Annotated in this window: 78 protein-coding genes and 1 pseudogene; 34 read left to right on the top strand and 45 right to left on the bottom strand. The window is 61.5% G+C overall.

Annotated elements, in window-relative coordinates; all coding sequences use genetic code 11:
• Positions 1-154: 154 nt before the first annotated feature.
• From RTX98_RS02355 to RTX98_RS02345, 3 genes are all read right to left on the bottom strand, one after another.
• A complete protein-coding gene (locus tag RTX98_RS02355) occupies positions 155-1,480 on the bottom strand; it encodes an MFS transporter (protein ID WP_312794301.1) in 1,326 nt (441 codons plus the stop codon).
• A 196-nt stretch (positions 1,481-1,676) separates the two neighbouring features.
• On the bottom strand, positions 1,677-2,564 hold the full coding sequence (locus tag RTX98_RS02350; RefSeq protein ID WP_312794300.1) for an MBL fold metallo-hydrolase: 888 nt from the start codon (positions 2,562-2,564) through the stop codon (positions 1,677-1,679).
• Positions 2,561-4,078, bottom strand: a complete 1,518-nt coding sequence (locus tag RTX98_RS02345) for an aminotransferase class V-fold PLP-dependent enzyme (RefSeq protein ID WP_312794299.1) — start codon at positions 4,076-4,078, stop codon at positions 2,561-2,563. Before RTX98_RS02345 ends, RTX98_RS02350 begins: the two co-directional genes overlap by 4 nt.
• 111 nt (positions 4,079-4,189) lie before the next feature.
• Between RTX98_RS02345 and RTX98_RS02340 the strand changes: the two genes are divergently transcribed.
• Together RTX98_RS02340 and RTX98_RS02335 are read left to right on the top strand one after the other, a co-directional pair.
• On the top strand, positions 4,190-4,651 hold the full coding sequence (locus tag RTX98_RS02340; RefSeq protein ID WP_312794298.1) for an Lrp/AsnC family transcriptional regulator: 462 nt from the start codon (positions 4,190-4,192) through the stop codon (positions 4,649-4,651).
• Between the two features lie 143 nt (positions 4,652-4,794).
• A complete protein-coding gene (locus RTX98_RS02335) occupies positions 4,795-5,691 on the top strand; it encodes an AraC family transcriptional regulator (protein WP_312794296.1) in 897 nt (298 codons plus the stop codon).
• Between the two features lie 46 nt (positions 5,692-5,737).
• Here RTX98_RS02335 and RTX98_RS02330 read toward each other — a convergent pair whose 3' ends face one another.
• Positions 5,738-7,888 carry a TonB-dependent siderophore receptor gene (locus RTX98_RS02330; RefSeq protein ID WP_312794294.1) on the bottom strand — a complete coding sequence of 717 codons (2,151 nt, stop codon included), beginning with the start codon at positions 7,886-7,888 and terminating at the stop codon, positions 5,738-5,740.
• A gap of 317 nt (positions 7,889-8,205) precedes the next feature.
• Here RTX98_RS02330 and RTX98_RS02325 point away from each other — a divergent pair, with 317 nt between their 5' ends.
• From RTX98_RS02325 to RTX98_RS02265, 13 genes are all read left to right on the top strand, one after another.
• A complete protein-coding gene (locus RTX98_RS02325; protein WP_416223050.1) occupies positions 8,206-9,195 on the top strand; it encodes an iron-siderophore ABC transporter substrate-binding protein in 990 nt (329 codons plus the stop codon).
• Positions 9,192-10,262, top strand: a complete 1,071-nt coding sequence (locus RTX98_RS02320) for an iron ABC transporter permease (protein WP_312794291.1) — start codon at positions 9,192-9,194, stop codon at positions 10,260-10,262. Before RTX98_RS02325 ends, RTX98_RS02320 begins: the two co-directional genes overlap by 4 nt.
• On the top strand, positions 10,259-11,299 hold the full coding sequence (locus tag RTX98_RS02315) for an iron ABC transporter permease (protein WP_312794289.1): 1,041 nt from the start codon (positions 10,259-10,261) through the stop codon (positions 11,297-11,299). Before RTX98_RS02320 ends, RTX98_RS02315 begins: the two co-directional genes overlap by 4 nt.
• Positions 11,296-12,108, top strand: coding sequence for an ABC transporter ATP-binding protein (locus tag RTX98_RS02310; RefSeq protein ID WP_312794287.1), 813 nt, complete (start codon positions 11,296-11,298; stop codon positions 12,106-12,108). The genes RTX98_RS02315 and RTX98_RS02310 overlap by 4 nt, the downstream gene beginning before the upstream one ends.
• Positions 12,109-12,211: 103 nt before the next feature.
• Complete coding sequence (locus RTX98_RS02305; RefSeq protein WP_312794309.1) at positions 12,212-13,273, top strand: DUF2218 domain-containing protein; 1,062 nt, start codon at positions 12,212-12,214, stop codon at positions 13,271-13,273.
• Positions 13,274-13,413: 140 nt separating this feature from the next.
• Positions 13,414-14,232 (top strand): transporter substrate-binding domain-containing protein, encoded by an 819-nt coding sequence (locus RTX98_RS02300; RefSeq protein WP_312794285.1) that lies wholly within the window; start codon positions 13,414-13,416, stop codon positions 14,230-14,232.
• A gap of 54 nt (positions 14,233-14,286) precedes the next feature.
• Positions 14,287-14,934, top strand: a complete 648-nt coding sequence (locus RTX98_RS02295) for an amino acid ABC transporter permease (RefSeq protein ID WP_312794284.1) — start codon at positions 14,287-14,289, stop codon at positions 14,932-14,934.
• Positions 14,934-15,596 carry an amino acid ABC transporter permease gene (locus RTX98_RS02290; RefSeq protein WP_312794283.1) on the top strand — a complete coding sequence of 221 codons (663 nt, stop codon included), beginning with the start codon at positions 14,934-14,936 and terminating at the stop codon, positions 15,594-15,596. The genes RTX98_RS02295 and RTX98_RS02290 overlap by 1 nt, the downstream gene beginning before the upstream one ends.
• A 1-nt stretch (position 15,597) precedes the next feature.
• A complete protein-coding gene (locus RTX98_RS02285; protein ID WP_312794282.1) occupies positions 15,598-16,374 on the top strand; it encodes an amino acid ABC transporter ATP-binding protein in 777 nt (258 codons plus the stop codon).
• 154 nt (positions 16,375-16,528) lie between these two features.
• Positions 16,529-17,902 (top strand): DUF2142 domain-containing protein, encoded by a 1,374-nt coding sequence (locus RTX98_RS02280; RefSeq protein ID WP_312794280.1) that lies wholly within the window; start codon positions 16,529-16,531, stop codon positions 17,900-17,902.
• A complete protein-coding gene (locus RTX98_RS02275) occupies positions 17,903-18,592 on the top strand; it encodes a glycosyltransferase family 2 protein (protein WP_312794278.1) in 690 nt (229 codons plus the stop codon).
• The gene (locus RTX98_RS02270; protein WP_312794276.1) at positions 18,589-18,915 is read left to right on the top strand and encodes a DUF2304 domain-containing protein; all 327 of its coding nucleotides are present in this window, start codon (positions 18,589-18,591) and stop codon (positions 18,913-18,915) included. The genes RTX98_RS02275 and RTX98_RS02270 overlap by 4 nt, the downstream gene beginning before the upstream one ends.
• Positions 18,912-19,277 carry an EamA family transporter gene (locus RTX98_RS02265; protein ID WP_312794275.1) on the top strand — a complete coding sequence of 122 codons (366 nt, stop codon included), beginning with the start codon at positions 18,912-18,914 and terminating at the stop codon, positions 19,275-19,277. The genes RTX98_RS02270 and RTX98_RS02265 overlap by 4 nt, the downstream gene beginning before the upstream one ends.
• A 179-nt stretch (positions 19,278-19,456) precedes the next feature.
• Here the strand turns inward: RTX98_RS02265 and RTX98_RS02260 are convergent, their stop codons facing one another.
• Positions 19,457-20,572 carry a transglutaminase domain-containing protein gene (locus RTX98_RS02260; protein ID WP_312794274.1) on the bottom strand — a complete coding sequence of 372 codons (1,116 nt, stop codon included), beginning with the start codon at positions 20,570-20,572 and terminating at the stop codon, positions 19,457-19,459.
• A 159-nt stretch (positions 20,573-20,731) separates the two neighbouring features.
• On the opposite strand from RTX98_RS02260, the gene RTX98_RS02255 reads away from it, so the two are divergent.
• On the top strand, positions 20,732-21,016 hold the full coding sequence (locus RTX98_RS02255) for a hypothetical protein (protein WP_312794273.1): 285 nt from the start codon (positions 20,732-20,734) through the stop codon (positions 21,014-21,016).
• Positions 21,017-21,025: 9 nt separating this feature from the next.
• Here the strand turns inward: RTX98_RS02255 and RTX98_RS02250 are convergent, their stop codons facing one another.
• The 3 genes from RTX98_RS02250 to RTX98_RS02240 form a co-directional block, all read right to left on the bottom strand.
• Positions 21,026-21,343: a hypothetical protein gene (locus tag RTX98_RS02250; RefSeq protein ID WP_312794272.1), complete on the bottom strand. Its 318-nt coding sequence runs from the start codon at positions 21,341-21,343 to the stop codon at positions 21,026-21,028.
• Between the two features lie 62 nt (positions 21,344-21,405).
• Complete coding sequence (locus tag RTX98_RS02245) at positions 21,406-21,564, bottom strand: hypothetical protein (RefSeq protein WP_312794271.1); 159 nt, start codon at positions 21,562-21,564, stop codon at positions 21,406-21,408.
• A gap of 29 nt (positions 21,565-21,593) precedes the next feature.
• A complete protein-coding gene (locus RTX98_RS02240; RefSeq protein WP_312794270.1) occupies positions 21,594-21,770 on the bottom strand; it encodes a DUF3606 domain-containing protein in 177 nt (58 codons plus the stop codon).
• Between the two features lie 227 nt (positions 21,771-21,997).
• Between RTX98_RS02240 and RTX98_RS02235 the strand changes: the two genes are divergently transcribed.
• Entirely contained in the window at positions 21,998-22,879 is an 882-nt protein-coding gene (locus RTX98_RS02235) for a hypothetical protein (protein ID WP_312794269.1), read from the top strand.
• A 19-nt stretch (positions 22,880-22,898) separates the two neighbouring features.
• Here the strand turns inward: RTX98_RS02235 and RTX98_RS02230 are convergent, their stop codons facing one another.
• Together RTX98_RS02230 and RTX98_RS02225 are read right to left on the bottom strand one after the other, a co-directional pair.
• A complete protein-coding gene (locus tag RTX98_RS02230) occupies positions 22,899-24,128 on the bottom strand; it encodes a serine hydrolase (protein ID WP_312794268.1) in 1,230 nt (409 codons plus the stop codon).
• Positions 24,129-24,233: 105 nt separating this feature from the next.
• Positions 24,234-25,433 carry an acyl-CoA dehydrogenase gene (locus tag RTX98_RS02225; RefSeq protein WP_312794266.1) on the bottom strand — a complete coding sequence of 400 codons (1,200 nt, stop codon included), beginning with the start codon at positions 25,431-25,433 and terminating at the stop codon, positions 24,234-24,236.
• Between the two features lie 130 nt (positions 25,434-25,563).
• On the opposite strand from RTX98_RS02225, the gene RTX98_RS02220 reads away from it, so the two are divergent.
• Complete coding sequence (locus RTX98_RS02220) at positions 25,564-26,466, top strand: LysR family transcriptional regulator (RefSeq protein WP_312794264.1); 903 nt, start codon at positions 25,564-25,566, stop codon at positions 26,464-26,466.
• 10 nt (positions 26,467-26,476) lie between these two features.
• Here the strand turns inward: RTX98_RS02220 and RTX98_RS02215 are convergent, their stop codons facing one another.
• From RTX98_RS02215 to RTX98_RS02165, 11 genes are all read right to left on the bottom strand, one after another.
• On the bottom strand, positions 26,477-27,703 hold the full coding sequence (locus RTX98_RS02215) for a pyridoxal-phosphate-dependent aminotransferase family protein (RefSeq protein WP_312794263.1): 1,227 nt from the start codon (positions 27,701-27,703) through the stop codon (positions 26,477-26,479).
• Positions 27,704-27,766: 63 nt separating this feature from the next.
• Positions 27,767-28,819: an ABC transporter substrate-binding protein gene (locus RTX98_RS02210; protein ID WP_312794261.1), complete on the bottom strand. Its 1,053-nt coding sequence runs from the start codon at positions 28,817-28,819 to the stop codon at positions 27,767-27,769.
• Between the two features lie 44 nt (positions 28,820-28,863).
• Complete coding sequence (locus tag RTX98_RS02205) at positions 28,864-29,235, bottom strand: RidA family protein (protein WP_312794259.1); 372 nt, start codon at positions 29,233-29,235, stop codon at positions 28,864-28,866.
• 17 nt (positions 29,236-29,252) lie between these two features.
• Positions 29,253-30,314, bottom strand: coding sequence for an ABC transporter ATP-binding protein (locus tag RTX98_RS02200; protein ID WP_312794257.1), 1,062 nt, complete (start codon positions 30,312-30,314; stop codon positions 29,253-29,255).
• 44 nt (positions 30,315-30,358) lie between these two features.
• A complete protein-coding gene (locus RTX98_RS02195) occupies positions 30,359-31,150 on the bottom strand; it encodes an ABC transporter permease (protein WP_312794255.1) in 792 nt (263 codons plus the stop codon).
• A gap of 6 nt (positions 31,151-31,156) precedes the next feature.
• Positions 31,157-32,002 carry an ABC transporter permease gene (locus RTX98_RS02190; RefSeq protein WP_312794253.1) on the bottom strand — a complete coding sequence of 282 codons (846 nt, stop codon included), beginning with the start codon at positions 32,000-32,002 and terminating at the stop codon, positions 31,157-31,159.
• A gap of 82 nt (positions 32,003-32,084) precedes the next feature.
• A complete protein-coding gene (locus tag RTX98_RS02185) occupies positions 32,085-33,137 on the bottom strand; it encodes an ABC transporter substrate-binding protein (protein WP_312794252.1) in 1,053 nt (350 codons plus the stop codon).
• 33 nt (positions 33,138-33,170) lie between these two features.
• Positions 33,171-34,145, bottom strand: a complete 975-nt coding sequence (locus RTX98_RS02180; protein WP_312794250.1) for a dipeptidase — start codon at positions 34,143-34,145, stop codon at positions 33,171-33,173.
• Entirely contained in the window at positions 34,142-34,852 is a 711-nt protein-coding gene (locus tag RTX98_RS02175; RefSeq protein ID WP_312794248.1) for a hypothetical protein, read from the bottom strand. The genes RTX98_RS02180 and RTX98_RS02175 overlap by 4 nt, the downstream gene beginning before the upstream one ends.
• Before the next feature lie 14 nt (positions 34,853-34,866).
• A complete protein-coding gene (locus RTX98_RS02170) occupies positions 34,867-36,585 on the bottom strand; it encodes a hypothetical protein (protein ID WP_312794247.1) in 1,719 nt (572 codons plus the stop codon).
• Positions 36,582-37,286 (bottom strand): IclR family transcriptional regulator, encoded by a 705-nt coding sequence (locus RTX98_RS02165; RefSeq protein ID WP_312794308.1) that lies wholly within the window; start codon positions 37,284-37,286, stop codon positions 36,582-36,584. Before RTX98_RS02165 ends, RTX98_RS02170 begins: the two co-directional genes overlap by 4 nt.
• Positions 37,287-37,347: 61 nt before the next feature.
• On the opposite strand from RTX98_RS02165, the gene RTX98_RS02160 reads away from it, so the two are divergent.
• From RTX98_RS02160 to recQ, 5 genes are all read left to right on the top strand, one after another.
• Positions 37,348-37,524 (top strand): hypothetical protein, encoded by a 177-nt coding sequence (locus RTX98_RS02160; RefSeq protein ID WP_312794246.1) that lies wholly within the window; start codon positions 37,348-37,350, stop codon positions 37,522-37,524.
• Positions 37,525-37,600: 76 nt separating this feature from the next.
• A complete protein-coding gene (locus RTX98_RS02155) occupies positions 37,601-38,185 on the top strand; it encodes a cupin domain-containing protein (RefSeq protein WP_312794245.1) in 585 nt (194 codons plus the stop codon).
• A 78-nt stretch (positions 38,186-38,263) separates the two neighbouring features.
• On the top strand, positions 38,264-39,562 hold the full coding sequence (gene gabT, locus RTX98_RS02150; RefSeq protein WP_312794244.1) for a 4-aminobutyrate--2-oxoglutarate transaminase: 1,299 nt from the start codon (positions 38,264-38,266) through the stop codon (positions 39,560-39,562).
• Positions 39,563-39,685: 123 nt separating this feature from the next.
• On the top strand, positions 39,686-41,236 hold the full coding sequence (locus RTX98_RS02145; RefSeq protein WP_312794242.1) for an acetolactate synthase large subunit: 1,551 nt from the start codon (positions 39,686-39,688) through the stop codon (positions 41,234-41,236).
• Between the two features lie 99 nt (positions 41,237-41,335).
• Positions 41,336-43,147, top strand: coding sequence for a DNA helicase RecQ (recQ, locus tag RTX98_RS02140; protein WP_312794240.1), 1,812 nt, complete (start codon positions 41,336-41,338; stop codon positions 43,145-43,147).
• Between the two features lie 12 nt (positions 43,148-43,159).
• On the opposite strand, the gene queF is transcribed toward recQ, so the two are convergent.
• Positions 43,160-43,624 (bottom strand): preQ(1) synthase, encoded by a 465-nt coding sequence (gene queF / locus RTX98_RS02135; protein WP_312794238.1) that lies wholly within the window; start codon positions 43,622-43,624, stop codon positions 43,160-43,162.
• Between the two features lie 42 nt (positions 43,625-43,666).
• Positions 43,667-44,065, bottom strand: a complete 399-nt coding sequence (locus RTX98_RS02130; RefSeq protein ID WP_312794237.1) for a Fur family transcriptional regulator — start codon at positions 44,063-44,065, stop codon at positions 43,667-43,669.
• A 128-nt stretch (positions 44,066-44,193) separates the two neighbouring features.
• Here RTX98_RS02130 and aztA point away from each other — a divergent pair, with 128 nt between their 5' ends.
• Genes aztA through aztC form a run of 3 tightly spaced genes read left to right on the top strand, consistent with a single transcriptional unit; the run spans position 44,194 to position 46,935 of the window.
• Positions 44,194-45,012, top strand: coding sequence for a zinc ABC transporter ATP-binding protein AztA (gene aztA / locus RTX98_RS02125; RefSeq protein WP_312794236.1), 819 nt, complete (start codon positions 44,194-44,196; stop codon positions 45,010-45,012).
• Complete coding sequence (gene aztB / locus RTX98_RS02120) at positions 45,012-45,887, top strand: zinc ABC transporter permease AztB (RefSeq protein ID WP_312794307.1); 876 nt, start codon at positions 45,012-45,014, stop codon at positions 45,885-45,887. The genes aztA and aztB overlap by 1 nt, the downstream gene beginning before the upstream one ends.
• A 31-nt stretch (positions 45,888-45,918) precedes the next feature.
• Positions 45,919-46,935, top strand: a complete 1,017-nt coding sequence (gene aztC / locus RTX98_RS02115) for a zinc ABC transporter substrate-binding protein AztC (protein WP_312794235.1) — start codon at positions 45,919-45,921, stop codon at positions 46,933-46,935.
• 110 nt (positions 46,936-47,045) lie between these two features.
• Here the strand turns inward: aztC and RTX98_RS02110 are convergent, their stop codons facing one another.
• Positions 47,046-48,368, bottom strand: a complete 1,323-nt coding sequence (locus RTX98_RS02110; RefSeq protein WP_416223049.1) for a PLP-dependent aminotransferase family protein — start codon at positions 48,366-48,368, stop codon at positions 47,046-47,048.
• 173 nt (positions 48,369-48,541) lie between these two features.
• On the opposite strand from RTX98_RS02110, the gene RTX98_RS02105 reads away from it, so the two are divergent.
• Positions 48,542-49,402 carry a DMT family transporter gene (locus tag RTX98_RS02105; RefSeq protein ID WP_312794233.1) on the top strand — a complete coding sequence of 287 codons (861 nt, stop codon included), beginning with the start codon at positions 48,542-48,544 and terminating at the stop codon, positions 49,400-49,402.
• Positions 49,403-49,492: 90 nt separating this feature from the next.
• Complete coding sequence (locus RTX98_RS02100; RefSeq protein WP_312794232.1) at positions 49,493-51,118, top strand: Na+/H+ antiporter; 1,626 nt, start codon at positions 49,493-49,495, stop codon at positions 51,116-51,118.
• A 99-nt stretch (positions 51,119-51,217) separates the two neighbouring features.
• On the opposite strand, the gene RTX98_RS02095 is transcribed toward RTX98_RS02100, so the two are convergent.
• Positions 51,218-52,324 (bottom strand): cytochrome-c peroxidase, encoded by a 1,107-nt coding sequence (locus RTX98_RS02095; RefSeq protein WP_312794231.1) that lies wholly within the window; start codon positions 52,322-52,324, stop codon positions 51,218-51,220.
• A gap of 453 nt (positions 52,325-52,777) precedes the next feature.
• Between RTX98_RS02095 and RTX98_RS02090 the strand changes: the two genes are divergently transcribed.
• Positions 52,778-53,212, top strand: a complete 435-nt coding sequence (locus RTX98_RS02090) for a DUF983 domain-containing protein (protein ID WP_312794230.1) — start codon at positions 52,778-52,780, stop codon at positions 53,210-53,212.
• Positions 53,213-53,289: 77 nt separating this feature from the next.
• On the opposite strand, the gene RTX98_RS02085 is transcribed toward RTX98_RS02090, so the two are convergent.
• The 3 genes from RTX98_RS02085 to RTX98_RS02075 form a co-directional block, all read right to left on the bottom strand.
• Positions 53,290-53,661 (bottom strand): hypothetical protein, encoded by a 372-nt coding sequence (locus tag RTX98_RS02085; protein WP_312794229.1) that lies wholly within the window; start codon positions 53,659-53,661, stop codon positions 53,290-53,292.
• A 125-nt stretch (positions 53,662-53,786) separates the two neighbouring features.
• Complete coding sequence (locus RTX98_RS02080; RefSeq protein ID WP_312794228.1) at positions 53,787-55,898, bottom strand: catalase; 2,112 nt, start codon at positions 55,896-55,898, stop codon at positions 53,787-53,789.
• Positions 55,899-55,994: 96 nt separating this feature from the next.
• A complete protein-coding gene (locus RTX98_RS02075; protein WP_312794226.1) occupies positions 55,995-56,807 on the bottom strand; it encodes an MBL fold metallo-hydrolase in 813 nt (270 codons plus the stop codon).
• A 169-nt stretch (positions 56,808-56,976) separates the two neighbouring features.
• Here RTX98_RS02075 and RTX98_RS02070 point away from each other — a divergent pair, with 169 nt between their 5' ends.
• Positions 56,977-57,924 carry an NAD(P)/FAD-dependent oxidoreductase gene (locus tag RTX98_RS02070; RefSeq protein ID WP_312794225.1) on the top strand — a complete coding sequence of 316 codons (948 nt, stop codon included), beginning with the start codon at positions 56,977-56,979 and terminating at the stop codon, positions 57,922-57,924.
• 93 nt (positions 57,925-58,017) lie between these two features.
• Positions 58,018-58,509 (top strand): ferritin-like domain-containing protein, encoded by a 492-nt coding sequence (locus RTX98_RS02065; protein ID WP_312794224.1) that lies wholly within the window; start codon positions 58,018-58,020, stop codon positions 58,507-58,509.
• A gap of 49 nt (positions 58,510-58,558) precedes the next feature.
• On the opposite strand, the gene RTX98_RS02060 is transcribed toward RTX98_RS02065, so the two are convergent.
• The 13 genes and pseudogenes from RTX98_RS02060 to RTX98_RS02000 all read right to left on the bottom strand — a co-directional run bounded on the left by RTX98_RS02060 (position 58,559) and on the right by RTX98_RS02000 (position 74,308).
• Complete coding sequence (locus tag RTX98_RS02060) at positions 58,559-58,918, bottom strand: hypothetical protein (RefSeq protein ID WP_312794223.1); 360 nt, start codon at positions 58,916-58,918, stop codon at positions 58,559-58,561.
• 81 nt (positions 58,919-58,999) lie between these two features.
• Positions 59,000-59,623 carry a cysteine hydrolase gene (locus tag RTX98_RS02055; RefSeq protein WP_312794222.1) on the bottom strand — a complete coding sequence of 208 codons (624 nt, stop codon included), beginning with the start codon at positions 59,621-59,623 and terminating at the stop codon, positions 59,000-59,002.
• Positions 59,624-60,139: 516 nt separating this feature from the next.
• A complete protein-coding gene (locus tag RTX98_RS02050; RefSeq protein ID WP_312794221.1) occupies positions 60,140-60,430 on the bottom strand; it encodes a Dabb family protein in 291 nt (96 codons plus the stop codon).
• Positions 60,431-60,517: 87 nt separating this feature from the next.
• On the bottom strand, positions 60,518-62,755 hold the full coding sequence (locus RTX98_RS02045) for a glycosyltransferase family 4 protein (protein ID WP_312794220.1): 2,238 nt from the start codon (positions 62,753-62,755) through the stop codon (positions 60,518-60,520).
• Positions 62,752-65,885 (bottom strand): annotated as a pseudogene (locus RTX98_RS02040) (glycosyltransferase). The gene RTX98_RS02045 and the pseudogene RTX98_RS02040 overlap by 4 nt, the downstream one beginning before the upstream one ends.
• A gap of 80 nt (positions 65,886-65,965) precedes the next feature.
• On the bottom strand, positions 65,966-68,188 hold the full coding sequence (glf, locus tag RTX98_RS02035; RefSeq protein ID WP_312794219.1) for a UDP-galactopyranose mutase: 2,223 nt from the start codon (positions 68,186-68,188) through the stop codon (positions 65,966-65,968).
• 255 nt (positions 68,189-68,443) lie between these two features.
• Entirely contained in the window at positions 68,444-68,866 is a 423-nt protein-coding gene (locus tag RTX98_RS02030; protein WP_312794218.1) for a thioesterase family protein, read from the bottom strand.
• Positions 68,867-68,888: 22 nt separating this feature from the next.
• Positions 68,889-69,872: a branched-chain amino acid ABC transporter permease gene (locus tag RTX98_RS02025; protein WP_416223048.1), complete on the bottom strand. Its 984-nt coding sequence runs from the start codon at positions 69,870-69,872 to the stop codon at positions 68,889-68,891.
• Positions 69,872-70,759 (bottom strand): branched-chain amino acid ABC transporter permease, encoded by an 888-nt coding sequence (locus RTX98_RS02020; protein ID WP_312794217.1) that lies wholly within the window; start codon positions 70,757-70,759, stop codon positions 69,872-69,874. Before RTX98_RS02020 ends, RTX98_RS02025 begins: the two co-directional genes overlap by 1 nt.
• 68 nt (positions 70,760-70,827) lie before the next feature.
• Positions 70,828-72,024 (bottom strand): ABC transporter substrate-binding protein, encoded by a 1,197-nt coding sequence (locus RTX98_RS02015; RefSeq protein ID WP_312794216.1) that lies wholly within the window; start codon positions 72,022-72,024, stop codon positions 70,828-70,830.
• Between the two features lie 43 nt (positions 72,025-72,067).
• A complete protein-coding gene (locus RTX98_RS02010) occupies positions 72,068-72,814 on the bottom strand; it encodes an ABC transporter ATP-binding protein (protein ID WP_312794215.1) in 747 nt (248 codons plus the stop codon).
• A complete protein-coding gene (locus RTX98_RS02005; protein ID WP_312794214.1) occupies positions 72,807-73,559 on the bottom strand; it encodes an ABC transporter ATP-binding protein in 753 nt (250 codons plus the stop codon). The genes RTX98_RS02010 and RTX98_RS02005 overlap by 8 nt, the downstream gene beginning before the upstream one ends.
• A 155-nt stretch (positions 73,560-73,714) precedes the next feature.
• Positions 73,715-74,308 carry a hypothetical protein gene (locus RTX98_RS02000; protein WP_312794213.1) on the bottom strand — a complete coding sequence of 198 codons (594 nt, stop codon included), beginning with the start codon at positions 74,306-74,308 and terminating at the stop codon, positions 73,715-73,717.
• Between the two features lie 150 nt (positions 74,309-74,458).
• On the opposite strand from RTX98_RS02000, the gene RTX98_RS01995 reads away from it, so the two are divergent.
• Positions 74,459-74,656 (top strand): BrnA antitoxin family protein, encoded by a 198-nt coding sequence (locus tag RTX98_RS01995; RefSeq protein WP_312794212.1) that lies wholly within the window; start codon positions 74,459-74,461, stop codon positions 74,654-74,656.
• A gap of 7 nt (positions 74,657-74,663) precedes the next feature.
• On the opposite strand, the gene RTX98_RS01990 is transcribed toward RTX98_RS01995, so the two are convergent.
• The 4 genes from RTX98_RS01990 to modA are packed head-to-tail and all read right to left on the bottom strand — an operon-like array spanning position 74,664 to position 77,661.
• On the bottom strand, positions 74,664-75,026 hold the full coding sequence (locus RTX98_RS01990; protein ID WP_312794211.1) for a winged helix-turn-helix domain-containing protein: 363 nt from the start codon (positions 75,024-75,026) through the stop codon (positions 74,664-74,666).
• Positions 75,027-75,040: 14 nt separating this feature from the next.
• Positions 75,041-76,150: a molybdenum ABC transporter ATP-binding protein gene (modC, locus tag RTX98_RS01985; RefSeq protein ID WP_312794210.1), complete on the bottom strand. Its 1,110-nt coding sequence runs from the start codon at positions 76,148-76,150 to the stop codon at positions 75,041-75,043.
• On the bottom strand, positions 76,147-76,848 hold the full coding sequence (modB, locus tag RTX98_RS01980; protein WP_312794209.1) for a molybdate ABC transporter permease subunit: 702 nt from the start codon (positions 76,846-76,848) through the stop codon (positions 76,147-76,149). Before modB ends, modC begins: the two co-directional genes overlap by 4 nt.
• Positions 76,849-76,860: 12 nt before the next feature.
• Positions 76,861-77,661, bottom strand: a complete 801-nt coding sequence (gene modA / locus RTX98_RS01975) for a molybdate ABC transporter substrate-binding protein (RefSeq protein ID WP_312794208.1) — start codon at positions 77,659-77,661, stop codon at positions 76,861-76,863.
• 503 nt (positions 77,662-78,164) lie between these two features.
• Between modA and RTX98_RS01970 the strand changes: the two genes are divergently transcribed.
• Both RTX98_RS01970 and RTX98_RS01965 read left to right on the top strand, forming a co-directional pair.
• Positions 78,165-79,892 carry a type I secretion system permease/ATPase gene (locus tag RTX98_RS01970; RefSeq protein WP_312794206.1) on the top strand — a complete coding sequence of 576 codons (1,728 nt, stop codon included), beginning with the start codon at positions 78,165-78,167 and terminating at the stop codon, positions 79,890-79,892.
• A 20-nt stretch (positions 79,893-79,912) separates the two neighbouring features.
• A complete protein-coding gene (locus RTX98_RS01965; protein WP_312794204.1) occupies positions 79,913-81,229 on the top strand; it encodes an HlyD family type I secretion periplasmic adaptor subunit in 1,317 nt (438 codons plus the stop codon).
• Positions 81,230-81,442 lie beyond the last annotated feature (213 nt).

The raw sequence follows: 81,442 nt of genomic DNA, 5'->3' as shown, positions 1-81,442 counted from the left end.
TGGTGAAAGTATTGAACGCAGCGCCCAAAGTGGCAAGCTGTTTGTCGGTCGGCTGGGTCATACCCACTCATACCGCGCCATTGCGGGCAATAGCCAGATGGCTCCGCGCCGATGAGCCATATGCTCACCGGCACTTTTTATCGCACTCGAACGATCAGTCTTCCTTGATCGCGCTGTTCTTGGCCGTGTCGGCCATGAACACGTAAACCACCAGGGAACACGCAATCATCGCCGTGACATACCAATAGAAGCCCTGCTCCCAGCCGGAGCTCTTGAACTGCAGCGCCACATACTCCGCGGTTCCGCCGAACAGGGTGTTGGCGAGTGCATAAGGCAGCGCCACGCCGAGCGCGCGGATATGGGCAGGGAAGAGCTCCGCCTTCACCACCGCATTGATCGACGTGTAACCCGTCACGATCACGAGAGCCGCCATGGCCAGCAGACCGGCGTTGAACGGGTTTTTTTCCACTTCAAGCGCCGAGAAGATCGGATAGGTGAACAGCACGCCCGCAACGCCGAAGAAGATCATCAGCGGCTTGCGTCCGATCCGGTCCGACAATGCACCGGCCAACGGCTGGAGGCACATGAATACGAACAGCGTGATCGCGCTGATTTCGGAAGCCTGCGTCTTGCTGAAGCCCGACGTGTTGGCGAGGAACTTCTGCATGTAGATGGAATAGGCATAGAACGCCAAGGTGCCGCCGGCCGTCAGCAGCATCACCAGCATGGTTTCCTTGGGGTGCTTGGTCACCAGTTCAAGGAAGCTGGACTTCGGCGCGTTGGAAGCCTGTGCATTCTTGAAGCTGTCGGTTTCATCCAGACCGCGACGCAGCCAGAACACCACCACGGCGAGGCAGGCGCCGATAAAGAACGGAATGCGCCAGCCCCAGGCGTTCAGAGCTTCTTCGGTCATCGTATTCTGGAGCACGATCAGAACCAGCAGCGCGAGAAGCTGGCCGGAAATCAGCGTCACATAAGCGAAGGACGAGTAGAAGCCGCGCGAATTGCGGCCGGCCATTTCCGACAGATAGGTCGCGGACGCGCCATATTCGCCACCCACCGAGAGGCCCTGCATCAGGCGCGCGACCACGAGCAAGATCGGCGCTAGGATACCGATCGTCTGATAATCCGGCGTCACAGCGATGATGAGCGAACCGGCGCACATCAGCGTCACCGACAAAGCCAGACCGGCCTTGCGGCCCTTGCGATCGGAGTAGATGCCCATGATCCAGGCACCAATCGGGCGCATCAGGAAGCCGACGGCAAACACTGCAGCAGACGACAGCAACTGCGCGGTTTGATCGCCCGCCGGGAAGAAGTGCTTGGCAAAATACAGCGCGAAAGCGGCATAAACATACCAGTCGAACCATTCGACCAGATTGCCGGTCGACCCGCCGACGATCGCCTTCAAACGACTGCGACGATCAAGCCCGCTAACAGGAGCCGGTGCGACGCCTGCTGCGTCATTGCGATAAACCATTATTTCCAAATCCTTGTTCTTGGGCGACGCGCCAGTCGGCAACACCACCAGTCCGTGCCGGCCATCAAAATGCGCCTTGAAACAAAACCATGCTTGCTAAGCAGGCTCCTATTGCACAAAAGAGGGACCGTTGCTCAAGCCATTAGCTTATGGAGAGCGCATATCGGGTTCATGCCAGCCAATCCCTGGAAGCGGTTCAAGCCTTGCCCCAGGGCACATCCCCGAAGGCGCCCAGCGGTATCCTAAGGTAGCGTGAGCCGTTGGCTTCCGGTTCAGGCAGTCGCCCTGCTCTTATGTTCACCTGTAGCGCATGAAGAATGAGCTTGGGCATCGGCAAGGTCCGATCCCGTTCCTGGCGCAGCGCCACGTAGGCTTCTTGCGTCGCAGCTTTCTGCAGATGGATATTGGAGCTGCGCTGTTCGGCCACTGTGCTTTGCCAACGCGGCTCGCGCCCGTCAGGCTGATAGTCGTGGCCGGTGAACAGCCGGGTTTCATCGGGCAAGGACAGGATCGCCTGGATCGATTGCCACAAGCGCGCCGCATCGCCGCCGGGGAAATCCGAGCGCGCCGAACCGCTGTCGGGCATGAACAGCGTGTCGTGGATAAAGGCCGCATCTCCCACGACATAGGCGATCGAAGCCAGCGTATGGCCGGGCGAAAACAGCACCCGCACATCCATGTCACCGATCCGGAACTGCTCGCCGTCTTTCCACAACCGGTCCCATTGGGACCCATCCGTCGCAAGATCAGGCCAGTTGTAGATCGCCTTCCATAGCTTCTGCACTTCGGTAATCTGAGCGCCGATCGCCGTCGGCGCGCCAGTCCGGCTCTTCAGGTAGTCCGCCGCCGAAAAATGATCGGCATGCGGATGCGTGTCGAGGATCCATTCCAGCTCGAGCTTCTGTTCGCCGATGTAAGCGAGGATCGCATCCGCGCTGTCCGTGCGAACGGAGCCGGACTTCTCATCATAATCGAGCACCGGATCGATGATCGCGCAGCGCTTCGTTGCCGGGCAGGCAACCACATATTGAACCGAGCAGGTTCGCGGTTCGAAAAAGGCGCGAACATCTGGCAAAAGCATCATCTAGCGGCATTCCTGTCGGTGCGAACCTGTTCAACGAGGCTCGGGAACTTGAGTGCGGGCACGCCATCCAGGCTTGCACGGGATTTCGGTTTGAACCGGGCCGTCGCCGCATCCACTTCATATTGGCCGGCCAAGTCTTCTGCATGAAGCGCCAGCCGCGCAACCGCATCGATGATCGCATCGGCATCCGCATTGGAGTGCAGATAAGACAGGCTGAGCCTGACCCAGCCGGGTTTCTCCGTCTCGTAGCCATCCGCAAGCCGCTTGAACAGGGTGCCGGACGCGCTTTCGTCGATCTCCAACAAGCGATGCGCGTAAGACCCCGCACATGCACAACCGCCCCGCGCCTGCACGCCGAACACGTCGCTCAGCATGCGCGTGAAAAGCTGGTGATGAACGAGATCGCCGTTCCTGCCCGAAATCTGGAAGGAGAAGATAGGCAGGGCCTCGGCACCATCACGCTGTCCGAGCAAGCGAATCTCCGGAACATCCTTCCAGGCACGCAGCGCCCTGTCGCGAAGCTCCGTCTCGCGCCTCAGCAGCGCATCCTCACCAACCGCATCCTTCACAAGCAGCGTAAGGGCCGCCCGGATGTCGCCCACCACATTCGGCGTTCCGGCCTCCTCGCGCGCTTCGACGCGGCGACTATAGGTGTGCGACCATGGCGACACGAAAGACACCGTTCCGCCGCCGGGCGCGGTCGGCGTTTGGCGCTGAACCACTGTGTCGCGGATCACCATCACCCCGCTTGCGCCCGGTCCGCCCGGAAACTTGTGCGGCGAAAACACGATCGCGTCCTTGGCTGCATCCCCCTCGCCCATATCCATCGGCAGATAGGGCGCGCCGCAGGCATAATCCCAAATCGCCATCGCTCCTTGCGCCTTCAGAAGACGCGTGACGGGATCGGGATCGGTCAGAATGCCGGTGACATTGGATGCAGCCGAGAAGCTGCCGACCACGAGATCGGAGCCCGCAGCTTCCCTTAACGCCGCTTCCAGCGCAGCAAGGCAAGGTCCGCCTTCGGCCCGCTCCGGAATTTCCACCATCGTCGCCCCAGATTCGCGCCATGGGAGAATGTTGGAATGATGCTCGTAAGGGCCGATCAGCACAGTAACGCGCTCCCCGGCAAGCACACGCTCACGGATGCGCAGCAGGCCGACAATCCGGTTGATGCCACTCGTTGCACCCGAACCCGTGAAAACCACATGGCAATCCGGCCCGGCGCCGCACAGCTCGCCTATGATGCGGCGCGCATCCTCGCGCATCCGCGTCATGGTCCCACCGCAGAACGACGCTTCCGTGTGGCTGTTGGCGTAAAAGGGCAGCACTTCCGCCTGGATGAAATCCTCGACCTGCCGCAGCGCGCGGCCGGACGCGACATAATCGGCATAAAGCAGATTGCGCTCGCCGAACTGTGTCTCGAAGGCCATGCCGTCCCCGATCAGACCGGCGCGCAGTCTTGCAATGACATCGCCATTTCGAAGCGCATTTCTGAACGCGATCAGCTTGCTCATGGTGTTCTTCCCTTCTCCCCTGCTTTAATGAGGAGGAGTAGCGAAGATCCTGCGCGTTTTTCTCTCAAATTGGGCTTCTTAAGGAGCAAAAATTGTGATTTTGATCGATGAATGAAGCGTAATCTCGATCAGATAGATGCCCACATTCTGCGCGAGTTGCAGCGCGATGCGAGTCAGTCGCAGCGCGACCTCGCCGACTGCATCGGCCTTTCGCAAAACGCGACCTGGCGGCGCGTGAAGCTGTTGGAAGAACGCGGCATCATCAAAGGCCACAGCGCCCGCATCGCACGCGAGGAAGTGGGCCTCGGCCTCGTGGTCTTCGCGATGATCCGCACCCGCAATCATTCCGCCGATTGGCTGAAGCGTTTCCGCGCCCATGTCGGCGCGATCCCGGATGTCATCGACTTCTACCGCATCGGTGGCGACTACGATTATCTCCTAAAGATCGTCACGCGCGACATGAACAGCTATGATCAGGTTTACCAGCGCCTGATCGACAAGCTGGAGCTTGAAACCGTCACCTCCTACTTCGCCATGGAAGCCATCGCCGAAAACCGGCCGCTCGATATCTGACCGGCGAGACGCGCGGTCCGGTGCACTCGGCACCAGCATAACGCGTGCCTTGCCGTGCTCTAATGTCGCATGTTAGACGGGCAAGCTCGTTGATCGCGCAACAGCGCTGATCCTGGTTTGACACACCACAAAGGCTGCCGATCTTGAGCTACCGGCATTCCATGACCTGGCACACCGAAGGCATTCGGGCCGTCGCTCCCGCCAAGTGGCGGTGCCTGGACGGTATGCTCGGCGTGTTCTGGGAAGCGGAAGGACAGGCGGGCGCCAAGGGCTATTACCTGTCGCCCGATCCGCGCATCATGATCTTCTTCAACGAAGTCGGGCAGCAGATCCGCATGTCGAGCCGCGATGGCCGTTTCGGCGCGGATAGCAGGCGCATGACACGCGCGATCTATGTGCCGGCGGGCGTGCCGCTCTGGACGGAGTTCACGGCCTCCCTGCGTTTCTCCCATCTGGATCTTCATTTTCACAGGGATCGGCTGCTCAAGTTCCTCGCGCCCACGATCGGGCGCTCCGCAGCTCTGGCCGCGTCAAGCCAGCCTGTGGAGATCCAGGACGTCAAGGCGCTGGAAGCGCTCGCCGCCTTGCTTGTCGACGACTTTACGAACCCCGTCAGACATCCGATCTACGCCGAAAACCTAATCGGCAGCATCGTCGCGGGCCTTCTTCATATCCCGGGCAACAAGGCCGGCGAACAGAGTGAAGGCAGGCTGACGCAAGCGCAAATGAACAAGCTCGTCGCGCGGGTCGGAGCCTGTCACGACCAGCGCCTGAGCGTAGCCGAAATGGCGGCAACCGTCGGCCTGTCGGAAAGCTGGTTCGCGTCTGTCTTCAAGCAGACAACCGGCAAGACGCCGCTGCAATGGCAGCTTGGACGACGCGTCGAACTTGCCCAGACGCTGCTGATGGAAGGGGACCTGACACTCGCCGGCATCGCAGCGCAGCTCGGCTTCTGCGATCAGGCCCACCTGACCAAAGCCTTCCGCCAGATCGCCGGCGAAACACCCGCCGCGTGGCGTCGCACGCAGCAGGGCGCCTAATCCAAGGAGCGCTCCGCCGGCTCGAGCGCTGGCGAAGCCTCGCGCCTTACCAGGTCTTCTTCAGCGTTGCCGAGATCGAGCGGCCGGTATTGTAGAAGTCCGCGCCGAAGCCACCGTAAGCAACATGCTTCTCGTCGAAGATGTTGTTGACGTTGAGTTGCAGCGTGGTGTTCTCGACGACCTCATAGTTCAGCGCGGCATCGAAGATGACGTTGCTATCGGCCGAGCTCACATTGGCATCGGTCAGGAAGTAGGAACCGATATAGCGCGCGCCTGCGCCAACCGTCAGGTCGCCGCGCTTGCCTTCGCCCTGCAGCGTGTAGTCCAGCCACAGCGAAGCGATGTGCTCGGGAACGAGCTGCGGCCGGTTGCCTTCGTTACCGCCGGTGCCGTTCTCCGTGATCTCGGCATCGAGATAGGAGTAGGCAGCCGTCAGGGTGAAGTTCTGCGGCAGTTCCGCCTTGGCTTCCAGGTCGATACCACGCACCTCGATCTCGCCGATCGTGCTCGGCAGCAGGGTGACCGGGTTGACCACCGTGATGTCGGTCTTGCTCAGATCATAAACGGAGGCAGTGAAGAGCGCTGGGAATGCAGTCGGCTGATACTTGATGCCGACCTCATACTGCTCGCCATGCTCGACCTTCGCCGTGATGTCGCTGGCCGGAACCACCGACTCCGCATAGCTCGCATAGGTCGCGAATTCTGGCGTGAACTTGTAGGTCAGGCCGAACCGCTTGGTGAACTCGCTGAAGTCGCCGTCGGCGTCCGTCGAAAGCTCAAACGCGGTGCCCGGATAGTACGCGCCCTTGTTGTTGATATCGATCCAATCATTGCGCAGACCGACGGTGGCGATCAGCTTCTCGGAAAATTCGAGTTCCTGCTGCAGATACAGCCCGGTCGTTTCCTGCCGATTGGTCGAATAGGAGAACAACTCGGAGCGGTCTGGTCCACCGGTGAAGATCGGATTGGTGAAGTCCAGCGAGCCTGCGGGCTGGTAGGTGCCGTCGGTGTCCTCGACCTGCTTGTTATACATGATGCCGACAAGGGTTCGGCTATCCACCGAACCGAAGCTGGTTTCATACTGCAGACGGGCATCGCCGATGAACTGCCGGCTGTCCGCTTCCTCGCCAACGAAGGCGCGGTCAACCACGGTCGAACCGTCGGTCGGCGTGGCGGCGATATAAGCATAGCCGTATCCATGCTCGGCATTGCTGTAGCGCGAATTGGCCGCGAAGGTCAGGCCGTTGCCGAAATCATGGTCGAAGAACGCGCTGACCGTGTCGCGATCCGTGCGGCGATAATTGTAGCTCGGCTCGCCGAAGAAGCTGCTGCGGTCGAAATCATAGCCTTCCGGAATGCCGCCATTGCTCGGCACGCCATTGTCGTGGAGATGATCGAACACGACCGTGAAATTGGTGGCATCGTCGGGACGCCAGGTCAGCCCGCCCTGGATGAACTTGGTATCGTCGCGCGAGTAATCGTAATCGAGATCGGCATCCTTGAGCTTGCCGGTCAGGCGGTAGGACAGGGTGTCGTCGCTCGTGATGTTGTCGCCGAAGTCGAAGCCGACTTCCTTGCGCTCGAAAGAGCCACCCGTGACATAGGCCTCACCCCAACGGCCGCGCTTCGGCATCTTGGTGACATAGTTCACCGCACCGCCCGGATCGGACACACCGAAGGTCGTTGAGCTGCCGCCCTTGAGCACTTCGACGCGGTCATAGGCATAGGGTTCTTCGCGAAGGCTGCCGAACGGGCGGCCCAGCGTCAGCCCATCGCGATAGGTGTAAGCGTCGAAGCCGCGGATCTTGTAGACGTCGAAACGGTCGTCCGAACCGTAGAAGTCGGTGACGACACCTGCCGTATATTGCAGAACTTCCTCTATGGATTCCGCGTCGCGCTTGTCGATTTCCTTAGACGTGACGACCGACACGGAAGCCGGCGTGTCCAAGATTGTCGTCGGAAGCTTCCCGCCTACCGTGGTATGTTCGGCAACGATCGTGCCGTTATCGTCATCCCCGCCAACGCCGCTGCCGCCGCCACCGGACACCACGACCTGCTGCAGAACGACCGCTTCACCCGTGGTTTCCGCCTGCTGCGCGTAAGACAGGGTCGGCGCAAAGGCGATCATCGCCGTGCAGCCAAGAAGAACCGCGGCACGATGCCTGACTGGTGTGCGGTCGTTTCCGTTGGTGTTCATCGTTCGCGTTCCAGGACGTTGATGTTGCATGACTGGCAGTCGGCCGCACGTGCGAGCCGAGGGATGATGGCCAGACGCAGTTCAGAAGATCGGGGCAACCGAGATCCCCATCTCAGGCCGCCGCGAACAGTCTGGTTTAAACCCCCGTCGTTCCGCTAACTTGAGCACGTAAGTCAGGTATTGTAAATTCCTCTTGCCTTGTAGGAAACCCCGGCAACATGGCCCAACTTCCGGGTGCAGTGTTGCATCTGTGTTGACCTCCCAAGCTAAACCTGAAAGGCAAGCTCAACTTTCAGCAACGATGGGGTATTCCAATGCTGCTGCGGTTTATCCGCCTTCTTCTTCCCGCCATGTGGCTTGCCGCGATCGACCTTACCGCCGCTTCGGCGCAGGAAGCCACCTTCCCAATCACCATCAAGCATGCGCTGGGAACCACGATTATCGCCAAGAAGCCGGAGCGGGTGGCCACGGTGTCTTGGGCGAACCACGAAGTGCCGCTTGCGCTGGGCGTCGTTCCGGTCGGCATGGCCGCAGCCAATTTTGGCGACGACGATAATGATGGCCTGTTGCCCTGGGTCGCCGAAAAGCTGAAGGCGCTCGGCGCGCAAAAGCCGGTGCTGTTCGACGAAGGCGACGGCATCGATTTCGAGGCGGTTGCGGCAACGCAGCCTGACGTGATCCTCGCCTCCTACTCCGGTCTCAGCCAGGCGGACTACGACACGCTGAGCCAGATCGCACCCGTGGTCGCCTATCCGACAGCACCATGGTCCACCAGCTGGCGCGACATGATCCGCCTGAACAGCACCGCTCTCGGCATGGCTAGGCAAGGCGACGAGCTGATTGCCAAGACCGAAGCCGAGATCGCGGATGCCGTCGCCAAGCATCCCGAACTCGCAGGCAAATCGGCGATGTTCGTGACCCATCTGGATCCGACCGATCTCAGCATCGTCAATTTCTACACCACCAACGATACCCGCGTCGCCTTCTTCCAGGACTTGGGTCTCAAGTCGCCGAAGAGCGTGATCGAGGCCTCAAAGGCTGGCATTTTCGCAGGCTCCGCCAGCGCCGAACGCGTTGATTCCTTCGATGATGTCGACATCGTCGTCACCTATGGCACTCAGCAACTGGTCGAGGCGGTAACCGCCAATCCGCTTTTGTCCAAGATGCCTGCCGTCAGCCGCGGCGCGATTGTGACGCTGGGCCGCAATCCGCTGGGAACCGCCGCCAATCCGACGCCGCTATCGATTGCCTATGTCTTGAACGACTATCTGGCCCTGCTGTCCGAAGCGGCCAAGAAGGCAAAATGACAGGGCGAACTGCCAGCCAGGCGATCGATGGGAGCGTCACTCGTGCGCGCCCGGTGATACCCATCGCGCATGTCTCGACGCGCCAGCGAAGCCTTTGGCTGGTTGTTCTGCTGGCCATTCTCGCTTTGCTCGTCGCCGGATCGATCGCCATCGGCACGCGCGAAGTTCCCTGGGAAGAAATCTTGCTTGCCCTTTCCGGCCAAGTCGACAGCATCGGCCAGGCTGCCGTTTCCGTCCGTATTTCCCGCACGCTGCTCGCCGTTCTGGCCGGGGCCGCACTCGCCGTTTCCGGCACGATCATGCAGGGCGTCACGCGCAACCCCCTCGCCGATCCCGGCATTCTCGGCGTTAATATGGGCGCGTCGCTGGCCGTGGTCGTAGGCGTCGTCTGGTTCAACATCGACTCGGCGCAAGCCTTCATCTGGGTGGCGATCCTTGGTGCTGCCTGCTCGGCGATCTTCGTTTACACGATCGGCTCGCTCGGCCGTGGCGGCGCAACGCCGCTGAAGCTGGCGCTGGCCGGTGCCGCCACCTCCATTGCTTTGTCATCCCTGGTCATCGCCTTCGTGCTGGGCAGAAACGACATCGCTGGCGGTTTGCGATCCTGGCAGATCGGCGGCGTCGGCGGCGCCACCTTCGAGCGCATGGAGCATGTTCTGCCCTTCCTGGCCGTCGGCTTCGCCATCAGCTTTCTGTCCGCACGCAAGCTGAACGCGCTTGCACTCGGCGACGAGATGGCTGCCGGACTGGGCGAGCGAGTCGCATGGGCCCGCGCGGCGGCAGCCTTCGGCGCGGTTCTGTTATGCGGCGCAACCACCGCGATCTGCGGACCGATCGGCTTTGTCGGTCTGGTGGTGCCGCATCTCTGCCGGCTCCTCATCGGCATCGACCATCGCTGGCTCCTGCCTTTCTCGGCCATCACCGGAGCCTCCCTGCTGCTTCTTGCCGATATTGTCGGCCGCATCATTGCGCGCCCCAGCGAGCTGGATGTCGGCATCGTCACGGCCTTTGTCGGCGCGCCCTTCTTTATCTGGATCGTCCGACGCCAGCGGGTGCGTGATCTGTGACCGCCGCCGCTTTCCAAGTTGAAGCGATCGCATCCGGCCGCCGCAAGCGCCAGAACCGTCGCAGAGCGGTGCTGATCGCCGCCGCGCTCCTGCTCGTCGCCATGTTCGTTCTGGCCTTGATGCTCGGTCAGTCCTTCACCCGGCCCGGCACCGTGATCCGCGTGCTCCTTGGCCAGGACGTACCGGGTGCGTCCTTCACCGTGGGACAGCTTCGCTTGCCGCGCGCCGTGATGTCGATCCTCGCCGGCCTGTCTTTCGGACTAGCCGGCGCGGCGTTCCAGATCATGCTGCGCAATCCGCTCGCCAGCCCGGACATCATCGGCATCAGCGTCGGCGCCAGTGCGGCGGCCGTCTTCGCCATCGTCGTTCTGTCTCTCAGCGGCCCGATCGTATCGCTATTCGCCGTACTCTCAGGGCTGGGCGTCGCCCTTCTGATCTACGGCCTTTCTTTCCGAAACGGCGTTGCGGGAACGCGCCTCATTCTGGTCGGCATCGGCGTGTCCGCCATGCTGGAAAGCTTCATCGCCTACACCCTGTCCAAGGCACCCGCCTGGAACCTGCAGGAAGCGATGCGCTGGCTGACCGGCAGCGTCAATGGCGCGCAACTCGCCCAAGCGCTGCCTTTGCTGCTGGCCCTGCTGGTGTTCGGCGGCCTGCTGCTCAGCCGCAGCCGCGACCTCGAAGCCCTTCGCTTGGGTGACGACATGGCGGCAGCACTCGGCACCGATGTCCCCAGAACACGCGCGCTGGTGATCTTTGCCGCCGTCGGCACGATCGCGGTGGCAACCGCCGTCACCGGGCCAATCTCCTTCGTCGCCTTCCTGTCAGGCCCCATTGCCGCGCGCATGGTCGGCGCGCATGGATCGCTGTTGATCCCCGCTGCTTTGGTCGGCGCCGCCCTCGTCCTTGTTGGCGATTACGTCGGCCAGTTTCTTCTGCCCGGCCGCTATCCCGTTGGCGTCATCACCGGCGCGCTGGGAGCCCCCTACCTGATTTACCTGATCATCAGGGTCAATCGCACCGGCAAGTCTCTATGACCCAGCATACCCTCAGTATCAGCGATCTCGCCGCCGGTTATGGCGATGCCCTCGTGCTCGACGGCCTCGACCTCGACGTGCCGACCGGCAGCATCACGGCAATCGTCGGCGCCAATGCCTGCGGCAAGTCCACGCTTCTGCGCGTCATGTCCCGCCTTCTGTCACCGAGGAGCGGTCAGGTGCTGCTCGACGGCAAGTCGATCCACCGCATGCCGCCGCGCCAGCTTGCGCGCACGCTCGGCCTTTTGCCGCAATCGCCGATCGCCCCGGAAGGCATCACCGTCGCCGATCTCGTCAGTCGCGGCCGCCACCCTCACCAAGGCTTGTTGTCGCGCTGGACCCATGCCGATGACGAGGCTGTCGCATCCGCACTGGAAGCCACCAAGACCTTTGATCTCGCCGAACGCCCGGTGGACGAACTCTCCGGTGGCCAGCGCCAGCGCGTGTGGATCGCCATGGCGCTTGCCCAGCAGACCGATCTCCTGCTGCTCGACGAGCCCACGACCTTCCTCGACATCAGCCACCAGGTCGAGGTGCTGGACCTCCTCACCGACCTCAACAAGACGCGCGGCACCACGATCGTCATGGTGCTGCACGACCTCAACCTCGCCGCCCGCTACGCCGATTATCTCGTGGCGATGGCCGAAGGCCGGCTGCATGCGGCAGGCAAACCGGAAGCCATCCTGACCGAAGACACCGTCCGCACGGTGTTCGGGCTGGAAAGCCGCATCATCCTCGACCCGACGTCGGGCCGCCCGCTCATGCTGCCGATTGGTCGTCACCGAATGATGATCGACGGCAATCCTTGACCATCGACCTCAACTTAAATCATTGCTATGGACGCATCCGCGGCAACAAGCGTGGCAGCGCGCTTCCATCCCGATCCAGTGTTCATGAGGAGTACCAGTGACCATGCAAGCTGAGACCTTCAAGCTCTCCGGCACCGCGCGCCCCAAGAACGCGCTGAGCATGCTCGACGAGATCTGCGAGCACTTCGTTGAACATTCCGATGTGGAGCGCTCGGAGAACTTCGCGCGGCTGTCGAGCCCGATCGGCAACGCCGACATTGTTCTGCGCGAAGACCGGCTGTTGATCGAGCTGACCTGCCCCACCAAGGACACGCTGCATCTCACCCGCAACAGCATTGCAGAGCATCTCTTCTACTTCGCCGGCGACGATCCGCTCGAACTCACCTGGACCGATCCGGCTCCTCCAGCCGTCTTGCCGAACCTCACCGAGGTCACGGTTGTTTCAGCCGAAGACGTCACGCCGCATATGCGCCGCGTGAAGTTTCGCTGCGAGGATGTGTCCCGCTTTATCGGAGCCGGCATGCATGTGCGTATGCTGGTCCCGCCGCGCAACCGCGAGCCGGTCTGGCCCGGTTTGCGCGAGGATGGCCGTCTGGCCTATCCCACCGGCGACGACGAACTGCTGGTGCGCGTTTACACGATCCGTGCCGTGGATGCCGAGCACCGCGAACTCTGGGTCGATTTCCTCCAGCATCCGATCCCCGGCGTGGCAACGCCCGGTGCCGACTTCGCCAGGGACGCGCAGCCCGGCGACAAGGCCGCGTTTCTCGGACCCGGTGGCGGCAGTCTTCCCGTGGCCGACACCATCCTTCTGATCGGCGACGAGGCCGCTTTACCAGCCATCGCCCGCATTGCAGCCGAAGTTCCGGCCGGCACACGGATGAAGGCGATCATCGAGGTTGAGGACGCTGCGGAAGAGCAGCCCCTTCCCACCGCCGGTATCTTGGAAACACGGTGGCTTCACCGGAAGACCTATCCCACGGATGCCAGGAACGTGCTGCGAAACGCCGCCAATGAGGCGATCAAGGCAACCGATGACACCACCTTCGTTTGGGTCGCCTGCGAGAAGGAAGATGTCCGCACACTCCGCTCGCTGATGACGAAGCGGCGCCACAACAAGAAGCTGATGTACATTGCCTGGTACTGGGCTCGCGAACGGGCCTAGCGGCCCCCGCGGTCAGCCTGCCGGATTTATGATCTTTGTTTCAGGGTTGCCCACATTCTTTGCATGTTTGCCGCGCCGGGAGACTGGCGGCGCGTACGAAAATGCGGAATAGATGCAGCATTAAGAACAAGGAGACCATCATGAACCTCCCGGGAACACTCAAAGCCGCTCTGTTCGGTGCAGCACTTGCCGGCCTCGCCGGTCCGGCCCTGGCCGACCAGCTCGCCGACATCAAGGCGGCCGGCAAGATCATCACCGCCACCGACATGCATTATGCGCCCTTCGACATGCTGAACAACGGCACGTATGAAGGCATGACGAAGGACCTGTTCGACGGCGTTTCCAAGGAAATCGGCGCCGAGCCGGTTTACCAGGACATTCCGTGGACGGCCGAACTGCCGGGCCTTGAAGTCAAGAAGTTCGACATCGTCATCGCGCCCGTCACCGTCACGCCCGAGCGCCTCGAGCGTTATTCCTTCAGCCTGCCGATCGCCGACGCCACCGTTGCTTTGGTGCGGGCCGCCAGCAATACCGAGCTGAAGCAGCCGGAAGACATCAAGGGCAAGACGGTCGGCGTGCAGCAGGGCACCGCTCAGTTCCGCCAGCTCCAGGCCTTCGGCGAAAAGGTCGGCGGCGTCACCGTCAAGGAATATGGCACGACCGACGAAGCCTATGCCGATCTCGCGGCTGGCCGTCTGGACGCCGTTGCCGGTTCGATGCCGAACCTCACTTACCTTGTGAAGAACCGCGGCGAAACCTTCGCTTTGTTCGACAAGCCGACCTTCGGCCAGCCGACCTATTTTGCTTGGGTCATCCGCAAGGACGCTGACAGCGAAAGCTTCACCAAGGCCGTCAATGAAGCCCTGCTGAAGATGACCGATGATGGCCGCGTGAAAACCGTCCAGGAAAAGTGGCTCGGCACCTACACCGAACTGCCGCGCGAAGTTCCGACCAAGTAAAACCGAGCGGCCGGCGGCTTCATCTGATCCGCCGGCCCCTCGTTTGGACCATCCATGTTTTCGGTTGCAACGTTCCTGAGCAGCTTCGAACCCTTGTTCTGGGCTGCGCGCTTCACGCTGTTGATTTCCGTTCTGGGCATCGCGCTCGGGCTGGTCATCGCCGCTTTGGTATGCGCGGCCGCACTCTCACGCTTCGCTCCTTTCCGCTGGCTTGCAGCACTCTGGGTCAGTTTCCTGCGTGGCGTCCCGCTGCTCGTGCAGCTTCTGCTTTTCTATTATCTCCTGCCCGTGGTCGGCATCGACGTCCCCGCCTTGGTCGCGGCGGTTGTCACCGTCGGCATCTGCGCCAGCGCCTACATCTCCGAGATTTGGCGCGGCGCGATCATGGCCCTGCCTACCGGACAGGTCGCCGCCGCAACCGCGATCGGCATGGCCCCGCGCGATATCTGGACCCGCATTATCCTGCCGCAAGCCTTCAAGCTCTCGCTGCCGGCTCTCGTCAATGAGTTGATCCTGCTGGTGAAGGCCTCGTCGCTCGTCTCCGTCGTCGGCATCCTCGAACTCACCCGCGCCTCTCAGGCGCAGGCCGCGACAACCTTCCGCCCCCTGGAAGTCTACCTCGCCGCAGCCTGCATCTACCTCCTGATCAACCTCTTTCTTGCAGCACTTGGGCGTTATCTCGAGCACAGGATGGCCGTCTGATGGACTGGACTATCCTGCAGCAATACGGCCCGCTGCTTCTCAGCGGCTTCGGCACCACGATCCTGTGCTGGGCGCTGGGCACGGTGTTCAGCATGATGCTCGGCCTCGTGATCGCACTCGTGCAGCGCTATTGCCCCAGCCCGCTCGGTTGGGTGATCCAAGCCTATATCGAGATCATCCGTGGCACGCCCTTCCTTGTGCAGCTCTTCGTGCTGTATTACGGCGGTCCGCTAATTGGCCTGCGGCTCGATGCCCTGCCCGCCGGCCTTCTCGGCCTCACCATCTATGGCAGCCCCTATTTCGCGGAAATCTTCCGCTCGGCCTTCAATGCCGTGCCGCTCGGCCAGATCGAAGCCGCCCGCGCCATCGGCATGTCCGAGCCCTCGATCATCCGGCGCATCCTTCTGCCGCTCGGCCTGGTTTCAGCCCTGCCCGCGCTGGTGAACTTCTCGATCATCCTCACCAAGGAAACCGTGATCTTGTCGATCATCACGGTGCCGGAACTCACCTACCAGACGCAGCGCATGTCCACGGAAACCTTCCGCTACATCGAAGCCAATCTGGCGCTCGCGCTGTTCTTCTGGGCCTTGGTGGAAACCATTTCGCGCGTTGGCCGCAAGCTGGAAAAACGCGTCACACGCCATCTGATTGAAAGGACGTAAGATGCCCGGCGCATCATCCGTCGAAATCCGCAAGGTCAACAAGCATCACGGGCAATTCCACGCTCTGAAGGATGTCGACCTCTCCATTCTGCCCGGCAAGGTCACCTGTCTCATCGGCCCGTCCGGTTCCGGCAAGTCCACCCTGCTGCGCTGCATCAACTTCCTCGACGAATATGAATCCGGCGAGATCCGCATCGACGGCCAGCTGATCGGCTACCAAAGCCCCGGCGGCGCCAAAATGCCCGGCCGAACCTTGCGCGAAATCCGCCGCTCCATCGGCATGGTGTTCCAGCAGTTCAACCTGTGGCCGCATATGACCGCGCTCGGCAACGTCACCGAAGGCCTGATCCGCGTGCGCGGCCTACCCAAGGCGGAAGCCGAACGCCGCGCGAGGGAAGCGCTGGAAAAGGTCGGTCTGTCCGACAAGATGGCCAGCCATCCCTCGCGCCTGTCCGGCGGCCAGCAACAGCGTGTGGCAATCGCCCGCGCACTCGCCATGGAACCGCGCCTGATGCTGTTCGACGAGCCTACTTCGGCGCTCGACCCGGAACTCGTGGGCGAAGTCCTCAACGTCATGAAGACATTGGCGACCGAGGGCATGACCATGGTGGTCGTCACCCACGAAATGGGCTTCGCCGCCCACGTCGCCGATCAGGTGGCCTTCATGGAAAAGGGCGAACTGGTCAGCGTGGATGCACCGGACAAGATCCTGCACAACCCGCAAGATCCTCGCATCAAGGCCTTCCTGCGCACCTATCACGAGCGCAACAGCTTCTAAGCCGGTGAATGCTTCGGGTGCTGAGTAACCCTGCTCATAAGCAGAAGCAACGTGTCGCACTTCCAGTCAGATGAAGGTGTTCAGCATCTTGATCTGGGGATTGCATCCGTAAGTTCGTGCCTCTATCCCGCGAGATGGATCAGGGTAGTGCGAAATGAACAATGACAGCAGACTGAGACAGACGTTCCCAGCGATCATCTATCTGCTTGTCGCACTACCACTCGTGTTCTTTCTTTCTTGGTGGCGGCAGCCTATCGGCGTTCCCGACGAATGGGCCCATATCGCAAGAGCGGCACAACTTGCCGACGGTATCCTCTTCACGGAGGTGGCGTCGCCGGGCCTGCCCGCGCAAGGATCCATCGATCCGTCGTTCAACACCTTGGTTCAACAGATTCACGAGCAGCGCTTCGTGCCCCTGGGCCAAACGATGGACTCTTTCCGAGCAGCTACTTGGAGTACCGAAAGGGTTCTGGCGAACAACAATGCCGGCGTTTATTTCCCGGGAGCCTATCTTTTGTCGATCATCGCATTGTTGGCGGCACGACAGGCTGGTGGATCGATCGTTGCAACGCTCGAGTGGGTGAGCCTCGCAAATGGCATCGCCTGTGTGCTGATCGCTGCTGCAGCCATTCAGATAACGAGATCCGGTAAATGGGCGTTTCTTGTTGTCGCCAGTCTGCCAATGTCCCTGTTCCTTTTCGCATCCGCTTCACCGGACGGCTTTCTGATCTCGGGCGCCATGCTGATTGCAGCGATTGTTATACGGATCTGGAACGACCAGGTTTTTCAGACGTGGCAAGCTGTCTTGATGACGATCATTGCAACGATCATCGTCGCCACGAAGATCCCCTACTTTCCGGTCTTTGCCGCAGTCCTGCTTTGCTGCCTGTTTTACGGCCGGAAGGGCAACGAGTTGTCCCTAGCGGGCAGCAAGCGTCACCTTCTGCTCGCAGGCTGCATGGCCGCGCTCATCATCATCCCCGTGGCCTGGTTGATCGCCAGCAAAGCGGGTGAAATTGCAGTTGGAGGTTACAAGGCAGGCAACAGTAGTGAACAGATCGCGTTTCTGATCGACAATCCAGCCAGCATCTTCGCCATCGCTGTGACAACGATGCAGAACTTCGGCCTCATGCACGTGTATCAGATCGTCGGAAATCTAGGCTGGCTGGACGCACCCCTGCCATTCTCCTGCTATGTCTATTTGATCGCAGCACTCCTCGCAGTGTTCTTACTTGATGGCAGCCGCACAGCGTCTCCGGCCAAGCGCCTAGCACTCCTTCTTGGCGTCTTGTTATCGGTCGGCGCTATTTATCTCAGTCTCTACGCCTCCATAAACGAGGTCGGCAATCTCGACGGCATCGTAGGCGTACAAGGACGATACTTCCTGCCCCTTTTGCCGTTCCTGGCATGTTGCATGCCCGCGCTCCCTGTCCGAAATGGCTGGGGTGTTGCAACTATTGCACTATCAGCTGTCGGCGTTTCCGGCTACGCACTCGTCGCAACGATCATAACAAGATACTACATGTAGATGATAAGCGACGAAATGCAGAACTGCTGGTTCGTAATACCGGCCTTCAACGAAGGTTGCGTCATCCATGATGCCCTGGAGCCCGTACAGCATCGTGGATACCAGATCGTCGTTGTGGATGATTGCTCGTCGGACGATACACGGCATATAGCAAGTGCTGCTGGAGCCTGGGTGTGTCGCCACGCGATCAATCTGGGCCAAGGCGCTGCGCTGCAGACCGGCATCGACTTTGCACTTAATCACGGCGCCAGCGTCATCGTCACTTTCGACTCTGACGGACAGCACAGCCTTGACGATGCCGAAGCGATGATCGAAGCGCTGAAAACAGGCAGCTTTGATTACGTGTTGGGATCACGCTTCCTCGGCAAGACGGAAAACATGCCCACTTCGCGCCGCCTCTTGCTACAGGCAGCCACCCTTTACACCCGACTTCACACTGGCATGAAGCTGACCGACACGCACAATGGTCTCCGCGCGATGACGGCTCGGGGTGCAAGCGCCTTGAACCTGCAGCACAACCGAATGGCGCATGCCTCGGAGATCTTGGACAAGATCGCTGCGTCGGGTCTCCCTTGGCGAGAGCATCCCTGTACCATTACTTACACAGACTACTCACGTGCCAAGGGCCAACGGCTTTCGGGCATGTTCGACATCCTCCTCGACCTATACCTTGGACGCTTGCATAAATGATTGCACAGCTCGTTCTTCTGACCTTCATTGTGTTCCTGATTGTCTACGCGTGGACGCAGCGTGCCCGGTCGAAGCTTGTCGCTAATTCAGTTATGCTGATTTGCGTGATCGGCGCTGGATTGGTCATCTATCCGGATTCGGCAACCAACCTCGCCCAGGCCGTGGGAATCGGAAGGGGCGCTGACCTTATTACTTACCTTTTCATCGTGATCGTGATGGTTGCGATCTTCAACTTGCATCTCAGTACACGGTCGGAACAGCGGCGCCTGACGAAGCTTGTTCGTGAAATAGCACTTCTAACAGCGCAGCAGCCGAAGCCATGAGCGCAGGCCGCTTCGTTTCAATCCTTTCGATCGTTTTAGCAATGAGCATCGGGCAGCTGCTTTTCAAAGCAGCGGCGAGAAGTGCGCCCGCCACGTGGAGGCTAGACGTAGCCACACTCTGGTCGTTAGCGACCAATGGCTACCTGGTTGCTGCCCTCTTTCTCTACGCCGCGACCACGATCCTGTGGGTCTACGTTCTTAGAGAAGCGCCGCTGAGCACGTCGTATCCATTCATGGCGCTGGCGATGGTCATCGTGCCCACCGCAGGTGTGCTCTTGTTTGCAGAACCGGTCAGCCCTTCCCTTGTTTTGGGTATCGGCTTGGTTATTGCCGGCATCCTTGTTGTTGCCGCTGGGTTCTAGAAGACTTCTGCCTCACTCATCACCGAACTGTTGATGCTCCTCAAGGACGAGCATCTCACGGACTCAGATGCATCCTCATAACCGTTGCTGCCTCAAGAGGATGCCCACGAGGATGGAGTGGGCGATGGTTCCGCGCACCGCTCCCCTTAAGCCGAAACTGTCAGATCAGACCGAGCCCCTCAGGCCTCGGCTGCAGTGATCTTGTAGCTGAACGCCTTGGCATCGAGTTCATCGAAGCGGCCGCTCGTCTCGGCGAGGCCCTGCGGATACATCAGGAACGGCACGCTGGTTGCGGAGGCGGCACCCGGCAGCGCGACGTCATGCGCCATGTTGTAGGCGACCCAGTTGCCTTCCCAATTGCCGAACAGCGCTGCGTCCACCGGAGCAACCAGCGGATCTTTGGGATCGCGGATCCATTGCTCGGTTTCCTTGCGCATGACCTTCAGCACATCGGCCGGATCCATCGCCACCCAGCCATAGCCTTCCAGCCAGGCTTCGGCGCGGCAATGCTGCGCCGTCGTCACATCGGGCGAACCGGCGCCGACCTGGCTGTAGCCGAACTCGGAAGCCGCCACGCGCACGCCATAGATGTCACGCGCCGGCACACCGGAGGCGCGCGCCAAACCGACGAACAGGCCGTTGAGGTCGGCGCATTTGCCGCCCGGCTCGGCATTCGCCAACAGGGCCTTCAGATCGCCGGAACCGCAGCCGGGCGTATCCACGTTGCGAAAGCAGGACGCCACGATCCAGGTGTAGATCGCCCGCACCTTCTCGACATCGGTTGTTGCACCCGCCGTCACGCGCTTCGCGGTCTCGCCCACGATGCCGTCGAGCGGTGCCATGCTGCTGGACGCCAAAGCCTCCTTCAGCACGGCCGGATCTTCATGCACGTCGCTCTTCTTCGACCAGTCGATCGTGCGATTGCGCGTTTCCACCCGCGTCGTCACCTCGACCTTGCGGTCGGTCTGCGCGGCGTCGAATTTCGCATGGAGCATGCTGGCGCCCGTTGCCGGATCGGTCACGACTTCCGCGCTTGAAGCATTGCCGGTCCACTTCGTACCCAGCGTGCGCTGCCATGGCGTGTCGACCGAGGGGATCGGCAGCCAAACGGAGGTTGCACCGCCATCCGGCGGGGTCACGGAGGTGCTCAGATCGAAGCCGCGCCAATCGGAAGCCTGCGGGGCATAGTGGCGATGCACGGACTGCGCTGCAGCCAGAACGAGGCGTGGCATTGCAAGCATCGCGGCTGCGGCAACACCAAGCTTTAGCACCGTACGACGGGATGTCAGGGACATTATCTCTCCTCAGAGCTAGGTCGGGCAGCAAAATGCATGAAGCACCCGCGCCGCGACAGGTCATTGCGCTCTGTCTAATACGACCACACCCCCACCGCCACCCAATTTTGGCTGCCGGACCGTCACGTCAGGAGGATGCAGCTGTGGTGGGATCGGTTGATGACCCTGTGCATTGCTGAACACAACCCGAAGGAGCACATCATGGCGCTGTCCGACAAAGCCCTATCCATCCTGACTTTCGCCGCCTACCACCAGCTGTCCAGCGGCATGATCGTTCGCGATGTCGTTCTGGAAGATGATGCCGGCCACAAGGCCGAACCGGAAGGCGTGAAGGAGTTGAGCGACGCCGGCTTGCTCGAAGCCAACGGCAAGCGCGGCACGCTGACCGACGAAGGCGAGACCATGCTGGAGAAAGTCATTGCCGCAATCAAGAGCGCGGGCTGATCGGCCGATCTAGCGCGAAGAACCATCCTGCTGCGCCTGCCACGCAGTCCAGGCCTCTTCCACCCGGTTGCCCAATGTCGGGGTCAAGCCTCGCGCCTTGTAGCGTGACCGGCTGCCCCGCACCGCCGGCGCGCTGTAGTGGATATCCTGCGCCAGCTGGGTGAGATAGGACCGACCCTGCTTTTCAAACAAGCGGCGCTCGTTCTCGTCCAGCACGATCAAAAAGGGATAATCCGCCGCGCTGTGGCTGCAGAAGGCGTTCAGATAAAGAACGCCTTCTTCTTCAAGCAACAGCCAGAAATACGGCTCTTCATCCAGAACAACCATCGCCCCCCTCGATCAGGCAAACAAACAGCCCGGCTGGATTTCTCCAGGCCGGGCTTTTTGGTTTATTCCGCGTCGCTTGCAGCCGTTGCCGCATCGCCTGCGGCATCGTCCTTGGGCTTATCCCGCGCATTTGCCTTTGCGGCCAGCTTTTCAGCCTTCTTGGCGGCTTTTTGCAGCTCCCGCTGCCGCTTTTCGAAGTCGTAGTTCGGTGTCTTGGCCATACGCGCCCCTCTTTATATCGCGTTATATCTTAAGCGCCGCGCGCCGCCATATAGGTGTCGAGCTTCTTGCGCGACGGTCCGTAACGCTTGATGATCGTCTTTGCTTCGCTGATCGGCACGCCGAACTTGGCGGCAAAGGCTGCGGCCTCGTAGGTGTCCGTGCCGGCACCTTTTTGATCGGTCTTGCCTGCTGATTTGGCTGTCATTGTTGTGCCTCCTGGCATCGAGCGACTCAGATGATCTTGGTTCGGTCGAGCCTATCGGAGCTCGAACCGGTGCCGCAGTCGCCGCTTCATTCTTGTGTAGATAGGCATCATAGCATCATTTTGCAGCGCGGTGCTGAACAATCGCACAGCCGGCGAACAAGCCGTGCCGATGACGCAGCTTGGTTGAGCTGAGCCCACGACTCTCATATCTGAAGCGGATGCTGACGATGTTTCGCTCCTTCATCCAGGCGGGCTTTGAATGCGGCCGGCTCGAATGGCAGAAGAACTTCTGCCTTCTGTCGGGCTCGCGCCATCTGCCCGAACAGGACATGGCCGCCCATTACGCCATCGTCAAAGCGCACGGCATCCGCACGATCCGCGACGGCCTGCCCTGGTGGCTGCCCATTGAGCCGCGGCTGCAATGCGCGCGGGATGCCGGCCTCGAAGTCATATGGGACCTCAACCATTACTGGCGCCATCCCGATCCTGTCGGCTATGCAGAGCGCGTGGCACAGGCCGTCCGGACCGTAGTGCCTGACCAGACCTTCTGGTGCTGCTTCAACGAACTCAGCTTCCACCCCCGCATGGTGCCGGGCGAAAGCTTCGATTATGTCGTTGAGCAGTCGCGCACCATCCTGTCGATCCTCAAGGCGAGCCTGCCTGATGTCCGTCTGGTCACGGCCGAGCCTGCCCACCGTCCGCACGAGATCGGCGCCCATGCGCTGGCCGATTGCGCCGATGTCATCGGCATCAACGTCTATCCGCACGAACTCAAGCGCGACATCAGCCGCTCACTGAAAGATGTCGCGGCGCGCTATGGCAAACCGGTGATGATCGCCGAGACCGGCCTGCATCACGGCCATCATCGCCGCTGGAAAGGCATCAACGACAAGGGGCATTGGCTTGAAAACGTGCTCGACGCCGTGGCGCGCTCCAAGGTCCATGTCATGGGCGTGTGCCTGTACCCGATCGTCAACGCGCCAGCCTGGAACGCTCCGCATCGTCGCCGCTGGGATCACGGTTTGATCCGCGAGGACCTCAGCATCGATGATAGCCTTTCGCACGCTATCATGCGCGAAACAGGCGCAGACCGCTTTAAAGCAGCCTGAGCCACCCGAACCGCTTTGCTTACTGAAGCGCGTCGGCCACCGCGTCGAAGAACAGATACGGGTCGATCGGCTCCTTGTCGGTCGGCTTCGGCTGCGCGCCGAACGTCACGACCACAACATTCTTGGCGGGATTGATGTAGATGTTCTGACCCTGGATGCCGATCGCGCCATAAGCGCCGTCCTTCATGGAGCTGGGCGTCCAGCCCGTCCACCACATATAACCGTAGTCGAGCTTCTCGCCATTCTTCAGCGTGGTCGGCTGCGAAGCCTCCTTGACCCAACCGTCCGGCAGGATCGATCCACCATTGATCATGCCGTTCTCAAGGAAGAACTGGCCGAAACGAGCATAGTCGCGCAAGGTTGCGCTGATGCCGCTGCCGCCGATCTCGACGCCATCGGGCGAATCCAGCCACCAGGTCGCGTCGGATTCCATGCCGTATGGCTGCCAGATTTTTTCCGACAGATACTCAGCCAGCGGCTTCTTCACCGCACCGCGCACGATCTCCCCCAGCACCTGCGTTTCGCCTGTCGAATAGGTGTTCGACGTGCCGGGCTCGGCCGCGCGCGGCAGGCTCGCCATCAGCTTCATCGCCGATCCCGGTTCTTGGGCAATCTGCGCCTTCAACAGCGCGCGGCGGTCGGATTGAGGATCGGTATAGGTCTCGTTCCATTTGACGCCCGACGACATCATCAGCACGTCCTTCACCGTCACGCCTTCGTAGGCGCTGCCTTTCAGCGCCGGAACGTAATCCACCACCTGCGAATCGAGCCCGGAAATCAGCCCGTCCTTGATCGCGATGGCCGCGAGTGTCGAGGTGATCGACTTGGCAACCGACATCGACATCCAACGCGTTTGGTCGGTGTTGCCGCGCTGGTAGGTCTCGTAGGCGATCTTGCCGTCTTTCAGAACGAGCATCGCCGTGATGCTGTCCAGCGCCATGAAGTCGTAAAGGTCGTAAGACTTGCCTTCGACATCGAATTTGACGTTGGTCAGCTGCTTGGCGGCGCGCTCGAAGTCATTCACCTTCCCGCCGGCCTTGATCGTATGGGTCGGGAACAGGCGATCGATGTTGCGGAAGGTCGCAACCGCATCGTCCGGCAACAAGGCACCATCATAGATCTGCTCGACCGTACCGATCTTTTCGCCCGCATGCGGATTGGGCGCGGCCTGCGCGAAAGCGCCTCCCGCGCTTCCGAGCAACAAAAGACCAACCAGGAAGGGCTGAATCTTCTGGATTTTGCTGAACATGTGCATTCCCCTGCTTTTCTGGACCCATCTTGACGCCAGGCGGAACTAAGGCAAGGGCTTATCGCTCAGGCCGGACCTCAGCGATCCGGCCTGCCTATTTTATGCTCAGAAGAACGCCTGCAGCCCGGTTTGCGCCCGGCCGAGGATCAGCGCATGAACGTCATGCGTGCCCTCATAGGTGTTCACCGTTTCCAGGTTCTGCGCATGGCGCATGATGTGGTAGCCAATCTGGATACCGTTGCCGCCATGCATGTCGCGGGCCTGACGGGCGATGTCGAGCGCCTTACCGCAATTGTTGCGCTTCACGATGGAGATCATTTCCGGCGCCATTTTGTGCTCGTCCATCAAGCGGCCGACCCGCAGAGAGCCTTGTAATCCCAACGCAATTTCGGTCTGCATGTCCGCGAGCTTCTTCTGGAACAGCTGCGTTTGCGCCAGCGGCTTGTTGAACTGCTTGCGGTCGAGACCATACTGCCGCGCCCGGTGCCAGCAATCTTCCGCAGCCCCCATCGAGCCCCAGGAAATGCCGTACCGCGCCCGGTTGAGGCAGCCGAACGGACCCTTCAAACCGGAAACGTTGGGCAGCAGCGCGTCTTCGCCCACCTCCACGCCTTCCATCACGATCTCGCCGGTGATCGAAGCCCGCAACGAGAGCTTGCCCTCGATCTTCGGCGCCGAAAGCCCCTTCATGCCCTTTTCCAGCACAAAGCCGCGGATCGCGTTGTCATGCGCAGCCGACTTCGACCAAACCACGAAAACGTCGGCGATCGGCGAGTTGGAGATCCACATCTTGGAGCCGGACAGGCGATAGCCGCCGTCGATCTTCTCCGCCCGCGTCTTCATGCCGCCCGGATCGGAGCCCGCATCCGGCTCGGTCAAGCCAAAGCAGCCGATCCACTCGCCAGATGCGAGCTTCGGCAAATACTTCTTCCGCTGTTCTTCCGAACCATAAGCGTGGATCGGATACATCACGAGCGAAGACTGCACGCTCATCATCGAGCGATAACCGGAGTCAACGCGCTCGACCTCACGCGCAACCAGACCGTACGACACGTAGCCGGCGCCGACGCCACCATATTCTTCCGGGATCGTCACGCCGAGCAGCCCGGCTTCGCCCATCTCGCGGAAAATCGACGGATCCGTCGTCTCGTCGAGGTAAGCCCGCTCGATGCGCGGCGCGAGCTTATCGGCGGCAAAAGACGCCGCGGCATCGCGGATCATCCGCTCTTCTTCCGTCAGCTGATCCTCGAGAAGGAATGGGTCTGACCAGTTGAACGCGGCCGTTTTGGCTGAAGTGTTCGACATAAACTGCTCCCATCAACGCAACACCGTTCCGCTCTCACGGACGGTGCTAATCCAGATCATTCGCTAATGCTTTCCAAGGTAGGGGCAAAGCGCTATTTTTCCATGACTTCATGCATTGAATGAATGACCCATGCGCGCGCGCCGCTTTATTCCCTCCCTCAGCCAGCTCCTCGCCTTTGAAGCGGTGGTGCGCCATCAATCCGTGACAATTGCCGCCAAGGAAATGAACCTGACGCAAAGCACGGTCACGCGCCTCCTGCAAAATCTCGAAGGCCAGATCGGCCAGCCGCTGTTCGTGCGCGAACGTAAGAGGCTCGTCCCAACCGACGCAGCGAAAGCCTACTGCGCCGATATCTCGGCTGCCCTGAACATGATCCAGCGCGCCAGTATGGGGCTGATGACCAATCCCGATGGCGGCTCCCTGTCGCTCGCCGTTCTGCCGACCTTCGGCACCCGCTGGCTCGCGCCGCGCCTGGCGCCTTTTCTGCAAGCCAATCCCGGCATCACGGTCAATCTGGCAACGCGCGTACAGCGCTTCAGCTTCGACACCGAAAGCTTCGATGCCGTCATCTTCTTCGGGCAGGCCAACTGGCTGCGCGCCAACCACATGAAGCTGTTCGACGAGCATCTGACGGCCTGCGCCTCGCCCGACTTCCTGCGTCGCCATCCCATCGACACCGCAGCCCAACTGGCGAACCTGCCGCTGCTCCAGCTCGAAACACGCCCGACAGCCTGGAGCGCATGGTTCGAAGGCCAGAACGCCACCCCGCCAGCGAAATCAGGCATGCTGATGGACCAGTTCTCCATGATGATCCAAGCCGCCATCTCCGGCCTCGGCATCGCGCTTCTGCCGGACTATCTGGCCTGGGCCGAAATCGCAGAAGGCCGTCTCCTGCCCGTGCTGCGCCCAAGCGTATCAGGTGCCGGAAGCTATTGGCTGGCCTGGCCCGAAGCCAAGGATCGCTACGGCCCCCTGCGCGCCTTCCGCAATTGGATGGCGGAAACGGAAGCGCCCGAGGAGGTCACGGCCTGAATCCGTTCGCTTACCGCCGCGTCGCGTCCGCGATCACTGCCGCAGCCTGCTCGATCGCACCGCTGCCATGCGGAATGTCGAGCGCCAGCAGACCGGCCTGCATCACGGCCAGCGCACCCAGCGTCATATGCGCATTGACATAACCCATATGCGCAAGCCGCAGATGATCGTGGTAGGCGGGCTCCGTCGGCAGCGCCATGCCGAGCCCGATGCCCAGCGTCAGCCCGGCATTGTCTTCGGCCCAACGACGCAAGCGAGCAGCGCCACCATTGCCGATGCGAATGGAGGTCACCGCGTGCGACCGGGCCGCAGGATCAGTGACGTTCAACCCGATCTCGCCGCCTGCACCCCAAGCATTCACGGCGGCCCAAACCGCGCGTGCCAGCGTCTGGTGGCGAGCAACAACGGCGTCGATGCCTTCCTCGGTGAGGAGGGACAATGCTTCGCGCAAGCCGTAAAGCTGCTGCGCCGGCGCGGTGCCAGCGAAAGCCTTGTAGAATTCGGGGCTGAAACAGCGCGTCCGCCAGTTCCAGTAAGGCGTAACCAGATCGGCTTTTTCCGACACGTCCTTTGCCTTGTCCGAAAACCACACGAAGCTGAGGCCTGGCGGCATCATCAGCCCCTTCTGGCTGGCGCCGATCAGAACATCGACGCCCCATTGATCGAACCTGATCTCCTCGCAGGCAACCGAGGCAATCCCGTCCACCAGCAGCAGCGCCGGATGCCCCGCTCGGTCTATCGCAGCGCGCACGGCGGCAATGTCGTTGCGCACCGTCGTCGCCGTATCCGTATGCGTCATCAGAACGGCACGGATCGTATGCGCGGTGTCCTGTTCCAGCGCACGCCCGATCGCGTCGGGATCGATCGGCTTGCCGCACCCGAAATCGAGCGCATCGACCTCGATGCCGAGGCCGCGCAAGCTCACCGCCCAGGTCTGCCCGAAATGGCCGGTGATCGCCGACAGGGCCTTGTCGCCGCGTGAAAACACGTTGCTGCTCACGGCCTCCCACGCGCCGTGGCCATTGGCGATATACACAGCGACATGCGCCGCCGTGCTTCCTACCACAGCGCGTAGATCGCGCAAAATGCCCGGATACATCTCGTGAAGCTCGCCTTCATAGATGTTAGGCGACGGCCGGTGCATGGCGGCCAGAACACGATCCGGCACCACGGTCGGTCCGGGAATGGCGACATAAGGACGTCCGGCAGCCAGGGTCACAACAGGCACTCTCTTCATTGATTCAAAGCGGTCATGCCGCGTCCCGCAAGGCACGGCAAGACGGTCATCACGGCTGCATGGTCAGCTCAGAACCCATTCCTCGAAGCGCTCGGTCAGTTCGGCCGGATCGATCCCGAAGTTTTCCAGATCCTGCGACACGACCTGCTCGGCATAGCGGGCATTGGTCGGCATGCGCTCGGCCTGATCCGGCGGGATCAAAGCAAGCGAGGCCGGGTTGAGCGGCCCGTCCTGTTGCGCCTTGGCAAAGCCCGCCAGCGGCGCGGCGGATGTCGCGAAAGCCACGAACTTCTTGGCGTTCTCGACATTGGGCGTGTCCTTGGCGACGACCCAGTAAGCCTTGTCGAGGATCGCCTGGTTCCACGTCATGGCAACAGGACTACCGCCATCCTGCGCGTTGAAGAAACGCGTGTTCCAGATGCCGATCATGTCGACTTCGCCATCGCGCAAGAGCTGGCTCGACTGTGCGCCAGCCGTCCACCACACCACGACATGCTCCTTGATCCGGTCGAGCGACTTAAAGGCGCGCTCCACGTCGAGCGGGTAAAGGTCCTTGGGATCCACGCCATCGGCCAGAAGCGCGATGGGAATGACGCGCGCCGCATAGCGCTGCAGCGAGCGCTTGCCGGGAAAGCGCTCCACATCCCAGAAGTCGGCCCAGCTTTTCGGCTCGTCGCCGAACTTGTCCTTGCGCCAGCCCATCAGCGTCGCAAAGGCGTGCGAGCCCATGCCGTTGTTGTAAAGACCGCCGGGATAGCTCTCTTCGAGATCTTCCAGCAGCCCGTTCTGGTTGGCGCGCACGAGCTCCGCCGCACCAAGCGTGGTAACGTCGAACTCATAGGTGCCAGTGTTGACCTGCTGCGCCAGCTTGGCGAAGGACACCGGCGAAACGGTCTGGATCTTGATGCCGGTCTCAGCGGTGAACGGATCAAACAGGTTCGCCCGCGCCGCCGCCTCCCATTCGCCGCCCCAGGTGTTGATCGACAGCGCAGTCTCCTGCGCCCGGGCCACGAAGGGCGAGGCAAGAGGTGCCGCCGCGACTGCTGCGACCCCCGCCAGAAATGTTCGCCGCGTCGGGCGCAGGATCGTGCTCGTCCCGTTTATGAATTGACGCATGGCTCTCCTCCCTAAAGAAACTGCGTTTGTTGGTTTGGCGCCGGTCAGTCCGTCGCGCAGACCATGATCATTTCGACCTTAAGGTCAGGGCTGGCGAGACCGGCGCTGAAGCAGGCGCGCGCGGGTGGCGTGATGCCGCCAACCCACTCGTCCCACACCCCGTTCATTTCAGCGTAGTCGCTCATATCCGGCAGGATGATCGCCACGAACAGGAGCTTGCTCTTGACGCTGCCGATCTCGGCCAGGCGCAAATCCGCCTTGTCGAGCAACTGCCGCGTCTGTTCAGCGGTGCTGAGCGACGGGTCGTAGGGCGCTTTCGGCGTGACGGCGAAATAGCCGGTGCCGTGATGGGTCACAGCAAGGCTGGCGCGATTGCCGATGCCGAAATAAGAGATCATGTCTGTAAGCGTATTCATGGAAGCGTCGTCCGAACTCATTTGGCGATGAGGTACACTGCGTCAGGCGTCCAGCTGATGCAGCAATCCTGGTTTTCCTTGATAATGACGACATCGGCGCCGAGCACCCGCACCCGCATGGTGAGATCGCCGACCTTGCCGATCACCAGCGCGTTGTCGCCATAGTTGACGATCGTCTCGACCTTCATCTGCGCGTTGCGACGGCCCTCAATCGGATTGCGCGACAGGCGCATGTGTTCAGGACGGATCATCAGCGTCACGCCCTGCCCTTTCTTGGCTTTGTCCGTCGGCGCATATTCGACCTCGCCGAGATGCGCGGCACTGGCAGTGCGTGCAACCGCATCGGTCACGACCGCCTCGATCAGGTTGCTTTCGCCGATGAAGCCCGCGACGAAGCGCGTTTCCGGCTTGTGGTAAAGGTCGAGCGGCGCGGCCACCTGGTTGATGCGCCCGCCTTCGAACACCACGATCCGATCCGACATCGACATGGCTTCGGTCTGGTCATGCGTCACGAAGATCGTGGTAACACCGAGCGCGCGCTGGATGCGCTTGATCTCAATCTGCATCTGCTCGCGCAGATTCTTGTCGAGCGCGCCAAGCGGTTCGTCGAGCAAAAGAAGCGAAGGCTCGAAAACCAGCGCACGTGCCAGGGCGACACGCTGCTGCTGGCCGCCGGAAAGCTCCTTCGGGTAGCGGTGGCCGAAATCCCGCAGACCCACCAGCTCCAGCATTTCCTCCGCCCGTTTCAGGCCGGTGGCGCGCTTCACACTGCGCATCTGCAGCGGGAAATACACATTCTCGGCCGCCGTCTTGTGCGGAAACAGCCCGTAGTTCTGGAACACGATGCCGATATTGCGCTCATGCGGCGCCAAGCCCTGCAACGGCCGGCCATCGATCTCCACGCTGCCGGTGGTCGCCTTTTCGAAGCCGGCGATGATCATCAGCGTCGTGGTCTTCCCCGAGCCACTCGGTCCCAAGAAGGTGACGAACTCGCCTTTGGCAGCGCTTAGATTGACATCGTTCAGCGCCACGAACTGGCCGTAGCTCTTGTTGATGCCTTTGAGGTCGAGATAGCTCATGTTTCTTCCTGATCGGCCGGCCTGGGGCGGCGTCTGAATGGGGGTCAGGCGGCTTGGGCGCGTGGACGGCGGTTACGCAACGCGGCAACCACCCTCGGACCAACGAGCCCAAGCAGCACGAGAGCGAACAACAGCGTCGAGATCACCGCGATCACCGGATCGGCTTCCTGCCGGATGCTGTCGAACATCTTGCGCGGCAACGTTTCGGCGTTGCGGCCTGAAATGAAGATCGACACCACCGTTTCATCAAAGGAATGGATGAAGGCAAACAGCGCGCTGATGATCAAACCGGGACGCAAGATCGGCAGCGTCACATGGATAAAGGTCTTGGCGGGGCTCGCTCCCAAGCTCATCGCGGCGCGCTCCAGCGTCCGGTCGAACCCCTTCAAGTTGGCCGAAAGAACCAGAAAGGCGATCGGCACCGCGAGAGCTGTATGGGCCAGCACGACGCCGAGATGCGTGTGCACGATGCCCATCGCGCCGAAATAGGAGTAATAGCCGACCGCCATTACGATCGACGGCACCGCGAGCGGCATCAGCATCATGAGATCGGCGATCGAGCGGCCGCGGAACTGGTGCCGCACCAGAGCAAAGGTCGCGGGCACCACAAGCAGCATGGTCAGCACGGTTGTGGCCGTGGCGATCATGATGCTGTTCCAGGTCGGGATCAGCCAGCTGGGATCAGAGAAATAAGCCTGGTAATAGCCGAGCCCATAGCCGGGCGGCGGGAATTGCAGCGAGCGGGCCGTGGAGAACGACATCGGCACCACGATCACCAGCGGCGCGGCGATGAAGATGACGACGACAACGCCGAGCCATTTCATGAAACGTGTCATGGCAGATCACCCCCAGAGTTTGTCGAGGCCGAAGCGGCGGTGATAGATCGTGAGGATCACCATGGTGAAGACGAGCAGCACCATGGCCAGCGCCGAGCCCATGCCGAAGGCCAGGAACTCGTCGAGCTGGGTGCCGATCAAACCGGCGATCATCTGTTCGCGCGGGCTGCCAAGCAGCGCCGGCGTCACGTAGAAACCAAGGCAGATCACGAACACCAGCACGCAGCCATTGGCAATGCCCGGCGCCGTCAGCGGCAGATACACGTGTCGCAGCAGCGAACCGCCCCGCGCGCCAAGGCTCTCGGCCGATCGCACCAGCACCGGGTCGATCTTCCGCATCACCGAATAGATGTTCATGATCATGTAGGGCGCCAGGATATGCACCATCGCCAGCGTCGAGGAAAAGCGCGTGAACAGAAGCTGCGGCGGCTTGGTGATGCCGACCGCCTGGAACAGCCACACCAGCGGTCCGCTCGTGCCAAGAAGCACCATCCAGGCATAAGTCCGCACGAGAAAACTCGTCCAGAAGCTCATCGTCACCAGAAGCAGGATCAGCATGGCCGTGCGCTGGCTGCTGACCGACATCAGGTAGGCCAGCGGATACCCGGCCAGAAGGCAGCAGAGCGTCACGAAGCCTGCGGTCAGGAAGGTGTTGATGAAGACGCGCTGATACAGTCCGCCGGTCAGCGCCCGCTCGTAATTGGCGAATGTCACGCGGGGTTCGGTGAAGCTCATCACGGCCACATCGATCAGCGGCACGACGAAGAACACAACAAGAAACACGGCCAGCGGCGTCAAAAGGAGCCACGGCCACAGGTTCTTTCGTTCGGTCAGGTTGGAAAAACCGGTCATCTCTGCCGTTATCGGTTCGAGCCTTGGAATGAACCGCCGCGATTGAAGTGCGGCGGCAGTCTTGGGTGGGCCGCTCAGCGGCTCAGCTTGCGAGCCATTCTTCGAACCGCTCCGACGCTTCCGCCGGGTCACCGCCGAAATTCGCCATGTCCTGTTCGAAGGTCTGGGAATAGTTCGCCGGCGCGGTCGGCATGCGCGCCGCAGCCTCGGCTGGAATGAACTCGTTGGATGCTGGGTTCAGGGCACCGTAATCCGCCTGCATCACGAACTCCGCCAGCGGCTTTGCGCTGGTGGCGAAAGCGATGAACTTCTTCGCGTTTTCGGCATTCGGCGTGTCTTTCGCCACAACCCAATAGGCGCGGTCGATCTCGCCCTGGTTCCAGGTCATGGCGACCGGCGCGCCGGCCTTTTCCGCTTCAAAGAAGCGGGCGTGCCAGATGCCGATCAGGTCCACTTCGCCATCGCGCAGGATCTGCGTCGACTGCGCGCCGGCCGTCCACCACACGCGGACATGATCCTTGATGCGGTCGAGCGATTCAAAGGCGCGGTCGAGATCGAGCGGGTAAAGATCCTTCACTTCGACGCCATCCGCCAGAAGCGCGATCGGCAGCACACGGGCGGCATAGCGCTGAAGCGAGCGGCCGCCGGGGAAGCGCTCGACGTCCCAGAACTCGGCCCAGGTCTTCGGCCCTTCCTTGATCTTGTCGGTGCGCCACGCCATCACGGTCGCGAAGGCATGCGACGCTACACCATTCTCGAACAACCCGCCTTCATAAGGCGCTTCGAGATCTTCGATGATGCCGGCCTCGTTGGCGCGCACCAGCTCGCCGCCGCCAAGCGTGGTGATGTCGAACTCATAGGTGCCGGTATGCACCTGCTGCGCCAGCTTGGCGAAGGAGACCGGCGACAGGGTCTGGATCTTGATGCCGGTTTCAGCCGTGAACGGATCAAACAGATGCGCGCGTGCCGCCTCGTCCCAGGGCCCGCCCCATGTGTTGATGTAAAGAACATTGTCCTCGGCGCGCGCGACATAGGGCGCGGCAAGCGTGGATGCGGCCGCCAGGCCGGTGGCCTTCAGGAAAGTGCGTCGGCTCGGCGTCATCAGGGACGCCGGATCAAGCGTGAATTTCGGCACGTCCAGTTCTCCTCTTTTATTATGCTTGGCCGTTTATTTCGATGGTCGGAACGTCGCCTCGTAGAGCCGAAGCCAGTTCTTGTGGGTGATCTTGGCCACTTCCTCTTCCGAGAAGCCGACCGCGCGCAGGCCGCCGGGAATGACGTTCATGTCTTCCACGGTCTGGAACCAGTCCGGCGGCGGCGCCTTCAGCGGCTTGCCGGCGGCACTCGCCCCATATTGAACGCCGCGCGTCCAGCGGCCCTGCCGCATCCAGGCATAATCGGGTGCCGTGAAGTTGTGGCTGCGATCGGTGCCGATCGCGACGGAGTCGATGCCCGCGATATCCACGGTTCTAGCGACCATCCCGCACCAGGCTTCGATCGACTTGCAGTAGCCGTCGCCGGTGATGTTGCGGTAAGCCGCACAGCCGATCACGCCGCCGGTCTGGCCGAGAGCCTTGATGACATCATCCGACTTGTTGCGCTTGTGATCGAACAGCGAGCGCGCATTGGCATGCGTAACTGCGATCGGCTTTTCCGATGCCTCGATCGCATCCAGCGTGGTGCGGTCGCCGACATGGCTGCAATCCACGAGAATGCCGGCGCGGTTCATTTCCAGAACCACTTCCTTGCCGAAGCGCGCAAGGCCGGAATCCTCGGCCTCATAACAGGAGCCGCCGAGTTCGTTCTGGTTGTTGTAGGTGAGCTGCACGACACGCACGCCAAGTTCGGCGAACATTTCCACCAGCCGAATGCGTCCTTCAAACAGGTTTGCGTTCTGGTAGCCGAGGATCACGGCGACCTTGCCCTCCGCACCGATGCGTTCGATCTCGGCCGAGGTCGTGCCGATCTCGGCGACATCCGAATTGTCGCGCACCAGGTCGCGCCAAAGACCGAGCGCATCAAGCGATTCCAGGGCGCCTTCCCAGAAGCCGCAAGTCACCACCACGCCACCGACACCGGCACGCTGCAGCGAAAGAAAAGCCTCACGGTCGAAGTGACCGCATTGCAGACCGTCGATGATCATGGGTTCGCGCCCTTTTCTTGAGTTTGCTGCGAGGCGGGTGCAGCCAGAAACGACACATCGGTGTCGTCGTCATTGTCCTTACGGCCGGTCACGCTGCCGTCTTCGTTGACGATCATCGGCCCGGCATGGCGGCGCGACACCACCGTGTCGGCGGCCAGCGCCTTCTTGGCGTGGTGATAAACCCGCCACCAGAGATCGGCCTCGATCGGCGTGCCGTTGCACAGGAGGTCCCACAAAACCGGATCATCCTCGGCAACCCTGCCGGTCAGCGGCTGCGGCTTGGCGGTGACAACGCCGCCCTCTTCCACGGTGACGCTCAGCCCAGTGCGTCCGCCCAACGCTTCCGCAATCTTCACCTCTGCGGGTTCGACCGCATTGCGAACGGTGATCCGCGCTTCGCCATGTTTGGCTGTGAGTTCGCCGAGCAGATCGAGCAGGCTCGGCACCACGACCCAGCCATGCTGGTTGCCGGCGTCGAGCACCAGCGCCGAACCGTTCTCGGCCGTGATCGTGATTGCTTCCGGCTTCGCATCGGCCAGCAGGTCGAAGCGCTCTTCAAGGGCAGCGAAACCGCCTAAGCCGACCTTCTGCGACAGCATCACGAAATCCTGCATGGCCAGAAAGAAGCCCTTGGGCAAAGCCATCAGCGACAAGATGCGTTCGGACATGAGCCGCATTTCGCGCGGCATGATTCTGAGCGTGGTCATGGATGTGGGATCACTCATGCGAGAACCGGTTCGGGCGGATAGAACCAAGGCCCGGTATGGCCGGAGCGGATGTCCTGCGGCGTCGGAGCGCCATGGTAAAGCACACCGCGCAGGTTGCGGTTCAGGAAGTCGCGCGTCTTGTCGATGCCGTGAATGGCGACATTTAGCAGCCGCACCAGATCGATCGGCACGAAAGCGTCCGAATTGATGTTGGCATGCGGCGTGTGATAGCAGCGCCCCCGCAGGCTTTGGATGCGCGACAGGATGAACCGATGCTGCGGATGCTTCATCAAGAAGCGCGCGACGGTCAGATCCGCTTCCGACGCCTCAAGGTCGGCCGCCAGCGCCTGGATGCCGCCGCAAATATCGAGGCCGAGATCCAGCGCATCTGGCACCTCCTCGCGGGCACCGCGACGCGGCTCTTCCGCCGTTTCCGACTTGTACCAGATATAGCGATAGGCATCCGGACCGGACATGTCGGTGCGCAGCGCCCAATCATACTCCGCACGGATGGTGGCGAGCAGATCGGCCGCCGTTTCCGCCGGATGGATGTTGAACTCGTCCGGCGCATCGATTTCCAGCATCGCCGCATCCGACACATCCGGCACAAGCTCGATCAGCAGCGACAGAAAGGTCTCATGGGCTTCCCGGCTGAGCGTGGTTTCGAACTGCTGCGCTAGTGCGTCGAAGGCACGGGCTCGGCGCGTTCCATCCACCAGCCCGGTGCGCAACAGCGCTTCCAACGAGCCGGCAACCTTTTCGAGATCATCCGCGATGGTTTGACTGGAAGTGAAGGCCTCATAGACCATCTTGTCCTGTCGCCGGAACGTGATCGCGCGGCGCACGAGGCCAAGCAGCTCTTCCACGCGCGCATCGCCGGCGTCGATCTTCAGCGACCGCACCTCGGCAATGGCATTTTCGCGCGCACTTAATATCGCATCGATCAGGCGGGGATGCTTGTGCGCAAAGAAGATCAGCCCCAGCGCCGAACCGTTGCCGACGCCGAGATAACGGCGGATCGCCGGATCGAGCATCACGGCATCAGGGGACTGGAGCGCAGCCAGATGCTCCACCAGGTCGCAGGAATATTCGCGCATCAAATAGGCCGTCAGCAGCTGTGCCTGCAGCACGCCGCCGAGCGGATGGTCGCGCCCGAGCGACGGGAACGAGCGCGTCCCGAACGTCCCGTTGCCGTCCAAACCGGTGTTGCGCATGAGGTAGCAGACCTCGGATAAGGCCGAGACATCCGGCTGATGCCCTTCAGCGAGCGCCGCCAATGTCTGGTCGAATACCCGCATCGAGCGGTTCGAGCGGCACCAGATCAGCGCATTGGGCGTCGCCCGGCCGTTATAGAGCTTCGGCAGTTCGACACGCGCGGACTCGATGTCGGCTTCCGTGGCCGGGCCTTCGTTCAGCGTGCCCATCATGTCCCAGGCACGCCCAATGATGCGGCCGGTCCGAGCGGTACGGCTTGGCGGAAACGAAAAACCGATAAACGAGAACTCGCGATCCGGCGTCTTGATCGAATACACGACAGTGCCGGACGCACTGGCGTCTATATCGAAGCGCTGCACCGAAATGTCCCAGCGCTCGCGCACCATCTTGTTCATGAACGCGCGCGCCCCGCTGACACGGCTCGGCTGCAGAGCGCCCAGCGCTTTCGGCTTCATCAGCACATCGCTCGAACGCGGCGCGATTGCACCGGCGGGCAGAGAATTCTGGGTCACACTCATTTCGGTGCTTGTTTCCCCTGTTGAAGCTCAGTGATCGCTTCGGCAGCCACGCGCAGCGGCGCTTCGAAGCTGGCGAGCTCGAACCGCGTTTGCGGCATGATCAGCGACACGGTGGCGGAGCAGCGGCCGCGCAAATCGAAGATCGGCGCCGCAATCGCGATCACGCCGCTTTGCGTGTAGCCGCTGGAAACAGCGTAGCCGGTCTTACGCGTTGCCTCGAGCACCGCCTCATCTGCCAGTGGCTCGTCATTGGCGCGCAGCCGCGCCAACATGGCCTCATCCGCAAACGCCGTCAGCACGCGGCCCGAAGCCGAGCCTTCCAGGGACATGGTCGTGCCGATCTTCTGTTCGGCCCGCAGCAGGCTCTGCGACCCAACGCGCGCAACGATGCGCGGCAAACCGCCTTCAAGCACCGCCAAGGAGGCCGTTTCCCCAACCTCCTGCACCAACCTTTCCAGTACGGAGCGGGCGCGCGTGCCGAGATCGGCCTGTTCGAGGGCAGCATCGGCAATGCGGCAGGCATGCATGGACAGCCGGTAACGCATGTCGTCGTCCTGCTCGACCCAGCCCGCTTCCATCAGGGTCAGCAGCCGCTGATAGGCAGTCGGCCGCGACAGCTGCATGGCGGCGGCGATCTCGGGCAGCTTCATGCTGCGCGAACTGTTCGCCAGCACATCCAGCACGGCCATGGTCTTGAGCACGGTGCTCAAAGCCCGTACGCCGCCTTCGCTCTGTATTCTTTTAGAATATGGAGTATCCATAATGAATACGGTCTTGTTGAATGGTCCTTCTGTCAAGCGCCACCAGGGCGACAGCTGCGGCCGTGAAGCGTCCTTCCGCCCTATCTGTCTGGAAAAGCTTGAGATATTTTTTTGCGTAAAACCCGGTATGATGCAGCAGATTTGCGGTAAGACCGGTCATTATCTTAAACAAACCTGATCCGTCATACGCTGACTCGCAGCCTTGCCCAATCAGCAAACAGGCTGCCTGACGAACAAGAAAGGGGCACGCGATCTTGGATTTTCAGTTCGATATAGGCGCCCGTTTGAAGGCGATGCGCTCGGCGGCCGGCCTGTCCCAGCGCCAGTTGGCAGAACGCGCAAACGTGCCTCATGCGCAGATCTCGAATGTCGAGAAGAACAAGGTCAGCCCGTCAGTTTCTACCCTGCGCCGCATCCTTAGCGGCGTCGGCGTCAGCATGGCGGACTTCTTCGAGCCCGAGCGCGAAGTCCCGCCCGGGCCATTCTTCGAAGCGGATCAGCTGCTTGATCTGACATCGAAAATCGCCGTCAATGCGATCGGCGAAGGCAGCGGCCGCATGGCCTTTCGCCAGATCGGCGACGCCCGCAGCCACAATCTGCAGATCCTCCACGAAGTCTATGAGCCCGGCGCCGACACGGGCGAAACCCTGCTGCAGCATCCCTCTTCGGAAGGCGGCTATGTCGTGGAGGGTGAACTGGAAGTCACGGTTGATGCCGAGATCCGAGTTCTTCGCGCCGGCGAAGCCTATCTGTTCGACAGCCGCCAGCCGCACCGCTTCCGCAACCTGTCGGACAACAAAACGATCGTCATCTCCGCCTGCACCCCGCCTTATCTCTGACGGTCACAATCTTGAACAAGGCTTGCTCATTATTTTGAGCGGCATTATGCTCTCCTGCAGTCGCATCCAGGAGCCGTCATGTCGTTGTCCCAGCAGTTGCAGAGCCGCCAGAGAGCCGCCGTCGCGGGCGGGGTCGGCACCCGGTCCATCTATGCCGAGCGCGCGCTGAACGCCGAACTGTGGGATGTGGAAGGCAAGCGCTTTATCGATTTCGCCGCCGGTATCGCCGTCAACAACACCGGCCACCGCCACCCCAAGGTCATCAGCGCCGTGCAGGCGCAAGTCGAGCACTTCACCCATACCTGCTTCCACGTCGCACCCTATGAGGGCTACATCCGCCTGGCCGAGCGCCTGAACGCGATGGCGCCGACCGGAGGCGAAAACCGCACCATGCTGGTCACCACCGGCGCCGAAGCCGTCGAGAATGCCGTCAAGATCGCCCGCGCTTATACCAAGCGCCCCGCTGTCATAGCTTTTTCCGGCGCCTTCCATGGGCGCACGATGCTCGGCATGGCGCTTACCGGCAAGGTTGCGCCCTACAAGAAGAACTTCGGCCCCTTCCCGGCCGAGATCTACCATGCGCCCTTCCCCAATGCTTACACCGGCCCATCGGAAGACGAAGCCTTTGCCGGCCTCGAACGCCTGTTTGCGGCCGATATCGACCCGGAGCGCGTTGCAGCCTTCATTATCGAGCCCGTGCAGGGCGAAGGCGGCTTCAACGTCGCGCCCTTCACCTTCCTCAAGCGCCTGCGCGAACTGGCCGACCGACATGGAATTCTGCTGATTGCGGACGAAGTGCAGACCGGCATGGCCCGCACCGGCAAGATGTTCGGCTTCGACCATGCCGGCGTGAAACCCGACCTTATCACCATGGCCAAGGGTCTCGCCGGCGGCTTTCCGCTGTCCGCGGTCACCGGCCGCGCCGAAATCATGAACGCCGCGCATCCCGGCGGCCTGGGTGGCACCTATGCCGGCAACCCGCTCGCCGTTGCCGCCGCCAATGCCGTGCTTGACGTGATCGAGGAGGAGCAGCTTTGCGAACGCGCCCTCATGATCGGCGAGCGCATAACGTCACGTCTGGAAACGCTTGCCGAGCGCCAGGGCATGGAGCGCATCGGCAATGTGCGCGGCCTCGGTGCCATGGTCGCCTTCGAACTCGTGCATGACCGCGCCACCCAGGAAGCGGCCCCCGAACTCACGGCCCGCATCGTCGCGGAAGCGGAAAAACGTGGCCTCATCCTGCTGTCTTGCGGCACGCGCTTCAACGTCATCCGCATCCTAACGCCGCTCACCATCGGCGAGGACACGCTGGAAGAAGGTCTGGCAATCCTGGAAGCTTCGGTGGAAGCCGCCTTTTCGGGCCACGCCAACCACTAAACCCCAAGCGATCGGCCGATGGCTCAAGCCTTTGCGCCCTCTGGCTGATCGCGCCCGCACATTGCGTCGTGCAGCCTGCTGCGCGATACCTGTCTTGTTTCCATTGGCGAAAGGAAAGTGGCCATGAACGGCGCTGATATGCTGTGCGACGTGCTGCTGGTGAACGAGATCGACACCTGCTTCGCCAATCCCGGCACATCCGAGATGCATTTCGTGGCAGCGCTCGATCGCAAGCCGGAAATGCGCTGCGTGCTCGGCCTGTCTGAAGGTGTGGTGACCGGTGCGGCGGATGGCTATGCCCGCATGGCCGACAAGCCCGCCGCAACCCTGCTGCATCTCGGCCCCGGCCTCGCCAACGGTCTTGCCAATCTCCACAATGCCCGCCGCGCCCGCACGCCGATGCTCAACGTGGTCGGCGATCACGCGACCTACCACCTGCAACACGATGCGCCGCTGACCTCCGATATCGAGAGCCTGGCACGGCCCATGTCCCAATGGGTCGGCCGCGTCGCTAATGCGCAGGACGTGCGCTCGAAGACCGAAGAAGCCTACACCGCCTCCTTGACCAAGCGCGGTGTATCGACGCTGATCCTGCCGGCCGACGCCGCCTGGACCGGCCTTGAAGCGCCTGCGCCGACGCGCGTGCAGATCCCGGCCGCACCGCTTCCGGAAACATCGGAGATTGAAGCCGCAGCAGCCGCCCTGCGCGGTGCACGCAAAGGTGTCCTGATCCTCGCCGGTCTCGCTTTGCGTGAAAAAGCGCTGGAAACGGCCGGCCGCATCGCAGCCGCCACGGGTGCGGCCCTGTTCACCCAAACGCCCGCGCGCATGGAACGCGGTGCTGGCCGCGTCGGCGCGACACGCGTGCCCTATCCCATCGCGCAGGCCGTGGAAGCCCTCAAGGCCTTCGATGTCGCCGTCTGCATCGGCGCGCCGCAGCCCGTCGGCTTCTTCGCCTATCCCGACAAGCCCGGCCTGATGCTGCCGCCCGGCTGCGAGGTGCTGGAAATCGGCACACCAGAACACGATCTTGCCGCCACGCTGGAAGCCATCGCCGATGAACTCGGCGCCGGCCAAGGGAAGCCATTCACGCGCAACACGTTCAACCAAAACGAAATCACCGCGCCGACCGGCGCGCTGAACGGCGACTCCATCTCCATCGCGGTTGCCCGCGCTCTGCCGGAAAATGCTGTTATCTGCGAGGAAGCGCTGACCTCGGCGGGCCAGCTTGCTGCCCTGGCGCCCGGCCTGCATCCGCATGATTATCTCACCATCACCGGCGGCGCGATCGGCATCGGCATCCCCTTGTCGGCCGGTGCAGCCATCGCCAGCCCCGGCCGCAAGGTCATTTCGCTGCAGGCCGATGGCAGCGGCATGTATACGGTTCAGGGTCTGTGGACGCAGGCGCGCGAAAATCTGGATATCGTCACCGTCATCTATTCCAACCGGAAATACGCCATCCTCCAGGGCGAGATGCGCAATGTCGGGGTCAACGAGTTCGGCGTGAATGCCCGCCGTATGCTCGACCTCGACCAGCCGGAACTGGACTGGTGCGCGCTGGCCAAGGGCATGGGCGTCGAAGCGGCCCGCGCTACCACGGTCGAGGAGTTCACCAAGCTGTTCGACGCCGCTTTGTCGCGCAAAGGTCCGTTCCTGATTGAGGCGATGATCTAGGCGTTCCGTCTTCTACGAATTTGCGCGAACACGTCGCGCGGGTGTGCCGGCTGAATCTGCTATGAGGCAGGTTCACGCTGATTCCTTTTGCAGACCGCTTTGACCAACTCCCCCCTCCAAATTCTGAAGACCGTTTACGGCTATGACGCTTTTCGCGGTCTTCAGGGTGAAATCGTCCAGCATGTCATCGAAGGCAATAACGCCTTCGTTCTGATGCCGACCGGCGGCGGCAAGTCGTTATGCTACCAAATTCCGGCTCTTGCCCGGCCGGGCATGGGTCTGGTCATCTCGCCGCTGATTGCGCTGATGGCCGATCAGGTTTCGGCCCTGCGCCAGGCCGGCGTCAAGGCCGCAGCCCTCAACTCCGATCTCGCCGGCGAAGAGCGCTATGCCCTGTGGCGCGACATGCAGGACGGCAAGCTGGATCTGCTTTACATCGCGCCCGAAACCCTGCTGCGCGGCGACATTCTCGAGCGCCTTACCCGTATCCCATTGTCGCTGATCGCCATCGACGAAGCGCATTGCCTGTCGCAATGGGGTCACGACTTCCGCCCGTCTTATCGCCAGCTCGATGCGCTGGTCACAATGTTCCCTGACACGCCGCGCATGGCGCTCACGGCGACCGCCGACGAGCCGACCCGCGCCGAAATTCTGTCGCATCTTCAGATCGATGATGACGACGCCTTCATCGCCGGCTTCGACCGCCCCAACATCCGGTATGCCATTCAGGAAAAAGACAATCCGCGTGCCCAGCTCAAGCGCTTCCTGAAGGGGCATGAAGGCGAAAGCGGCATCGTTTATTGCCTGTCCAAGCGCAAAACCGAGGAAACCGCCTCGTGGCTGCGCGAGCAGGGTTATGATGCGCTGGCCTATCACGGCGGCATGGACAAGGCCGACCGCGAAGCCAACCAAGCCCGCTTCCAGCATGGCGAGGCCATCATCATGGTCGCGACCATCGCCTTCGGCATGGGCATCGACAAGCCGGATGTCCGCTTCGTCGCGCATATCGACCTGCCCGGCAGCATCGAGGCCTATTATCAGGAAACCGGCCGCGCCGGCCGCGACGGCCTGCCGTCCGATACGATGATGCTTTACGGCTATGAAGACATCGCGCTGCGCAGCCGCTTCATCGAAGAATCCGGCGCCCCAGACCAGCGCAAGCATATGGAGCGGCAGAAGCTGGATGCCCTGCTCGGCCTGGCCGAAACCGCGGGCTGCCGCCGCCAGGTGCTGCTGTCCTACTTCGGCGACCACTGCGAGCCTTGCGGCAACTGCGATACCTGCGCCGAGCCGCCGCAACTTTTCGACGGTACGATTGCGGCGCAGAAAGCCTTGTCCTGCATCCACCGCACCGGCGCGCGCTTCGGCCAGGCCTATATCGTCGATGTGCTTCTAGGCGTGGAAAGCGACCGCGTTTCCCAACTCGGCCATGACCAGATTACCACCTGGGGCATCGGCAAGGAATTCGACAACCGCACATGGCGCGCGATCCTGCGCCAGCTCATCGCGCTACGCTTCATCGATGTCGATTTGACCGGCCATGGCGGATTGTCGATCGCCGATGGTGGACGCCGGTTCCTGCGCGACAAGCCCACGCTCATGCTGCGCGTGCCCTCCGCACCGCGTCCAGCCAGCGGTCGCGATAAGGTGTCGGGCAAAGCCGTTTCGGCCACGATCCCGGAAGAACACCGCGCGCTGTTCCAGGCTTTGCGCGAGAAGCGTTCCGAGATCGCCCGCACCCAGAACTTGCCGCCTTATGTGATCTTCCACGACAAGACGCTGATCGAACTGGCGGCAGCCCGGCCCTCGTCACGCGCTGAAATGGCGCGGGTTCCCGGCGTCGGCGAGGCCAAGCTCGATCGCTATGGCCCGGCCTTCTTGTCGGTCATCGCCGAACAAGCGGACTCCTAAGAAACGCTGGACTCAGCCGCGGCCGCGATAAGGCGGCACGCCCTGCTCTGGAATCCAGACACCTTCTGGCGCCGCTCCGCTTTGCCAGAACACGTCGATCGGAATGCCGCCGCGCGGATACCAGTAGCCGCCGATCCGCAGCCAGCGCGGCTGAAGGAAATCGACGAGCCGACGCGCGATCGACACGGTGCAATCCTCATGGAAAGCACCGTGATTGCGGAAGGAGCCGAGGTAAAGCTTCAGCGACTTCGATTCCACCAGCCAGTCGCCGGGAACATAATCGATCATCAGATGCGCGAAATCCGGCTGGCCCGTCATGGGGCACAGCGAGGTGAATTCCGGTGCGGTGAAGCGAACGACATAGGAAACGTCGGCCTGCGGATTGGCCACCCGCTCCAGTTCCGCTTCGTCCGGGCTTTGCGGCAACGTCGTAGCGTTGCCCAATTGCTTGAGATTGTCGTAGATCGTTTCGGTCATCGAATTCGTTTCACTGGGCGCTTCATGCGCGAAGTGGCGCTTTTACGCTGCCAAACAGTTCGCGCAAGTGCCGCGCATCTCGATCGTCGTCTTGGACAAACGGAAAGCATGGTCCTTCGACCAGCCCTTCAACCGCTCTTCCACCACCGCATCGCAGAACTCGTCCACACGTCCGCAGGTGTCGCAAATGCCGAAAGCGATCACCCCATGCTTATGATCGTGCGAATGCGTGCAGGCGACAAAGGAGTTGATGCTTTCCAGCCGGTGAACCAGCCCGAACTCCATCAGCTTGTCCAACGCGCGGTAAACCTGCAGCGGTGCGCGAAAGCCCTTGTCGCGCAGCTGATCGAGCAGCGAGTAAGCGCTGAGCGGACCTTCGGTATGCAAAAGCACGTCCAGCACGAGCGACTGGTTCTTCGTCAATTCCTGTGCGTGAACCATTCTCTCATCATTCCCGTTTGACAGCGCGTCAATCATCAATGTAATAACATCACATCGACCTAATCTCAAGGCCGACGATCTTTTCTAAGCGCCAACGATCTTCTCAGACGCAAGGTATTCCCTGTTCGATGGCCGAAGCCTGTATCACATTTAGCGATCTGACGCTCGGCTACAACAACCACCCGGCGGTTCATCACCTCACGGGCACGGTAGCCAAGGGATCGCTGACGGCGATCGTCGGCGCCAACGGGTCGGGAAAATCGACGCTGATGAAGGGAATTGTCGGCGTTTTGAAGCCGATTTCCGGAAAAATTGCCGTCAATTCCGGAAATTCTATCGCTTATTTGCCGCAACAATCCGAGTTGGATCGCTCTTTTCCCGCTCGTGTGGTGGATCTCGTATCACTTGGCCTTTGGCCAAAGCGTGGTCTTCTCGGCCGCTATCGTCCCGAAGATCGCGATGCCGTATCGCGCGCTTTGGTCGCGGTCGGCCTTGCAGGTTTCGAGAAGCGGCCGCTGGATACGCTGTCCGGCGGACAGCTGCAGCGCGCACTTTTCGCTAGGGTTCTGGTGCAGGACGCCGACCTCATCCTGCTCGACGAACCCTTCAACGCCATCGACATGAAGACGCTGAGCGACCTGATCGCGCTGATCAAGCGCTGGCACCAGGAAAGCCGCACGATCCTTGTCGTTGCGCATGATTTCGACCTCGTGCGCGAGCATTTTCCCCAAGCGCTTCTTCTCGCGCGCCAGCCCGTCGCCTGGGGCGACGCCCGCAAAACGCTGGCGCCCGAAAACCTGCTGCGTGCTCGCCAATTCCATGAAGCCTGGGATGAAACCGCCCCTTGGTGCGGCCCAGACGATGGTCACAGCCATCATCATGAAGGCGGTGAGCATCATCACCATCACGACCATGCGCCCGATGCGATCCACAAGGGAGCCGCATGATGGATGCTGTGTACCAGGCGCTGCTCGCCCCCTTCATCGACTTCGCCTTCATGCAGCGTGCTCTAGCGGGCTCGCTACTCCTGTCGCTTGCCTCCTGCCCCGTCGGCGTATTCCTGATGCTGCGCCGCATGAGCCTGACCGGCGACGCGATGGCGCATGGCATTCTGCCGGGAGCGGCCGCCGGCTTCCTGCTGTTCGGCCTGCAAATCGTACCGATGACCATCGGCGGACTGATCGCCGGCATGGTTGTGGCTCTAGGATCAGGCGCCGTCGCGCGCTTTACCGTGCAGAAGGAAGACGCCTCCATGGCGGCCTTCTATCTGATTTCATTGGCGGTCGGCGTTCTCATCGTGTCGCTGCGCGGCTCCAGTGTCGACCTCATGCACGTGCTGTTTGGCACGGTTTTGGCGCTCAATGATGCAGCCTTGACCTTGATCGGCCTGATCACTGTCGTGACCTTGGTAGCGCTCGCCATTTTCTGGCGCGCGCTGGTGGCCGAATGCATGGACCCGCTCTTCCTTCGCTCGGTATCGAAGCTCGGCACGCCCGTGCATTTCATCTTCCTGGCGCTTGTGGTCCTCAACCTCGTTGGCGGCTTCCAGGCTCTCGGCACGCTTCTGTCTGTTGGTCTGATGATGCTGCCGGCAGCCGCTGCCCGCTTCTGGACTGTGCGCGTCGAGCCGATGTGCCTGCTCGCCACGGCGATCGGCATGGCGTCCTGTGTTTCCGGCCTCTTGCTGTCCTACCATTTCTCGCTGCCCTCGGGGCCTGCGATCATCCTCTCAGCCGGCGTGGTGTATATCGCCTCGATCCTGATCGGATCACGCGGCGTGCTCAGCACCCGCAACCGGCCAAGCCGTCACCGCACGGCCTGAACCTCTCCCCCCTCGAACTAAGGAGTACCCCATGCTCAATATCATGCGCCTCGCCAGCTTTGTGAGTGTTATAACATTAATACCTGCCGCGGTGGCATCGGCGTCCGCCGAGAACCTCAAGGTGGTCGCGAGCTTCTCCATCATCGCCGATCTCGCAAAGAATGTCGGCGGCGACCGCATCGACATCACCACGCTGGTTGGTCCGAACGGCGACGCGCATGTTTACGAGCCCAAGCCCGCCGATGCCGCAGCGGTTGCTGATGCTGACGTCGTGCTGGTCAACGGCCTCCAGTTCGAAGGCTTCCTGCAGCGCCTCGTCGACGCCAGCGGCACAAAGGCCCCGGTGGTCGAACTGACCAAAGGCGGCGATGTCCTTAAAAACGAGGAAGAAGAGCATCATCATGATGCCGGCGAGGAAAAGGAAGAAGGCGAAGGCCAAGATCACGCCGCCAGCGGGCAAGAGCACGAGCACGATCATGGGCACGAACACGGTCACGCCGGCCATCACCATCACGGCGAGTTCGATCCGCATGCCTGGCAGTCGGTCGGCAATGCCGAAACTTACGTGAAGAACATCGCGGATGCGCTCTGCGCCGCCGACAAAAGCGGCTGCGACACCTATAAGACCAATGCGGAAGCCTTCCAGGCCAAGCTTCAGCAGCTCGACGCCGACATCAAGGCAAGCATCGCCTCGATCCCGCAGGACAAGCGCACGATCATCACCTCGCATGACGCCTTCAACTACTTCGAACACGCGTACGGACTGACCTTCCTGGCGCCTGAAGGTGTGTCGACGGAGTCGGAAGCGTCCGCAGCCGATGTCGCGGCGCTGATCAAACAGGTCCGCGAAGACAAGGCGTCAGCGATCTTCGTGGAGAACATTACCAATCCGCGCTTGGTCGAGCAGATCGCATCCGAAACCGGCATCAAGGTTGGCGGCACGCTCTATTCCGATGCGCTGTCCGACGCTTCGGGCCCGGCTTCCACCTATATCGACATGATGAAGCACAACGCCGAGACAATCAAAGCCGCCATTTCCGGCAGCTGATCGGCACCCCGGTCGTCGCAGGCGGCTCCGGAAAGACACAACGACGAGCAGACAACACCTGCGACCGACAGCATCCGGTCCGTCCATCAGGCGGGCCGGATGTTTCATTTTCACAGCGATTGTTTGAGGACCTCGATCGCCCGACCGTCCATTTGCGCCACGTTGAAGCGCATCAGGTCAGGCGCTGAAAGTGCAACGCTGAAGACGTTGCCCGGCGCCAGAACCACGCTTTCGCGCAAGGCTGTTTTGGCGAGATCGGCGGCGTCACGACCATCCGGCAGTCGGCACCAGAGATAGTAACCGCCACGCGGCTGCACCCACGGCCGGATGCCCATTGTCTCCAGTATCGCTGCCGCCTCGCGTCGCCGTTTTGCCAGCCGTGTCCGCAACGCCGCAATGTGCTTTCGATAACTGCCGTCGCTCAGCACGGCAGCGATGATCTCGGCCGCAATGGGACTGGGGCCGCCGAAGGCAGTCGCCACCTGAAGATCAATGAGCCCTTCGATCCAATCCGGCCGCGCCGCGATAAAGCCGCAACGAACCGATGCCGACAGCGTCTTGGAAAAGCTACCGATGCGGATCACCCGCGCCAAGCCGTCCAGCGCCGCAAGACGCGGCGCGCGTTCGATCTCGAAGTCGGCGAAGATGTCGTCTTCAATGATCGTCAGATCATGCGCAGCGGCGAGCGTCAGGATCTTGTGCGCGACCTGCGGCGACAGCGATGCGCCGGTCGGATTGTGGATGGCGGAGTTGGTGACGTAAAGGCGCGGGCGATGCGTCGCCAGCGCCTCAGCAAACAGCGCGACATCGGGGCCGCTCGCCGTATAAGGCACGCTGACGACGTTGACGCGATGCGCCCGCAGCAAAGCCTGAAAGTTGAAGTAACAGGGATCATCGAGCAGCACCGTGTCGCCGGGCTGAAGCAGGAAGCGGCACAAAAGATCGAGTGCTTGCGTGCCGGAGCCGGTCAGCAGGATCTGGTCGGGACCGGCATCGATGCCTTCTTCAACGAGTTGCCGCGCCAGCAACCGTCGCAGCGCCGGTGAGCCGCGCGTCGATCCGTAATCGGCCAACACCGTGGCATCGGCGCGGGCGAGACCACGCATCGCCTTGCGCACGGGTTCATGCGCCAGCCAGTCAGCCGGCAACCAGCCACAGCCCGGCTTCAGGATTTCAGGCGCCGCATCGAGCGACTGGCGCGACACCCAAAACGGGTCGATCTCGCGATCGAGGCGCGGCTCCACGTCCGCCAGAGCCAAGGGCGGCAGGGAGCCCGCAACCGTAAACCCCGAGCCCGGCCGGGATCGGATCAGCCCTTCGGCTGCAAGCCGGTCATAGGCCTCGACGACGGTGGAGGGTGACACCTGCATGGTTTTGGCTAGCGCACGAATAGACGGAAGCTTCTCGCCTGCTGTCAGGCTGCGCGCACCCATGCGGCGGCGGATCTCCTCGATCACCGAGCCAGTGCGGGTTCTTCCTATCGAAGCCGCCAACTGTGTCCTCTCCTGCGCCCATACAGTTCATCGTCACCGTACTGAACTGTCTCTGCCGAAGCCAGTGCGTTCCCGCTACTTCGGAAGCCCTCGAAAGGGTGGTAGGCATCATCATGGAACAGACAACACAAGGCTGGGGTAGCGGCCTCATTGGCGTCATCATCTTCAGCGGCTCCTTGCCGGCGACGCGGGTTGCCGTTAGCGGCTTTACGCCATTGTTCCTGACCTCGGCCCGTGCGGTCATCGCCGCTGTGCTGGCCGGAGCGCTTCTTCTTGCGTTTCGCCAGAAGCGGCCAACGTCACGCGATCTCTTTTCCCTCGCGACGATCGCACTTGGCGTCGTGGTTGGCTTTCCGCTTCTGACGGCGCTTGCGCTTCAACACATCACCTCCGCGCATTCGATCGTCTTCATCGGCCTGCTGCCGCTTGCCACCGCCGTCTTCGGCGTGCTGCGGGGCGGAGAGCGACCGCGTCCGGCGTTCTGGTTGTTCTCAATCCTCGGCGCGGCCTCAGTTGCAGGCTTTGCTCTCAAGCAAAGCGCAAGCGCGTCTTTGACCGGCGATTTCCTGATGATCGGTGCCGTGCTTTTATGCGGCCTCGGCTATGCGGAAGGCGCCACCTTATCGCGCCGTCTCGGCGGCTGGCAGGTCATTTCCTGGGCTCTGATCACCGCCCTTCCCCTTATGGCAATTCTGGCCCTCGCAACCCTGCCGGAAAGCTGGAGCCAGATCGGCGAACCGGCCTGGCTTGGCCTCGCCTATGTATCCGTCTTCAGCATGCTGATCGGCTTCATCTTCTGGTATCGGGGGCTTGCTCTTGGCGGCATTGCGGGCGTCGGTCAGCTGCAGCTGCTGCAGCCCTTCTTCGGTCTCGCTCTGGCTGGCATCCTGCTCGGCGAACCCGTCGCCTGGTCGATGATCGCGGTGACCGCCTTCGTCGTGTTCTGCGTCGCCGGTGCAAAGCGCTTTGCGTAAGCAGACCGACCGCTGATTTTTCCTTCCATGCGGTTGATCCGTTCGGCTTGAGGGGTCAAAAAGGCGCACTCCCCAGAACCGGAATGCGCCTTGGAAAACGTCACCATCATCCTCGTTCTGCTTCTGGCCGTGATCGTCAGCGGCATCCTGTCCAGGGTGGTCCCTATCCCCCTGCCGCGCCCCCTATTTCAGATCGCACTGGGTGCCGTCATTGGTCTGGTCGCGGACTGGCGGGTGACGCTCGATCCCGAACTGTTCTTTCTCCTCTTCCTGCCGCCGCTTCTGTTTCTCGATGGCTGGCGCATCCCGCGCGAAGAATTGTTCAAGGACGGCAAGGCCGTGCTTGGGCTGGCGCTCGGCCTCGTCGTATTCACCGTGCTCGGCATGGGCTTGTTCATCAACTGGATGATCCCGGCCATGCCGCTAGCGATCGCATTCGGGCTTGCGGCGGTGATCTCGCCGACCGATCCGATCGCCGTTTCAGCCATCGCCCAGCGCGTATCGATCCCCAAACGGATGATGCACATCTTGGAAGGTGAGTCGCTGTTGAACGACGCGTCCGGCCTCGTTTGCCTCCGCTTTGCCGTTGCCGCCGCCCTGACCGGCGCCTTTTCGTTGCAGGAAGCGGCGATGAACTTCCTTTGGGTGGCGATCGGCGGTGTTATGGTCGGCGTCGGGCTGACCTGGTGCGTGGCACATGCCAAAAGCTTCGTATCGCACCGCTTCGGCGAGGACTTCGGCTCGCAGATCCTGATCAGCCTGCTGATCCCGTTCGGCTCCTATCTTCTGGCCGAACACCTGCATTGTTCCGGCATCCTGGCCGCGGTTGCCGCCGGCTTGACCATGGGCTTTGTGGAAACCACCGGTGACCTGCAGGCCACCACGCGCATCCGGCGCAACACCGTATGGGACACGATCCAGTTTACGGCCAACGGCATCATCTTTGTGCTTCTTGGCGAGCAGCTACCTGCCATTTTGGATGGCGCGGCCGAAACCGTTCGACTGACGGGCCATCATGAGCCTTGGTGGCTAGCTGTCTATATTCTGGCCATCAATATCGGCCTGGCTCTGCTCAGGTTCTTGTGGGTCATGGTATGGATTCGCATCACGCTCAATCGCGGGGAAGGAAAAGCGCCGACGCCGTCCTGGCGCCTCATCACCGCCATGTCGCTGGCCGGCGTCCGCGGCGCAATCACGCTCGCCGGTGTGTTGACCCTTCCTCTGGTGATGAATGACGGCTCCCCCTTCCCGGCCCGCGACCTCGCGATCTTCCTGGCCATGGGCGTCATCATCGTTTCGCTGATCGCCGCCAGCATCGGCCTGCCGCCGCTTCTGAAAGACTTGAGAATGCCGGAAGAGCATGGCCACGCAGCCGAAGAACATGCCCGCGTGGCGGCAGCGCGCGCGGCGATCACCGCCGTGGAACAGGCGGAGCACGAAATGGCGGAGGGCCGGCACGACGCCGACATCTATGTCGCCGCGGCCGGCCGGATCATGGACTATTACCGCCACCGCATCGAACGCGGCGAAGCGGATGTGGAAGACGCCAAGACGATCCAGCACCGCGAAAAGATCGAGCGCGATCTGGCTCTGGTAGCTCTCCAAGCGGAGCGCCGGGAGATCTACCGCATGGTGCGCCGCCGGCGCCTCGGCAGCGAAGCGGCCCGAAAGCTTGTACGCGAGCTTGATCTGCTCGAAGCGCGCTTCGGCACCTGACGTGCTAGACGCGGTTCAAGGCTGAGACACAAACAAGAACGGCGGCGCCTTCAACAAGCGCCGCCGTTCTTCTTTCCTTGCAAGGCAGACGCTTCGCTCTCAGCCGCCGCTGTTAACGACCGCCGCAGCCGGGGTCATCAGCTCCGGACGCGGGGTGCCCGGCGCGTTTGGCGGCAGCATCGGATAAGGAATCTGCGGCTGTTCGCCGGTCAGCGTGCCCAGGAAGGCGACGATGGCCGTGACATCCTGCTCGTTCAGGTCTTCGCCGAGCTGAGCGCTGCCCATGATCTCGACGGCCTGCGAGAGGTCCCACACCTTGCCCGTATGGAAATAGGGGGCCGTAAGCGCGATGTTGCGCAGCGTCGGTGACCGGAAGACATATTCGTCATCCGCCGTCGCGGTGACGGCAAAGCGGCCCTTGTCGGACTCAGGCAGGATGTCGGCGCCAGGACGTTCCACCACGCCGAACGGGAAGTAATCGGCACCACCGACATTCACGCCGTTGTGGCAGGATACGCAGCCTTTATCGATGAAAAGCCGCATGCCCTGCTTTTCATGATCGGTCATGGCCTGACGATTGCCTTCCAAGTACTGGTCGAAGCGCCCTCCGGGCGTGATCAGCGTTGCCTCGAACACCTCGATCGCGCGCGTCACGTTCTCGAAAGTCACGGCATCCTGCTGGCCAGGGAATGCGGTCTGGAACGCCTCCACATATTCCGGCATGCTTTTCAGCGTCGCCAGCACGCGCTCCGGCGTGGCGTTCATCTCGACGGCTGCCTGGATCGGGCCGCCCGCCTGCGCCTTCAGATCTTCCGCGCGGCCGTCCCAGAACTGCGCGATGTTGAAGAAGGAGTTGAACACGGTCGGCGCGTTGCGTGGACCCTTCTGCCAGCCATGGCCGACCGAGGTCTCAAGCCCATCGACGCCGCCCATGCCGAGATTGTGGCAGGTGTTGCAGCTCAGAAGATGGCTGGACGACAAACGCGGCTCGAAGAACAGCATCTTGCCGAGCTCATACTTCTCGCGCGTGATGGCATTGTTAGCCGGTGCCGGCTGAACGGTCGGCAGCGCCTGGAAGTAGTTGATCGCATCGGCATGCAATGCATCGTCATCAAGCGTAGGCTTTGCAGTCTGATCCTGCGCGAACGCTATCGTTGCGATGATGCTTGCCGCCGCAGCAAGTGCGATGACACGTGGGCTTTTCATGACGGTCTCTCCTGCCTCTGCGCGGACAAGGACAAACTGGCTGCTCAGGGCAAGCATAAAACCTGCACCTTCTACACCACTTTGAGCATCGCTTGACGCGCTTGGTACAACAAGGATGCTATCTTCAAAATCATCGAAGACAAAGAAGTAATTCTTCGGTGCGACAATCCTGCTTCTATATGTAACACTACTGTGAACAAGGATAAGGATGCCGAACAGCAGCGGAGACATGCTTGATTTTAGATCTTTGATTTAGATCAAACAAGAACTTATACGCTCTTCGACTTTGCTGACGCAGAAGCAGCGACCCAGGTAATTTCTGTCGCAATCAACGCGAAAGGAACTATCTTTGGACCATGGAGTCAGGGAAAGCTTGGACATCTTGTCCATGCGCGCGACGGTCACAGAGGCTGCAAGCACAAAGGCGCCTAGAGATCCGTCAGGAGATGCATCATGGCCGAAACGTTTAGTCCCACCACCAATCCTGCTTTGACGGGGATCAGGGGCCGCTGCCCGCAATGCCAGGAAGGCCATCTGTTTCGCGGCTTCCTCAAGCTGGCGCCGCGCTGCGAGATCTGTGGACTGGACTACAGCTTTGCCGATACAGCCGATGGTCCCGCCTTCTTCTCCATGAGTATCGTGTCTGTCCCGGCGTTGGCCTTCGCGCTCTGGTTCCAGTTTTCCTTTGAGCCACCCTGGTGGGCGCATCTCTTGGTCACATTGCCGCTCACGATCATCGGCTGTCTTGCGTTGCTACGCCCGCTGAAAGGCTGGCTGGTGTGTTCGCAGTATTTCCATAAGGCCGAGCAAGGCTCGATCGACCGGCAATGGCATGCCGATGCGGTATCGCGAAGGGCTGAGCAGGCAAAGGACGAAACCAGTCTTTGAAGTCGTGTCGGATGCGCTGACGGCGCTACGCAGACTGCGCAACAAAAAAGCCAGGCAAAAGCCTGGCTCGGATAGGGTCAAAGCAGAAGAAAAGGCGGTGCCCGCGGTCGACCTGGATCGTGGTGCCGCGCGAGCACTACGGCGTCGCGCCCCTCCTGTTGAAGATCGACTGAGGCAAACAACGGGGCGGCAACAGTCCAGCCCTGTGCTTCCCCGTCGGTGAGCGCAGATGAAGCGAGATGGCAGCCTGCCGTGCAGCATGCCGTGACCTTGGCATGGTCGCCGCCGCTGTTGGATGGAGTCGAACCCGGTCCGGTCGCACATAGTGGATTGCCGAACATATCGAGCTGCGGCCCGAGCGGCATGGCAGTCGCCGTCCATACGGAGGCGCCCCATTGCAGAAGAAATACGAGGGCGACCAAAAGCGCGCCCCGGCGCTTTGAACCCATCGATCAGCAAGCCCCGCTTGTCTGATCGTTTAGCATGTTAGCACTGTGTGATGAAGAAGCTGGGCTGCGACATATCGAAACCGGGGGGGACGCGCCCCTCAAAGAAGCGCGATCCCATGTTGATCTTAGAGCTTGACGCTCTTTTCACGTGCCCAAAGACGTAGCTTGCGACAGGACTCGATGAAGGTATCGATCGCCTTGGAGCCTTCCAGCGCAATCAGACCCTCATCGGCATCAGCCTGAACGCCGGCCTTTGCCAGAAGCGGAGCGGCTTCCGGCGTAAACGCGATGAACTTGCAGTGTGCGAAAGCATCGGCAACGAAGTCGCGCGCTGCCACCTCACCCACCAGATGCTCGGCACCCTCAGCCGAAAGAACCAGGGCGACCGCATCGAACAGCACCGACGGGCCACCATCAATCATGTGCTTGCCGGCGATCATCGTGCCGTCAGCAGCCTCCACGCCAGTGACCTTGGGCGCAATGACTTCCATGATCGCGCCTTCCTTCTCGATGGCGCTTTGCAGCGTCTTCAGGAGCTTGGCATCCGCGCCATTGCTGACGAGAACGCCGACCTTGCGCCCCTTGAAGCTTTCCGGTCCGCGCTGGATGATGCTGAGTGCCGGTGACGCCGCAAGATCATCACGCACCGGAACGGCCGAGTCGGCTGGCTTCGGCATGTCCTTGATGCCGAGCTTGTCGGCAACCGCTGCTGCCAATGCTTCGTCCATGTTGAGGAGATGCGCCAGCATCCGCTCGCGGATCGCCGGCGTTTCCACCTTGCTCAACTCGAAGGTCAGCGCCATGGCGATATGCATCTGCTCGTGCACGGTCTGGCTGTTGAAGAACTGACGCGCCTGGCTGTAGTGGTCGGCGAAGCTTTCCGCGCGCAACCTTACCTTCGGACCTTCCTGCGTATCCGCGAAAGTACGGAAGCCGCGCTCCGGGCTTTCGCGCGGACCGGTTCCCCAGGAGTTCGGCTGGTAGTTCACGCGACCTGTGGGGTTGCGCATCGCCATATGGCCGTCCTGCTGGAACGTGTGGAACGGGCATTTCGGCGCATTGATCGGAATATGCGTGAAGTTGGTGCTGCCCAACCGCTTCAGCTGGGTGTCGAGATAGGAGAAGTTTCGGCCCTGCAGCAGCGGATCGTTCGAGAAGTCGATACCCGGCACCACGTTCTGCGTCATGAACGCGACTTGCTCGGTCTCGGCGAAGAAGTTGTCCGGCATGCGATCAAGCACGAGGCGGCCAACCGGGATCGCCGGCAGGATTTCCTCAGGGATGATCTTGGTGGGATCAAGCACGTCGAAGTCGAAGCTGTCGGCAAAATCCTGATCGAACAGCTGCAGGCACAGTTCCCATTCCGGGAAGTTGCCGGACTGGATCGAGTCCCAAAGATCGCGGCGGTGGAAATCCGGGTCCGCACCGTTGATCTTGACGGCTTCGTTCCAGACCACTGACTGCAGGCCGAGCTTCGGCTTCCAGTGGAACTTGACGAAGGTCGACTGGCCCTCGGCATTGACGAGGCGGAAGGTGTGGACGCCAAAGCCTTCCATGAAGCGGAACGAGCGTGGGATGGCCCGATCCGACATGATCCACATGATCATGTGCATCGATTCCGGCGTCAGGCTGATGAAGTCCCAAAAGTTGTCATGCGCGGACTGAGCCTGTGGGAAGCCGCGATCGGGCTCCGGCTTCACCGAATGGATGATGTCGGGGAACTTGATGGCGTCCTGGATAAAGAAAACCGGGATGTTGTTGCCAACCAGATCCCAGTTGCCTTCCTGCGTGTAGAGCTTGACCGCGAAGCCACGAACATCGCGCGCCAAGTCGAAGGAGCCCTTGGAGCCCGCAACGGTCGAAAAGCGCACGAAGGCCGGCGTCTTTTCACCGGCCCGCTGGAACAGGTCGGCCCGGGTGTATTTGGCAAGCGACTCATAGGTCTCGAAATAGCCGTGCGCGCCATAGCCGCGCGCATGCACGACGCGTTCCGGAATGCGTTCATGATCGAAATGGAAGATCTTCTCGCGGAAGTGGAAGTCTTCGATCAGTGTCGGGCCACGCGGGCCGGCCTTCAGCGTATTCTGATCGTCGGAAACGGGCACGCCATGGGCCGTGGTCAGAACCGGCGTGTCGCCCTGCGCCGTTTGATGGAGCTCGCCGCCCTCGCCTCGTTCGAGTGTCAGGTCGTGAACCGTTGTCGTCTTGGTCGAAGTCGTGCGGGAGCTTTTGGCCATGGGTCATTTTCCTTTGGCGAGTGACTGCGGCTAAATGGGTTTTAGCGGCTTCCGTTCCGTGGGTCGTTCAAGCTGAGCAGGCGTTCCGGCTGAATCTCAGCGCGGCATTGCGATGGCTTCGAACTCGTCTGCCAGCTTGTGCAGCGCCTGCCGCATCTCAGCCCCGGACAGCGCTTGGCCATGACCGGTCAGCACAAGGTCCGGTTCCAGCGCAGCAAGCTGTTGCACCGACTGTTTGGCAGCCTGCCAGTCCGGCGTAAAATAGCGGGGCGGTCCGTGGATTTCGGGACGCTGAACGAGGATCTCGTAGGCCGACTCCTGTCCAGTGGTGATGAAGGCGTCGCCGGCGATAATCGTGCGGTCGCTTTCGCGCCAAAGCGAGACGTGCCCAGGCGTGTGGCCGGGCGTATGGATGCAGACCCAGCCGGGCATCGCTGGCACCGAATGGTCCGCAGGCAAGGCGTGCAGGCGTGCGCCGACATCAACCGGGCTCGTCGGGAACAGCGGCGAAAGGAGGGGCATGATCCCGCCGCCTGCCCACACATCCGGTGAGGGGTAGGACAGGGTGCCGTTGAGATAGGGATGTTCGAGTACGTGCGCGTAAACCGGCACGTCCCATTCCCCAGCCAGTTCGAGCAAGGTGCCGACATGATCGAAATGGCCATGCGTCAGCACGATGCACTCGGGACGAGACTCCTCGCCGAAGCGCTTGGCACTGATGTCCTTGATCGAGCCGGCGGAACCCGGAATGCCCGTATCGATCAGAACCCAGGAGGATGGCGTTCCGAAAAACATGACATTGACTAGCGTTTCCCGCTTGAAGGACAGGTCCGGCCTGACCTCCGTGGAGCCATCCGCAGCCTCTTGGCCAACAACATTGCCTGAAGCGATCGGTATCTGTACGGCCAAGCCTGCCTCCCGTTCATATCCACGAGACAAACCTGCGGAAATGGCGGTTGTTCCACACCGATTTTGACGTTCATCTCCTGACGTTTTAGCAAGCGCGAACAAACCAGCGGGGTACGGGTTGGACGGGTTGATCCTCAACCAACCCTGCCCGCAAGTCTGGAAATCGCCTGTGTTCGAACCTGCGCCTGCAACCGACGAGACATTGTATGACTGCCTGATCATCGGCGGCGGGCCGGCAGGTTTGACGGCTGCAACCTATCTCGCGCGCTTTCGACGTAAGGTGCTGATCGTGGATTCCGGCGAAAGCCGCGCGCGCTGGATCCCGCGCACGCATAACTGCCCCGGTTTTCCCGATGGCGTAACCGGACCGGATCTCCTGCGACGCTTGAAAGAGCAGGCGCTGCAATATGGAGCGGAGATTATAACCGGCTTCGTCGAGGCACTGACACCGCAGGACGACGGCATGTTCGTGATCGACACGCCAAACCCCATTCGCGCTCGCAGCGTGCTGCTTGCCACCGGCATTGTCGACACGCTGCCGCAAATGGCTGATGCGGAATCCGCGATGCAGGCGGGGCGCCTTAGGCTCTGTCCGATCTGCGACGGTTATGAAGCGAGCGATGATCGCATCGCCGTGATGGGTGCGGGCATCGACGTTCTGCGCAAGGCATTGTTCATGCGTTCCTTCAGTTCCGACGTCACGATGCTGCTGACAGGTCCCAGCGGCAACTTACCGGCCGAAGCGCTGGAGATGGCAAAGAAGGCCGGCGTCGTTCTGGTTGAATGCAGCGAGGACGCCATTCACGTCGCCCCTGACACAGCGAGCGCCCGCCTCCCCGATGGCCGGCAACTGACGTTCGACACGATCTATCCCGCGATGGGCTGCTCGATCCGCTCCGATCTGGCCGCAAATCTCGGTGCCGACTGCGACGAAACCGGCAGCCTTCTTGTGGACAGCCATCAACGCACAACCGTTCCAGGCCTATATGCCGCCGGCGACGTCGTCCATGAGGTCAACCAACTCGCTGTGGCCTTCGGACATGCGGCAGTGGCTGCGAGCCACATCCATAATTCCCTGGCCAATCGGGATGGCGAGCGCTGGAAGTTTGCCAGCTAGAAGCCCACCAAGTCTATTCGCAGAACCATCGGCAAACACAGGAACAATCGTTCAAGCCATCAGTTCTATGGCCACCAACAAGGAGGGCTAACCGTGGCTAAAGAGAAGACACTCAACGACCTGTTTCACGACACGCTCAAGGACATCTACTACGCCGAGCGGAAGATCCTGAAGACACTGCCGAAGATGGCGCGCGCTGCGCAGTCCGCAGAACTGAAGGCTTCGATCGAGAAGCACAAGGATCAGACCGAAGGCCAGATCGAGCGTCTTCAGCAGGTGTTCGAAATCCTCGGCAAGCGCGCACAGGGCAAGACCTGCGACGCGATCGAGGGTATTATAGCTGAAGGCGAGGAGATCCTGGAGGAGTACAAGGGCACTGCTGCTCTCGATGCCGGCATCATCTCGTCCGCACAGGCCGTCGAGCATTATGAAATCACGCGCTACGGCACGCTGAAGCGCTGGGCCGAAACGCTGGGCATGCAGGATGCCGCTGATCTGATCGATCAGAACCTGCAGGAAGAAAGCCAGACAGACGAAGATCTCAGCACGCTGGCAGACACCGTCAACAAGTCGGCTGCCGGCTGAGGTTCGTTCTCTTGTTTGCAAAGGGGTGGCAGTGCCACCCCTTTTTTGTTCAGCGCCAGATGCCGATGCTGGCGAGCAGCACGACCGCCACGACCGCGATCAAGCCGATATAGATCAGCAGCGGCCGGTTGGACTTCGTATGCGCTGCATCGTCGAACGGGCGCATCGCGCTGCCATGCGTACTGGCATTGGCTCTCGGCAAAGACGAAGGTTGTTGAGCTGCCGCTGCCTCGTCGCTGCCGACAGTCGGCGCACCGCCGGCTTCCGCGTCCGTTTCCATAGGGCTGGCCGCCGGGTCGAAGCCGGCGACCTTCTCACCGGTCTGGCCCTTGTCGATGGCGCCCCGCACCTCGGAAGCCGAAGCGCCATCGAATGTTTGATCGCGTCTTGTATCGCTGCTGGAAGGCATGAGCTGGTCTCCATCAATCTGCCTGAACCTGCACCGCCCCATTCTTGTTCCTGACGCGACCATGCCATGCTGCCAGCTGCGTCAGGCTTCCCAGCTTTCCAGAACTTCTTGAGCCTCGGCGACTTCGATCTGCTGGCCGAAACGCCCGCTATAAAGCGTCAGCAGCGCGTCATGCGATTCATCGGCAGAGCTGCACATTCCGTCGCTGATCACGATCACGCGGTAGCCGCGATCCACCGCGCCAAGCACGGCAGCCAGAACGCAGACATCCGTTTCGCCGCCCGACATCAGGATCGTGTCGACGGAGGTTCCGCGAAGCATCGCGTCGAGCTTGCCTTCCGTCCAGGGCGAATACACCCATTTGTCCACCACACGCGCCGGCGGAACATAGCGCGTGAGCTGAGGCGCCAGATCGATCAAGGCGGGATCGAGCCGGTCCAGCGTCACGCTTTCCCAACGCTGATAATAGCGCTTCCACGTACCGGCAGCGTGTTCGGCATTGGCCATGGGTACGAAGCGCGTGAAGATTGTCTGCTCGGCATGCCCCTCGACAACCCTGCTAATGGTGGGCAACACCTTTTCCATCCAAGGCACGGCCCATGGCGTTCCCGGCCCGAACAACCGCTGCATGTCGATGCAAAGATGAACAGCGTTGGAGCCGACTGGCCCGTAAAGCAGCCCCGAGGGTTTGGAAGGCGCGGGCATGATCAACGCCGCCGCTCAAAGCAGGCGCACGCCACGCAAGCTGGGATTGGTTTGATGGTGTTTGACATAGCCGGCTCCAGATCTTGAGCCGACCCAACCCGTCATCGTCCCGACGTGTTCCCTGAAAAAACGCTTACGCTGGAGCGCTTTGTCTTAAGGGCGACGGACGTCTGGCATGAAGCGACTGCGCGTCGCGGCCAGCCGAATAGATCCGTTCAAGGATGTTGAAGGCAGCCAGCGCTCGACCCTGAGGTAGGTTGTGCAAGGGCGATCCGCCCAAACACGCGGGCCCACCACTCCATTGGTCCCACACGATCCAGTTCCCGTTGGAGTCGCGACAGCAGGCGAACCGTGTTCCTTGTATCTGCGCTGGAGACTTCATCCCACCAACCCGTGTGCCCTTTCGCCGCAACGGGACGAAAGGCGGGCGGTTTCAAATGATGTCCTTTGATGGTTTAGCAGATCTTAAAACAGGAAGTTTGCAGGCGGTCAGCCTTCAGACACCGCGAAGGAACCCTACTCGCCGCCCCGCACATCAGCCGCGAAGCGCTTCTCACGCTTCGGCTTCACCGCCGCAGTGGTGGCGGAATAGGTTGGATGCGCCTTGTAAGCCGCGAGTGCTGCTTCGTCCTCGAACTCGGCATAGACCACGATGTCGATCTTGTTCTCGTAGAGATCGACCCGCAGATTTTCAGTGATCTCGAACACGCGCGAACCCGGGATCGTGCCGAGCGGCGCCAGACCGCGCTTGACCTCGGCCACGCGCTCCGGCCCTTCCGCCGTGAAGAAGACGATGTGGCGTATCAATTCTCTAAAACCCCCTTGGGATGGATGCGGCGCTTATCCCCGCTTCCGCGCGGTTGAGCAAGCGCCGATCCATTTATCCCAAGGTCATCATCCAAGCGTACTCGCCGCCAGAACTTCCGCCAGTGGCTGATGCGGCTGACGCCGGCCACCGGCGATCTCCAGCGACAGAAGGCCGCTTGGGCAGTTGCGGCCATCATCCCAGCCGACATGATTGACCACGGGATATAGGCAGATGCCTTCGACCGGCACGCCGGCCTCGCGGGCTTTCTGCGTTTCATGCAGGATCATGCGCATCCATGATGCCCGGCGATCACCCTCCGTGCCGGTTTCGGCAACGATGATCGGACGGCCATAACGCGAATAGACTTCCGTCAGCACACGCCGGAAACGCTTGTAGCGGGGATCGTGCTCGTCGATCGGGCCGACCGCATGGACCCACTGATTGTCGAAATAATAGTTTACGCCGACAATATCGAGGAAGCGCTCTTCGCCGCCCAGCTGAGGCCAAGAGCGGCCGGCGATCATGTCCCAAGACTGGTACTGCGACTGGTGCCATCCTTGCGCATCGCGCCGATCATGCGACCAAGGTCCGCGCGGCAAGACGTTGATGGCCGGATCGCAATGCACGAAGCGCGCTCGGGGCTCGACATCCAGCACCTCGCGCATGGACGCCACCGAGGCCCGCACCATCTGCGCCTTGAGCTCGAAGCCGCGTCCGCGCGCAAAGGGGTTGAGATAGGCCACATCGCCGCCGCCCCAGGAAAAGAAGGACGGTTCGTTGACCGGACAATAAAACGGCACCTCTCCCGTTTCATCTTTCACCACCCGCGCCGCTGCACGCGAGAAACGCGCGAAACGATCGATGAAAGCAGGTGTCCAGACGTCGAGATCGTCCGGCCAGCCATAATGCAGCAGATCCCAGATCACCTGCGTGCCGGTATCGCGCGCCGCCCGCAGCATCGGCAGGAAACTCGACCAGTCATAGTGGCCGGGGCTTGTTTCGATCAGATGCCAGCGCAAACCATCGCGCACCGTGCGGATGCGATGTTCCGCAAGCTGACGGTAATCGTTCGCCACATTGTCGGCATGGCCGGTCATCGCCGTAAGGTCGAGCCGCGTCCGTTCATGGTCGCCGCGCCGATGCGTCGAACATTCGAACCCGCCTTGCAGGAAGGAGCGGAAGATCGTCGGCTTCGGCGCGGGCACCCGCTCCGCCAGCACGGCATCAAACAAAGCCTGCCACTGCGGGATCACCGCTAATGTGCTGTAGGTCGAACGCACCTTATGCTGCAGCGCCGAACCGAGCGCCTTTCGCAACGCCGGATTGTCGATCAGCCGGCGCATCGCGGCAGCAACCTCGGCCGGGTTCTCATGCCCGACAAAGATGCCGGACACGCCATCCTCGATCTGCTGCATCGAGCCGTTGTCGGCCGTCGCGATGACCGGCAGGCCGGCGGCACCCGCTTCGGCGATCACATGCGGCATCCCCTCGCCGCGCGACAGCCAGGTGAAGATGTCGAGCGAAGCAAGCACGGCCGGAATGTCGTCGCGGTCGCCAAGGAAATGCAACACGCCGTCGAGGCCAAGCTCGTGGCTGCGCCGATGCAGGCGCTCGGCATAGTCCGGCATAAAAGCATCCGGGCCACCAACCACGACAAAGCGCGCCGCTGGATGCGTCTTGTGCACGAGCGCTGCGGCCTCGATGAAATCCTCGACGCGCTTCTTGGCATCCAACCGGCCGACCCAGCCAATCAAGGGCGCACCTTTGGAAACGCCGAACTGCGCGCGCAGCGGCGCGGGCGTCACATCATCGAACTCGACGAGATCCACCATGGACGGGATTTCGAGTGCATGATCAGGCCGGTCCGGCATCTTGGATGCGGCGGCATCGCGGATCGACTGGCACACGCCGACATAGCGCGACGTGAAATGCTTTGGCCCAGCCAGCGCTTCCGAAACCAGCCCGCCATGCTCGATCAAGGGCGGACGATGATCCAGGATCTCCAGCGCCGGATAGATATCGGCGACGTTCTGGCTGGATACGACGATGTCGTAGTTCGGCACCTTGTGCGCGAGATACCAGACTGTATCGTCGAAGGAGAGGTCGTAAGGGACGGTATCGACATCGACGCCGAGCGCTTCCAGCTGCCGATGCGTCTGCTCGGGCATGCCGTCCTTGCGGAAGCAGGCAACCACGTCGATGCGGTAGCGCGCGGGATCGAGCGTGCGGGCGAGAAGCCGGATCTCGGTCTCCTCGCCCCCAACCACCAACCACGCGAAAACGAAGAGGATGCGGATGGGCTCGCCATCCTCTTTGATCGTCATTGCGGGTACTCGAACACGATCTGCAGGAAGTCGGGACGGTTGGCGACGAGATCGCCGAGGAACCGAGGCGCATCATCGATCGGCACGACATGGGTGATCATGTGCTCGGCGATCGCTTTGCCTTGAGCTTGCAACAGCTTAATCGTCTCGTTGGCCAGACGGCGACGGTCCCAGAGATGGTTGAGGCCGCGCGGCACGCGGTTGATCTGAGCGCAGCGCAGGTTGAGGCCGTTGTGGTGGAACTCCTCGCCGAGACGCAGACCGTTCGCGCCATCCTGGTAGAATGCGAGATCGATCACCGTGCCCTGCGGCCGCAGCGCACGCATGGCAAGATGCAGGCTTTCGGAACGGGCGCGTGTCTGGAACACGAAGTCCGCGCCGCGATCCGAGCCACCACCATTGTGCCAGCGCGCCTTGGCATATTGCCAGGCATCTTCCTCGGTCATGGCGGTCAGACCGAGCTTCTCGGCAATCTTGCGCCGGAACTCCGAAGGCTCCGCGACCACCACTTCCGAGGCGCCGACTTGTCTTGCAAACAGCGCCGTCATCAAGCCGACCGTGCCGCCGCCAAACACCAGCACCGGGCGGCCGGCAACGCCCTGGCCAAGCTCAGTGACGTTGTTGCCCAACATCTCGGCATCGGCATGCAGGATGCCGTTGGCCGCGATCGGACCCATCTGCGCGACGAACACGCCGAGCTTCGGGTCGATCTCCTTCGGCATGGCAAACAGCGCATCGTGGAAGGGGTCGGCAGTGTGGCCTGACTTGTGGCCGAAGGTCGTGGCGACAATGTCGCCATTGTTGAAGCCAGAGGTGCGGCTGTCGCTGACGCGGGCCACTTCCATGTAACCGAGGAACGGCAGGGGGTAACGGGCTTCCGGTTCGCCCTGGATGAACACGCCGCGCCCGCCATCCCAGCGCGACTTCAAGTAGGGATTGGTGTTCTTGACGAAGGTCAGCTCCGTGCCGGCCGAAAAGCCGGTGTAAAGCGTATCGAGGCGGACATGGCCGTCAGCTGGCGGACCTTCCTCGTACTGAAAGAAGTAAGCGCGTTCAGGTGCCTCGACGCCGAGCGAGCGGATGGTGCGGTGATCGGACATCTTAGGCTTCCTTAGTGGCGGCGAGGCTGACCGGTTTGCCGGTTTCCGCCGATTGCGCGATGGCCAGCGCCACGCGGTGGGTCTTCAGGGCTTCCTCATAGGAGCAGCGGATACGGTTCTCATCACCGCGCACGGCATCGATGAAGTCGCGATCCTCGTGCCAGACCGGATCGCCATGCGCGCCGCGCACCGGACGACCATGACCCGTATCCACCATGATCTCGCGATCCGTCAGCTCGATCGCCAGGCCGTCGGCAAAGAGGTGCAGGCCGACGCGGTGACCCCAACGCAGCAGGCAGGTGGATGCGAGATTGCCGATCGTGCCGTTGGCGAAGCGCAGGCTGGCCGTGCTCGCGGTCGGCACGTCGAGATCTGGGAAATCCGGCCGCGCCTTATGCGAAGCAAGGCCCGTCACCTCTGTGACTTCGCCGAACAGGAAGCGCGTCAGGTCGATGATATGCGTGGTCTGCTCCACGACCTGCCCGCCCGACATGTCCTTCTTCCACCACCAGGTGGGCGGCGGGGTCTGGTCGAGCCAGTAACCGGAAAACAGCTGCGCAGGATTGTCGGCCAAGAGGTTGCGGGCTTCCTCGACCGTATCGAGGTAACGCCAATGATAGCCGACGCCGGTGATGAGCCCGGCTTCCCTGACCTTGGCCGCGATGTCTTCGCCGGTCTCCAGATCGAGCGCGATCGGCTTTTCAACGAAGAAGGGCAGCTTGCGCGCAATCACGTCCCGCTCGGCCTCGCCATGGGCGAAAGGTGGCACGCAGATGTAGACGGCATCCAGCTCTTCATTGTCGAGCAACGCGCGGTGGTCGGCGTAAGCCTTGCCGCCATGCTCGGCAGCAACCGCTTCAGCGCGGCCGAAATCGGTGTCGGCGAAGGCTGCAAGCGTGACATCTTCGAACTGGCGGAGCACGCCGAGATGGCGCATCGCAATGCCCCCGGCGCCGATAAAGCCGAGACGGGTCTTTTCCATGGAAAACCTATGCAACTTGGAGGGGTAGCAGTGAACGATAAACGGCAACGGTCTCGGCAGCCATGCGGGCCGCCGTGAAGTGATCATGGAAGCGGCTGTGCAGATGCCCGGCAATCGCCTTGCGCTTGGCCGCATCCCTCAGCGCGTCGGTGAGGCAGTCGGCCAGCGAGGCCACGTCGCCGGGTTCAGCCAGCCACGCATGATCCTCGCCTAGTGCCTCGGTCGTGCCACCGATGCGGGTTGCCACAACGGGAACGCCGGCGCTCATGGCTTCCAGTACCACCAGCGGCAGGCCTTCGAACAAGGAGGGCAGGATCACGAGATCGGCCGCGCAAAGTAGGTCGGCCACATCGCGGCGCTCACCCAGGAAGCGCACACGGTCACGCAGGCCAAGCTCATCAACCTGCGCTTCGATCGTCTCGCGCTCCGGCCCATCGCCCACCAGCAGCAGCTGATAAGGAACTGGTACACGGTCGACGAGCATCCGCATCGCATCGAGCAGCACCGCGTGCCCCTTCTGCGGTGTGAACCGCGCGACCGTCAGCAGCAGCACGGCATCCGGCTCGATGCCGAGTTCGCGACGCAGCTCGTCACGAGCGCGGGAGGACTTGCGCTTGTCGATGCCGTTGCGCACCGCGACGATCTTGTCGTGGCTCAGGCCGGCATCGCGATAGCTGGCCGCGGCCGCTTCGGAAACGGTGATGACGCGGCCCACCAGCTCGATCGCTTCGGCATGGCCTCGCTGCTGGTCTTCATCGGTGAGAACAAAAGGTAGATGCTCAGTGCGCACCACCGGCAGCGCCATCTCCCGCGCGGCGCGGCCAAGGCCATGCCCTTCCCAAGCGATGCCGGCATGAACATGCACGAGGGACAGACCTGCATCCCGCAGCCAGTCCGCCACCGCTGCTTCCGGATCGTCCGCCAGCAAGGCCTGTGTTTGCAGGCCCAGCGCCTGCGCGCGCGCCAGAAAAGCCGGTCCGCCACCCTCGTCGGGAAAGGCAAGAACCGGCTCGAAGCTGTCGCGCAAGGCACAGCCCAGCGTCAGCATATGCTCGCCAACCCCTGAGGGAACCAGACTGTCGGTAACAATGCCAATCCGCAGGCGAGTTTTGGCAAATGCCGGTGCGTTCACTGCGCGGTCTCCGCCGCGGTTGCCACATCCACCAGCTTGCGATGGGTTGCCAGCGCCTGGCCCACCACCTGATCCATATTGTAGTAACGATAAGTCCCGAGCCGGCCGACGAAAGTCACATCCCGCTCAGCGCGTGCAAGCGCCTCATATTGCTTGAACAAGGCCTGGTTCTCCGGTCGCGGGATCGGATAATAAGGATCACCCTCCGCACAGGCAAATTCATAGCTGATGCTGGTCTTTGGATGTACCTGCCCTGTCAAATATTTATACTCGGTGACGCGGGTATAAGGCACCTTTTCCTGCGGATAGTTTACCACGGCCACAGGCTGGAACCGCCGCTGGTCGAGCGTTTCATGCTGGAAGCGCAGGCTGCGATAAGGCAGCGCACCGAAACGATGTCCGTAATAAGCGTCGATCGGACCGGTGAAGATCAGCTTCGGCGCAAGTCCTTCGGCACGCAGTTCCTCGAAGTCGACGCCAAGTTCCAGCGTGATGTTGGAATGATCCAGCATCGCCTCGAACATCGCCGTGAAACCGTCGGCCGGCATCGCCTGATAGGTATCGAGGAAGTAGCGATCGTCCGTCGAAGTGCGGGTCGGCACACGCGCCGTCACGGACTTGTCGAGCTCGCTGGGGTCGAGGCCCCATTGCTTGCGCGTGTAGCCTTGGAAGAAGGTCTCGTAGAGATCGGTGCCCACCGCCGAAACAACGACGTCGCGGGATGTACGAATGTCGGCAACGGGTTCCGCGCGGCTCAACAGATACGCTGCCGCCTGCGCTTCGTCGCGCAGATCGAGCCCGTAAAGGCCGTTCAGCGTTGTCCGGTTGATCGGCATCGGCAAGAGCTTGCCGCCGACATCGGCCAGCACGCGATGCTCATACGGGCGCCACCGGGTGAAACGGGAGAGATAGGCAAACACATCTTCCGAATTGGTGTGGAAGATATGCGGGCCGTAGCGATGCACGAGAACGCCGTGCTCGTCATAATGATCATAGGCATTGCCGGCGACATGCGGACGCTTGTCGCAAACGAGAACGCGCTTGTTCGAACCAGCCGCCAAACGCTCAGCCAGAACCGAGCCCGCGAAACCAGCGCCAACGATCAGATAATCATAGGGCTTCGAGCGGTCGGCCCGTCTGATGCGGGGCGCAGACAGATTTGGCGGCGTCGTGCTTCTGTTGTTGTTTGCCACAGCCTCTTCAACGAGGGCTGCCATGCGCGCATAGGTCTCGTCCCACGACATGGTGGCGAGCAGCGCATCGGCTTCAGCCAGCCAGTCAGCACCTCTCGCGGTCAAGGCTTGGCGGCATGCGGCGATGAACTCGGCATGGTTGCGCGCGATCGTCACCGCATCGATGTCGCCGTAATGGCGTTCCACATCGCGGATGGCAGTGGACACGACAGGCTTGCCGCCAGCGAGATATTCCGGCGTCTTGGTTGGCGAAATGAAGCGCGTCGCTTCGTTGATCGCAAACGGCATCAACGCCACGTCCCAACCGGCAAGATAGGCCGGCAGTTCGCCATAGGAGCGCTGCCCGAGATAATGGATGTTCTTGGCGCGCGGCAGATGCGCGGGATCAACCTTCACCACCGGCCCGACCATGACGATCGAGCACTGAGGCAGCGCCTTTGCGAGTTCGGCGATCAGGTCGAGATCGATGCGCTCATCGATCACGCCATAATAACCGAGCCTCGGACCGCTGATGCCAGCCTGATCGCCAGGAGTCGCGATCTTGCCGCCCCGCGCCTGCGCAAAATGGTTGGTGTCGACGCTGGACGGAAACGGATGAATGTTGTCGTGCCGGTCGGCCTTCGCCTCATAGATGCTGTAGCCGCCGGTAAACACGGCGTCGGCACGCTTGATCAAGGCGGCTTCCAGCTCCTTCAAGCGCGGCGGCGCAAAGCGAAAGGCGGACAGCTCATCCATGCAATCATAGATCACGGCAGAAGCTTCGACATGGTCGGCAAAGCCGAACATCATCGGCGTGTAAAACCACAACACCGGCTGCTTGATCTGTGTCAGCGCCAGCAATTCATCCAGCAGCCGCTTCAGCCCGGCCTCGCGCTCGGCCTCGCTCCACCAATGCGGCATGCGCGGGCGGATCGCGGTCACCTTGTCGGCGGGGAAGCGGTGGAATTCGAGATAAGGCAAGGGATGGTCGCAAGGGATCCATTCCTCGAAGATGAAGACGGCGCGCGTGCGCGCGAAGCGCGACATCAGGTGCTGCGGCCGCTGCAGCACGAAATCCCAGCGGAGGTGGGAAAAGCAGATCAGCGGAGGAAGGGCGTTGGACGTTTGCGAATCGGCGTGACGAGATACAGATGCGTCCAAGACAGTGCCCCTTTGATAGCCCCGTCTAACCATAAGATGCGTGCTTTGTTCCAGCCCTTCTTCAACCGATTGTGACAATTGCTGACAGCGCAACCAAGTAAGGATCTCTCAGCAGATTTTCGTGCTACTTTATTCCGGCTTCTATATTAGAATATTAGAAAGTACAGAGCGACTTTGTTCGCTGAGCGGATGAGAGCGCCGCGTGCTTTCGTCCATCTGAACGATGACGGATCTGGACACGGCAGCACAAGCACCATCCTGAAACAGCGCTTGCGACAGGTCGAAGGAAGATCGGCCGATCTTTGCTACAGCCGTGCCGATCACGATCTCGCCCGGCCAGTTCAACTCGGCACGAAAGTCAATCTCCAACCGAGCAATGACGAAGGCGCATCCCTCAGAAGCGAGGCTTCCTGCCTTGTCGTAGAGGATGGCAACACGCCCCGTTTCCAGCAAGGTGGAAAATACGGCATTGTTGACATGGCCTTGTCGATCGGTGTCGCCATAACGCAGCCTGTCCGTGACCTGATGTGGGTAGAAGCCGAGTTCGTCGAGGGGCTCGCTCACCAGACCCTCATCTCAAGGTGGGTCAAAGGGGCTTCCTGATCCACTTGGCAATGACGCCGACGATGCCTTCGCGGAACAGCATGACGCTGATTACGAAGATGCAGCCCTGGATGATCGTGACCCAAGCGCCGAAGCTCGCCAGATAGTTCTGCATCGTGACGATCACCGCAGCACCCACCAGCGGGCCAAACACGGTGCCCATGCCGCCTAGCAGTACCATCAGCACTACCTCGCCCGACATCGTCCAATAAACGTCGGTCAGCGACGCCAATTGGAAAACGATCGCCTTGGTGGCGCCGGCAAGGCCGGCAAAGGTGGCGGACAAAACGAACACGGTCAGCTTGTAGCTGTTGACTCGGTAGCCCAACGAGATGGCACGCGGCTCATTTTCGCGGATCGCCTTGAGCACCTGCCCAAAGGGCGAATGGATGATGCGATAGATCGCCAGCAATCCGCCAAAGGTGATCACCAGCACGACGAAATAGAGCGAGAAATCGGAGCGCATGCTGATCGCACCGAACAGATCGCCGCGCGGCACGTTCTGGATGCCGTCCTCGCCACCCGTAAACGGCGCTTGCAACGCTGCGAAGTAGACCATCTGTGCAAAGGCCAGCGTGACCATGGCAAAATAGATGCCCTGCCGCCGGATCGCCAGCAGGCCGATCACGGCACCCAGCACTGCGGCCGACAGCGTGCCGAGGATAATCGCGACTTCCGGTGTCAGTCCCCACACTCTCGCGGCATGGGCGGACACATAGGCCGCACTGCCAAAGAAGGCGGCATGGCCGAAGGACAGCAAGCCGCCGAAACCCAGCAAAAGGTTGAGCGCACAAGCAAACAGCGCAAAACACATCACCTTCATCAGGAACACCGGATAAAGGAAGAAGGGCGCAGCCAGCGAAAGCAGAAGCAGCAAAGCGAAGATCACGAGGTGGTGGCGCGGCATCGAGCCGCTTGCCTGTTCCACGACGATCGGTGCTTCGTTGGTGTCAGTGATCGCAGTCATCAGGCGGTCCTTCCGAACAGGCCAGCGGGCTTGACCAGGAGCACGATCGCCATGATCACAAAAATCACCACGGACGAGGCTTCAGGGTAAAAGACCCGCGTCAGTCCTTCAATGACGCCGAGACCAAATCCAGTGACGATGGAACCCAAAATCGAGCCCATGCCGCCGATTACGACCACGGCAAAAACGACGATGATCAGGTCGGCACCCATATTGGGGTTCACCGAATAGATCGGTGCCGCCAGCACGCCGGCGAAGGCTGCCAGCGCCACGCCGAAGCCGTAGGTCAGCGTGATCATGCGCGGCACGTTGATACCGAAGGCCCCAACGAGCGTCGGGTTTTCCGTGGCGGCGCGCAAATAGGCGCCGAGCCTTGTTTTCTCGATCACGAACCAGGTGGTGAGGCAGACCACCAGCGAGGCCACAACCACCCAGCCGCGATAATTCGGCAGGAACATGAAGCCGAGATTCTGTCCGCCCGCCAACTGGCTCGGGATCGTATAGGGCAGTCCGGAGATACCATACTGGTTGCGCGCCAAGCCCTGGATGATCAGCGCCAGACCGAAGGTCAGCAACAACCCATAGAGATGGTCGAGGTGGTACAAACGCGAGATCAGCAGCCGCTCGAGGATCACCCCAAGAATCCCGACGCCGATCGGCGCAAGGAGCAGAGCCCACCAGTAGTTCACGCCGAAATAGTTGAGCAACACCCAGGAGGCCAACGCGCCCAGCATGTACTGCGCGCCGTGGGCGAAGTTGATGATGTTCAGCAGGCCGAAGATGATGGCAAGGCCGAGCGACAGAATCGCATAAAAAGCACCATTGATCAGGCCGAGCAGCAACTGCCCGAACAAAGCCTGCGGCGGAATACCCAAAAGCTCGATCATTCAACGATCCTGCGAGGTAAGAAAACGCCGCGCCTTGTGTGTCGAACCGGCGCGGCGAAGGGGTGCGTTTACTTGATCAGGGAGCAGCCGCCCTTGTCGAGCGGACGGAAAGACTGCTCGGCCGGGATCGTGGACACCAGATTATAGAGATCCCACTCGCCCTTGGATTCTTCCGGCTTCTTGACCTGGAACAGGTAGGACTGGTGGATCTTGCGGCCGTCGGCGCGGATCATGCCCTTGCCAAACAGGATGTCGTCGGTCGGCGTTTCCTTCATCTTGGCCATGACCTTTGTCGCGTCCTTGTCGCCAAGCGCTTCAACTGCCTTCAGATAATGCAAGACGCTGGCATAAACGCCGGCCTGCACCATGGACGGCTTCTTGTTCATCTTCTCTTCGAAGCGCGCCGACCATTCGCGGGTCTGATCGTTCAGATCCCAATAGAAGCTTTCGGTCAGCATCAAACCCTGCGCCGTCTGCAGTCCGAGGGAGTGCACGTCATTGGCGAAAACCAGCAGGCCGGCCAATTGCTGACCGCTTTGCGCCAGACCGAATTCCGACGCCTGCTTCACAGAATTGATCGTGTCGCCGCCGGCATTGGCGAAGGCCACGACCTGCGCACCCGATGACTGCGCCTGCAGCAGATAGGACGAGAAATCCGTGCCCGGGAATGGATGGCGGATCGATCCGACAACCTCGCCGCCGCCTTCCTTCACCACCTCGGTCGCGTCGCGTTCCATGGCCTGACCAAAGGCATAGTCAGCCGTCACGAAGAACCACTTCTTCCCACCATTGGCGACCACGGCGCTCGCCGTGCCATGCGCGAGCTGCCAGCTGTCATAGGTCCAGTGCACCGTATTCGGCGAGCACGCCTTGCCGGTCAGATCCGACGTGCCGCCGCCGGAATTCAGGAAGATCTTGTTCTTCTCGCGCGTGATCTCGGCGACCGCCAGGGCGGCCGATGAGGTCGGCACATCGAGAATGGCATCGACGCCGTCCTGGTCGTACCATTGGCGCGCGATGTTGGAAGCAATGTCCGGCTTGTTCTGATGATCGGCCGAGATGATCTCGACCTTGATACCCTTGTCAGCGGCCTTGTAGTCCTCAACGGCCATTTGTGCGGCGACCACCGAGCCCTCGCCGGCCAGATCGGAATAAACGCCCGAGCGGTCGTTCAGCACGCCGAGTTTTACAGCGACATCGGCGAATGCCGTGCTGGCGAACAAGCTCGCAACCAGGCTGGCAACCAGAAATCCCGTCTTCTTCATTCCACTCTCCTCCATATTGGCGTTTTCGCCTTATCGTGCCCAGTCAAACGCCCAGATAGGCGTGCAATTTACCCTCGTTCGCCTGAAGATCGCGGTTCTCTATCATGTCGATCGTGCGCCCCTGCTCCACGATGTAATGGCGGTCGGCAACCGACGCCGCGAAGTGGAAGTTCTGTTCCACCAGCACGATCGTGAAGCCCTCATTCTTCAGCCGCGAAATCGTATGGCCGATCTGCTGCACGATCACGGGCGCAAGTCCTTCGGTGGGTTCATCGAGCAGAAGAAGCTTGGCGCCGGTGCGCAAAATGCGGCCGATCGCCAGCATCTGCTGTTCGCCGCCCGACAGCTTGGTGCCCTGGCTGGAAAGCCGCTCTTTCAGGTTCGGAAACAGCTCGAAGATCTGCTGCACGGTCAAACCGCCTTCGCGCACTTTCGGCGGCAGCATCAGATTTTCCTCCACCGACAGCGAAGAAAAGATGCCGCGCTCTTCCGGGCAGATCGCGATGCCAGCCTTGGCGACATAGCGTGCCGGCGAATGCATCAACTCCTTGCCTTCAAAGGTGATCGAACCCTTGCGCTTGGCAATCATGCCCATGATCGACTTCAGCGTCGTGGTCTTGCCGGCACCATTGCGGCCAAGCAGCGTCACCACCTCGCCGGCCCGAACATCGAAGTTGATGCCGTGCAGCACATGGCTTTCGCCATACCAAGCTTCGAGATCGCAGACCGTCAGCAGCGCGTCGGCGCGGGAAATGACTTCCGGACGGGTTGCAACGCCAGCATCAGCCATGACCGGCTCCGATATAGGCTTCCACGACGCGCGGGTCCTGGGACACGGTGGCGTAATCGCCTTCCGCCAGAACCTTGCCGCGCGCGAGAACGGTGATCGTGTTCGACAGCGTCGCGACCACGGACAGATTGTGTTCCACCATCAGGATCGTGCGATTGGCGGAAATGCGCTTGATCAGCGCCGTGATGCGCTCGACATCGGCCTGCGCCATGCCGGCCATTGGCTCGTCGAGCAGCAGCATTTCCGGGTTGAGCGCCAGCGTGGTGGCGATTTCCAGCGCCCGTTTCCGGCCATAGGAAAGCTCGCTGGCCGAAGTGTTGGTGAAATCTGAAAGTCCCACTTCCGCCAGCAAACCGCGCGCTTCCTCGTCGAAGCGCGACAGGATCTTCTGCGAGCGCCAGAAATCGAAACTGTCGCCGCGCCGCCGCTGCAAGGCGATGCGCACATTCTCCAGCGCGGTGAGATGCGGAAACACTGCCGAAATCTGAAACGAGCGTACAAGGCCGAGCCGCGCAATATCGGCCGACGACATCGCGGTGATGTCCTTGCCATCATAGGTGATCGTCCCGCGCGTCGGCGGCAGGAACTTGGTCAGAAGATTGAAGCAGGTCGTCTTGCCTGCCCCGTTCGGGCCGATCAAGGCGTGGATCTGGCCACGGCGGACCCGAAGGTTCACACCGTCCACGGCGACAAAGCCCTTGAACTCCTTGGTCAGGTTCTCAGCCGCCAGAATGACGTCGCTCATTATCCCTCACGTTCCCACCTGCATCGCTGATGCGATGCGCTTCCTGTGAGACCTCCTCCCAAGAGGGCTCATGCCGACCGGCAGCAAGCGGCTCCCATCCGCTTGCGTTAAGGAAGATGCACAGTCCTCGGCGAGGACGCAAGTGCACCTAAGGGCTAAGATGCTCCTGAAATTTTCGTGAGTTGCGCCACGTCAACGGTGCCACTTTGGCTGGTGAACGTCAGAGTTGCAGAGGCCGATTGTGCCTGCGCCACGCCGTGGATGCGATGGTCGCCGGTATCATAGACACTGATCGTGCCGCCCTCATCGATCACCAAACGCCGTTTCTCGGGGAAGACGGCATAGCGCATCGCGTTCTGCGATCCGGATGTCGACGGAGAGCCGAGGTCGGACGGCCACCACTGATTACCTGCCTGTCGCCCGGTTTCGGCTTCTTCTTGCCGGACTGGTGCTGCGGAAGACGTCCGAACATCCGACTTCGCGTCAGACGCAGGCGTATTCTTCAAATAAGCGGCAAGCTCGGTCGCGACCGCGTCAAGCTTGCCTTTCATGCCGGTGTTGAACATGTCGCCCACCATCGTCATGCCCGGCGACCATTGTGCCATGCCGCCAAAGTCCGGGTGGCTGAACTGTGCCATTCCGCCACCGCGCCGCAGCGCATCGAGCACGGTCTTGACCGCGTCTCTTGAGAGATCGTGGCGCACCGCAAGGCGGGTCAACAACGCTTCTTCTCTGACATCACTGGCCATAAATCTCGGCTCCTTCGCTTGTTCGAAGGACAACCCGTCCAGCGGTCCGCCTGTTCCAGCAGAGCCGAAAAGATGAGCGCGCAGGTTGTCTTTTCAAGCACGTAAGGAGATGCTAATGTCCAGCTTGGAATGCAGCACCGGAGTGCGGCAATGACACCTGAAAACAACACCTTTTCCACAACGAGGATCGAGCTCCCCGTTGGCCCTCGCCTGCAGGCGCTCGACGCCAACCGGCGCGTCGACATCACCGTCGATCTCGACCGAGACGTCGTCAGCAAGTTTCAGGCAACCGGACCCGGCTGGCGTGAACGGATGGAAGCCGTTCTGAGCACGGCGAAACTCGCTTAACGCACGATCAATCGGGCAGCGCGGTCTCCTGAGGCTGCGCCATCTCTGCCTGCAACGCATCCATATGTTCCTGCGCGGCGCGCGTGGCTGCCTCTTCCACCGCACGATATCGGCTGACCAGCATCTCACCCATATCAGTCAGTTGTGCGCCGCCGCCGTGTTTCCCGCCCGTTTGCGCGTCCACCACCGGGCGGCCGAACATGCGCTTCATTTCTTCAACGAGATCCCAGGCTCGCTTGTAGGACATGCCCATCTGCCGGGCCGCGGCAGAAATCGAGCCTGAGGCCGCGATCTGCTCGAGCAGGTCGATCTTGCCCGAGCCGATGCGGCCGGCCGGATCAAGCTTGATGCGCAGGCTGATCGACGGCATGATGAGGCATATCCTTATTGATCGGCGGCGGGATGACGAAAGGCGGCAGCGCCACCCTCGAAGCTCACCGCCTTGATCACAAGGTATAAACGCTGTCCGGTTCGGAGCGCCATGGTTTCGAGCGACCGCCGCGTGATGCGCGAAAACAAGCGATCATCGCCGCACACCAGCGTCACGAGAACATCCGGCCCCTCGCCTGTGTCTATACCGGCGACAACGCCCTCCAACACATTGAGCGCGCTGATACCGCTTGGCTTCTCCGTCGCAAGCATCACATCGCGCGCCCGCACCCGCACGCGGACTTTGGTGCCGGTCGCCGCCTCGATCCGCGGCAGACGCCATTCGCCGCTCTTGGAGCGCAGAACGGTCAACCCATAGGCAGACTCATGCTCGTCAACGACCAGTTCGACCAGTGCGCCGGCCTCCGCCTTTTCGCTGGCAGGCAGAAGGTCATGGCGCGCCAGAACATCCGCGGCCGGCCCGTGCGACAGCACGCGTCCGCCCGACAGGATCACGACGTCGTTGGCCAGCCGCGCCACTTCGGCAACGGAATGGCTGACATAGATGATCGGGATCTTCGTTTCGTCGCGCAGCCGCTCGATATAGGGCAGGATCTCCGCCTTGCGCGCATCGTCGAGTGCGGCCAGCGGCTCGTCCATCAGCATCAGCCTGGGGCTGGCAATCAGCGCGCGCCCGATTGCGACACGCTGTTTTTCACCGCCCGACAAAGCGTCCGGCCGGCGCTGAAGCAGATGGCCGATGCCCAGCAGTTCCACCACGCCATCCATGTCGGCATAGCGCTCTCCCTTGGGCGCAAACCATCGCCCGTAACGCAGGTTCTGGCTCACCGTCAGATGCGGAAACAAACGCGCATCCTGGAAAACATAGCCGATCCGGCGCTTGTGCGGCGCCAAGAAGATGCGCTGGGTCGTATCCACCAACACCGTGTCGCCAACAACGATCCGGCCTTGGTCGGGCTTGGTCAAACCCGCAATCAGATTGACCAGCGACGTCTTGCCGGAGCCGGACTGGCCAAACAAAGCCGTTAGCGCTCCACTGCCCGCAAAGGTGGCTTCCAGCGTGAAAGAACCGAGTCTCTTTTTCAGATCGACGGAGATCGTCATTCGATTGCGATCTGCCGATTGAGCCGCCGCGCCATGACTTCGGACGCGATTAGCGCGACCATGGCGATAACAACCGAAACGAGGGTCAGCCGCAGCGCGCCGAACTCGCCGCCCGGAACCTGCGTGAAGGTGTAGATGGCGGACGGAAGCGTCTGCGTTTCCCCGGGAATGTTGGACACGAAGGTGATAGTCGCGCCGAACTCACCCATCGCCTTGGCGAAAGCGAGGATCATGCCGGCGATGATGCCGGGCAGGATCAGCGGCAGGGTGATGGTCGCGAAGACCCAGGCAGGGCTGGCGCCCAGCGTGCCGGCTGCAGCTTCCAGCTTGCGATCCACGGCCTCGATCGACAGGCGGATGGCACGCACCATCAGCGGAAAGGCCATCACGCCACAGGCAAGCGCGGCACCTGTCCAGCGAAAGGAAAAGACGATCCCGAAGGCGCTATCGAGGAAGGAACCGACCGGCGCACGCCGCCCAAAGGTGAGAAGCAGGACATAACCGGTGACCACCGGTGGAAGAATGAGGGGCAAGTGCACGATGCCGTTGAGCAGCGACTTGCCCCAGAACTCCCGGCGCGCCAGCACATAGGCGACGAGAATGCCGAGAGGCAGGCTTGCGATCGTTGCCCAGAAGGAAACGCGGAGCGACAGCCGCACGGCGTTCCATTCGTCAGGACTGAGCGCAAGCCATTCCATTCCCATCCAGCCTTACTTGGCAGTGCCGGGGAGAACCGTGAAGCCCTGCGCTTCAAACAGCTTCTTGGCTTCTGCCGTCTTCAGGTACTCGAGGAATGCGCCGGTATCGGCCGACTTGGCTTCGGCCGTCTGGGCGGCCGGATAGATGATCGGGTCATGGCTGTCTTCCGGGAACACGCCCACCACCTTCACCTTCTTTTCCGCGACCGCATCCGTCTCATACACGATTCCGAGCGGCGCCTCCCCCGTGGCGACCAAGGCCAGTGCGGCGCGCACGTTTTCAGCCTGCGCGACATTGCCGGAAACCGACTTCCAGACGCCGAGATGTTCCAGCGCATCCTTGCCATACTTGCCGGCCGGAACGGAGTTGACATTGCCCATGGCGAGCTTGCCGCCCTTCAACAGACCGGCCAGATCGAAGTCTTTTTTGATGTCGGTCGTCACCGCCGCATCGGCAGGCGCAACCAGCACGATGCGGTTTGCCAGAAGCTGCACTTCGGTGTCGGTCTTGATGAGCTTCTTATCCCCGAGATAGTTCATCCAGTCGAGATCAGCGGACACGAACACGTCAGCCGGCGCACCCGATTCGATCTGCTTGGCGAGCGCCGAGCTTGCAGCATAGGAGATGGTGGCTTCCTTGCCGCTTGTCGCCTTCCACGCCGCATTGATGCTGTCGAGCGCGTTCTTCAGGCTGGCTGCCGCGAAGACGGTGACCTTTTCCTGTGCCTGGGCAGCTGAAACGAAGCTTCCCACGCTCGACACAGCGAAGAAAGCGGCAACTGCAAAACCTGCAACCTGTCTGCGGTTGAACATCGGAACTCCTGATGATGACCGGCGGACCCTCTGCCCTCCGTTATATTCTTATAAACATAACGCCGATGCCGCGTCCATCGGTGATGGACGGTACAGCAATCAGCATTTGAAAGCGCGATAGAACAGCTTAGATGCGAGAGTCGCAAGCAAAACTGCTTTATCTGATAGTACAGTAACCGCAACACCGTTAAAAAGCGGAACCATCCAGCAAGCAAAATGACAATCTTCGCCACAAAGAACCCAACTTTACTTTGCAATTTGCCGGGAATGGACGTATTCCCAAAGGGTTCCGTCGGACTCGGTAGCAGACCGCGCGACTTTCGATGCACTGAAATGAGAAGCAAGGCAGCGTGTCGCCCATCAAACGCTTGAGAACAGATGATCGCGATCATCCGACATGGCCGGCACGAACATGCCACGGCTTCGCGCGCCCACTTTGAAGACCCTTCATTCCCTCGTCCCCATGCGACTTCTCGGCAGCGACATGACGCGCAGGCATTTCCATGAATAAATCCGACACGTTCAAAGACGCCCTGCGCAGCTATCGCGCGATCTTCGGCGCCGTGGTGCTGTTCAGCGCCGCCATCAACACGCTGATGTTCGTTGGCCCGCTTTACATGCTACAGGTCTATGATCGCGTGCTGCAAAGCCGCAGTGAAGTCACGCTGATCGCGCTGACCGTCATCGCCGTCACCATGCTGATCATCTACGGCGTGCTGGAATGGATCCGCTCCCGTGTTCTGGTGCGCGCCGGCATGCAGTTCGACAATGTGATGGCGAGCCCGCTCTTTTCGCGCGTCGTATCCAGCGCCCTCGCTGCTCCCGGCGCAAAGTCCGAATTTGCCCTCGTCGACATCGATCGCCTGCGCGAGTTCCTCACCGGCTCCGGCCTCATTTCGCTGTGCGATGTGCCGTGGGTGCCGGTGTTCCTGGCCGTCTGCTTCTTCTTCCACCCGTATATCGGCTGGGTGGCAACGGCGGGTGCTGTGGTCATCTTCGTGCTCGCGATCCTCAACGAGTTCACCACCAAGAAGACGCTGAACGACGCCAACTCCGCGTCCCAGGCCGCCCAGCATTTCGCCAACACGACGTTGCAGAACGTCGAGGTCATTCGCGCGCTTGGCATGGAAACCAGCCTGCGCGGTCGCTGGAATGCAATGCACCGCAAGACGCTGGAACTCCAGGCCACCGCCAGCGACCGCGCCGGCGTGCTGGTTTCGGCCTCCAAATTCGTCCGCATGGTGCTGCAGGTCGCGATCCTCTGCACCGGCGCTTACCTCGTGCTGGAGCGCGAAATGAGCCCCGGCATGATGGTCGCCGCCTCCATCATGATGGGCCGCGCGCTTGCGCCGGTGGATCAGGTCGTCGGCCAGTGGAAGCAGTTCATCGGTGCCCGCAGCGCGTATAATCGCCTGAACGAACTCTTCACGCGCGTGCCCGGCGAAACCGAGCGCCTGCAACTGCCCGCCCCCACCGGCCAGTTTTCCACCGAAGGCTTGGTGATCGCCCCTCCCGGCTCGCGCAACCCGATCGTGGCCGGCGTTTCCTTCGCGCTGGAGCCCGGCGAAGCATTGGCGCTGGTCGGCCCAAGCGGCGCCGGCAAGTCCAGCCTCGTGCGTGCCTTGGTCGGCGTCTGGCAGCCGATCGCCGGTGGCGTCCGTCTTGACGGTTCCGAGCTGCAGCACTGGAACAAGGACGAACTCGGCACCTATGTCGGCTATCTCCCCCAAACGGTGGAGCTGTTTGCTGGAACCATCGCCGAAAACATTGCCCGCTTCCGCGATGCCACCGCCGAGGAGATCGTGCTGGCGTCTCAGCGCGCCGGCGTGCACGAGATGATCCAGGCCCTGCCCGATGGCTACGAAACGCAGATCGGCATCAGCGGACGGCAGCTGTCCGGCGGCCAACGTCAGCGCATCGGCCTCGCCCGCGCTTTGTTCGGCGATCCCGCTGTGCTGATCCTCGACGAGCCCAACGCCAATCTCGACATGGATGGCGAGGAGGCGCTTGTGCGTTCGCTCAAGGATCTCAAGGCCCGCAACCGCACGGTGATCTTCGTGAGCCACAAGATCGGCCTGCTCGCCTTGAGCGACAAGGCGTTGATCCTGGCCGATGGCCGCATGCGCGCTTTCGGCCCAACCCGCGAAGTGCTGCAGCCCAAGGCCGTGGCGCCCTTACCCGTGGTCAATCAACCAGCGGTCGCAGCCCGCGCAATGACGGTGGCAAGCTGATGATCGGCAAGATGCTCACGATGAAGAAAGCCCCGAAGCAGCCCGCCGACGGCTTTTCCCCGCGCCCCTTCGTGCTGGCCGGCTATGTGACGGTCGCGCTCGCCTTCGGCGTGTTCGGCACCTGGGCATCCACCGCGCCTTTGTCGAGCGGCGTTGCGGCGCAGGGTCAGGTCGTCGTGTTCAGCAACCGCAAGGTTATCCAGCACCTTGAAGGCGGCATCGTGCAGGAAATCCCGGTTCAGGAAGGCGATGTCGTTCAACCCGGCGATGTTCTGGCGCGTCTTCAGCCCAATCAGGCGCAAGGCAATTTCGACATCCTCAGCCAGCGCTACAATCTCCTGCGTGCCACCGAAGCGCGTTTGCAGGCCGAAAGTGCCAATCTCGACAAGATCGAGTTCCCCGCCGACCTGCCGCTCACCGACGACAAGGGCGAGGAGCCGCTTTATATCCGGCTGCAGCACAACTCCTTCCGCGATCGCCTCGCCACCAAGAAGGGTCAGATCGACATTCTCGGCGCGCGCATCGACCAGCTCCAGAACGAGATCGGCGGGTTGGATGCCCAGCGCGAATCCTTCTCCGAGCAGGCCAGCTCCATGGTGGAAGAAATCCGCCGCATGACGCGGGGCCAGAAAGGCGGCGTCGTTGCCACCAACCAGGTCGCGCAGCTCACCCGTTCGCGCATCGAGGTCGAAGGCAATCTCGGCCGCATCGTTGCCGAAACCGCCAAGGTCAACCAGACCATCGCCGAAACCAAGCTGCAGATCCTGCAGATCAACCAGGAATTCGTCGAGCGCGCCAGCAATGAGCTGCGCGAGGTCCGCGACCAGCTCAACGAGACCGGCGAGCGCGTCAAGCAGGCCCGCGACATCCTGGATCGCACGGTGATCCGCGCGCCGGTGCGCGGCATGATCCAGAACATCCAGATTCATACAAAGTCCGGCGTCATCCGTCCGGCCGAGCCCCTGATGGACCTGATCCCGTTGGACGAAAACCTGATCATCAACGCCCGCGTCCGCCCCGTTGACATCGACAATGTCGCCATCGGCAACGTCGCGGAAGTTCGGCTGTCCTCCTTCTCCAGCCGCACGACGCCGGTGATTTTTGGCACGGTGCATGTGCTGTCACAAGACGTGGTGCAGCCGGAAGACGGTCGGTCCGAGCCCTACTACGTCGCCCGCGTGCAGGTTGCCGAGCAGGACGTGCCGGCCAACGTCAAGGGTCGCCTCGTGCCCGGCATGCCGGCAGATGTGATCTTTGTCGGCCCGGAGCGCACGCTGGTGCAATACATCACCAAGCCGATGCGCGATGCCTTCTCCAAGGGCATGCTGGAGGAATAAACTGCCGGCGGGAGAGCCCCGCAGACGGTCACGACGACATCCATCCTTTGCCGCAAAAGGATGCGAGAAAGACGCACTACCATCGCCTAGAGAGGTCCCATGCGCATTCTCCAGTTCCGCAAGCCGACGCCCAGCCCCGCTGTTCTCGTGATGCAGCAGGACTGGTCCCAGCAGGAAATGGCGGACTTCTACCGCGCCCATCACCTGCTCGCG

This window comes from Tianweitania sp. (assembly GCF_032053605.1).
Lineage (GTDB): Bacteria > Pseudomonadota > Alphaproteobacteria > Rhizobiales > Rhizobiaceae > Tianweitania.
The sequence above is the reverse complement of the archived record's forward strand: the minus strand, read 5'-3'. Positions and strand labels throughout refer to the sequence as shown.

Excerpts from the sequence above, each read along its gene's own strand:
- RTX98_RS02250 (WP_312794272.1), bottom strand. The coding sequence starts at position 21,343 with ATGGTTGTTCTGGATGAAGAGCCGTATTTCTGGCTGTTGCTTGAAGAA.
- RTX98_RS02205 (WP_312794259.1), bottom strand. The coding sequence starts at position 29,235 with ATGAATACGCTTACAGACATGATCTCTTATTTCGGCATCGGCAATCGC.
- RTX98_RS01995 (WP_312794212.1), top strand. The coding sequence starts at position 74,459 with ATGACACCTGAAAACAACACCTTTTCCACAACGAGGATCGAGCTCCCC.
- RTX98_RS02145 (WP_312794242.1), top strand. The coding sequence starts at position 39,686 with ATGAACGGCGCTGATATGCTGTGCGACGTGCTGCTGGTGAACGAGATC.
- RTX98_RS02300 (WP_312794285.1), top strand. The coding sequence starts at position 13,414 with ATGAACCTCCCGGGAACACTCAAAGCCGCTCTGTTCGGTGCAGCACTT.
- RTX98_RS01970 (WP_312794206.1), top strand. The coding sequence starts at position 78,165 with ATGAATAAATCCGACACGTTCAAAGACGCCCTGCGCAGCTATCGCGCG.
- RTX98_RS02230 (WP_312794268.1), bottom strand. The coding sequence starts at position 24,128 with ATGTTCAGCAAAATCCAGAAGATTCAGCCCTTCCTGGTTGGTCTTTTG.
- aztB (WP_312794307.1), top strand. The coding sequence starts at position 45,012 with ATGGATGCTGTGTACCAGGCGCTGCTCGCCCCCTTCATCGACTTCGCC.
- aztC (WP_312794235.1), top strand. The coding sequence starts at position 45,919 with ATGCTCAATATCATGCGCCTCGCCAGCTTTGTGAGTGTTATAACATTA.
- RTX98_RS02055 (WP_312794222.1), bottom strand. The coding sequence starts at position 59,623 with ATGCCCGCGCCTTCCAAACCCTCGGGGCTGCTTTACGGGCCAGTCGGC.
- RTX98_RS02310 (WP_312794287.1), top strand. The coding sequence starts at position 11,296 with ATGACCCAGCATACCCTCAGTATCAGCGATCTCGCCGCCGGTTATGGC.
- RTX98_RS02195 (WP_312794255.1), bottom strand. The coding sequence starts at position 31,150 with ATGACACGTTTCATGAAATGGCTCGGCGTTGTCGTCGTCATCTTCATC.
- modA (WP_312794208.1), bottom strand. The coding sequence starts at position 77,661 with ATGTTCAACCGCAGACAGGTTGCAGGTTTTGCAGTTGCCGCTTTCTTC.
- RTX98_RS02260 (WP_312794274.1), bottom strand. The coding sequence starts at position 20,572 with ATGTCCCTGACATCCCGTCGTACGGTGCTAAAGCTTGGTGTTGCCGCA.
- glf (WP_312794219.1), bottom strand. The coding sequence starts at position 68,188 with ATGTCGCGCTTCGCGCGCACGCGCGCCGTCTTCATCTTCGAGGAATGG.
- RTX98_RS02110 (WP_416223049.1), bottom strand. The coding sequence starts at position 48,368 with ATGGGTGCGCGCAGCCTGACAGCAGGCGAGAAGCTTCCGTCTATTCGT.
- RTX98_RS02265 (WP_312794275.1), top strand. The coding sequence starts at position 18,912 with ATGAGCGCAGGCCGCTTCGTTTCAATCCTTTCGATCGTTTTAGCAATG.
- RTX98_RS02290 (WP_312794283.1), top strand. The coding sequence starts at position 14,934 with ATGGACTGGACTATCCTGCAGCAATACGGCCCGCTGCTTCTCAGCGGC.
- RTX98_RS02345 (WP_312794299.1), bottom strand. The coding sequence starts at position 4,078 with ATGAGCAAGCTGATCGCGTTCAGAAATGCGCTTCGAAATGGCGATGTC.
- RTX98_RS02130 (WP_312794237.1), bottom strand. The coding sequence starts at position 44,065 with ATGGTTCACGCACAGGAATTGACGAAGAACCAGTCGCTCGTGCTGGAC.
- RTX98_RS02270 (WP_312794276.1), top strand. The coding sequence starts at position 18,589 with ATGATTGCACAGCTCGTTCTTCTGACCTTCATTGTGTTCCTGATTGTC.
- RTX98_RS02225 (WP_312794266.1), bottom strand. The coding sequence starts at position 25,433 with ATGTCGAACACTTCAGCCAAAACGGCCGCGTTCAACTGGTCAGACCCA.
- RTX98_RS01990 (WP_312794211.1), bottom strand. The coding sequence starts at position 75,026 with ATGCCGTCGATCAGCCTGCGCATCAAGCTTGATCCGGCCGGCCGCATC.
- RTX98_RS02280 (WP_312794280.1), top strand. The coding sequence starts at position 16,529 with ATGAACAATGACAGCAGACTGAGACAGACGTTCCCAGCGATCATCTAT.
- RTX98_RS02245 (WP_312794271.1), bottom strand. The coding sequence starts at position 21,564 with ATGGCCAAGACACCGAACTACGACTTCGAAAAGCGGCAGCGGGAGCTG.
- RTX98_RS02215 (WP_312794263.1), bottom strand. The coding sequence starts at position 27,703 with ATGAAGAGAGTGCCTGTTGTGACCCTGGCTGCCGGACGTCCTTATGTC.
- RTX98_RS02285 (WP_312794282.1), top strand. The coding sequence starts at position 15,598 with ATGCCCGGCGCATCATCCGTCGAAATCCGCAAGGTCAACAAGCATCAC.
- RTX98_RS02080 (WP_312794228.1), bottom strand. The coding sequence starts at position 55,898 with ATGGCCAAAAGCTCCCGCACGACTTCGACCAAGACGACAACGGTTCAC.
- RTX98_RS02005 (WP_312794214.1), bottom strand. The coding sequence starts at position 73,559 with ATGAGCGACGTCATTCTGGCGGCTGAGAACCTGACCAAGGAGTTCAAG.
- RTX98_RS02190 (WP_312794253.1), bottom strand. The coding sequence starts at position 32,002 with ATGACCGGTTTTTCCAACCTGACCGAACGAAAGAACCTGTGGCCGTGG.
- RTX98_RS02295 (WP_312794284.1), top strand. The coding sequence starts at position 14,287 with ATGTTTTCGGTTGCAACGTTCCTGAGCAGCTTCGAACCCTTGTTCTGG.
- RTX98_RS02350 (WP_312794300.1), bottom strand. The coding sequence starts at position 2,564 with ATGATGCTTTTGCCAGATGTTCGCGCCTTTTTCGAACCGCGAACCTGC.
- gabT (WP_312794244.1), top strand. The coding sequence starts at position 38,264 with ATGTCGTTGTCCCAGCAGTTGCAGAGCCGCCAGAGAGCCGCCGTCGCG.
- RTX98_RS02020 (WP_312794217.1), bottom strand. The coding sequence starts at position 70,759 with ATGATCGAGCTTTTGGGTATTCCGCCGCAGGCTTTGTTCGGGCAGTTG.
- RTX98_RS02220 (WP_312794264.1), top strand. The coding sequence starts at position 25,564 with ATGCGCGCGCGCCGCTTTATTCCCTCCCTCAGCCAGCTCCTCGCCTTT.
- RTX98_RS01965 (WP_312794204.1), top strand. The coding sequence starts at position 79,913 with ATGAAGAAAGCCCCGAAGCAGCCCGCCGACGGCTTTTCCCCGCGCCCC.
- modB (WP_312794209.1), bottom strand. The coding sequence starts at position 76,848 with ATGGAATGGCTTGCGCTCAGTCCTGACGAATGGAACGCCGTGCGGCTG.
- modC (WP_312794210.1), bottom strand. The coding sequence starts at position 76,150 with ATGACGATCTCCGTCGATCTGAAAAAGAGACTCGGTTCTTTCACGCTG.
- RTX98_RS02355 (WP_312794301.1), bottom strand. The coding sequence starts at position 1,480 with ATGGTTTATCGCAATGACGCAGCAGGCGTCGCACCGGCTCCTGTTAGC.
- RTX98_RS02085 (WP_312794229.1), bottom strand. The coding sequence starts at position 53,661 with ATGGGTTCAAAGCGCCGGGGCGCGCTTTTGGTCGCCCTCGTATTTCTT.
- RTX98_RS02015 (WP_312794216.1), bottom strand. The coding sequence starts at position 72,024 with ATGAAGAAGACGGGATTTCTGGTTGCCAGCCTGGTTGCGAGCTTGTTC.
- RTX98_RS02305 (WP_312794309.1), top strand. The coding sequence starts at position 12,212 with ATGCAAGCTGAGACCTTCAAGCTCTCCGGCACCGCGCGCCCCAAGAAC.
- RTX98_RS02000 (WP_312794213.1), bottom strand. The coding sequence starts at position 74,308 with ATGGCCAGTGATGTCAGAGAAGAAGCGTTGTTGACCCGCCTTGCGGTG.
- aztA (WP_312794236.1), top strand. The coding sequence starts at position 44,194 with ATGGCCGAAGCCTGTATCACATTTAGCGATCTGACGCTCGGCTACAAC.
- RTX98_RS02255 (WP_312794273.1), top strand. The coding sequence starts at position 20,732 with ATGACCCTGTGCATTGCTGAACACAACCCGAAGGAGCACATCATGGCG.
- RTX98_RS02330 (WP_312794294.1), bottom strand. The coding sequence starts at position 7,888 with ATGAACACCAACGGAAACGACCGCACACCAGTCAGGCATCGTGCCGCG.
- RTX98_RS02160 (WP_312794246.1), top strand. The coding sequence starts at position 37,348 with ATGAATACGGTCTTGTTGAATGGTCCTTCTGTCAAGCGCCACCAGGGC.
- RTX98_RS02240 (WP_312794270.1), bottom strand. The coding sequence starts at position 21,770 with ATGACAGCCAAATCAGCAGGCAAGACCGATCAAAAAGGTGCCGGCACG.
- RTX98_RS02200 (WP_312794257.1), bottom strand. The coding sequence starts at position 30,314 with ATGAGCTATCTCGACCTCAAAGGCATCAACAAGAGCTACGGCCAGTTC.
- RTX98_RS02210 (WP_312794261.1), bottom strand. The coding sequence starts at position 28,819 with ATGCGTCAATTCATAAACGGGACGAGCACGATCCTGCGCCCGACGCGG.
- RTX98_RS02105 (WP_312794233.1), top strand. The coding sequence starts at position 48,542 with ATGGAACAGACAACACAAGGCTGGGGTAGCGGCCTCATTGGCGTCATC.
- RTX98_RS02340 (WP_312794298.1), top strand. The coding sequence starts at position 4,190 with ATGAAGCGTAATCTCGATCAGATAGATGCCCACATTCTGCGCGAGTTG.
- RTX98_RS02170 (WP_312794247.1), bottom strand. The coding sequence starts at position 36,585 with ATGAGTGTGACCCAGAATTCTCTGCCCGCCGGTGCAATCGCGCCGCGT.
- queF (WP_312794238.1), bottom strand. The coding sequence starts at position 43,624 with ATGACCGAAACGATCTACGACAATCTCAAGCAATTGGGCAACGCTACG.
- RTX98_RS02275 (WP_312794278.1), top strand. The coding sequence starts at position 17,903 with ATGATAAGCGACGAAATGCAGAACTGCTGGTTCGTAATACCGGCCTTC.
- RTX98_RS02010 (WP_312794215.1), bottom strand. The coding sequence starts at position 72,814 with ATGGCTGATGCTGGCGTTGCAACCCGTCCGGAAGTCATTTCCCGCGCC.
- RTX98_RS02095 (WP_312794231.1), bottom strand. The coding sequence starts at position 52,324 with ATGAAAAGCCCACGTGTCATCGCACTTGCTGCGGCGGCAAGCATCATC.
- RTX98_RS02025 (WP_416223048.1), bottom strand. The coding sequence starts at position 69,872 with ATGACTGCGATCACTGACACCAACGAAGCACCGATCGTCGTGGAACAG.
- RTX98_RS02320 (WP_312794291.1), top strand. The coding sequence starts at position 9,192 with ATGACAGGGCGAACTGCCAGCCAGGCGATCGATGGGAGCGTCACTCGT.
- RTX98_RS02090 (WP_312794230.1), top strand. The coding sequence starts at position 52,778 with ATGGCCGAAACGTTTAGTCCCACCACCAATCCTGCTTTGACGGGGATC.
- RTX98_RS02180 (WP_312794250.1), bottom strand. The coding sequence starts at position 34,145 with ATGATCATCGACGGTCTGCAATGCGGTCACTTCGACCGTGAGGCTTTT.
- RTX98_RS02045 (WP_312794220.1), bottom strand. The coding sequence starts at position 62,755 with ATGACGATCAAAGAGGATGGCGAGCCCATCCGCATCCTCTTCGTTTTC.
- RTX98_RS02060 (WP_312794223.1), bottom strand. The coding sequence starts at position 58,918 with ATGCCTTCCAGCAGCGATACAAGACGCGATCAAACATTCGATGGCGCT.
- RTX98_RS02235 (WP_312794269.1), top strand. The coding sequence starts at position 21,998 with ATGTTTCGCTCCTTCATCCAGGCGGGCTTTGAATGCGGCCGGCTCGAA.
- RTX98_RS02175 (WP_312794248.1), bottom strand. The coding sequence starts at position 34,852 with ATGACCACGCTCAGAATCATGCCGCGCGAAATGCGGCTCATGTCCGAA.